The 109457-nt window shown below is 67.4% G+C and carries 114 protein-coding genes, 3 pseudogenes and 1 riboswitch (2 of these 118 running past the window's edge); of the genes and pseudogenes, 58 read left to right on the forward strand and 59 right to left on the reverse strand.

What is annotated here, in order from left to right; genetic code table 11:
- Positions 1–37 carry the beginning of a rhomboid family intramembrane serine protease gene (locus ACFCQI_RS00590; protein WP_395119378.1) on the reverse strand. The gene continues 566 nt to the left of window position 1, outside the view, so 37 of the gene's 603 nt are visible here — the first part of the coding sequence; its start codon is at positions 35–37; its stop codon lies beyond the left edge, outside the window.
- Positions 38–221: 184 nt separating this feature from the next.
- On the opposite strand from ACFCQI_RS00590, the gene ACFCQI_RS00595 reads away from it, so the two are divergent.
- Together ACFCQI_RS00595 and ACFCQI_RS00600 are read left to right on the forward strand one after the other, a co-directional pair.
- A complete protein-coding gene (locus ACFCQI_RS00595) occupies positions 222–1100 on the forward strand; it encodes a PhzF family phenazine biosynthesis protein (protein ID WP_395119380.1) in 879 nt (292 codons plus the stop codon).
- A 108-nt stretch (positions 1101–1208) separates the two neighbouring features.
- A complete protein-coding gene (locus ACFCQI_RS00600) occupies positions 1209–2018 on the forward strand; it encodes a YiiX/YebB-like N1pC/P60 family cysteine hydrolase (RefSeq protein ID WP_395119382.1) in 810 nt (269 codons plus the stop codon).
- A gap of 13 nt (positions 2019–2031) precedes the next feature.
- Here the strand turns inward: ACFCQI_RS00600 and ACFCQI_RS00605 are convergent, their stop codons facing one another.
- The 3 genes from ACFCQI_RS00605 to ACFCQI_RS00615 all read right to left on the reverse strand — a co-directional run bounded on the left by ACFCQI_RS00605 (position 2032) and on the right by ACFCQI_RS00615 (position 4338).
- Positions 2032–2415, reverse strand: a complete 384-nt coding sequence (locus tag ACFCQI_RS00605) for a hypothetical protein (protein WP_395119384.1) — start codon at positions 2413–2415, stop codon at positions 2032–2034.
- Positions 2412–3050 carry an N-acetylmuramoyl-L-alanine amidase gene (locus ACFCQI_RS00610; RefSeq protein WP_395119386.1) on the reverse strand — a complete coding sequence of 213 codons (639 nt, stop codon included), beginning with the start codon at positions 3048–3050 and terminating at the stop codon, positions 2412–2414. Before ACFCQI_RS00610 ends, ACFCQI_RS00605 begins: the two co-directional genes overlap by 4 nt.
- Before the next feature lie 109 nt (positions 3051–3159).
- Positions 3160–4338 carry an NAD(P)/FAD-dependent oxidoreductase gene (locus tag ACFCQI_RS00615; protein ID WP_395119388.1) on the reverse strand — a complete coding sequence of 393 codons (1179 nt, stop codon included), beginning with the start codon at positions 4336–4338 and terminating at the stop codon, positions 3160–3162.
- A gap of 216 nt (positions 4339–4554) precedes the next feature.
- Between ACFCQI_RS00615 and ACFCQI_RS00620 the strand changes: the two genes are divergently transcribed.
- Complete coding sequence (locus tag ACFCQI_RS00620) at positions 4555–5037, forward strand: YajQ family cyclic di-GMP-binding protein (protein ID WP_395119390.1); 483 nt, start codon at positions 4555–4557, stop codon at positions 5035–5037.
- 154 nt (positions 5038–5191) lie between these two features.
- Here the strand turns inward: ACFCQI_RS00620 and ACFCQI_RS00625 are convergent, their stop codons facing one another.
- Positions 5192–5863 carry an NrsF family protein gene (locus ACFCQI_RS00625; RefSeq protein ID WP_395119392.1) on the reverse strand — a complete coding sequence of 224 codons (672 nt, stop codon included), beginning with the start codon at positions 5861–5863 and terminating at the stop codon, positions 5192–5194.
- On the reverse strand, positions 5850–6374 hold the full coding sequence (locus ACFCQI_RS00630) for an RNA polymerase sigma factor (RefSeq protein WP_395121411.1): 525 nt from the start codon (positions 6372–6374) through the stop codon (positions 5850–5852). The genes ACFCQI_RS00625 and ACFCQI_RS00630 overlap by 14 nt, the downstream gene beginning before the upstream one ends.
- A 269-nt stretch (positions 6375–6643) precedes the next feature.
- Here ACFCQI_RS00630 and ACFCQI_RS00635 point away from each other — a divergent pair, with 269 nt between their 5' ends.
- The 3 genes from ACFCQI_RS00635 to trxC all read left to right on the forward strand — a co-directional run bounded on the left by ACFCQI_RS00635 (position 6644) and on the right by trxC (position 9546).
- Positions 6644–8365, forward strand: a complete 1722-nt coding sequence (locus ACFCQI_RS00635) for a cytochrome c biogenesis protein DipZ (RefSeq protein WP_395119395.1) — start codon at positions 6644–6646, stop codon at positions 8363–8365.
- A 49-nt stretch (positions 8366–8414) separates the two neighbouring features.
- Positions 8415–9017: a peptide-methionine (R)-S-oxide reductase MsrB gene (gene msrB, locus ACFCQI_RS00640; protein ID WP_395119397.1), complete on the forward strand. Its 603-nt coding sequence runs from the start codon at positions 8415–8417 to the stop codon at positions 9015–9017.
- 85 nt (positions 9018–9102) lie between these two features.
- Positions 9103–9546: a thioredoxin TrxC gene (gene trxC, locus ACFCQI_RS00645; RefSeq protein WP_395119399.1), complete on the forward strand. Its 444-nt coding sequence runs from the start codon at positions 9103–9105 to the stop codon at positions 9544–9546.
- Here the strand turns inward: trxC and ACFCQI_RS00650 are convergent, their stop codons facing one another.
- Positions 9547–10446: a LysR substrate-binding domain-containing protein gene (locus ACFCQI_RS00650; protein WP_395119401.1), complete on the reverse strand. Its 900-nt coding sequence runs from the start codon at positions 10444–10446 to the stop codon at positions 9547–9549.
- Positions 10447–10535: 89 nt separating this feature from the next.
- Between ACFCQI_RS00650 and ACFCQI_RS00655 the strand changes: the two genes are divergently transcribed.
- The 4 genes from ACFCQI_RS00655 to ACFCQI_RS00670 all read left to right on the forward strand — a co-directional run bounded on the left by ACFCQI_RS00655 (position 10536) and on the right by ACFCQI_RS00670 (position 14340).
- Positions 10536–11132: a LysE family translocator gene (locus tag ACFCQI_RS00655; protein ID WP_395119403.1), complete on the forward strand. Its 597-nt coding sequence runs from the start codon at positions 10536–10538 to the stop codon at positions 11130–11132.
- Positions 11133–11152: 20 nt separating this feature from the next.
- Entirely contained in the window at positions 11153–11770 is a 618-nt protein-coding gene (locus ACFCQI_RS00660) for an NADPH-dependent FMN reductase (RefSeq protein ID WP_395119405.1), read from the forward strand.
- An 89-nt stretch (positions 11771–11859) separates the two neighbouring features.
- On the forward strand, positions 11860–13365 hold the full coding sequence (locus tag ACFCQI_RS00665) for a S10 family peptidase (protein ID WP_395119407.1): 1506 nt from the start codon (positions 11860–11862) through the stop codon (positions 13363–13365).
- A 75-nt stretch (positions 13366–13440) separates the two neighbouring features.
- Positions 13441–14340 (forward strand): PhzF family isomerase, encoded by a 900-nt coding sequence (locus ACFCQI_RS00670; protein WP_395119409.1) that lies wholly within the window; start codon positions 13441–13443, stop codon positions 14338–14340.
- Between the two features lie 23 nt (positions 14341–14363).
- Here ACFCQI_RS00670 and egtD read toward each other — a convergent pair whose 3' ends face one another.
- From egtD to ACFCQI_RS00695, 5 genes are all read right to left on the reverse strand, one after another.
- Positions 14364–15353, reverse strand: coding sequence for an L-histidine N(alpha)-methyltransferase (gene egtD, locus ACFCQI_RS00675; protein WP_395119411.1), 990 nt, complete (start codon positions 15351–15353; stop codon positions 14364–14366).
- A complete protein-coding gene (gene egtB / locus ACFCQI_RS00680; protein WP_395119413.1) occupies positions 15350–16600 on the reverse strand; it encodes an ergothioneine biosynthesis protein EgtB in 1251 nt (416 codons plus the stop codon). The genes egtD and egtB overlap by 4 nt, the downstream gene beginning before the upstream one ends.
- Positions 16601–16792: 192 nt before the next feature.
- Complete coding sequence (locus ACFCQI_RS00685; protein ID WP_395119415.1) at positions 16793–17236, reverse strand: hypothetical protein; 444 nt, start codon at positions 17234–17236, stop codon at positions 16793–16795.
- Between the two features lie 61 nt (positions 17237–17297).
- Positions 17298–19484: a bifunctional 23S rRNA (guanine(2069)-N(7))-methyltransferase RlmK/23S rRNA (guanine(2445)-N(2))-methyltransferase RlmL gene (gene rlmKL / locus ACFCQI_RS00690; RefSeq protein WP_395119417.1), complete on the reverse strand. Its 2187-nt coding sequence runs from the start codon at positions 19482–19484 to the stop codon at positions 17298–17300.
- Positions 19481–20008 (reverse strand): alpha/beta fold hydrolase, encoded by a 528-nt coding sequence (locus ACFCQI_RS00695; protein ID WP_395119419.1) that lies wholly within the window; start codon positions 20006–20008, stop codon positions 19481–19483. The genes rlmKL and ACFCQI_RS00695 overlap by 4 nt, the downstream gene beginning before the upstream one ends.
- 86 nt (positions 20009–20094) lie before the next feature.
- Between ACFCQI_RS00695 and ACFCQI_RS00700 the strand changes: the two genes are divergently transcribed.
- The 7 genes from ACFCQI_RS00700 to ACFCQI_RS00730 all read left to right on the forward strand — a co-directional run bounded on the left by ACFCQI_RS00700 (position 20095) and on the right by ACFCQI_RS00730 (position 24963).
- On the forward strand, positions 20095–20649 hold the full coding sequence (locus tag ACFCQI_RS00700; protein WP_395119421.1) for an N-acetylmuramoyl-L-alanine amidase: 555 nt from the start codon (positions 20095–20097) through the stop codon (positions 20647–20649).
- A 30-nt stretch (positions 20650–20679) separates the two neighbouring features.
- Positions 20680–21516, forward strand: coding sequence for a helix-turn-helix transcriptional regulator (locus ACFCQI_RS00705; RefSeq protein ID WP_395119424.1), 837 nt, complete (start codon positions 20680–20682; stop codon positions 21514–21516).
- A gap of 84 nt (positions 21517–21600) precedes the next feature.
- Positions 21601–21738, forward strand: coding sequence for a hypothetical protein (locus ACFCQI_RS00710; RefSeq protein ID WP_395119426.1), 138 nt, complete (start codon positions 21601–21603; stop codon positions 21736–21738).
- 113 nt (positions 21739–21851) lie between these two features.
- A complete protein-coding gene (locus ACFCQI_RS00715) occupies positions 21852–22862 on the forward strand; it encodes a saccharopine dehydrogenase NADP-binding domain-containing protein (RefSeq protein ID WP_395119428.1) in 1011 nt (336 codons plus the stop codon).
- A 53-nt stretch (positions 22863–22915) separates the two neighbouring features.
- The gene (locus ACFCQI_RS00720; RefSeq protein ID WP_395119430.1) at positions 22916–23797 is read left to right on the forward strand and encodes an acyl-CoA thioesterase; all 882 of its coding nucleotides are present in this window, start codon (positions 22916–22918) and stop codon (positions 23795–23797) included.
- Between the two features lie 36 nt (positions 23798–23833).
- Complete coding sequence (locus ACFCQI_RS00725) at positions 23834–24226, forward strand: hypothetical protein (protein WP_395119432.1); 393 nt, start codon at positions 23834–23836, stop codon at positions 24224–24226.
- 29 nt (positions 24227–24255) lie between these two features.
- Positions 24256–24963 carry an arginyltransferase gene (locus tag ACFCQI_RS00730; protein ID WP_395119434.1) on the forward strand — a complete coding sequence of 236 codons (708 nt, stop codon included), beginning with the start codon at positions 24256–24258 and terminating at the stop codon, positions 24961–24963.
- A 104-nt stretch (positions 24964–25067) separates the two neighbouring features.
- On the opposite strand, the gene ACFCQI_RS00735 is transcribed toward ACFCQI_RS00730, so the two are convergent.
- Positions 25068–26588, reverse strand: a complete 1521-nt coding sequence (locus tag ACFCQI_RS00735) for an FMN-binding glutamate synthase family protein (RefSeq protein WP_395119436.1) — start codon at positions 26586–26588, stop codon at positions 25068–25070.
- A gap of 68 nt (positions 26589–26656) precedes the next feature.
- Positions 26657–27838 (reverse strand): formate-dependent phosphoribosylglycinamide formyltransferase, encoded by a 1182-nt coding sequence (gene purT / locus ACFCQI_RS00740; RefSeq protein WP_395121412.1) that lies wholly within the window; start codon positions 27836–27838, stop codon positions 26657–26659.
- A 139-nt stretch (positions 27839–27977) separates the two neighbouring features.
- On the opposite strand from purT, the gene ACFCQI_RS00745 reads away from it, so the two are divergent.
- Genes ACFCQI_RS00745 through ACFCQI_RS00755 form a run of 3 tightly spaced genes read left to right on the forward strand, consistent with a single transcriptional unit; the run spans position 27978 to position 29847 of the window.
- Positions 27978–28853, forward strand: coding sequence for an SPFH domain-containing protein (locus ACFCQI_RS00745; RefSeq protein ID WP_395119438.1), 876 nt, complete (start codon positions 27978–27980; stop codon positions 28851–28853).
- A 3-nt stretch (positions 28854–28856) separates the two neighbouring features.
- On the forward strand, positions 28857–29048 hold the full coding sequence (locus ACFCQI_RS00750; RefSeq protein WP_395119440.1) for an Arc family DNA binding domain-containing protein: 192 nt from the start codon (positions 28857–28859) through the stop codon (positions 29046–29048).
- 25 nt (positions 29049–29073) lie between these two features.
- Positions 29074–29847, forward strand: a complete 774-nt coding sequence (locus tag ACFCQI_RS00755) for a type II CAAX prenyl endopeptidase Rce1 family protein (protein WP_395119442.1) — start codon at positions 29074–29076, stop codon at positions 29845–29847.
- A gap of 3 nt (positions 29848–29850) precedes the next feature.
- On the opposite strand, the gene ACFCQI_RS00760 is transcribed toward ACFCQI_RS00755, so the two are convergent.
- Together ACFCQI_RS00760 and ACFCQI_RS00765 are read right to left on the reverse strand one after the other, a co-directional pair.
- A complete protein-coding gene (locus ACFCQI_RS00760; protein ID WP_395119445.1) occupies positions 29851–30264 on the reverse strand; it encodes a hypothetical protein in 414 nt (137 codons plus the stop codon).
- 55 nt (positions 30265–30319) lie between these two features.
- On the reverse strand, positions 30320–30697 hold the full coding sequence (locus ACFCQI_RS00765) for a DUF423 domain-containing protein (RefSeq protein ID WP_395119447.1): 378 nt from the start codon (positions 30695–30697) through the stop codon (positions 30320–30322).
- Between the two features lie 82 nt (positions 30698–30779).
- Between ACFCQI_RS00765 and ACFCQI_RS00770 the strand changes: the two genes are divergently transcribed.
- Together ACFCQI_RS00770 and ACFCQI_RS00775 are read left to right on the forward strand one after the other, a co-directional pair.
- Positions 30780–31394, forward strand: coding sequence for an SCO family protein (locus ACFCQI_RS00770; RefSeq protein WP_395119449.1), 615 nt, complete (start codon positions 30780–30782; stop codon positions 31392–31394).
- The gene (locus tag ACFCQI_RS00775; RefSeq protein WP_395119451.1) at positions 31391–31867 is read left to right on the forward strand and encodes a copper chaperone PCu(A)C; all 477 of its coding nucleotides are present in this window, start codon (positions 31391–31393) and stop codon (positions 31865–31867) included. Before ACFCQI_RS00770 ends, ACFCQI_RS00775 begins: the two co-directional genes overlap by 4 nt.
- A 10-nt stretch (positions 31868–31877) precedes the next feature.
- On the opposite strand, the gene ACFCQI_RS00780 is transcribed toward ACFCQI_RS00775, so the two are convergent.
- The 7 genes from ACFCQI_RS00780 to ACFCQI_RS00810 all read right to left on the reverse strand — a co-directional run bounded on the left by ACFCQI_RS00780 (position 31878) and on the right by ACFCQI_RS00810 (position 40207).
- The gene (locus ACFCQI_RS00780) at positions 31878–32741 is read right to left on the reverse strand and encodes a cytochrome c oxidase assembly protein (RefSeq protein ID WP_395119453.1); all 864 of its coding nucleotides are present in this window, start codon (positions 32739–32741) and stop codon (positions 31878–31880) included.
- A 120-nt stretch (positions 32742–32861) separates the two neighbouring features.
- Positions 32862–34778: a Gldg family protein gene (locus tag ACFCQI_RS00785; RefSeq protein ID WP_395119455.1), complete on the reverse strand. Its 1917-nt coding sequence runs from the start codon at positions 34776–34778 to the stop codon at positions 32862–32864.
- A 3-nt stretch (positions 34779–34781) separates the two neighbouring features.
- Entirely contained in the window at positions 34782–35516 is a 735-nt protein-coding gene (locus ACFCQI_RS00790; protein ID WP_395119457.1) for an ABC transporter permease subunit, read from the reverse strand.
- Positions 35513–36457, reverse strand: coding sequence for an ABC transporter ATP-binding protein (locus ACFCQI_RS00795; RefSeq protein WP_395119459.1), 945 nt, complete (start codon positions 36455–36457; stop codon positions 35513–35515). The genes ACFCQI_RS00790 and ACFCQI_RS00795 overlap by 4 nt, the downstream gene beginning before the upstream one ends.
- A 192-nt stretch (positions 36458–36649) precedes the next feature.
- Entirely contained in the window at positions 36650–38017 is a 1368-nt protein-coding gene (locus ACFCQI_RS00800) for a polyketide cyclase (RefSeq protein WP_395119461.1), read from the reverse strand.
- Between the two features lie 202 nt (positions 38018–38219).
- Entirely contained in the window at positions 38220–38861 is a 642-nt protein-coding gene (locus ACFCQI_RS00805; protein WP_395119463.1) for a response regulator, read from the reverse strand.
- Positions 38862–38983: 122 nt separating this feature from the next.
- Positions 38984–40207: a sensor histidine kinase gene (locus ACFCQI_RS00810; protein ID WP_395119465.1), complete on the reverse strand. Its 1224-nt coding sequence runs from the start codon at positions 40205–40207 to the stop codon at positions 38984–38986.
- A 195-nt stretch (positions 40208–40402) separates the two neighbouring features.
- Between ACFCQI_RS00810 and ACFCQI_RS00815 the strand changes: the two genes are divergently transcribed.
- From ACFCQI_RS00815 to ACFCQI_RS00835, 5 genes are all read left to right on the forward strand, one after another.
- Complete coding sequence (locus tag ACFCQI_RS00815; RefSeq protein WP_395119467.1) at positions 40403–41020, forward strand: GNAT family N-acetyltransferase; 618 nt, start codon at positions 40403–40405, stop codon at positions 41018–41020.
- Entirely contained in the window at positions 41017–41778 is a 762-nt protein-coding gene (gene minC, locus ACFCQI_RS00820; protein ID WP_395119469.1) for a septum site-determining protein MinC, read from the forward strand. Before ACFCQI_RS00815 ends, minC begins: the two co-directional genes overlap by 4 nt.
- Before the next feature lie 51 nt (positions 41779–41829).
- On the forward strand, positions 41830–42645 hold the full coding sequence (gene minD, locus ACFCQI_RS00825; RefSeq protein WP_395119471.1) for a septum site-determining protein MinD: 816 nt from the start codon (positions 41830–41832) through the stop codon (positions 42643–42645).
- A gap of 5 nt (positions 42646–42650) precedes the next feature.
- Positions 42651–42947 (forward strand): cell division topological specificity factor MinE, encoded by a 297-nt coding sequence (gene minE, locus ACFCQI_RS00830; protein ID WP_395119473.1) that lies wholly within the window; start codon positions 42651–42653, stop codon positions 42945–42947.
- 91 nt (positions 42948–43038) lie between these two features.
- The gene (locus tag ACFCQI_RS00835) at positions 43039–43536 is read left to right on the forward strand and encodes a hypothetical protein (RefSeq protein ID WP_395119475.1); all 498 of its coding nucleotides are present in this window, start codon (positions 43039–43041) and stop codon (positions 43534–43536) included.
- Between the two features lie 33 nt (positions 43537–43569).
- On the opposite strand, the gene chaB is transcribed toward ACFCQI_RS00835, so the two are convergent.
- The 4 genes from chaB to ACFCQI_RS00855 form a co-directional block, all read right to left on the reverse strand.
- Positions 43570–43797, reverse strand: coding sequence for a putative cation transport regulator ChaB (gene chaB, locus ACFCQI_RS00840; protein ID WP_395119477.1), 228 nt, complete (start codon positions 43795–43797; stop codon positions 43570–43572).
- 100 nt (positions 43798–43897) lie between these two features.
- On the reverse strand, positions 43898–44473 hold the full coding sequence (locus ACFCQI_RS00845; protein WP_395121413.1) for a DNA-3-methyladenine glycosylase: 576 nt from the start codon (positions 44471–44473) through the stop codon (positions 43898–43900).
- 7 nt (positions 44474–44480) lie between these two features.
- Positions 44481–44942: a carboxymuconolactone decarboxylase family protein gene (locus ACFCQI_RS00850; RefSeq protein WP_395119479.1), complete on the reverse strand. Its 462-nt coding sequence runs from the start codon at positions 44940–44942 to the stop codon at positions 44481–44483.
- 5 nt (positions 44943–44947) lie between these two features.
- Positions 44948–45778, reverse strand: coding sequence for an isocitrate lyase/phosphoenolpyruvate mutase family protein (locus ACFCQI_RS00855; protein ID WP_395119481.1), 831 nt, complete (start codon positions 45776–45778; stop codon positions 44948–44950).
- A gap of 161 nt (positions 45779–45939) precedes the next feature.
- On the opposite strand from ACFCQI_RS00855, the gene ACFCQI_RS00860 reads away from it, so the two are divergent.
- The 13 genes from ACFCQI_RS00860 to ACFCQI_RS00920 all read left to right on the forward strand — a co-directional run bounded on the left by ACFCQI_RS00860 (position 45940) and on the right by ACFCQI_RS00920 (position 56953).
- Positions 45940–47082, forward strand: coding sequence for a DUF2235 domain-containing protein (locus tag ACFCQI_RS00860; protein WP_395119483.1), 1143 nt, complete (start codon positions 45940–45942; stop codon positions 47080–47082).
- Between the two features lie 38 nt (positions 47083–47120).
- Positions 47121–47223: riboswitch (Fluoride riboswitch) on the forward strand.
- Between the two features lie 69 nt (positions 47224–47292).
- Entirely contained in the window at positions 47293–47679 is a 387-nt protein-coding gene (crcB, locus tag ACFCQI_RS00865) for a fluoride efflux transporter CrcB (protein WP_395119485.1), read from the forward strand.
- A 12-nt stretch (positions 47680–47691) separates the two neighbouring features.
- On the forward strand, positions 47692–48063 hold the full coding sequence (locus ACFCQI_RS00870) for a DUF190 domain-containing protein (protein ID WP_395119487.1): 372 nt from the start codon (positions 47692–47694) through the stop codon (positions 48061–48063).
- 3 nt (positions 48064–48066) lie between these two features.
- Entirely contained in the window at positions 48067–49185 is a 1119-nt protein-coding gene (gene cfa / locus ACFCQI_RS00875) for a cyclopropane fatty acyl phospholipid synthase (protein ID WP_395119489.1), read from the forward strand.
- Between the two features lie 71 nt (positions 49186–49256).
- Positions 49257–49664 carry an MAPEG family protein gene (locus ACFCQI_RS00880; protein ID WP_395119491.1) on the forward strand — a complete coding sequence of 136 codons (408 nt, stop codon included), beginning with the start codon at positions 49257–49259 and terminating at the stop codon, positions 49662–49664.
- Positions 49665–50043: 379 nt separating this feature from the next.
- Positions 50044–50910, forward strand: coding sequence for a TraB/GumN family protein (locus tag ACFCQI_RS00885; RefSeq protein ID WP_395119493.1), 867 nt, complete (start codon positions 50044–50046; stop codon positions 50908–50910).
- A gap of 13 nt (positions 50911–50923) precedes the next feature.
- Positions 50924–51568: a hypothetical protein gene (locus ACFCQI_RS00890; protein WP_395121209.1), complete on the forward strand. Its 645-nt coding sequence runs from the start codon at positions 50924–50926 to the stop codon at positions 51566–51568.
- Between the two features lie 82 nt (positions 51569–51650).
- Positions 51651–53888, forward strand: a complete 2238-nt coding sequence (gene parC, locus ACFCQI_RS00895; protein ID WP_395119495.1) for a DNA topoisomerase IV subunit A — start codon at positions 51651–51653, stop codon at positions 53886–53888.
- Between the two features lie 194 nt (positions 53889–54082).
- Positions 54083–54565, forward strand: a complete 483-nt coding sequence (locus ACFCQI_RS00900; RefSeq protein WP_395119497.1) for a hypothetical protein — start codon at positions 54083–54085, stop codon at positions 54563–54565.
- A 191-nt stretch (positions 54566–54756) separates the two neighbouring features.
- Positions 54757–55101, forward strand: coding sequence for a transposase (locus tag ACFCQI_RS00905; protein ID WP_395119499.1), 345 nt, complete (start codon positions 54757–54759; stop codon positions 55099–55101).
- Entirely contained in the window at positions 55002–55412 is a 411-nt protein-coding gene (locus tag ACFCQI_RS00910) for a transposase (protein WP_395121414.1), read from the forward strand. Before ACFCQI_RS00905 ends, ACFCQI_RS00910 begins: the two co-directional genes overlap by 100 nt.
- A 392-nt stretch (positions 55413–55804) precedes the next feature.
- Complete coding sequence (locus ACFCQI_RS00915; RefSeq protein WP_395119501.1) at positions 55805–56395, forward strand: AHH domain-containing protein; 591 nt, start codon at positions 55805–55807, stop codon at positions 56393–56395.
- Between the two features lie 12 nt (positions 56396–56407).
- Positions 56408–56953 carry a hypothetical protein gene (locus ACFCQI_RS00920; protein WP_395119503.1) on the forward strand — a complete coding sequence of 182 codons (546 nt, stop codon included), beginning with the start codon at positions 56408–56410 and terminating at the stop codon, positions 56951–56953.
- Between the two features lie 49 nt (positions 56954–57002).
- Here the strand turns inward: ACFCQI_RS00920 and ACFCQI_RS00925 are convergent, their stop codons facing one another.
- On the reverse strand, positions 57003–57203 hold the full coding sequence (locus ACFCQI_RS00925; RefSeq protein ID WP_395119505.1) for a hypothetical protein: 201 nt from the start codon (positions 57201–57203) through the stop codon (positions 57003–57005).
- Between the two features lie 102 nt (positions 57204–57305).
- Between ACFCQI_RS00925 and ACFCQI_RS00930 the strand changes: the two genes are divergently transcribed.
- Positions 57306–57755, forward strand: a complete 450-nt coding sequence (locus tag ACFCQI_RS00930) for a hypothetical protein (RefSeq protein ID WP_395119507.1) — start codon at positions 57306–57308, stop codon at positions 57753–57755.
- Positions 57756–57788: 33 nt separating this feature from the next.
- Here ACFCQI_RS00930 and ACFCQI_RS00935 read toward each other — a convergent pair whose 3' ends face one another.
- Complete coding sequence (locus ACFCQI_RS00935; RefSeq protein ID WP_395119509.1) at positions 57789–59447, reverse strand: PAS domain-containing protein; 1659 nt, start codon at positions 59445–59447, stop codon at positions 57789–57791.
- A 130-nt stretch (positions 59448–59577) separates the two neighbouring features.
- On the opposite strand from ACFCQI_RS00935, the pseudogene ACFCQI_RS00940 reads away from it, so the two are divergent.
- A pseudogene (locus ACFCQI_RS00940) lies at positions 59578–59721 on the forward strand (transposase); the annotation flags it as partial.
- Positions 59722–59731: 10 nt separating this feature from the next.
- Here ACFCQI_RS00940 and ACFCQI_RS00945 read toward each other — a convergent pair.
- Complete coding sequence (locus ACFCQI_RS00945; protein ID WP_395119511.1) at positions 59732–60844, reverse strand: GGDEF domain-containing protein; 1113 nt, start codon at positions 60842–60844, stop codon at positions 59732–59734.
- Between the two features lie 258 nt (positions 60845–61102).
- Here ACFCQI_RS00945 and ACFCQI_RS00950 point away from each other — a divergent pair, with 258 nt between their 5' ends.
- The gene (locus ACFCQI_RS00950) at positions 61103–61810 is read left to right on the forward strand and encodes a transposase (RefSeq protein ID WP_395119513.1); all 708 of its coding nucleotides are present in this window, start codon (positions 61103–61105) and stop codon (positions 61808–61810) included.
- A 17-nt stretch (positions 61811–61827) separates the two neighbouring features.
- On the opposite strand, the gene ACFCQI_RS00955 is transcribed toward ACFCQI_RS00950, so the two are convergent.
- The 8 genes and pseudogenes from ACFCQI_RS00955 to ACFCQI_RS00990 form a co-directional block, all read right to left on the reverse strand.
- Entirely contained in the window at positions 61828–63552 is a 1725-nt protein-coding gene (locus ACFCQI_RS00955; protein ID WP_395119515.1) for a DGQHR domain-containing protein, read from the reverse strand.
- A gap of 12 nt (positions 63553–63564) precedes the next feature.
- Positions 63565–64476, reverse strand: a complete 912-nt coding sequence (locus ACFCQI_RS00960) for a DNA-methyltransferase (protein WP_395119517.1) — start codon at positions 64474–64476, stop codon at positions 63565–63567.
- Positions 64473–64772, reverse strand: a pseudogene (locus tag ACFCQI_RS00965) (hypothetical protein); the annotation flags it as partial. The pseudogene ACFCQI_RS00965 and the gene ACFCQI_RS00960, both read right to left, overlap by 4 nt.
- Positions 64773–64871: 99 nt before the next feature.
- Complete coding sequence (locus ACFCQI_RS00970; protein WP_395119519.1) at positions 64872–65366, reverse strand: hypothetical protein; 495 nt, start codon at positions 65364–65366, stop codon at positions 64872–64874.
- 4 nt (positions 65367–65370) lie between these two features.
- Positions 65371–66462 (reverse strand): DUF262 domain-containing protein, encoded by a 1092-nt coding sequence (locus tag ACFCQI_RS00975; protein ID WP_395119521.1) that lies wholly within the window; start codon positions 66460–66462, stop codon positions 65371–65373.
- A gap of 40 nt (positions 66463–66502) precedes the next feature.
- Positions 66503–69967, reverse strand: coding sequence for a methylmalonyl-CoA mutase family protein (locus ACFCQI_RS00980; RefSeq protein WP_395119523.1), 3465 nt, complete (start codon positions 69965–69967; stop codon positions 66503–66505).
- Between the two features lie 86 nt (positions 69968–70053).
- Positions 70054–70956 carry an alpha/beta hydrolase gene (locus ACFCQI_RS00985; RefSeq protein ID WP_395119525.1) on the reverse strand — a complete coding sequence of 301 codons (903 nt, stop codon included), beginning with the start codon at positions 70954–70956 and terminating at the stop codon, positions 70054–70056.
- Between the two features lie 10 nt (positions 70957–70966).
- Entirely contained in the window at positions 70967–71569 is a 603-nt protein-coding gene (locus tag ACFCQI_RS00990; RefSeq protein ID WP_395119526.1) for a TetR/AcrR family transcriptional regulator, read from the reverse strand.
- A gap of 105 nt (positions 71570–71674) precedes the next feature.
- On the opposite strand from ACFCQI_RS00990, the gene ACFCQI_RS00995 reads away from it, so the two are divergent.
- From ACFCQI_RS00995 to ACFCQI_RS01005, 3 genes are all read left to right on the forward strand, one after another.
- Positions 71675–72472 carry a M48 family metallopeptidase gene (locus ACFCQI_RS00995; RefSeq protein WP_395119527.1) on the forward strand — a complete coding sequence of 266 codons (798 nt, stop codon included), beginning with the start codon at positions 71675–71677 and terminating at the stop codon, positions 72470–72472.
- Between the two features lie 110 nt (positions 72473–72582).
- The gene (locus ACFCQI_RS01000; RefSeq protein WP_395119528.1) at positions 72583–72918 is read left to right on the forward strand and encodes a hypothetical protein; all 336 of its coding nucleotides are present in this window, start codon (positions 72583–72585) and stop codon (positions 72916–72918) included.
- Between the two features lie 213 nt (positions 72919–73131).
- Positions 73132–74235, forward strand: a complete 1104-nt coding sequence (locus ACFCQI_RS01005) for a Glu/Leu/Phe/Val dehydrogenase dimerization domain-containing protein (RefSeq protein WP_395119529.1) — start codon at positions 73132–73134, stop codon at positions 74233–74235.
- Positions 74236–74293: 58 nt separating this feature from the next.
- On the opposite strand, the gene ACFCQI_RS01010 is transcribed toward ACFCQI_RS01005, so the two are convergent.
- Positions 74294–75739: a diguanylate cyclase domain-containing protein gene (locus ACFCQI_RS01010; RefSeq protein ID WP_395119530.1), complete on the reverse strand. Its 1446-nt coding sequence runs from the start codon at positions 75737–75739 to the stop codon at positions 74294–74296.
- Between ACFCQI_RS01010 and ACFCQI_RS01015 the strand changes: the two genes are divergently transcribed.
- Together ACFCQI_RS01015 and ACFCQI_RS01020 are read left to right on the forward strand one after the other, a co-directional pair.
- Positions 75714–77261 (forward strand): phospholipase D family protein, encoded by a 1548-nt coding sequence (locus ACFCQI_RS01015; RefSeq protein WP_395119531.1) that lies wholly within the window; start codon positions 75714–75716, stop codon positions 77259–77261. The two genes, ACFCQI_RS01010 and ACFCQI_RS01015, sit on opposite strands and share 26 nt — an antisense overlap.
- A gap of 63 nt (positions 77262–77324) precedes the next feature.
- On the forward strand, positions 77325–78482 hold the full coding sequence (locus ACFCQI_RS01020) for an isovaleryl-CoA dehydrogenase (RefSeq protein ID WP_395119532.1): 1158 nt from the start codon (positions 77325–77327) through the stop codon (positions 78480–78482).
- Positions 78483–78844: 362 nt separating this feature from the next.
- Here the strand turns inward: ACFCQI_RS01020 and ACFCQI_RS01025 are convergent, their stop codons facing one another.
- Positions 78845–81691, reverse strand: a complete 2847-nt coding sequence (locus tag ACFCQI_RS01025) for a S8 family serine peptidase (RefSeq protein WP_395119533.1) — start codon at positions 81689–81691, stop codon at positions 78845–78847.
- Between the two features lie 239 nt (positions 81692–81930).
- On the opposite strand from ACFCQI_RS01025, the gene ACFCQI_RS01030 reads away from it, so the two are divergent.
- The 3 genes from ACFCQI_RS01030 (at position 81931) to ACFCQI_RS01040 (ending at position 85485) form a co-directional block, all read left to right on the forward strand.
- Complete coding sequence (locus ACFCQI_RS01030; protein ID WP_395119534.1) at positions 81931–83115, forward strand: thiolase family protein; 1185 nt, start codon at positions 81931–81933, stop codon at positions 83113–83115.
- Between the two features lie 157 nt (positions 83116–83272).
- On the forward strand, positions 83273–83698 hold the full coding sequence (locus tag ACFCQI_RS01035; RefSeq protein ID WP_395119535.1) for a hypothetical protein: 426 nt from the start codon (positions 83273–83275) through the stop codon (positions 83696–83698).
- A 179-nt stretch (positions 83699–83877) separates the two neighbouring features.
- Positions 83878–85485: a carboxyl transferase domain-containing protein gene (locus tag ACFCQI_RS01040; RefSeq protein WP_395119536.1), complete on the forward strand. Its 1608-nt coding sequence runs from the start codon at positions 83878–83880 to the stop codon at positions 85483–85485.
- 15 nt (positions 85486–85500) lie between these two features.
- Here ACFCQI_RS01040 and cgtA read toward each other — a convergent pair whose 3' ends face one another.
- The 4 genes from cgtA to ACFCQI_RS01060 all read right to left on the reverse strand — a co-directional run bounded on the left by cgtA (position 85501) and on the right by ACFCQI_RS01060 (position 87963).
- A complete protein-coding gene (gene cgtA, locus ACFCQI_RS01045) occupies positions 85501–86580 on the reverse strand; it encodes an Obg family GTPase CgtA (protein WP_395119537.1) in 1080 nt (359 codons plus the stop codon).
- Between the two features lie 165 nt (positions 86581–86745).
- Positions 86746–87003, reverse strand: coding sequence for a 50S ribosomal protein L27 (gene rpmA, locus ACFCQI_RS01050; RefSeq protein WP_395119538.1), 258 nt, complete (start codon positions 87001–87003; stop codon positions 86746–86748).
- Between the two features lie 19 nt (positions 87004–87022).
- Positions 87023–87337 carry a 50S ribosomal protein L21 gene (gene rplU, locus ACFCQI_RS01055; RefSeq protein ID WP_395119539.1) on the reverse strand — a complete coding sequence of 105 codons (315 nt, stop codon included), beginning with the start codon at positions 87335–87337 and terminating at the stop codon, positions 87023–87025.
- 131 nt (positions 87338–87468) lie between these two features.
- Complete coding sequence (locus ACFCQI_RS01060; RefSeq protein WP_395119540.1) at positions 87469–87963, reverse strand: DUF2059 domain-containing protein; 495 nt, start codon at positions 87961–87963, stop codon at positions 87469–87471.
- A 151-nt stretch (positions 87964–88114) separates the two neighbouring features.
- Here ACFCQI_RS01060 and uvrA point away from each other — a divergent pair, with 151 nt between their 5' ends.
- From uvrA to ACFCQI_RS01075, 3 genes and pseudogenes are all read left to right on the forward strand, one after another.
- Positions 88115–91048, forward strand: a complete 2934-nt coding sequence (gene uvrA / locus ACFCQI_RS01065; protein ID WP_395119541.1) for an excinuclease ABC subunit UvrA — start codon at positions 88115–88117, stop codon at positions 91046–91048.
- Entirely contained in the window at positions 91045–91491 is a 447-nt protein-coding gene (locus tag ACFCQI_RS01070) for an acyl-CoA thioesterase (protein WP_395119542.1), read from the forward strand. Before uvrA ends, ACFCQI_RS01070 begins: the two co-directional genes overlap by 4 nt.
- Before the next feature lie 7 nt (positions 91492–91498).
- Positions 91499–92056, forward strand: a pseudogene (locus ACFCQI_RS01075) (helix-turn-helix domain-containing protein); the annotation flags it as partial.
- On the opposite strand, the gene ACFCQI_RS01080 reads toward ACFCQI_RS01075, so the two are convergent.
- On the reverse strand, positions 92047–92607 hold the full coding sequence (locus tag ACFCQI_RS01080) for a GNAT family N-acetyltransferase (protein ID WP_395119543.1): 561 nt from the start codon (positions 92605–92607) through the stop codon (positions 92047–92049). The pseudogene ACFCQI_RS01075 and the gene ACFCQI_RS01080 sit on opposite strands and share 10 nt — an antisense overlap.
- Before the next feature lie 148 nt (positions 92608–92755).
- On the opposite strand from ACFCQI_RS01080, the gene ACFCQI_RS01085 reads away from it, so the two are divergent.
- Both ACFCQI_RS01085 and ACFCQI_RS01090 read left to right on the forward strand, forming a co-directional pair.
- Positions 92756–94210 carry a DUF4139 domain-containing protein gene (locus ACFCQI_RS01085; protein ID WP_395119544.1) on the forward strand — a complete coding sequence of 485 codons (1455 nt, stop codon included), beginning with the start codon at positions 92756–92758 and terminating at the stop codon, positions 94208–94210.
- A 16-nt stretch (positions 94211–94226) separates the two neighbouring features.
- Entirely contained in the window at positions 94227–94991 is a 765-nt protein-coding gene (locus ACFCQI_RS01090) for an enoyl-CoA hydratase/isomerase family protein (protein ID WP_395119545.1), read from the forward strand.
- A gap of 64 nt (positions 94992–95055) precedes the next feature.
- On the opposite strand, the gene ACFCQI_RS01095 is transcribed toward ACFCQI_RS01090, so the two are convergent.
- From ACFCQI_RS01095 to ACFCQI_RS01110, 4 genes are read right to left on the reverse strand one after another with little or no spacing between them, the layout of a single operon-like run.
- Positions 95056–95910 carry a sulfurtransferase gene (locus ACFCQI_RS01095; RefSeq protein WP_395119546.1) on the reverse strand — a complete coding sequence of 285 codons (855 nt, stop codon included), beginning with the start codon at positions 95908–95910 and terminating at the stop codon, positions 95056–95058.
- A complete protein-coding gene (locus ACFCQI_RS01100) occupies positions 95907–96500 on the reverse strand; it encodes an NUDIX hydrolase (protein WP_395119547.1) in 594 nt (197 codons plus the stop codon). Before ACFCQI_RS01100 ends, ACFCQI_RS01095 begins: the two co-directional genes overlap by 4 nt.
- Positions 96497–96685: a DUF1289 domain-containing protein gene (locus ACFCQI_RS01105; protein ID WP_395119548.1), complete on the reverse strand. Its 189-nt coding sequence runs from the start codon at positions 96683–96685 to the stop codon at positions 96497–96499. Before ACFCQI_RS01105 ends, ACFCQI_RS01100 begins: the two co-directional genes overlap by 4 nt.
- A 35-nt stretch (positions 96686–96720) precedes the next feature.
- Complete coding sequence (locus ACFCQI_RS01110) at positions 96721–97464, reverse strand: FKBP-type peptidyl-prolyl cis-trans isomerase (protein WP_395121211.1); 744 nt, start codon at positions 97462–97464, stop codon at positions 96721–96723.
- A gap of 134 nt (positions 97465–97598) precedes the next feature.
- On the opposite strand from ACFCQI_RS01110, the gene ACFCQI_RS01115 reads away from it, so the two are divergent.
- The gene (locus ACFCQI_RS01115; protein ID WP_395119549.1) at positions 97599–98381 is read left to right on the forward strand and encodes an enoyl-CoA hydratase/isomerase family protein; all 783 of its coding nucleotides are present in this window, start codon (positions 97599–97601) and stop codon (positions 98379–98381) included.
- A 21-nt stretch (positions 98382–98402) separates the two neighbouring features.
- Here ACFCQI_RS01115 and ACFCQI_RS01120 read toward each other — a convergent pair whose 3' ends face one another.
- From ACFCQI_RS01120 to ACFCQI_RS01140, 5 genes are all read right to left on the reverse strand, one after another.
- Positions 98403–99332, reverse strand: a complete 930-nt coding sequence (locus ACFCQI_RS01120) for a DUF1684 domain-containing protein (protein ID WP_395119550.1) — start codon at positions 99330–99332, stop codon at positions 98403–98405.
- A gap of 136 nt (positions 99333–99468) precedes the next feature.
- Complete coding sequence (gene mutL, locus ACFCQI_RS01125; protein ID WP_395119551.1) at positions 99469–101262, reverse strand: DNA mismatch repair endonuclease MutL; 1794 nt, start codon at positions 101260–101262, stop codon at positions 99469–99471.
- A 35-nt stretch (positions 101263–101297) separates the two neighbouring features.
- Entirely contained in the window at positions 101298–102758 is a 1461-nt protein-coding gene (locus tag ACFCQI_RS01130; protein WP_395119552.1) for an N-acetylmuramoyl-L-alanine amidase, read from the reverse strand.
- A gap of 180 nt (positions 102759–102938) precedes the next feature.
- Positions 102939–103400: a tRNA (adenosine(37)-N6)-threonylcarbamoyltransferase complex ATPase subunit type 1 TsaE gene (gene tsaE, locus ACFCQI_RS01135; protein ID WP_395119553.1), complete on the reverse strand. Its 462-nt coding sequence runs from the start codon at positions 103398–103400 to the stop codon at positions 102939–102941.
- 8 nt (positions 103401–103408) lie between these two features.
- Positions 103409–104899 (reverse strand): NAD(P)H-hydrate dehydratase, encoded by a 1491-nt coding sequence (locus ACFCQI_RS01140; RefSeq protein WP_395119554.1) that lies wholly within the window; start codon positions 104897–104899, stop codon positions 103409–103411.
- Between the two features lie 41 nt (positions 104900–104940).
- On the opposite strand from ACFCQI_RS01140, the gene queG reads away from it, so the two are divergent.
- Complete coding sequence (gene queG / locus ACFCQI_RS01145) at positions 104941–106023, forward strand: tRNA epoxyqueuosine(34) reductase QueG (protein ID WP_395119555.1); 1083 nt, start codon at positions 104941–104943, stop codon at positions 106021–106023.
- A 51-nt stretch (positions 106024–106074) separates the two neighbouring features.
- Here the strand turns inward: queG and panD are convergent, their stop codons facing one another.
- From panD to pcnB, 5 genes are all read right to left on the reverse strand, one after another.
- Positions 106075–106467 (reverse strand): aspartate 1-decarboxylase, encoded by a 393-nt coding sequence (gene panD / locus ACFCQI_RS01150; RefSeq protein WP_136258177.1) that lies wholly within the window; start codon positions 106465–106467, stop codon positions 106075–106077.
- A 97-nt stretch (positions 106468–106564) separates the two neighbouring features.
- Positions 106565–107410 carry a pantoate--beta-alanine ligase gene (gene panC, locus ACFCQI_RS01155; RefSeq protein ID WP_395119556.1) on the reverse strand — a complete coding sequence of 282 codons (846 nt, stop codon included), beginning with the start codon at positions 107408–107410 and terminating at the stop codon, positions 106565–106567.
- 17 nt (positions 107411–107427) lie between these two features.
- The gene (panB, locus tag ACFCQI_RS01160; protein ID WP_395119557.1) at positions 107428–108258 is read right to left on the reverse strand and encodes a 3-methyl-2-oxobutanoate hydroxymethyltransferase; all 831 of its coding nucleotides are present in this window, start codon (positions 108256–108258) and stop codon (positions 107428–107430) included.
- Positions 108259–108291: 33 nt separating this feature from the next.
- Positions 108292–108777 (reverse strand): 2-amino-4-hydroxy-6-hydroxymethyldihydropteridine diphosphokinase, encoded by a 486-nt coding sequence (folK, locus tag ACFCQI_RS01165; protein ID WP_395119558.1) that lies wholly within the window; start codon positions 108775–108777, stop codon positions 108292–108294.
- Positions 108774–109457, reverse strand: partial view of a polynucleotide adenylyltransferase PcnB gene (pcnB, locus tag ACFCQI_RS01170; protein ID WP_395119559.1) — the 3' portion only. 672 nt of this gene lie beyond the right edge of the window; the window shows 684 of its 1356 coding nt (coding positions 673–1356); the start codon falls outside the window, past its right edge — the gene reads right to left on this strand; it ends in the stop codon at positions 108774–108776. The genes folK and pcnB overlap by 4 nt, the downstream gene beginning before the upstream one ends.

Raw genomic sequence — 109457 nt, forward strand, 5'->3', positions numbered from 1 at the left:
TGCAGGTGATGGCAATGATGGCCAAGGTGATCGGCATGGACGGTTCCGCGACGCAAAAGTCGGCATCTTGGCGCCTTGCCCCGGGCTTGTCGACTCGCCCGGCGCCCCGGCGCACTTATGCCCGGCGCGGCGCGGCTTATGCGAAAGCGGCAGTGTCGCCGCCGTGGCCGCCCCTCTATCATCTGCCGTTTTGCACCGCGCCCCGCGGTCGGACGAAATGCATGAGCCTGCTCCGTTACCTGCATCTGGACGTCTTTGCGGCCACCCTCGGCGGTGGCAACCACCTGGGCGTGGTGATCGGCGCGGACGGCTGGGACAGCGCGGCGATGCAGCGTTTCGCGCGCTGGACGGCGCTGGTGGAAACCACCTTCCTGCTGCCGCCGACCGCCCCCCGGGCGAGCTATCGGGTGCGCATCTTCACGCCGCACGAGGAGATCCCGTTTGCCGGCCACCCCAGCATCGGCAGCGCCCATGCGGCGCTGGAAGCAGGTCTGGCCACGCCGCGCGACGGACTGCTGTGGCAGGAGTGCGGCGCCGGCGTGTTGCCGATCCGGGTCGAAGGCAGCGGCGCCATGCGCGAACTGCTGCTGCGCTCGCCGGGCGAACGCGTGCTGGCGACCGGCCGCGACGCAAACCCGCTGCTGGCCGCAGCGCTGCACGGCGTGACCGATGGCGCGCTGCCGCCGGCGCTGGTCGACGGCGGCCGACGCTGGTGGCTGGCCGAGGTCGCCGACGAAGCCAGCCTGCGCGCCTGGCAACCCGACCACGCGGCCATTCTTGCGCTGGCCCGCGCCAGCAGCAGCATGGGGCTGTGCGCCTTCGCACGCGTGGCATCGGATCAGCCGCGACTGGTGGTGCGCGCATTCCCCGCCGGCGTGGGCATCGTCGAAGACCCCGCCTCCGGCGCCGCCAACGGGTTGATCGCCGCCTGGATCGCACACGCCGAACCGCATGGCCCGCTGGCCCGCGGCTACCAGGTCAGCCAGGGCCGCGAGATCGGCCACGACGCGCAGCTGATGGTGCACATCGACAACGACGCGATCTGGGTCGGCGGGCGCAGCCACACCATCGTCGACGGCAGCCTGGCCTGGTCGGCGTGAGCTTCCAGTCTCTCGGTGCCGGTGAAAGCGGCTTTCTGCTCGGGCGCTGACACGCACGCGCCCACGGCTTAAGCTCGTCGCACCTGCGACCGCCGGGAGCGCACGATCGTGTTCCATCCCTTGCACAGGCTGGGCCGTGCCCTGGCCCGTTACCTCTCGAAGCCGCGCGTCGGCGGCATGCATTTCGGCACCTCGCGCCACGACATGCTGGAGGCATCGCTGCGGCCGGCCGACGTGCTGCTGGTCGACGGCAACAGCCGCATCGGCACCGCGATCAAGTACGTCACCCAGTCGAGCTGGTCGCACGCGGCGTTGTACGTGGGCGACGCCCTGCGCGACCGCTACCCCGCGCTCGGTGAGCACGTGCTGATCGAAGCCGACGTGGTGGAAGGCGTGCGTGCGCTGCCGCTGCAGGCGTATCGCGGGGCGCACACGCGCATCTGCCGCCCGGTCGGGTTGCACGCCGGCGAGATCGAGCAGGTGATCGAACACGCCGCGCGTCGCCTCGGCCAGCGCTACGACATGCGCAACGTGATCGACCTGATGCGCTACCTGCTGCCGACGCCGCCGGTGCCCGGACGCTGGCGCCGGCGCCTGCTGGCGCTGGGCAGCGGCGAGCCGACCCGGGCGATCTGCTCGTCGCTGATCGCGGCGGCCTTCCACAGCGTGCGTTATCCGATCCTGCCGATGCTGGACCGCGACTACCGCCAGTTGCGCGGCACCCAGCGCGCGCGCCAGGAGATCCTGCACATCCGCAGCTCCAGCCTGTTCACGCCGCGCGACTTCGACATCTCGCCCTACTTCCGCATCATCAAGCCGATGATCGAGAGCGGTTTCGATCCGCACCACCTCCACTGGGCGACCCTGGCGCCCGGCGACCTGCAACCGTCGGCGGGATCGCTGCAGGCCCCGCGATGAATCGGCGCGCCGCTCAGCGCAGGTTCGGCAGCGCCGCGAGGCACGACTCGCGGCAAAGGTAGCGCTGGTTGGTTTCCCCGCCGTCGTACAGATAGGCTGCCCCGCCGGCGAAAATCTCCCAGTGGTAGAGCTGGCCCGCACGGCGCAGGGTGCCGCGGTAGCTGCACGGCATGATGATCGCCTCGGCGTCGAACGTGGCCGGATCGACCACCTCGGCCAGCGTGAAATACCGCGCCACGTCCGCGCGACTGAGCGTCAACGCGCTGCAGATGTCGGCGTCGGCGCGCGTGGCATCGACCTGCCGCTGCAACGAAACAACCTCGATGCCGCCATTGCCGCGCACCGGCACACACGCAGCCAGCGCTGCGCCCAGCAGCACCAGGCCCAACGCCTTCACGGCTTGCCTCCAGCGGTCAGCGCCTGCAGCAACTGGGCGCCCTCGGTGACCTCCTTGCGGGCGATCGCGCCGTGCGCGTAGACGTCGCCCAACAGGTTCAGGCCGAACAGGCCGACCAGAATATCCACCAGGTACTTGAGCGACTTCAGTTGTTCCGGCGTCGGCGCCTCGAACGCCTTCTGCGCGGGCTGGAACGTGCCCACCACCTCGATCCCCAGCGAGTCCTGGTTGGAGGGATAGCGCGAGGGATACGGCTTGCCCAGTTCATGTCGCGAAAGGTTCTTCGCGCGGGTACCGAAGCCCACGCCTTTCGCGTGCATGAGCGAGGCAATCGTCTTCAGTTCCTGCGGATCGCAGCCGTGTTCGACCTGGCAGCGCGCCTGCAGCACACCGACGTGCCAGCACACCTGATCGACGCGTGCGGTCTGGCAGATCTTGCCGGCCTTGTCGATCAAGAAGTGCGCGCCGGTCTGCTTGCCGCCCGCGTACGCTTCGAGCGTGCTGGTGGCGGTGGAGGAATCGGTACGATGCAGCACGATCGCGTGGACGGCATCCAGGCTGCCATGCTCGATCGACGCATACAGCTTGACCTCGATCGCCGGGTTGACCAGCTTGCCCTTGTCCAGCGTTGCCATCGGCCGCCCTCCCCTGGAGATGCGCCGCCGCCCGATGGCGGGCGCGGCGCGTTGGAAATTCCGTCGCACGATGCTGCAGCCCCCGGCCGGAGGCGTCAAGCAACCGGCATCAGGCCGCCGCGCCCGCCGCCTGCCCCGACGCCCACGCCCACTGGAAGTTGTAGCCGCCGAGCCAGCCGGTGACGTCGACCACCTCGCCGATGAAGTAGAGGCCGGGCACGAGTTTCGATTGCATCGTGCTGGAGGAGAGCCCATCGGTGTCGACGCCGCCGAGAGTGACTTCGGCGGTGCGGTAGCCTTCCGTGCCGCTGGCGGTGATCGGCCACGCGGCGAGCTGCGCGCCGATCTGCGTCAGTTCGGTCTCGCGGTACTGGCGCATCGGGCGGTTGCCGAGCCATTGCTCGCACAACCGCTGCGCGAGGCGCTTGGGCAACACCTCGCCGAGCACGGTCTTCAGTTCGGCCAGCGGCCGCGCCGTGCGTTGGTCGACCAGCCAGGCGCCGACGTCGAGGTCCGGCAGCAAGTCGAGGCGCAAGTCGTCGCCGGGCTGCCAGTACGAGGAGATCTGCAGGATCGCCGGGCCGCTGATGCCGCGATGGGTGAACAGCAATCCGGCGCGAAAACCCTGCCTGCCCACGCGGGCCTCCACCCTCGGCAACGCCACACCGGCCAGATCCGCGTAATGCTCCTGGTGCTTGCCGCTCAGCGTCAGCGGCACCAGGCCGGCGCGCGTGGGCAGCACGGCGTGGCCGAACTGGCGCGCCAGTTCGTAACCGAAACCGCTGGCGCCCATGCTGGGAATCGACAGGCCGCCCGAGGCGACCACCAGCGACTCGGCATGCACCTCGCCGCGCGCGGTGTGCACGCTGAAGCCCTCCGGCGTCCTGCGCACGCGTTGCACGGCGCAGTTCGCCTCCACCGTGACGCCGGCCGCGGCGCACTCGTCCAGCAGCATGCGCACGATCTGCTTCGAGGAGTCGTCGCAGAACAACTGGCCCAGCTCCTTCTCGTGGTAGGCGATGCGATGCTTCTCCACCAGCGCGACGAAATCCCACGGCGTGCAGCGCGCCAGCGCGGACTTGGCGAAATGCGGGTTGGCCGAGAGGTAATTCGCCGGCGTCGTGCCCAGGTTGGTGAAGTTGCAGCGGCCGCCGCCGGACATCAGGATTTTCTTGCCGACCTTGTTGGCGTGATCGACCACCAGCACGCGCCGGCCGCGCTGGCCGGCGGTGATCGCGCACATCAGGCCGGCGGCGCCGGCGCCGATGATCAACACGTCGGTTTTCAAGAACTCACCATGGTCACGCCATCAAGCTCGTTGTTCGTCATCCCGGCGCGGCGCCTTTCAACGACCGAAGGGTCGGTCAAGCCGGGACCCGGTGACTGTGTCCGTTGAAAGGCGCCGGATTCCGGCTTGCGCCGGAATGACGGAAGTGAGGGTTGCGCCATTATCGCCCAGCGCCATCGCTTACACTTTGCCTCCTGTTCCCAGCGAGCCGCCGCCATGCCTTCCTTCGACGTGATCTCCGAAGTCGACAAGCACGAACTGACCAATGCCGTCGACCAGGCCAACCGCGAACTCGGCACGCGCTTCGACTTCAAGGGCGTGGACGCGAAGTACGTGCTGGACGATGGCGTGATCGCCCAGAGCGCCCCCAGCGAATTCCAGCTGCAGCAGATGCTGGACATCCTGCGCGCCCGCCTGATCGCGCGGAAGATCGACGTGCGCGCGCTGGACGTCGGCGACCCGGAAACCAACCTGGGCGGCTCGCGCCAGAAGATCACCGTCAAGCAGGGCATCGAGCAGCCGGTGGCGAAGAAACTGGTGGCCGAGCTGAAGGCGGCCAAGCTCAAGGTCGAGGCGCAGATCAACGGCGACAAGCTGCGCGTCAGCGGCAAGAAGCGCGACGACCTGCAGGCGGCGATGGCGGTGCTGCGCAAGGCCGACGTGGAACTGCCGCTGCAGTTCGACAATTTCCGCGACTGAGCCGGGATTCGGGATTCGGGATCGAGGCCGGCATCCCACGCGCCCCGCCACAGCGGATCAAGGCCTTCCCCCGCAGGAGCCCGCTCGCGGGCGATGCTTTTCTTCGCGGGATCCCGGATTCGCAAGAGCAAAAGCATCGCCCGCGAGCGGGCTCCTACGCTTTGGACAGCAGCCGTCCGCCCATCGCCGCGTTGACGGCCACCACCACGGCCACCGCCAGTGCGTGGGTCAGCAGGTCGGTGGCGGCGGAATCGAACGCGTGGCAGATCTCCAGCAGGCTGGCCGAAGCCGCCGCGCTGGCCAGGCCGATCAGCACCGCGGCAAGCACCGGCCGCAGCGGGCAGGCGCGGCGCAGCAGCACGACCAGCAGCGCGGACAGCGGCACCGAGAAGCCGATGATGAAGAGCAGGCAGTCGGCGCTCTGCTGCACGCCGGCGACTTCGGTGCCCGGCGCGAGCCACGTGCGCAGGCAGCCGAGGCCGCTGGCACCGATCCACAGCAAGGCACCGGGCAGCGGCAGCCACGCCCATGCCGCACGCCGCCCGGGCACGGCCAGCGCGAACGCGGCCCACGCCGCGCTGATCGCGGTGATCACCGCGCCGATGCCGGCCCAGGCCAGGTCCGGCGTGGCGGCCCAGCGCCGCAGCATCGGACCTGCGCCGTAGTGCATCAGCAAGCCGGCCGCCAGCGCCGCCACCAGCAGCAGCCAGCCGGCCGTGCGCAGCCCTGGCGGCAGCAGCCGCCGCACCGGCACCAGGTCGGTGCCAAGGCGGTCGATCAACGCCTGGTGGGATTGCGGATCGGCCGTCACGTCAGGGTTCTCCATGGAAACGTTCGCGCAGTGCCTTCAGCGCGCGATGCAGGTTCACTTTCAGCGCGCCGGTATTACGCCCGGTCAGCTCGGCCGCCTCGCTGAGCGAGCGCTCGCGCAGGCCAAGCTGTTCCACCGCCTCGCGCTGGCCGGGCGACAACTCGGCGATCGCCTCGTGCAGGCGCTGTGCGCGCTGCTCGCTTTCGGTGGCGGCGCTGGCGTCGTCGGCATCCGGGTGACGGTCGAGCGCGAATTCATCGTGCAGTTCGCGGCTGTCGCGGCGACCGCGGCTGCGCAGGGAGTCGATCGCGCGGCGAGCGGCGATCGCGCCGAGCCAGGCGTCGTAGGAACGGCTGGGGTCGTAGGTCTGGCGCACGCGATGCACGGTGATCAGGGTTTCCTGCACCACGTCATCCAGATGATCTGGCGCCACACCCTGGCGGCGTGCCACGGCGCGGATCAGCGCCACCGAATCGGCCAGCAGTTTTTCGTAGGCACGCCGGTCGCCGGCCTGCGCGGCGGCCATCCACGCCGACCGGCGCCGGTCGGGCGATTCGCTGGCGCTGGCGGCGGCGGATTCGGCTGGCACGGTCCGGACGGGACTGATCCCATGGGAAAGTCCACTATCTAGACCCATGAAGGCGGTGGCGGTCAAGGCTTGCGACCCGTTCGCTCCACGACGGAACGCTCACCGGGGTCTTCGCCGCATCGTGCGCCGACGTTACCTCCTGCCCGCAGGTAACCCGGGCGGCGGTGGCGGCGAATCCTCAGGCAACCACCCACGGATGAAACTCCATGCTCGTGTTGATCCTCGCCTATCTCGGCGGTGTCCTGACCATCCTCAGCCCGTGCATCCTGCCGGTGCTGCCGTTCGTGTTCGCCCGCTCCGACCGGCCGTTCATGCGCAACGGCTTGCCGATGCTGCTGGGCATGGCGATCACCTTCGCCGTGGTCGCCACGCTGGCCGCGCTCGGCGGCGGCTGGGCGGTGCACGCGAACCAGTACGGCCGCTGGGTGGCGATGGCGGTGCTGGCCTTCCTCGGCCTGACCCTGCTGTCGACTCACCTGGCCGAATGGATTACCCGCCCGTTCGTGGCGCTGGGCAACCGGCTGTCGCAGCGCTCGGCCGCCGACGGCGACTCGGTCTGGGGCGCTGCCGGCCTGGGCGTCGCCACCGGCCTGCTGTGGGCGCCGTGCGCGGGGCCGATCCTCGGCCTGTTGTTGACCGGTGCCGCGTTGAACGGCGCCAGCGTGCAGACCACCCTGCTGCTGCTCACCTATGCGGCCGGCGCCGCCACGTCGCTGGGCCTGGCGCTGCTGATCGGCGGCAAGGTGTTCGCGCTGATGAAGCGTTCGCTGGGCGCCGGCGAATGGGTGCGTCGTGCGCTCGGCGTGCTGGTGCTGTGCGGCGTGGCCGCGATCGCGCTGGGCCTGGACACCGGCCTGCTTACCCGCGTCTCGCTGGCCAGCACCAGCGGCATCGAGCAGAAGCTGATCAATGCCGTGCGCCCGGCGCCGGCGCCGCAGCCGCCGCTGAAGGCCGGCGATCCGCTGCCGGTGGAAGGCACGTTCCCGTCGCTGGCCGGCGCCACGCAATGGCTCAACAGCCCGCCGCTGAGCACCGAATCGCTGCGCGGCAAGGTGGTGCTGGTCGATTTCTGGACCTACTCCTGCATCAACTGCCTCCGCACGCTGCCGTACGTGCGCGGCTGGGCCGACAAGTACAAGGACCACGGCTTGGTGGTGATCGGCGTGCACGCGCCGGAGTTCGCCTTCGAAAAGAATCCGGCCAACGTGACCAAGGCGGTGAAGGACCTGGGCGTCGACTACCCGGTCGCTCTGGACAACGACTACGCGATCTGGAGAGGGTTCAACAACGAATACTGGCCGGCGCATTACTTCATCGACGCGCAGGGACGGATCCGCCACCACCATTTCGGCGAAGGCGAATACCGGCAGAGCGAAGACGTGATCCGCCAGTTGCTGACCGAGGCCGGCCAGAAGGACCTGCCGGGTGGCTACGTGCGCGACGACCATCGCGGCGTGGAGGCGGCGGCGTCGAACGATCCCACCCGCTCGCCCGAGACCTATGTCGGCTACGCCCGCGCCAGGAACTTCGTCGGCGGCCGCGTGGCGCGCGACGAGGCGCACGACTATCGCGCACCGGCCGCGCTGGCCACCAACCAGTGGTCGCTCGACGGCCGCTGGACCGTGCATGACGAGAACGCGCAACTGGAACAGGCCGGCGGCGCCATCGTCTACCGCTTCCGCGGCCGCGACCTGCACCTGGTGCTCGGCCCGGCGGCTGACGGCAAGCCAATCCGCTACCGCGTCACCATCGACGGCAAGCCGCCCGGCGCCGACCACGGCATGGACACCGACGCCGACGGCAACGGCACCGTCACCAGCCAGCGCCTGTACCAGCTGGTGCGCCAGGCCAACGGCAGCGGCGAGCGCCTGTTCGAGATCACCTTCCTCGATCCCGGCGTGCAGGCCTACGCCTTCACGTTCGGCTGATCCGATCCCGCATCCCGCAAATCCCATTCCGTCCCCCACGGAGGTCGCCATGTCACATGTCAATGAAACCCTCGCGATGGATCGCCGCCGCTTCCTGCGCGCCGCGCTCGGCGGCGGTGCCTTGCTGGCCGTGGGCGGCGGATGGCTGGTGCCGCGTCTGCATGCGGCAGCCAACACGCCGGTGGGTGAACCCGGCAACGTGGTGCTGGAGATCTTCGACGATGCGGGCCGCGACCTCGGCGCGCGCGAGGTGCCGAAGCTGGTGCTGAGCGACACGCAGTGGCGGCAGCGACTGTCGTCGGCGTCGTACCAGATCATGCGTCACGAGGGCACCGAACGCGCCTTCAGCGGCGAACACGAACGCCCGGCCGCGCCCGGTCTGTTCCGCTGCATCGCCTGCGGCACGGCGCTGTACGACGCCGCCACCGAGTTCGACTCCGGCACCGGCTGGCCGAGCTTCTGGCAGCCGATCGCGCGGCGCAACCTGGTCGAGGCGACCGACCACCTGTTAGGCATGACCCGCACGGCGATCAGCTGCAAGGGTTGCGACAGCCACCTCGGCCACGTTTTCAACGACGGCCCGCGACCGACCGGCCTGCGCTACTGCATGAACTCGGTGGCGTTGCGTTTCGTGCCGCGCACAATGGGCTGAATCCCCGGCTACCCCGGCTTGGATTTCCCCGCGCGAGGCGCCATCTGCTCTGCAGGGCGTCGCCCGCCCGTTGCCGGAGTCCGACATGAGCACCGCACTGACCATCCCCTGCCCCCATTGCAGCGCGCTCAACCGCGTGCCCGCCGAGCGCGTCGCGGAGCATCCGAACTGCGGCCGCTGCAAGCAGGGCTTGTTCGAGGGACATCCGACGGAACTGACCACGGCGAACTTCGACGCGATCGCCGGCCGCGGCGACCTGCCGGTGCTGGTGGACTTCTGGGCGCCGTGGTGCGGGCCGTGCGTCGGCTTCGCGCCGGTGTTCGTGCAGGCCGCCGGCAAGTTCGAGCCGCGTCTGCGGCTGGCCAAGCTGGATACCGAGGCGCAACCGCAGATCGCCGCGCGCTTCAACATTCGCAGCATTCCCACCCTGATCATGTTCAGGCAGGGCCGCGAGATCGCGCGGCAATCCGGCGCGCTGAACGCGGCGCAGCTGCAGCAGTTCGTCGAAGGCGCGCTGGCGCGCGGCTGATCAGCGCGCCGCGGTGCCGGCCGCCTGCCAGCGCAGCCAGTCGATCACGGCGACCACCGCCGCGCGCGGCTTCGCCGGCGGTCGCACGATCCAGTACGAAGTTCCCAACGGCACGTCGAGCTCGCCGAACGGACGCAGCAGGCTGCCGTTCGCCACGTCGTCCGCGGCCAGTCGATGACGCGCCAGCGCCGCGCCCTGCCCCTGCATCGCCGCACGCAGCACCAGGTCGGACGAGGTATAGCGGGCGCCGCCCTGCAGCGCGAGCTTCGCCGGTCCGTGCACGCTGCGCCACGCTTCCCATGACGCCTGCGGATCGCGGTCGTGCAGCAGGCGCAGGCCGGCCAGTTGCGCCGGCTTCGATGGGCGTCCGGACGCCTGCCACAGCGCCGGGCTCATCACCGGATACAGCGCATCGTCCATCAACGCTTCGGCATGCAACCCCGGCCACGGTCCCGTGCCCATGCGGATTGCCAGATCGATGCGGCCGTCGTCCAGCGCGTCGAGGCGCTGCTCCACCTGCACCGACAGCTCGATCTTCGGATGCGCTTTTTCCAGCGCAGGCAAACGCGGCAGCAGCCAGCGGATCGCGAACGAGGGCGAGGTGGACAACGTCACCGCATGCGCCGGCCGGGTCTCGCGCAACGCGGCCACCGCCTGCTCGATCCCGCGCAGGCCGGCCAGGGTGGCCCGCCCCAGCGCCTCGCCCTGCGGGGTGAACACCGGCGCGCCGCGACCGGCCGAGGCGCGCAGCAAGGGCACGCCTAGCCAGCGATCCAGTTCGGCCAGGTGCCGGCTCACCGAAGAGTGCGCCAGGCCGAGCTCGCGCGCGGCGGCGCGCACGCCGCCTTGCGCGTAGACCATGGCAAACGCGCGCAGGGCATTCAGCGGCAGCTCGTTCATGGTCGCAATACTAGACCATAACGCGATCAGCACTGACCAGCCGAGTGGCCGAACATGCGGGACATTCGACCATTGCGGAGAACGATCCCGTGGAGCAACTGCTCGCCGCCGCCGGCCTGCTGTGCGTGGCCGCGATCACGCCCGGACCGAACAACTTGGTGATCCTGCGCGCGGCCGGCACTGCCGGCATGCGCCGCACGCTTCCGATGATCGCCGGCATCGTGCTCGGCGGCCTGCTGTTGCTGGCCGTGACGGCGCTGGGCACGGCGACGGCCTTTGCGGCGCTGCCGTGGCTGCGCCACGGGATCGCCCTGGCCGGCGCGCTGTATCTGGCGTGGCTGGGCGCATCGCTTTGCGCGGCCGGCATCCGGCCACGAGCCGACCCGACGGCCTCGCCGCGCCTGCCCGCCGGCACGCTGGGGCTGATCGGGTTCCAGTTTCTCAATCCGAAAAGCTGGCTGCTGGTGTTGACCGTGCTGGCCGCGATGCCGCTCACGGGCACGCGCGATTACCTGCTGCTGACCACGATGTTCGTACTGATCCCGGCGCTGTGCCTGTCGCTGTGGGCCGCGCTGGGCGCCACGCTCGCGCGCTGGCTGGCCCGGCCGGCAGCGCGCCGTGGCGTGGATGTCGCCAGCGGCGCCTTGCTGCTTGCCTGCGCCTCGTTGCTGTTGATCGAACCCTGACCTTCGACCGGAGACCCGTCATGACTGCCTTTCACCCCTTCCCCTTGCCCACCCGCCGCGTGCTCTGCCTGGCCGGCAGCCTGCGCCGGACCTCCTGGAACCGGCGCCTGCTGCACGCCGCGACATGCCAGGCGCCGGCGAGCCTGCACCTGGACGTCTGCGACGCCCTGGGCGCCGTGCCGCTGTTCGACGAAGACCTGGAGTCGCGCGATCCGGCCGGCCCGCTCGGAGTGCAGGCGCTCCGCGCCGCGGTCGCCGCCGCCGACGGCCTGATCATCGCCACGCCCGAATACAACCAGGCGATCCCCGGCGTGCTGAAGAACGCGCTGGACTGGCTCTCGCGCGAAAGCCCGGCCGGCGAGGTGCTGGCCGGCAAGCCCGTTGCCGTGCTCGGTGCCAGCAGCGGCCCGTGGGGGACCCGGCTGGCGCAGGCCTCGTTGCGGCAGGTGCTGCACACCTGCGGCGCGCTGGTGATGCCGGCGCCGAGCCTGTTCGTGGCCCGCGCCGCCGAGCGCTTCGACGCCGAGGGTCGGCTGACCGACATGGCCACGCTGCAGTCGCTGCAATCCTTCCTGCTCGCGTTCGAATCGTGGATGGAGCGCGTGGCGGCGCCGGCTCCCCTGGTCGCACCGGGTTGAAGCAAACCACCGTCGACCCATGCCTTTCAGCACACTCGGTGCATGCGCCGCGCGTTTAGGCTTCGGTCTTTACGCTCGAGGAGAGGCCTGTGCGCAAGTCCCTGCCGTTTGCCCTGATGGCTGCCCTGCTGTTGCCGGGGTTCACCACCGCCGCCGTGGCGGCCGACAACCACAAGCCGGCGGCGAGCGCCGAGGCAACCGGCAAGGACGGCTTCCAGCTGCCGCCGTTCCCTGCCGACGCGCACGTGACGCAGACCACCACGGTCGACGGCAAGACGCTCAAGTACACCGTCACCGTTGGCTCGCTGCCGGTGCGGGACGAGCAGGGCAAGACCACTGCCGAAGTGGTGTTTACCGCCTACACCATCGCCGGCAAGGACCGGCCGGTGACCTTCGCGCTCAACGGCGGCCCCGGCGCCTCGTCGGTCTACCTCAACCTGGGCGCGATCGGCCCGAAGAAGGTGAGCTTCGGCGACGCCGGCGACTCGCCTTCCGACCCGCCGGTGCTGCACGACAACCCCGGCACCTGGCTGGGCTTCACCGACCTGGTCTTCATCGACCCGGTGGGCACCGGCTACAGCCGCGCGCTGGTCGATGACAAGCAGGCGACCAAGGATTTCTACAGCACCGACGTCGACATCAAGTACCTCTCGCGCATCATGTACGACTGGCTGGTGAAGAACGGCCGCATGGATTCGCGCAAGTACTACGTGGGCGAAAGCTACGGCGGCTTCCGCGGCCCGCGCATCACCGAGTACATGCAGACCCAGCTGGGCGTGGCGATGAGCGGCGTGACGCTGATCTCGCCCTACCTCGATCCGTCGGCGTGGAGCGACGACACCGTCTCGCCGCTGCCGTGGATGACCACCCTGCCTTCGATCGCCGCCGCCCACCTGGAGCGCGAGGGCAAGCTCAGTGCCGAGGCGATGGCGCCGATCATCGCCTACACCCGCGGCGAGTACGCGACCACGCTGATGAAGGGCCGCTCCGATCCGGCCGCCACCGAGGCGATGATCCGGAAAGTGACCGAGCTGACCGGGCTGGACCCGGTGTTCGTCAAGCGCTCCGGCGGGCGCATCGAGACCCAGGCCTACCTGCGCGAGGTGTACCGCGCCGAGGGCAAGCTGGGCAGCCGCTACGATTCCAACGTCACCGCCTGGGACCCGTTCCCGCATGCGCCCTCGCAGCGCACCGGCGACCCGCTGCTCAACAGCATCATCGCGCCGACCACCAGCGCGATGGTCAACTTCGTCACGCAGACGGTGGGCTGGAAAGTCGCCGGCCGCTACAACGCGCTCAGCTACGAGGTGAACCGCCTGTGGCATGAGGACGACGACGCCCGCGAGGGCTCGGTCAGCCAGCTGCGCGAGGCGGTGGCCAACGATCCGAAGCTGCGCGTGCTGATCGCGCACGGCTGGGACGACCTCTCCTGCCCGTTCATGGTCTCGGTGCTGGCGGTCGACCAGATGCCGGCCATGGGCGACCCGACCCGCGTGCAGGTGAAGGAGTATCCCGGTGGCCACATGTTCTACTCGCGCGCCGACAGCCAGTCCGCGCTGACCCGCGACGTGAAGGCGTTGTACGGCGCCCGGTAAGCGTGCCGCGCGACGACGGCAGGAGTCGGCAGCGCCCCGCCGACTTCCGCGTCGTCGCCATCCGCCAGGCCACCCATGAACAAGCGCACGCTGTATCACGTCGACGCCTTCACCACCACGCGTTTTCGCGGCAACCCGGCCGGTGTGGTGCTGAACGCCGACGGCATGTCCGACGCGGAGATGCAGGATCTCGCGCGGGAACTGAAGCACTCCGAGACCGCCTTCGTGCTGGCGCCGGACGGCGCGGACCACGACGTGCGGCTGCGCTACTTCTCCCCCACCACCGAAGTGCCGCTGTGCGGCCACGCCACGATCGCCACCCATTACGTGCGCGCCGGCTTGCCCGGCTTCGGCAGCAACGAATTTCGACAGAAGACCGCCGCCGGCATCCAGCGCATCCGCATCGGCCGCAACGAAGCCGGGGGCCGCCGCGTCTTCATGCAGCAGGAGCGGCCGCGCATCGGCCCGCCGCTGGGCGATTCCGTCCGCCGTCGCATCGCCGCCGCACTGGGCGTGGCCGACGACCAGCTGACCCCGACGCTGCCGCTGCAGGTGATTTCCACCGGCCATGGCAAGGTCATGGTGCCGCTGGAACCGACGGTCGACCTCGACGCCCTGGCGCCGAGGATGTCCGCGCTGGCGGCCCTGAGCGCGGAGATCGGCTGCAACGGCTACTTCGTGTTCCAGCGGCGCGAGGGCGAGGCGGCCACCGACGGGCGCATGTTCGCCCCCGCCATCGGCATCGACGAGGACCCCGTGACCGGCAATGCCAACGGCCCGCTGGGAGCCTATCTGGTGCACCACCGACTGCTGCCGCACGACGGCGCCTCGCTGCGGTTCGCCGGCCACCAGGGCCGCGCGCTGCGCCGCGACGGCATCGTCCATGTCGAGGTGCGCATCGTGGACGACGAGCCGGTCGAGGTGACGATCGCGGGCGACGCCTGCATCCTGTTTTCCGCGCCGCTGAGCGGCTGACGCCGGCCCTCCCGCCCGCGGCGTCAATCCATCCGCAGGCCGGCACGCACCAGGTATTGCACGCTGAACATCCGTCGGGAATCGGTCCACACCCGCTGCACCGCCAACCCCGCCTTGTCTGCCAGCGCCGCGAAATCCTCCAGCGAATACTTGCAGCTGTATTCGACCTGGACAGCCTCCTCCGCGCCGAAGCGCACCTTGTCGCGCCCGATCGCCACCTGCTGCTCGCGCCGACTGACCAGTTGCGTCTCGATGCGCCCGGCCATCGGGTTGTAGCGCGCGCGGTGGGCGAAGGCGGCGAGGTCGAAATCGCTGCCGATCTCGCGGTTGAGCCGGAGCAGCATGTTCAGCGTGAACTCGGCAGTGACGCCGGCCGCATCGTTGTAGGCGGCCTCGATCAGCGCCGGGTCCTTTTTCAGATCCACCCCGATCAGCAGGCCGCCGGCGTCGCCCATCTCGCTGCGCATCTTGCGCAGCAAGGCCACCGCGTCATGCGCCTCGAAATTGCCGATGGTGGAACCGGGGAAATAGAGCACCGTGCGGCGCGGCGCGCGCGGCGGAATCGGCAGGCGCAACGGCTTGCTGAAATCGGCACACAGCGGTTGCAGCGGCAGTTGCGGAAACTCCTGCGCCAGGCGTTGCACGCTGTGCTGCAGCGGCTCGGGCGAGATTTCCACCGGCACGTAACTCACCGGCTCGCGCAGGTGGCGCAGCAGCATGCGCGTCTTGCGTCCGCTGCCGCTGCCGTACTCGACCAGGCGCACGTCGCTGCCGAGGCTGTCGGCGATGTCGGCGGCGTGCTCGCTCATCAACGCGATCTCGCAGCGGGTGAGGTAGTACTCCGGCTGCTCGCAGATCTGCTCGAACAAGGCCGAGCCGCGCTGGTCGTAGAACAGCCACGACGGCAGCCGCTTGGGTTTCAGCGCCAGCCCGTGCCGGGCGACTTCGAGCAGTTCGCTGGCGGGCGGGCGGCGTTCGTCGTCGCGAAGGCCGCAGGCTTGCATGCTGTTCATCGGTCCTGTCCCAGTCGCAGCCCGGCAAACTGCCAGCGGGCATGGGGTGGAAAGAAATTGCGGTAGCTGGCGCGGATGTGATCGCGCGGGGTGGCGCAGGAGCCGCCGCGCAGCACCCATTGGCCGCACATGAACTTGCCGTTGTATTCGCCCAGCGATCCGGGCAGCGGGCGGTAACCGGGGTAGCCGACGTACGGCGAGGCGGTCCATTCCCACGCGTCGCCGAACAACTGCAGCGCGCCCTCGCCAGCGTGCGCGGGCAGCGGCTGGAAGCGCCCGCTTTCCTGCAGGTTGCCTTCGATCGCGACGCCCTGCGCGGCGGACTCCCACTCCGCCTCGGTCGGCAGCCGCGCGCCGGCCCAGCGCGCGAACGCATCGGCCTCGTAGTAGCTCAGGTGGCATACCGGTTCGGCGGGGTCGAGCGCACGCACGCCGGCCAGGGTGAACTCGCTGGCCAGGTCATCCTGCCAGTAGAGCGGATGTTGCCAGCCTTCGCGCTGCACCGTGGCCCAGCCGTCGGACAACCACAGGCCGGGCTCGCGATAGCCGCCTTCACGCACGAACGCCAGGTATTCGGCATTGGTCGCCAGCCGGTTTGCCAGCGCATGCGGTTGCAACAGGGTGCGGTGGCGCGGGGTTTCGTTGTCGAAGGCGAAGCCTTCGCCACGATGGCCGATCTCCACGATGCCCTCGCGCCCGGGCAGGAATTGCAGCGGCACCGTGGGCGCACCCGCGGGTGCCGCGATCGACGAATGCAGCGCCGGCTGCAGCGGATTGCACCAGAACGCATGCTTGATGTCGGTCAGCAACAACTCCTGGTGTTGCTGCTCGTGCTGCAGACCCAGCTCGACCAGGCTCGCCAGTTCCGGATCGTCGCGGCGATCCAGCAAAGCAAGCACCGCCTCGTCCACGCGCCGGCGGTAATCGCGCACCTCGTCCAGCGAGGGCCGCGACAGCAGCCCGCGCTGCGCGCGCACGTGCATCGGCCCGACCGACTGGTAGTAGGAGTTGAACAGGTAATGCCAGGCCGGGTCGCGCGGCTTCCAGGCCGGGTCGTGCGCAAGCACGAAGGTCTCGAAGAACCAGGTGGTATGCGCCAGGTGCCATTTCGCCGGGCTGGCGTCGGGCATCGACTGCAGCTGCATGTCCTCGGCCGTCAGGCTCGCGCACAGCGCCGGCGTCTGCCGGCGCACCCGCTCGAAACGCGCGGCGGTGCCGGCGCGGGCCGACAGTGGATCAACGGTCATGCATGCTGCGCCGCGGTCGCGACGGCCGGACGAACCGGCCACGGGACAGCGGCATGATGGTGCGAAAGTGCATGCCCTCAAGGATGCCGCGAGAGTTGTTCAGAACTTGTGATCGGACACGCCGTCTTGCGACGGGTACAAACGCGCGAGCCCGGCCGGGGCCGGGCTCGCACACTCGCATCACGACGTGACTCAGTTGCCGTCGTAGCCGTCGTCGCGGTCGTAGCCGTCGTCGCGGATGTAACGCGTCTGGTACGGGTCGTCGTACACCACGGTACGCGTTTCCACCACGCGGCGGGTCACCACCGGCGCACCGTACTCGTACACCACCGTGCGCGGCGCGCGGTAGACCGGCTGGTCGTAATAAACCGGAGCCGGCCGCAGCGCGTCGGCGACCAGGCCGACCACGGCACCGGTGACGATGGCCCCGGCGATCCAGCGGCCGCCGCTCCAGTGGCCGCCATGACCGTAGTAGCCGCCGTGATAACCGCCATGGTGACCGCCGTAGTAGCCACCATGGGGACCATGCCCGCCCCAGCCGCGCGCGGACGCGCCCAGAGGCATTGCCAACGCGGCGACCAGCGCCAGGCCGACCGCGGCACTCTTGCCGGAAGCACGCAAACCCGCTGTGTTCATGATCGTTCTCCGTTGTACGCGGGGATAGTCGAGCGCGCGGGCTTAATGCGCACTGAAAGGTTCACGGCTTGATGCGCGCCGTATCCCACGGGTTGACTCCCGTCACGGCCCGGCGCCGGCGCAGCAGCCAGCAGCCGTGGATGTCGGCACGGCGGGCGAAGTCGAACGGGATGCTGGGCGCGCTCCAGTCCTCGATCTCGAAGTGCGGCTCCAGCGCCTCGCGATCCAGCTTGAAGCGACGGAAATTGTTGGAGAACACGATCACGCCGTCACGGGTGAGCCGTTCGTTGCAGGCTTCGAGCAGCTTCACGTGGTCGCGCTGCACGTCGAAATCCTCGGCGCGCTTGGAGTTGGAGAAGGTCGGTGGATCGACGAAGATCAGGCCGTAATGGCCGCGATCACGCTGCAGGAACTCCAGCGCGTCGAACTGCATCAGCCGATGGTCGGCGCCGGTGAAACCGTTCAACGCGAGGTTGCGCGATGCCCACTCCAGATAGGTGGCCGACAGATCCACGCTGGTGGTTTCCAGCGCGCCGCCGGCCGCCGCGTGCACGCTGGCGGTGGCGGTGTAGGCGAACAGGTTGAGGAAGCACTTGCCGTCGGCCAGCTCGCGCACTTTCGCGCGCACCAGCCGGTGGTCGAGGAACAGGCCGGTATCGAGATAATCGGTGAGGTTGACCAGGAACTTCAGGCCGCCCTCCTCCACTTCGATGAACTCGCCGCGCTGGTCGAGCTGGCCGTACTTGGAACCGCCCTTGCCGCGCTCGCGGGTCTTGATCGCGATGCGTTCGCGCGGCACGCCCAGCACCTCGCCGGCGACGCGGGCGATCTCGCGCAGGCGCAGGCGCGCCACGTCTGCGGGGATATCCGCCGGCGCGCGGTACTCCTGGATGTGCAAATGGTCGTCGCCACCCGTGTCGCCGTAGACGTCGATCGCCGCCGCGTACTCGGGCAGGTCCTGGTCGTAGGCGCGCCAGCAGTGGATGCCTTCGCGGGTGAGCCGCTTGCGCAAATGCCTGACGTTCTTCTCCAGCCGGTTCTTCAGCATCTGCGCGCCCGGCGAGAGCGGCCTGGGTTCGCGCGGCGTCTCGTCGCGCGGCTTCAGGTCGAACGTCAGCAGCACGGTTTCCAGTGCGCCGTTGTACAGCGCGTAGCGCTTGTCCGCATGCAACTGCATGGCACGCCCCAGCTCCAGGTCGCCGGCCAGCACCGCGGCGCGCCAACCGGTGAAGCGCTGGCGCAACGTGTCGCCCAGCGCGCGGTAAAGCTTCGGCATCTCGGCGCGGTCGCCGAGGCGCTCGCCGTACGGCGGATTGGTGATGACCAGGCCGTAGCCGACGCCGGGCGGCGGCGCGGCGCGGGCCATGTCCTGCTTGTCCAGGGTGAAAAAGCCGGCCACGCCGGCGGCCTGCGCGTTGCGTTTGGCCGTCTGCACCATGCGCGGGTCAGCGTCACTGCCGAAGAAGCACGGGCGCAGCGCGCGCAAGCCGGTCTCGGCACGCTGCTTCGCCTCGTCCAGCAGGCTGCGCCACAGCGCGATGTCGTGCTGCTGCCAGCCGAGGAAGCCGAAGTATTCGCGGCGCAGGCCGGGCGCCACGTCGGCGGCCATCAACGCACCTTCGATCAGCAGGGTGCCCGAGCCGCACATCGGGTCGAGCAGCGCGCCGCCGCCGGCGTAGACCTCGGGCCAGTGCGCGCGCAGCAGCATCGCCGCGGCGAGGTTTTCCTTGAGCGGCGCCTCGCCCTGCTCCTCGCGCCAGCCGCGGCGATGCAGCGGTGAACCCGCGAGATCAAGCGATACGGTGGCGCGGTCGCGCCGCAGGCGCAGGTTGATGCGGATGTCCGGCTCGTCGGTGTCGATGTCCGGGCGCGAGCCGTCGCGCTGGCGGAACTGGTCGACCACCGCGTCCTTGGTGCGCAGGCCGACGAACTGGCTGTGGGTGAGCTTGCTCAGCGCGGTGCCGGCGTCCACGGCGAAGGTGCCGTGCGCGGCCAGGTGCGCGCTCCAGTCGATCGTCTGCACGCCGCGATACAGCGCCTCGTCGTCGGCCGCGTCGAACTCGGCCAGCGGCAGCAGGATGCGGCTGGCCAGGCGCGACCACAGGCAGGCGCGGTAGGCGGTTTCCAGCGTGCCGGAGAAGTGCGCGCCGGCCAGTGCCTCGCGCACGTCGAGCGCGCCGAGCGCGACCAGCTCGTCGCGCAGCAGGTACTCCATGCCCTTCGGGCAGGTGGCGAAGTAGTGGTTCATGCGGCGCTCGCCAGGCGTTCGAGCATGGCCCGGAACTGCGTCGCGATCAGCTCCATGCTGGAGCCCAGCCGGTGGTCGTCGTCCAGCACGAGCAGCGGCAGCCGGCGCTTCGCGGCGAACGCCTGCACGCCGGCCAGCGGGCACACCTCGTCGCGCCAGCCGTGGATCAGCATCGTGGGCACGCCGGGACGCAGATCGAACGCCCGCGCGTATCCCGGGATTTGACTGGGCGTGGCGAGCAGCAACAGCCCGGCCACGGGCACCTCCAGCGAGACCAGGCCGGAGACGAACGCGCCCATGCTCGACCCGACCAGCAGTGGCGGCGCGTCCAGCGATTCGATCGTGGCGCGCAGGCGCGCGATCCGCGGCGCCACCGACCCGGCATGGCCGCGCGCGTCGTCGCTGCGGTAGTCCGGTCGCTGCGTGCGCCAGCCCAGCGCCTCCGCCTGCGCGGCCAGCGCGCTGACCTTGGTCGCCTCCGGCGCGGAATCCGAGCCGTGCGAAAGAATGATCTGGCCGCGCATGGCGGTCTCCGGAAAGGCCAATAGCAAGACGCGCATGGTAGCAGGCGGCGTTTCCGGCTCCGGCCGCGCCATGCGAGACTTGGCCGATGTCCCTGACCCTCCACGACCAGCCGCTGCCCTACGTCGACCGGCTGCCCGAGCGCCCGGCCGAGGCCATCGAACTGGTGGTGATCCACTGCACCGAGCTACCCGACCTGGCCATGGCCCGCGAATACGGCGAACGCGTGCTGCATCCGAGCGGCACCGGCAACAGCGGCCACTACTACATCGACCGCGACGGCACGATCTGCCGCTACGTGCCCGGCACGCGCATCGCCCATCACGTACGTGGGCACAACGCGAATTCGATCGGCATCGAGCTGGTGAACACGGGCCGCTACCCCGACTGGTTCGACTCGCGCCGCCAGACCATGACCGAGCCCTACCCCGCCGCGCAGATCGACGCCCTGCTTGCCCTGCTGACGCAGTTGCGCGCGGCGTTCCCGAACCTGCGCCGGATCGCCGGCCACGAAGACCTGGACACCGACCTGATCCCGGCCAGCGACGATCCCGCGCAGCAGATCCGTCGCAAGCTCGACCCCGGCGTGCGCTTCCCGTGGGACGCCATCGTGCCCGCCTGCGGCCTGCAACGGCTGCGTTAGACTGCGAACCAGCCTCCCCCGGCCCAGGCCATGTCGGAATTCACCGTCCAGCCGCTGCTGCAAACGCCGCTCGTCGCGGCGCACGACGTGCATTGCCGCGGCGAGTGCCGTCATCGCAGCGCGGAGGAATGCGCGGCCGCGACGCACCTGGTGTTTCCGTATCGCGGCCTGTTCCTGCGCCACGTCGGCAGCACGCAGTCGGTGGCCGATGCGAACCACGTGCTGCTGTTCAATGCCGGCCAGAACTACCAGGTCAGCCATCCGGCGACTGGTGGGGATGCCTGCCTGTCGCTGTCGATCGCGCAACCGCTGCTGCGCGAGCTGGCGCCGACCGACCTGCTGCAGCGTCGCGACGAACCGGTATTCCACGGCCAGTCGCTGCGCATCGACGAACGCGCCCAGGTGCTGGTGGCACTGCTGCGCCACAGCCTGCGCCACGGCAACATCGAGCCACTGGAAGCCGAGAGCCTGGCGCTGACCCTGGTCTGCCGTAGCCTCGGCCCTCGCACCACCCATGCTCCCGGCGCCAGCCACGCGCGCCAGCGGCTGGTGGACCGGGCCAAGCTGCTGCTGGCCAGCGACCTCACCCGGCGCTGGACGCTGGCCGAGATCGCCGCGGACATCGGCGGCTCGCCGGTCTACCTCACCCAGGCCTTCCAGCAGGTCGAAGGCATGCCGCTGTACCGCTATCACCTGCGCCTGCGGCTGGCGCATGCGCTGGACCGGATCGCCGATTGCGAGGACGTCGCCGCCCTGGCGCTGGACCTCGGCTTCTCCAGCCACAGCCACTTCAGCGCCGCGTTCCGCCAGGCTTACGGCCGCACGCCCAGCGCGTTCCGCCAGGCCGCGCTGACGCGCGCATCGTGAGTCGCTAAAGATCCTGACAGCCGCGCCTGCCGCGGCATGGTCTCCTGCGCTTGCCCGATCCCGGGCAGCCCACGGAGAATCCCCATGAACGAGAAAACCTGCGCCGCCTGCGACTACCCGCTGGACCACAACGCGATCGAAGTGACCATCGGCGGACGCACCGTCGAAGTGTGCTGCGAGGAATGCGCGCAGAAGCTGCGCGAGGCGGCAGCGCAAGCGTGAGCGGCGAAGTCCCCCTCGCCACAGGATCGGCGCCCCTCGGGGCGCCGATCCGCCGCCGAGAAACGCCCCGGCGGGATCGCCGACATGACCCGGAAACTCCCGAGAACTACCTGATGAGCAATCGTCGCGTCGCCGTGTACGGCGCCTACGGCCATACCGGCCGCTTCGTGCTGGACGAGCTTCGCCGGCGCGGTTTCGTGCCGGTCGCCTGTGGCCGCGACGCGTCCCGGCTGCAGCAACTGGCTGCGACCACCGGCGTGGAAGTGCATGCAGCATCCGTCGACGATCCCGCGGCATTGGACGCCGCCTTCGCCGGCACCGCCGCCGTGCTGCATTGCGCCGGGCCGTTCCTCGACACGGCGGGGCCGGTGCTGGATGCCGCGTTGCGCGCACGCATCCACTATCTGGACGTGGCGGCGGAACAACGCGCCGTGCTCGATACGTTCGCACGCGATGCGGCGGCGAAAGCCGCTGGCGTGACCGTGCTGCCGGCGATGGCCTTCTACGGCGGCCTCGCCGACCTGCTCGCCAGCGCCGCGCTCGGTGGCGCCACCGATGCGGATGCCGTGGACGTCGCCGTGGCGCTCGACGGCTGGCATCCCACCCGCGGCACCCGCATCACCGGCGAGCGCAATCATTACCCGCGCACCTGCATCGAGCACGGCCGCAGCCGCACCGTGCCCGACCCCGCGCCGCTGCGCGAGACGGATTTCCCGGCCCCGTTCGGACGACTGGAAACCGTGCTGCTGCCCTTGTCCGAGGCCGTCGTGCTGCCACGGCACATCACCTGCGGCGACCTGCATTCATGGATGAACCTGGCTCCGCTGCGCGACCTGCGCGATCCGTCCACGCCGGCACCGGTGGCCGCCGACGGCAGCGGGCGTTCCGCGCAGCGGTTCGTGGTCGACGTACGCGTACACCGAGACCAGCGCCGCCTGCGCGCCGTTGCCAGCGGCCGTGACATTTATGCGGTGACCGCGCCGCTGCTGGTGGAGGCGTTGCAGCGCATTCTGGACGGCCGCGTCAGCGGTACCGGCGCACTCGCCCCGGGCCAGGCTTTCGACGCCCGCGACTTCCTGGCCGCGCTCGATCCCCGGCAGATCGCCGTCACCTTCGACCGCTGAACGGGGATCGCGGGGCGCCGCCGCTATACTGGCGCCCCCTGCAAGGATCCCCCATGAGCGAAGACCACGTCGCCGAACTCGTCGAACTGCTGCAGCTCGAACGGCTGGAAGACAACCTGTTCCGCGGCCAGAGCCGCGACATCGGCACGCGTTTCGTGTTCGGCGGCCAGGTGCTGGGGCAGGCCTTGTCGGCGGCGCAGCAGACAGTGGACCCGGCGCGCGAGGCGCACTCGCTGCACGCCTATTTCCTGCGCGCCGGCGACATCCGCGCACCGATCGTCTACAACGTGGAACGCACCCGCGATGGCGGTTCGTTCTCCTCGCGGCGGGTGGTGGCGATCCAGCACGGCCAGCCGATCCTCAACGGCTCGATCTCGTTCCAGCTCGCCGAGCACGGCGTGGAGCACCAGACCTCGATGCCCGAAGTGCCCGCGCCGGAAGACATCGAGCCGATGCATCCGCTGCCGGCCGACGAACTGGCGCGGCTGCCGGTGAAACTGCAGCGCTGGCTCGGCATCGACGGCCCGTTCGAGTTCCGCCAGGTGTGGCCGCGCGACGAGATGCACCCGGTCAAGCGCCCGCCGATCCAGCACATCTGGTTCCGGCTCACCGCGCCGATCGACGATTCGCCGATCCTGCACCGCGCCCTGCTGGCGTACGCGTCGGATTTCCACCTGATCGGCACCGCCACCTTGCCGCACGGCATCTCGTACATGACCCAGAACGTGCAGATGGCCAGCCTCGATCATGCGCTGTGGTTCCATCGCCCGTTCCGCGTCGACGAATGGCTGCTGTACTCGTTCGACAGCCCCACCGCGCAGGGTGGGCGCGGCCTGGCGCGCGGGCAGATCTTCAGCCGCGACGGCGCCCTGGTCGCCTCCAGCGCGCAGGAAGGGCTGATCCGCGTGCGCAACGGCGTGGCCGGGGACGACTGAACGCCCGGTTCAAGGCTGTTCGCGTAAACTTCCCGCATGCGCCAGATCTATACCTCCCCCCGCCCGGAAAACATCGATTCGGTGGTCGCCCTGATGGCCGAGCACGGCATCCAGGCGACGGTGTCCAATCGCTCCAACTACCATCGGCGCGGCTGGCAGCGGCACAGCTATTCGCCGCGCCGGCAGGATCGCAGCCAGTGGCCGCAGGTGTGGATCACCCACGCCGACGACTACAGCCAGGCGCGCAAGCTGCTGATGGGCCTCGGCATCGAGCCGGTGATCCGCCACGGCGAGGAACTGGCTGCCACGCGCAACGCCTCGCCGCTGGAGCGCCGCGCCCGCATCGCCACCCGCGTGCGCCGCGTGCTGCTGCTGGCCGTGCTGGCGGTGTTCGCGGTGCAGATGCTGCGCTACCTGCGCGTGTTCTGAACCGGGCCGCACCGGCATAGAATCGGACCATGCGCCGCTCCGATCCCGTCCGCCTTTTCCAGACCCTGCCGCATGCCTGCGGCTACTACGCCGAGCGCACGGCGCAGAACCTGGTGCTGGACCCGGCCGCGCCGCAACTGGATCAACTTTACGGGCCGGCGCTGGAACGCGGCTTCCGCCGCGCCGGCGGCCACCTCTACTACCCGCATTGCCCGCAGTGCCACGCCTGCACGCCCTGCCGCATCGACGTGGAAAACTTCCGGCCGGATCGCGCGCAGAAGCGCTGCCTGAAGCGCAACGCGGATCTCACGGTGGTCGAATGCATGCCCGGCTACAACCGCGAGCGCCACGCGCTGTACGAGCACTACCTGCGCACGCGTCATCCCGGCGGCGGCATGGATGATGCCGACGCCAGCGATTTCCGCCGCTTTCTCACCGCGCCGTGGAGCCCCACGCTGTTCCTCGAACTGCGCCTGGGCACGCGCCTGCTGGCGCTGGCGGTGACCGACGTGTGCCCGAACGGGATCTCCGCCGTCTACACCTTCTACGACCCCGCCGAAACCGCGCGCAGCCTGGGCACCTGCGCGATCCTGCAACAGATCGAACTGGCCCGCCGCCGCGGCATGCCCTGGCTGTACCTGGGTTTCTGGATCGACGGCCACCCGAAGATGGATTACAAGCGACGCTTCAAGCCGCTGCAGATTCGCGGCACGGATGGCTGGCGCGATCTGGCGTAGGGCGGGCACTGCCCGCCGCTTCGCTGGCGGCAGAGGAGTGAGTGAAGAGGAGCGAGAAGTGAGAGAAAGCGGGATGACGCAGACTGGATGCTTTCTCTCACTCCTCACTTCCAACCTCTCACTTCTCGCTCCATCGGATACGGGTAGAGCTTTTCCAGCGGCATGGAGATGCCGTCGTCGCCGACCACGCGGCAATGGCTGCGGTCGAGCTGGCGCGGGTCCTCGACGCCGCAACTGTGCGCGATGATGCCCACCTCGTGCATCACGTTGCGGGCGTAGTTCGCCACCTTCTCGCACTTGTCGGTGACCACCAGGCCGCGCTGCAGCTTCGGGTTCTGCGTGGTGATGCCGGTGGGACAGGTATTGCGGTTGCATTGCAGCGACTGGATGCAGCCCAGCGCCAGCATGAAGCCGCGCGCCGAGTTGACAAAATCCGCGCCGGTAGACATCGCCCGCGCCACGTCGTAGGCGGTGATGCACTTGCCCGAGCAGATCACCTTGATGCGCTGGCGCAGGCCGCGCCGGATCAGCACGTTCACCAGTTCCGGCAACGCCTCGTGCAATGGCAGGCCGACGCCTTCCATCAGCGTCTGCGGCGCCGCGCCGGTGCCGCCCTCGGAGCCGTCGACGATGATGAAGTCCGGTGCGCTCTCGATGCCGCGCAGCTCGACCTCGTCGCACAGTTGCTCGATCCAGTCCATGCCGCCGAACACCGCCTTGAAGCCGGTCGGCTTGCCGGTGAGCTCGCGGATGTGCGCGATCGCATCCATCAGCTGCGCTACGTTGGCGATGTCCAGGTGGCGGTTCGGGCTCTGCGAATCCTCGCCGACCGGGATGCCGCGGATCGCCGCGATCTCCTCGGTCACCTTGGCGCCCGGCAGCAGGCCGCCCATGCCCGGCTTGGCGCCCTGGCCGAGCTTGATGCTGACCATCTTCACCTGCCTGTGCGCGCAGATCGCGAGCAGCTTGTCGTCGTCGAGCTTGCCGTCGCTGGTACGCACGCCGTACTTGGCGGTGCCGATCTCGAACACGAGGTCGCAGCCGCCCTCCAGGTGGTACGGCGCCAGACCGCCTTCGCCGGTGTCCATCCAGATGCCGGCCTTGGCCGCGCCGATCGACAGCGCACGCACCGCCGGCGCCGACAGCGCCCCGAAACTCATCGCCGAGATGTTGAAGAACGCGGCGTGATCGTACGGCTCGCGCGCGTACGGGCCGATGCGCACCGGCTTGGCATCCACATGGTGATCGCCCAGCGCCGGGAACGGTGCGTTGACGAAGAACGGCACGCCTTCGGCGCGCAGGTCGCGGGTGGAGCCGAACGCGTTGGTGTTCTCGGCGTTTTTCGCGGCGCGATAGACCCACACGCGCTGCGCGCGGTTGAACGGCAGCTCCTCGCGATCGCTCGAATACAGGTACTGGCGAAAGAACTCGCCCAGGTGCAGGAACCAGTAGCGGAAGTGGCCGATCACCGGGAAGTTGCGCAATACCGCGTTGGCGGTCTGGTTGCGGTCGATCACCCATGTGGCCATCAGCACCAGCACCGCAACCGCCAGCAGCATCAGCGCCAGCAGCGCGAAGGTCTCCACCAGTACCACCAGCCAATGCGAAAAACCCGTCGATTGCATGCCGCCTCTCCCCCGTCGTCATCCGGTGCGATGCCGCAAGCGTAACCCAACGGCGCGCACCGCCTGGCTCACAGCTCGATGCGCAACGCCTCTTTCGCGCGCACCGCCTTGGCCACTGCCGCCTCCAGCGTGCCGGCGCGCGCCAGCGTCACCGCCATGCGCCGGCGGCCCTTCACCTCCGGCTTGCCGAAGATGCGCAACTGCGTGTCCGGCTCGGCCAGCGCCGCGGCCACGCCGTGGTAACGCGGCCCCGTGCCATCGCCTTCGACCAGCACTGCGCACGAGGCCGACGGTCCGTATTGGCGGATCACCGGGATCGGCAGGCCGAGGATCGCGCGCGCGTGCAGCGCGAACTCGGAAAGCTCCTGCGAGATCAGCGTGACCAGGCCGGTGTCGTGCGGCCGCGGGCTGACCTCGGAGAAGATCACCCGATCGCCCTTGACGAAAAACTCCACGCCGAACACGCCCCAGCCGCCCAGCGCGGCGGTCACCGCCGCAGCCTGCCGCTGCGCCTCGGCCAACGCGGCTTCGCTCATCGGCTGCGGCTGCCAGGATTCGCGATAGTCGCCGTCCTCCTGGCGATGGCCGATCGGTGCGCAGAAGCTGACGCCATCGACGTGGCGCACGGTGAGCATGGTGATCTCGTAATCGAAATCGACGAAGCCCTCGACGATCACCCGGCCCTTGCCGGCGCGCCCGCCGGACTGCGCGTACTCCCACGCGTGCTGCAACTCGTCGGCACTGCGCACCACGCTCTGGCCCTTGCCGGACGAACTCATCACCGGCTTGATCACGAACGGGTATCCGATCGCGGCCGCGGCCTCGCGGTACCGGGCCTCGTCGTCGCAGAAGCGATACGGCGAGGTCGGCAGCTGCAGCTCCTCGGCCGCCAGCTTGCGGATACCTTCGCGGTCCATGGTGAGCCATGCCGCGCGGGCAGTCGGGATCACCCGCTGCCCTTCCTCTTCCAGCGCGAGCAGGGTCGGCGTGTGGATCGCCTCGATCTCCGGCACCACCAGGTCGGGCCGCTCGGCCTCGATCACCGCACGCAGCGCGGCGCCGTCGAGCATGTCGATCACGTGGCTGCGATGGGCGACCTGCATCGCCGGCGCGTCGGCGTAGCGATCCACCGCGATCACCTCCACCGCGTAGCGCTGCAGCTCGATCGCCACCTCCTTGCCCAGCTCGCCGGCGCCCAGCAGCAGCACGCGCAGCGCGTGGTCGGTATGGGGCGTGCCGAATGGCTTCATCGGGTTCTCCGGTGCGGGCAAACCGGCATTGTATGCGGCCACGCGGGGCGTCCGGCGGCGGCGTTCGCGGCATGCCGGAAGTTCGCTTGCATCAGATATCATTTTGATATCTAATTTTCCCACCTCAGGGAGACTGCTCATGAACGAACATCAAGGTTTTTCGGTCGCCGGCATTCCTTTCGTCGGCTTTTGCCTGGTGCTGGCCGGCATCGGCGTGTGGCTGGTGCTCGGCGCCATCCACGGCCAGCCGGACGCGCCGCCGCTGGCGCGGTTGCTGGGCGGCGCGCTGCTGCTGGCGATCGACGGCTTTCTGCTCAAGGGCTTCTTCCAGGTCGCGCCGAACGAGGGCCAGGTGCTGCAGCTGTTCGGCAAGTACGCCGGCACCGTGCGGGTCGAGGGCCTGCGCTGGACCAACCCGTTCTACTCGCGCCAGCGCATCTCGCTGCGCGTGCGCAACTTCGAGAGCGGCAAGCTCAAGGTCAACGACAACGACGGCAATCCGATCGAGATCGGCGCGGTGGTGGTGTGGCAGGTGCTGGATACCGCCGAGGCGGTGTTCTGCGTCGACGATTACGAGGACTTCGTGCACATCCAGAGCGAATCCGCGCTGCGGCAGATGGCGCAGAGCTACCCCTACGACGCCCACGACGATGGCAAGCCCTCGCTGCGCAGCCACGGCGAGGTGATCAACAACCACCTGCGCGACGAGATCCAGGCGCGGCTGGAGAAGGCCGGCGTGCAGGTGATCGAGTCGCGCATCAGCCACCTCGCCTACGCCCAGGAAATCGCCCAGGCGATGCTGCAGCGCCAGCAGGCCGGCGCGATCATCGCTGCGCGCACCCGCATCGTGGAAGGCGCGGTCAGCATGGTCGGCATGGCGCTGGAGCAATTGCGTGCGCAGGGCGTCGTGGAACTCGACGAGGAGCGCAAGGCGACCATGGTCAGCAACCTGCTGGTGGTGCTGTGCGGCGAACGCGGCACCCAGCCGGTGCTGAACACCGGCACCTTGTACTGACCCGTGGCCGGCGAAAAAAAAGCCTACCCGCTGCGCATCAGCGCAGCCGTACTCGACGCCATGCAGCGCTGGTCGGACGACGAACTGCGCAGCGTCAACGCCCAGATCGAGTACGTGCTGCGCGAGGCATTGCGCAAGGCCGGCCGGCTCAAGGCCGGCCCGATCCGGCCGACGCCGGACGACGACGCAGACTGACCCCACCCATCCCCGAAGCCTGCCCATGCCCACCCATCCGACCAACCTGTCGGCCAGCGGCCCGCACCTGAAGCTCGCCGTATTGTTCGGCGTCGCCGGCGCGTTGGCCACGCTGGCACTGATGCCTTATCTGCTGGCGCTGGTGCCGACGCAGCTCACCGCACTGCACTGGCCGCTGCCGGCCATCGTGCTGACGCAGGTGGGAGCGACCGGCGTGCTGTGCTGGTTGCTCGGCTGGGCGGGCCTGCGCCTGGGCGCACCGTACGGACTCGACGCACCGTGGCTGCGCGCCTGGGTATATGCGCAGCCGCGCGATCCGGCGCGGCGTTCGCGCTGGTTGCTGGCCGCGCTGCTCGGCGTACTCGCGGCGCTGGGGGTGATCGGCGTGTCGCTGCTCGGCCCGCAGCCGGCTCACACCGGGACGGTCATCGCGGCCTGGCGCGGCGCGCTGGCATTGCTCTACGGGGGCGTCGTGGAGGAAGTGTTGTGCCGCCTGTTCCCGATCGGCGCCATGGTGTGGATGCTGGCGCGCGGCAACGGACGCGTGGCGCGGCCGTGGATGTTCATGCTGGCAATCGTGCTGGCCGCGCTGCTGTTCGGCGCCGGCCACCTGCCCGCTGCGCACACCGCCGGCATGCTCGGTACCCCACTGCTGGTGGCGCGCATCGTGCTGCTCAATGCCGTAGTCGGCATCGTCAGCGGCGGCCTGTTCTGGAAATACGGACTGGAGCACGCGATGCTCGCGCACTTCTGCGCCGACGTGGTGCTGCACGTGACCCTGCCGCTGATCGGCACCTGACGATCAACGCGTGTCGGCGCTCACCGCCTGCAATTGCGGCAGCTTCAGCAGGCGCACCTTCGGATGTTGCCCACCCGTCACGAACAGCCACGGCCCCTGCAGCACGATCGATTGCACGGGCGGCACGCCGTCTTCGGCGCCGAGGCGTTGCAGCGGCCGGCCGTCGCGGGCGTCATAGACGACCAGCTCGCGCGTCTGCGGATCGACCACCAGCAGCCAGTCGTGTCCGGCACCCTGCCAGTGCACCAGCTGGTTTGCCGTGGGAAGTTCCGTCGTTTCATCGGACGCCGGCAGCCACGACCACAGCAGGATCGCCCACAGCACGACGAGCAGCACGATGCCGGGCCGGCGCAGACGCTGCAGCAAGCGCCCGGGCCACGCGGCCGTGTCGGATGAATGCCGAAGGGCGATGCGCATGTCCATGCCGCCACCATCGCCGTCGACGATGACCGCCGCATGACACTTGCCGAAACTATTCGTGACGCGGACGCAGCGCCCAACCCAGCGCCAGCCAGCCGATCACGAAGGCCAGCCCGCCGAACGGCGTGATGATTCCCGTCCAGCGCGGCGCACCGAGCGCCAGCGCGTACAGGCTGCCGCTGAACAGCACGATGCCGACGGCAAACGCCACCGTCGCCACGCGCGCGCCGCGGCCGTGACCGAGCGCCACGGCGAGCGCCAGGGCCAGCGCGTGCCAGGCGTGATATTCCACCGCGGTATGCCACAGCTCGACGGCACGGGCGTCCAGCATGCCCCGCAAGGCATGTGCGCCGAACGCGCCCAGCAGCACCGCGCTGGCGCCGGCGAGACCGACCAGCAAGGCAGTGGCGAGGTGGGCAGGTTGTCGCATTGGCGGTGAATCTCCCGCACCGTCGGCGCCGCGGCGCGGCCGGTGTCGTATGCTTGAACGGATGAAGCTGCAGGATTCTCGCATGAAGTCACTTCGCACCCGCCTTGCCGCCCTGCTTGCGCTGCTGGTTGCCGGCACGCTGCTCGCCGGTTGCCACGGCGCGACGCCGCTGCCGTTCCGCCTGACCGACCTCACCGGCCACATGCCGCAGCTCGAGTTCAACCTGACCAGTGACGAGAACAAGCCGGTGTCCGCCACCGACTATCGCGGCAAGGTGGTGCTGCTGTTCTTCGGCTACACGCATTGCCCGGACGTCTGCCCGCTGACCATGGCCCAGCTGCACGTGGTGATGAAGAAGCTCGGCGCGCAGGCCGACGGCGCACGCATCCTGTTCGTCAGTGTCGACCCGACGCGGGACACGCCGGCCGTGCTGCACGGCTACGTCAACGCGTTCGACAAACATGCGATCGGGCTCACCGGCGCACCGCGCGCGGTCGAGGCGCTGGTCAAGCGCTACCGCTCCGCGTTCACCCGCGAGCCGTCCGGCAAGGACGGCAACTACGAAGTGAGCCACAGCTCGGCGATCTACGTGTTCGACCGCGACGGCAACCCGCGCGTGTTGTACACCCCGGCCGACAAGCAGGATGACCTGGTACACGACCTGCAACTGCTGCTCGACCAGGGAGAACCGACATGAAGCACGCCCGCCTGTTTGCCCTGCTCGCCGGACTGTCGCTCGCTGCCGGCGTGCATGCCGCGGCCGCCGACCAGGTGCACGCCAGCCACGCCTGGATTCGCGTGTTGCCCGGCACGTTGCCGGCCGGCGGTTACGTCACGCTGGAAAACCGCGGCGACCAGCCGGTTGCGTTGACCGGCGCGCGCAGCACGGCATACGCGGAAGTGATGCTGCACCACAGCTCGACCCAGGGCGGCATGAGCCGCATGGCCATGGTCGAATCGTTGCCGATCCCCGCGCACGGCAGCGTCGTGCTGGGGCCCGGCGGCTATCACCTGATGCTGATGAAACCGGCCGCGGCGGTGTTACCCGGCAATCGGGTGCAACTGCAACTGCAATTCGACGACGGCAGCAGCCTGCCGGTCGACTTCGTCGCCCGCCCCGCCAATGCGCTGGGCGAGGAGGCCCCCGCGTCTGCCCATTCCGGGCACTGATTCAACCCGCTCAGTCGTGCGCGCTGCCGGCGATCACCGCCGGCGGCAGCGGCTTGCGCGGCAGGCGCCCGTTGCGTGACAACCGCATCCAGTGGCGCAGCGCGATCAGGCCGCCGACCGACTCGATCAGCGCCGCCGGCACCCAGGTGATCAGCCCGCCGACCATCTGCCCGGTCAGCACGTTGAAGGTAAACGCGCGGCCGCAGATCTCGAAGATCGGATAGAGGTCGGTGCGCGAGAACGTGATGATCGCGCCAGCCAGGATCTGCGGCGTCATGGTGATCGCCGGCGACAGCACGCGCATGCCTGCCACCATGCGACCCGGCGGATGCGGGCGGTGGTCGAGCACCAGCGCCCAGTAGGCGAAGCCGCTGAGCAGCATCGTCCAGTTCATGAAGCGGTACACGCGCCAGTCCAGCATCGCCAGCGTCTGCAGGCTAGGGATCAGCCAGATCAGCACGAACACCACGAACAGCACGGTGACGATCGTGGGATTCATCAGCACGCCCATCACCGACCGCCACGGCCACGACCGCTGCAACGGCCGCAGCCACCGCGCCCGCCACGCCAGCGGCAGGCCGGCGCGCAACGCACTGGCCGGATAGGCGATGACGATCAGCAGCGGCGCCAGGTGGTGCAACAGCAACTGCTGCAGGCGATGCATGAAGAACTCATGCTCGGCGTAGTAATCGAGATAGGTGTGCAGCGACAGGTAGATGATCGCCATGCCGATCCAGAACGCCAGCCGCCGGCTGGACGGCACCCTCAGGCGGCGGCTGCCGCGCCAGTACAGCACGCAGGCCAGCACGAACGTGGCCAGGAACAGCCACGAGAACTCCCACGGCACCACCCATTTCAACAGCGTTGCAATCACGATCGGCTTGCTTCCACGTCCGTCAGCACCGGCACGACCGGCGACCACCGCCCAGCATAGTGCGCCGCGCCGGCCCCGTCTGCCCTGCCGCGGACGGTCGCTTGCGGCAGATTGCCGCCATCAGCGTCGACGCCGGCTGTGGCGGGTGCGACGCCAGCCGTACAGCAGGCCGATCAGCACCACCAGCGCCGGCACCAGCACGATGTTGATCACCTTCACGCGCAGGCCCAGCGCGTCGATCTCGGCATTGAGCTGGTGCTGCACGTCGCGCAGCTCCTTGTTGATGGCGAGCTGGCGCTGGCGGAACTGCTCGATCTCGCGGCGCTGCTCGGGGGTGACCGTGCTCGACCGCGCACCCTTGGCCGGCTGCAGCTCGTCCAGCCGGCGGCGGGTGTCGGCCAGCTCCTTCTCCAGCTCCTGCTCCTTCTGCAGGAACTTCTGGTCGGCCACGTTGCGCAGCGCCTGCACCCGGGTGAACGGCCGCTGCGAGGTGGAGCGCGCGCGGATCGACAGCAGCGCCGACGAGCCGCTGAGGTTGTCGACCAGGTTGGTGACGAAATCACCGTTGTTGGCGAAGATGCGCACCATGGTCTGGCCCAGCACGGTCTGCGGCTCCACCCACAGACGATCGCTGAGCACGTCGGTGTCGGCCACCAGCACCACCTGTGCGTTGGCCGCCGAATGCGCACGGTGGCCCGGCTTGCCGGCGTCCTCGGGAAACGCGCTGACGAAGGTGCCACGCAACCGCGCCGCCAGCACGTAGTGCGCGTTGTCCGCCTTGTAGTCTTCGAGCAGGCTGGTCGGGTCGCTGCTGGCATCCATCACCCGCTGGGTCGGCGCCAACTCGGCGTCGGCACTGCTCTGCAGCAGCGGGACCAGCCGCGCGGTCGCGGTCCGGGTGAGGTCGAAATGGCCGATGCTGGAGACGTTGATGCGCTGCAGGCTGGCGGTCACCGGATCATTGCGGTTGAGCTCCTGGTCGCCCAGCCCGAGCATTGCCGGATGGTTGAGGCTGCTGCCGGCCAGCTCGATCTGCAGGCCGCGGCTGCGGTCCAGCACCACCTCGCGCGGCTGGTATTCCACGCCCCACGCGGCGAACAGGCGCGGCAGGTCCGAGGCGTGCGCAGGCAAGCCGCCGATGTCGGGCGTGAACGGTGCGGCGTCGAGCTCGGCATCGGGATCGACGAACACCACCAGGTGGCCGCCGCCCATCACGTACTGGTCGATCGCGTACTGCGCGGCCGGCTGCAGTTGCTTGGGGTGGATCAGCAGCAGCACCTTCAGGCGATCATCCACGTGCTGCAGGGTGGCGGCGTCGAGGGTCTTCAGCTCGAACAACTGGCCCAGCTGCTGCATCACCGCCCAGGGCTGCTCGCCCAGCGCCAGGTCGCCCTGCACCGGCAGCGAGCTGAGCACGCCGATCTCCGGCTTGCGCACCTGGTTCAGCTCGTACAGCAGCTTGGCGATGTCGTATTCGAGGAAGGCCTCGCGCGAGGGATCGAAGAACGCGATCGAGAGCGATTTTTCCGGCGTGCCGGCGTCCTCCGCACCACGCGCCTCGCCCGGCGCCATGGCGCTGCCGGCCAGTCCGAAGAACACCCGCTCGCCGTTGCTGCCGCCATTGGCGGCAATCAGCCCGCTGCCCTCGGCACCCGCCTCGTCGTCCGAATACGGCACCGGGTCGATCACGCGCAGGCGGATGCGCCCGTGCGAGCGCGCCACCATCTCCTGGAGCATCTCGTTGACGCGCCGCTCGTAGCTGCGCAGCTTGGGCAGGTCGCGCGTGGCGTGCTCGGAGAAGTACAGGGTCAGCTGCAGTGGCCGTTGCAGGCTGTCCACGATGTGCCGCGTGCCGGGCGTCAGCGTGTAGAGCTGGTCAGCGGTCAGGTCGATCCGCGTGGCATGCAGCCAGCGGCTGCTGGCCACCACCAGCGGCACCAGCACCAGCACCAGCGCCACCAGGCCGGCGTACAGCCAGCTGCTGCGGGTCAGGCGCAGCGGCGTGGTGAGCAGGCGGGGCAGGCGCAGGCGCGGCATCGTTCAGCGCGTCCGCTTGAGGTCGAGCAGCAACACGCCGGCGACCAGCCAGCCCAGCGTGCTGAGCACGAAGTACAGCAGGTCGCGCAGGTCGAGCACACCGCGCGAGATCGCCTCGAAATGACGCAGCATCGAAAGGTGCGCCACGGCGTTGATGAGGCGCCGCGGCAGCGCGCCCTGGAAGAAATCCAGCACCTGCGGCTGCCCGGCCAGGATCAGCAGCACGCAGACCAGCGCGGTGAGGATGAAGGCCACCACCTGGCTGCGCGTCAGCGCCGACAGGCAGGCGCCGATGGCGATGAAGTTGCCGGCCATCAGCCAGCTGCCCAGGTAGCCGGCCAGGATCACGCCGTTGTCCGGCGCGCCCAGGTAGTTGACGGTGATCCAGATCGGAAAGGTCAGTGCCAGCGCCAGCCCGATGAACAGCCATGCGGCGAGGAACTTGCCGAGCATCGCCTGCCACAGCGTCAGCGGCAGGGTGAGCAGCAGTTCCAGCGTGCCGCCCTTGGTCTCCTCGGCCCACATGCGCATGGTGATCGCCGGCACCAGGATCAGGTACAGCCACGGGTGCATCACGAAGAACGGCTGCAGGTCGGCCTGTCCGCGCTCGTAGAAATCGCCGACGTAGAAGGTCAGGATGCCGGCGAGCACCAGGAAGATCACCAGGAAGACATAGGCCACCGGCGTCGCGAAGTAGCTGCCCAGCTCGCGCCGCACCACCGCGTTGACCGGACTCATGCCGCCACCCCGCGGCCGACTTCCTCACCGCTGGTGATCTGGCGGAACACCTCGTCGAGGCGGCCGCGTTCGAGCTGGATCTCGGAGACTTCAAGCCCCTGCTCTTGCAACAGCCGCTCGACCGGTTCCAGGATGCGCTCGCCCGGCTTGGGGAACACCGTGACGCGACCGTCCAGCGGATCGATCTCCACTCCGGCCACCTGCGGCAGCCGGCCCAGCATTTCCTGCGACATGCCGCTGCCCGGCGCACTGAACGATACCGCGCCGTGATAACGCGAGCGCGCCTCCAGCTCGGCGGGCGTGGCATCCGCCAGCAGCTTGCCGCGGGCGATGATCACCACCCGGTTGCACAGCGCGTGCACTTCTTCCAGCAGGTGGGTGGAGATCAGGATCGTGCGGTCGCGCGCCATCATGTCGATCAGCTGGCGCACCGCGTGCTTCTGGTTCGGGTCGAGGCCGTCGGTGGGTTCGTCCAGCATCAGCACCGGCGGGTCATGCAGGATCGCCTGGGCCAGGCCCACGCGTCTGCGCAAACCCTTGGACAGCGTGTCGATGCCCAAGCCGAGCACCTCGTCCAGCTGCAGTTGCTGCACCACCGCATCCATGCGCCGATAGCCCGCCTCGCCGCGCAGCCCGCGGATGCGCACGATGAATTGCAGGAACTCGCGCACGGTCATCTCGCCGTAGCTGGGTGCGCCCTCGGGCAGATAGCCCAGCGCGCGCTTGGCCTTCAGCGGTTCGCGCATCGCGTCGTAACCGCACACCCGCGCGCTGCCGGAGGTCGGCACCAGGAAGCCGGCGATCATGCGCATGGCCGTGGACTTGCCCGCGCCATTGGGTCCGAGCAGCCCCAGCACCTGGCCCGGCTCGACGCGGATGCTCAATGCATCCACCGCCGTGAGGTTGCCGTAGCATCGGGTGAGTTTGTCGGTTTCGATCATGTCCGCGAGCGGGCTGTGGCCGGGCTGGCGACGCGCTGGCCGCCGGCCAGTCGGGGCGCCGGAGTGTCCCGGCAATGTACCGCAAGAGCGCCGCGACCGCGCGCACGTCCGGCGTGCAGTCGCAGGGGCGCCCAAGAAAAAGGCCCTTTCGTCACGAAAGGGCCTTCATCGAACAGCTGCCGTGCGCCAGGTTTATTCGGCGGCAGTGGCAGCCGCAGCCGGTGCGCTGGAGGCGGCCGGTGCGGGCGCCGAACCTGCGGCCGCCGGTGCACCGTTCTGCTCGGGCGGAAGCAGGCCTGCTTCCTGCTCCGGCGTCTGTGCCGGCGCGTCGAGCAGCGGCAGCGACACCTGGTGGCGTGCGTAGCTGGTGATCGCACCGGTGGAATCCCTCACCTCTGCCGCGACCACGATGTCGTAGGGCGGGTTCACGGTGCTGTCGAACTTGTAACCGTGGGTCTGCGCGTAGGCGGTGAGCATCTTCACGGTCTGCGGCACGCCGTTGAAGGTGCCTTCCCAGATGCCCTGCAGCGTGGAACCGCCGAAGGCCATCATGCCGCGCACATCGCCTTCCACCACCAGATTGCCGAAGCGGTCGCGGGTGCCGGCCGTGGCGGCGGCCGCGGCGGCGGCTGCGGCGGAAGCGGACGGCGCCGGCTCGGCGGCGGCGGTCGCGTCCAGCGTGGGCGCGACGGGAGCGGTCAGCTGCTCGCTCTGGCCGTTGATGGTCAGCGTGCTGGAGTCGATCGGCAGGGCCACGTCGAAATCGAAATCCGGATCGCCGTAGTTGGTGATGAACAGGATCGCCGGGCCGGTCACGTTCACGCCCAGCTTCTTGGCCTGCGCCTTCAGCTCGGTCTGCGACTGCGCCAGGATGTCGTCGAGCACTTCGGAGCCGCCCTTGCTGCGGTCGATGTGACGCGTGACGAACAGCACCGGGGTCGGCTGCGACTGCGCGATCTTCGGCATCAGGCCGCTGTAGTCGACGTTGGCCACGCCGGCCAGCACGTTCTGCAGGTTGTTCAGGCTGAACTGGATGAACGAGTCCGGATCGCCGTGGATGTACAGGTTCGCGAAGCGGTTGATCAGGTTCCAGCCGTACTGCACGTCGTACGACCAGGTGATCTGGGTCAGGCGGCCGTGACCCTGGCGCTCGAGATCCAGCGTGAAATGCTTGTCCAGACCGCGCCAGTTGTTGTCCAGGTTCCAGACGATGGTCGCATCCTGCGTGTTGTTGTCGATCTGGTCGAACTGCGGCGTGGCGCTGGCGATGGTCAGACCGCCGTCACCCAGCTTGGGGTCGGTGCTGGTCCAGCTGATCTCGGAACCCGGGCCATACGCCTTGCCGGAGAACTTGAACTGCACGCCGCTGTCCTGTGAACGGAGCACGGAGTAATCCGGGAAGCGCCGGAAATTGTTCAGCAGGTCGTACACCTGGCGCATGTCCTTGCCGACAACCTGTGAGCGTTCGACGTGCCCGCTGGAGGGCATGACCACCGCCGCCACCACGCCAATCACCGCGACGATGACCAGGGCAACCAGAAATTCAAAGACACGCATCATTCCAGAGTTCTCCGAAGCGTCTTTACGCCATACCTTGAGTGTGCCCCAACAGCTGCGCGGGCCCAGGGGGCAGCAGCGGGGGTCGGCAAACGCCGAAGCCGCCGATGTTACTTGCTCGCGGGCTTGAACGCCATCCGCCCGCAGAGGCTCCCGCCGCGGCCGCGAAGGCAGCTCCACCCAAGGCGCGCAACCCCGCCGGAGCTCATACGATGCCCAGTTCCAGCGCCTTCAGCACGGCCCGGGTGCGATCGCGCACGCCGAGCTTGGAAAGGATGTTGGAGACGTGGTTCTTGACCGTGCCCTCGGCCACCTTCAGCGAGTTGGCGATCTCCTTGTTGCTGTAGCCGCCGGAGAGCAGGCGCAGGATCTCCGTCTCGCGCTCGGTCAGCGGGTCGGGCTGTTCGAGGCTGGTGAACTGGTTCTGCATCCGCGCCACGCCGGCCATCAGGCGCTGGGTGACCATCGGCGCCACCAGCGAGCCGCCGGCGGCGACGGTGCGCACGGCCTCGACCAGCTGCTCCAGCGAGACGTCCTTCAGCAGGTAGCCGCGCGCGCCGGCCTTGAGGCCCTGCAGCACCAGCTGGTCGTCGTCGAAGGTGGTCAGGATGATGGTCGGCGGCAATTCGTTGCGCGCCGACAGCGCCTGCAGGACTTCCAGCCCGCTCATGTTCGGCATGCGCAGGTCCAGCAGCATCACGTCGGGCTTGATCCGCGGCACCTCCAGCACGGCCTGCGCGCCGTCGGCGCACTCGGCCACCACGCGGATGTCCTCGGCCAGGTCCAGCAGCGAACGGACGCCCTGCCGCACCAGGTTCTGATCGTCGACGAGACAGACGGAAATCATCGGGGATCCTCGGTCATGGGTGACTGGCGGCTGGCTGGGTGGTGCCCCTGGGGAAGCGCCGTATTGTTGCACGGCTTCCGCCGCGGGCGACCGCGCCTGCACGAGGGCTGCCGCCGAACCACTTACGAAACATCCAGCGCCGGCGGCTCGAACCGCGAGGGCGTGTGCGCCAGCGCAGCCTGCTCGCCCAGTGGCAGCCGCACGGTCAGCGCAAAGCCTCGGCTCAGGCCGGCATCCAGCGACACGCTGCCGCCGAACTCGGCCAGGCGCTCGCGCATGCCGGACAGGCCGTTGCCTTCGGCCACCTGGTCGGCGCCGCGACCGTCGTCGCGCGCGTGCAGCCCCAGCTGGCCGGCCTCGGCGTAGGCAAAATTGAGCCACAGGTTGCGCGCGCCCGCGTGTCGCGCGGTATTGGTGACGATTTCCTGCGCGCAGCGCAGCAGCACCTGGGCGCGCTGCGGGTCCTCCACGCTGAAGCGCGGCGGCATCGCCACGTGCACGTTCAGGCCGGGCACGCCCTCGGTGAGGCCGCGCAGCGCCTGGGTCAGGTCGATCGAGTCGTCCTGGCGCAACTCGCTGACCACCTCGCGCACGTCGGCCAGCAGCAGCTTGGCCGTGCTCTGCGCCTTGCGCACGTGCGCCGCGGCCGCCTCGTTGGTGAGGTGGCAGGCCACTTCCAGGTTCAGGCTGAGCGCGGTGAGATGGTGGCCGATCAGGTCGTGCAGGTCGCGTGCGATGCGCATGCGCTCGGCGATCCGGCTCGATTCGGCCAGCAACGCCCGCGTGGTGCGCAGCTCGGAGTTCAGGCGGCGCTGCACGTCGCTCTGCTCGGCCTGCTGGCTGGTCGCCAGCGAGGCGATGTAGGTCAGCGCCGAGATGCCCAGGTAGATGCTGGTCTGCAGGAAGGCCAGTCCGACGCTGTGGTCGTACTCGGGGAAGTTGACGAACACCGCGACCAGGCTGAGGTTCTGCAGCACGATGCACAGCACGCCCAGCCACACCGGCAGCAGCCACGGCAACGCCACCGCGCTGATCGCCATCAGCATCGCCGACAGGCCGCTGTGGCTGTACCAGCCCACCGCCATCGCGAAGAAGCTCATCGCCACCAGCCCGATCAGGCGCAGCCCCTGGTAACGGCGCTGGCCGAGGTTGCTGGTGACCACCCAGTACAGAAGGCCGAACAGCAGGTAGCACAGCGTCCACATCAGCAACGCGAGGTTGGGCCGATGCAGCAGGCTCACCCGTTCGGCCGCCCAGCTGGTGATCAGCGGGGTACCCACGCACAGGTAGGTGAACAGGCCGGCGTAGCGCAGCAGCCGCACGTGGTTGAAGTTGGACAATTGCATGCCCGGCATCATAGGGGAGCGCGCCACGCGCGCAATGCGCGGGAAGTCACGCCCGGCCAGGCCTTGCCGGCACCGCTTTACGCCGGTTTTACATGTTCCCGGCTTGATGCCAGCGTGACAGCCGCATGGCATAATGCGCCGTCCGGGAGCCGCACCGTCGACTCCTGTCCCGATTCCACCATTGCGGAGCAACGAATGGCCCTTGCCATCCGCGACGTGCGCGAGCACGACCTGGATGCCGTGCTGGCGCTCAACAACGCCGCCGGTCGCTCCATCCTCACCCTCGATGCCGGCCAGTTGCGCTACTTCTTCGAGCACGCGAACTACTTCCGCGTCGCCGAGATCGACGGCCACATGGCCGGTTTCCTGATCGCCCTGCGCGAAGGGCTCGACTACGACAGCCCGAACTACCGCTGGTTCGCGGCGCATTATCCGCAGTTCGTCTACATCGACCGCATCGTGATCGCCAACGCCTACCGGCGCCACGGGCTGGGCCGCATTTTCTACAGCGACGTGCACAGCTACGCCGAAGTGCGCGTGCCGCTGCTGACCTGCGAGGTGTTCCTGGAGCCGCGCGACGACGTGGTGGTGCTGTTCCACGGCACCTACGGCTTCCAGGAGGTCGACCAGCAAAAAATGGGGCCCGACGGCCCGCAGGTCAGCCTGCTGGCGAAGGACCTGCCCAGCTACGCCTACGTCCGCGACACCTGGCTGGAGCACGGCGGGCTGCCCGACACGGCGTGGCTGGCCGAGCGCGAGCTGCCGCACGACGACAGCGGCCAGCGGCGTATCGCCCGCGAGCGGCACGCATGAACGCCCGCGCCGAAACCAACGACGCCTGCGACCTGCGCTTCGGCCAGGTCGGCATCGCCTGCGTGCGCGTGCGCCGGGTCGACGCCGCCGCGCTGTGCGACGAACTCGAACGCCGCGTGCGCGCCGCGCCGCAGATGTTCGCCCGCGCCGCGGTAGTGCTGGACCTGAGCCACCTGTCGAGCCTGCCCGACGACGGCGCGGTCGACGCCCTGCTGGAGGCCGTGCGCAGCGCCGGCATGCTGCCGGTGGGCCTGGCCTACGGCACCAGCGAGACCGAGGCGCTGGCCAAGCGCATGGGCCTGCCGCTGATCGCCAAGTTCCGCGCGGCGTACGAACCGGCCGCGGCCGCGCCGGCGGCAGCCCAGCCGGCGCGCACCGAACCCGCGCCGCCGCCCGAACCGATCCTGTCCACCCCCGCCGCCGGCAACCGGCAAAGCACCGAGCACCACATCGGCACGGTGCGCTCCGGCCAGCAGGTCTACGCGCGTGACTGCGACCTGATCGTCACCGGCACCGTCGCCAACGGCGCGGAGGTGATCGCCGACGGCAACATCCACATTTACGGTGGCCTGCGCGGGCGTGCCATGGCCGGCGCGCAAGGCGACGAGAAGGCGCGCATCTTCGTCTCCGGCTTCCGCGCCGAGCTGGTCGCGATCGCCGGGCAGTACCGCGTGTTCGAGCAGATTCCGGCCGAACTCGAAGGTCAATCCGTGCAATGCTGGCTGGAAGGCGAAAAGCTGCTGATCGCCAGGCTGTGATCGTTCACCACGCATCCTGTACAACAAGAACAACCACGCGGAGATGGGCCCTTGACTGCTGAGATTATCGTTGTCACCTCCGGCAAAGGCGGCGTCGGCAAGACGACGACCAGCGCCTCGCTCGCCACCGGCCTGGCCATGGCCGGCAAGAAAACCGCGGTGATCGACTTCGACGTCGGCCTGCGCAACCTCGACCTGATCATGGGCTGCGAACGCCGCGTGGTGTACGACTTCGTCAACGTCGTGCACGGCGAGGCCACGCTCAAGCAGTCGCTGATCAAGGACAAGCGCTACGACAACCTGTACGTGCTGGCTGCCAGCCAGACCCGCGACAAGGACGCGCTGACCATGGAAGGCGTCGAGAAGGTGCTCGACGGCCTGTCCGCGGAGGGTTTCGAGTACGTGGTGTGCGACTCCCCCGCCGGCATCGAGAAGGGCGCCCACCTGGCGATGTACTTCGCCGACCACGCCGTGGTGGTGGTCAACCCGGAAGTGTCCTCGGTGCGCGATTCGGACCGCATCCTCGGCCTGCTCGCCAGCAAGACCCGGCGCGCCGAGAAGGGCGAGACCCCGGTCACCCAGCACCTGCTGCTGACCCGCTACAACCCGGCGCGCGTGGCGATCGGCGAGATGCTCAGCGTGAAGGATGTGGAGGAAATCCTCGGCATCGAGGTGGTCGGCGTGATCCCCGAATCGGAGAACGTGCTGACCGCCTCCAACAACGGCATCCCGGTAATCGTCGACGCCAACTCGCAGGCCGGCCAGGCCTACGGCGACACGGTGGCCCGCATTCTCGGCGAAGAGCGCCCGTTGCGCTTCATCGACGTGCCCAGGAAGGGCTTTCTCCAGCGCGTGTTCGGAGGTTGATCACGATGGGTATTCTCGATTTCCTGAAGCGCAAGCCCGAAGCCACCGCCACGGTGGCGCGCGAACGCCTGCGCATCATCGTGGCGCAGGAGCGCTCCACCCGCGGCGCACCGGACTACCTGCCGATGATGCGCAACGAACTGCTCGAAGTGATCAAGAAATACGTCCACGTCGACCTCGATGCGATCAACATCAACTTCGAGCGCGACAGCGGCCACGAGATCCTCGAACTCTCGGTCACCCTGCCGGAAGGCAAGCAGGCGGCCAAGGGCGAGAACAAGGACGAAGCCAGGACCGGCTGAGCCGCGGCCAGCCGGTTTTCATCATTCGACTGCCCGCCGGCACCCTGCCCGGCTCCACTCCGCCGCCAACGCACGCGCCCGGCGCACGACCATGCATCCCGACATCACGCGACCTTCCGGCGATCCGGCTCGCACCGTGCTGCGCATGGCCGACATCGGATTCGACGCGCCTGCGGCGCTGCTCGGCCGCTTCGGCCTGCACCTGCAGCGGGTGGCGGCGGGTGAACCGATTCCCGGCAGCTTCTGGGGCGAGGAGGAGGCCGGCATCATCGGCACCACCGTCTACGCCCGCGACGACACGCCGGCGCACTCGCTGCTGCACGAGGCCGGCCACCTGATCGTGCTGCCGGCGGACAGACGTCCGGACGTCCATACCGACGCCACCGATTCGATCGAGGAAGAAGACGCCACCTGCTACCTGCAGATCGTGCTGGCCGACGAGCTGCCCGGCGTGGGCCGCGAACGCCTGATGCGCGACATGGACGCCTGGGGCTATTCGTTCCGGCTCGGCTCGACCCGCGCGTGGTTCGAACACGACGCCGAAAATGCCCGCGAATTTCTCAAGGCGCGCGGCCTGCCGCACGCCTGACGCAAATCCCCGGCTCCGAACCCCGAATCCCGGCTACCTGGCGTGCCAGTTGCCGTCGCGGCCCTTCTCGTACTTCTGCTTGACCGCCGACCAGGCGACCTTGTGCGCCACTTCCTCGCGTGACTCGTCGCCGCGCCGCTCGTCCTTGTCGGCGTATTCGTCCCAGGCGCTGTTGAATGCTTCCTTGTAGATCTCCTGCGCGTGCCTGGGCAGGTGGTCGCGTACGGAATCGGGCAGGTTGCTGATGGAGGAATAAGGCATGGCCGCAGGCTCCGCAATGGATGGTGAGGCTGGGTACCGTGTACCGCGCGCGATCAACCTGCCGTCAATTCCATGTGGTCTGCGCGGCAAGCACCTCCGCTCAGCGACGCGAGACGTGCGGGTCGTTCGGCACGTACCAGCGCCACGGCTCGTCGACCGCGCGGGTGATGCCGACGCGCGGCGTGACCACCGGCGCGGCGGGCGGCGGCACGCCATCGTCGACGATGCTGAAGCCGCCGGCGCCGTCGACCAGGTCGATGCCGTCCTGCGCGCGGTCGATGCCCATCGCCTGGCACAGCCGCGCCGGTCCGCGGCACAGGTCGCGATCGCTGCGGCAGGCGGGGCGTGCGGCGCGCATCGCGGCCAGCCCGTCCAGCGGCGCCAGCGCGCGCAACAACACCGCCACGCCCTCGCCCTCCTCGCCGCAGACCGGGTTGCAGCACCAATGCATGCCGTAGGTGAAGTACACATAGAGCAGCCCCGGCATACCGAACATCGTCGCATTGCGCGCCGTGCGGCCGCGCCAGGAGTGCGCGGCCGGATCGGTCGGCCCGCAGTAGGCTTCGGTTTCCACGATGCGGCCGCTGCGGCCGTCGGCGTGCCGCAGCACCTTGTTCAGCAGTTCCGGCGCCACCGTGCGCGGGTCGCGCCGGTAGAATGCGCGCTCCAGCACCATGGCGCGATCAACCCGCCGGCTGCGGCTGGTAGTTGCCGACATCCGCGCGGAATCCGATGGCCAGCCGGTTCCAGCCGTTGATCGCGATGATCGCCAGGGTGAGATCGACCATGGCCTTGTCGTCGAACTGGGTGCGTACCTCGTCATACAGGGCGTCAGGCAGATCGTTCGTCGATACCAGGGTGACCGCCTCGGCCCAGGCCAGCGCGGCACGCTCGCGCGCCGAGTAGAACGGCGCCTCGCGCCACGCCGCCAGCACGTGCAGCCGCTGCTCGGTTTCGCCAGCGGCGCGCGCGTCCTTGCTGTGCATGTCCAGGCAGTACGCGCAGCCGTTGATCTGCGACACGCGCATCTTCACCAGCTCGATCAGCGAATGCTCCAGGCCGCTGCCGCGAACCTGGGCTTCCATCGCCAGCATGGCCTTGAAGGCGGCCGGCGAGGCGGTCCTGTAGTCGATGCGTCCACTCATTCCTGTCACCTCTCGTCAGTTCGAACCGGTTCGAACAGTTGCTGCGCGTCGGCGTAGCCGAAGTCGGCAACCAGTCCCTCGAAATTTCCGCTCTCGCGCATGCGCGCCAGCGCGTGATCGACGGCCGCCAGCGCCAGCGTGGTCAGCCGCGTGGCGGTGCTGACCCGGGCCACGCCGAGCCGGAAAAGCTCGGCCAGGCCGGGCATGCCGGCGCCTGCCGCCACGTTGACCGGCGCGTCGAGCGCGCGCACCAGCGCGGCCAGCGTGGCCGGATCGGCCAGTCCGATCGGATAGATGCAGTCGGCGCCCGCGGCGAGGTAGGCGCGGCCACGCTCGATGGCGTCGGCCAGGCGTGCGGCCGGCTCGGCGCCGTCATGCTGCATCCAGTGATCGACCCGTGCATTGATCACGATCGGCACCCCGGCCGCGTCGGCGGCCGTTCGTGCCGCGCGCACCCGCGCCGCCGCCGCGGACGCCTCGCGCAGCGGGCCGTGGCCCGGCATGCCGTCCTCGATGTTGATGCCGACGGCGCCCGCGGCAATCACCGACTGCACCGTCGCGGCCACCTCCGCCGGCGTCTCGCCGTAGCCGGTCTCGATGTCCACCGTCACCGGCACCTCCGCCGCGCGCACGATGCGGGCGACCGCCGCCAGCACCTCGTCCAGCGGCGCCTGCTCGCCATCGGCGTAGCCCAGCGACCACGCCACGCCGGCGCTGGTGGTGGCCACCGCGGCGAAGCCCCGCCGCGCGAACAGCCGCGCGCTGAGCGCATCCCAGGCGTTGGGCAGCAGCAGTACGCGGCTGCGGTCGTGCAGGCGCCGGAACGCCTGCGCCATGTCTGTCCGGGCCCGTGACTGCATCGTCGCGCGTCGCCTCGTCTGGCGGAGTTGACCTTGCAGCATACGCCGCCGGCCACACTGGCGCATGGCGCCTGCTACAGTCGGCGCCGATCGACCCGAAGCTGTCGCGGGCTGCGCCCGTCGCGACGGAGGAATCCATGACCACGCGCCGACTGGTGCTGTTGTTCGACGGCACCTGGAACAAGCCGGAATCGAATACCAACGTGGAGCGCCTGCGTCGGCTGATCGCGCCGCGCGACGCACTGGGCAACGTGCAACAGGTCAACTACATCCCCGGCGTGGGGGTGAAGCGCGGGATCACCCACCTGCTCGGCGGCGCGTTCGGCTATGGCCTCTCGGGCAACGTGCTGGATGGCTACCGCTGGCTGTGCGACACGTGGCAGGCGGGCGACGAGATCTACCTGTTCGGTTTCAGCCGCGGCGCCTATACCGCGCGCAGCCTGGGCGGCCTGATCCGAAAATGCGGCCTGCTCAAGCGCGACGGCCGCGGCAAGCTGTCCCGCGCCGACGCAAGTCACGCCTACGATTTCTACCGCGACGTGGAGACCAGGCCCGACGACCCGGCCGCGCGGGCATTTCGCCAGCAGCACTCGATCGAGGTGGACATCCATTTCATCGGCGTGTGGGACACGGTCGGTTCGCTCGGCATCCCCGACACTGCCTCGTGGTTTCCGTTTGCGCGCTCGCGCTACCGCTTCCACGACACCGAGCTGAGCAAGATCGTCAAGCACGCCTACCAGGCGCTGGCGCTGGACGAACATCGCGGCGATTTCCAGCCCGCGGTGTGGACGCGCAATCCGTACACCGTCAAGCCCGGCGAATCGCTGACCTCGAAGAAGCGCGAACAGATCGACGTCGAGCAACGCTGGTTCATCGGCTCGCACTCCGACGTGGGCGGCGGCAATCGCCGCGACGGCGCCGGCCGCAAGCCCGACCCGCTGCCCGACCTGGCCCTGGCCTGGCTGCAGACCCGCGCGATCAAGGCCGGCCTCACCTGCAGCGAACTGCTGGTGCCGCCGCGTGATGCATGCACGGGCGTGCCGCGCGACTCCTACAAGGAGTTCATGGACGGCCTCTACAAGGAGTTCAAGCCGCCGTTCGACCGCACCGTGGGCAGCGGCGTCAACGAGAAGGTGGACGAATCGGTGTGGCGTCGCTGGCTGGCCGACCCGGGCTACCGTTCGCCCAGCCTGGTTCGCGCCCTGGCCACCGCGACCGTGTTGATGTCGGTGGAAAGCGTGACCGACCCGGTCGCGCCGGTCGGCAGGCGCGGCGGTTGATCCACGCTTGACGGGCGGCCGGCGGTTTCCACTACGATGGCCCGATGGGAGATGGCATGCCTCCCGTTGCGGGCGCGCGACGCGTCCGCAACCAACCACCCCGGGTGCTTCCGCCACGAGGTTGATGATGCCTGCAACGCCGGTTCCCGGCGGCGCAGGCCTGCCTGTCGCTGCGGTCGCCGGAACCTTTCCTGCAACGGAGTAGCGCACGTGGGTCTGACTGGATTTGTCGCGATCGGGCTGGGCGGTGCCCTCGGTTGCTGGTGCCGCTGGGGCCTGGGCCTGCTGTTCAACCCGCTGTTCCCCACCCTGCCGCTGGGCACCCTGGCCGCCAACCTCACCGGCGGCCTGCTGATGGGCGTGGCAATCGGCCTGTTCCGCCATTTCCAGGCCGCGTCGCCGGAGCTGCAATTGTTCGTGATGACCGGCTTCCTCGGCGGCCTGACCACGTTCTCCACCTTCTCCGGCGAAGCGGTCACCCTGCTGCTGCGCCAGCAGTACCTGTGGTTCGGCGGCCACGTGCTCAGCCACCTGGCCGGCTCGCTCGGCATGACCGTGCTCGGCCTCGCCCTGACCCGCAACCTGCTGCGCCACTGAACAGGAGACCCCATGAATCACGAAGCCCTGCAACACGGCGCGCACCTCACCTTCTATTGCCATGCGCGTGCGCGTCACGAAGGCATCCTGCTTTCCGAGTGGCTGCTGGCGCAGGCCAAGGCGCTGCATATCGGCGGCGGCTCGGTGTTCCGCGCGATCGCCGGCTACGGCCGCCACGGCGTGCTGCACGAGGAGCAGTTCTTCGAACTGGCCGACGACCTGCCAGTCAAGATCGAGTTCGTGCTGCTCGACGAGCAGGCCGAGGCGTTGCTGCAACGGCTGCGTGAGGCCCGCGTCGACGCCACGTATGCACGCTGGCCGGCAAGCTTCGCGGTACTCGGCGATTCGCCGCAGCCGCATGGGCATCATCAAGGCACGAGGTAGCGCATGAGCCAGGACGACCTCAAGAACCGCGCCGGGGAACTGCTGGCGCAAGCCGGCATCCACATCAACGGCCACGACGCGACCGACCTGCAGGTACACGACGAACGCCTCTACGCCCGCGTGTTTGCCCACGGTTCGCTGGGCCTGGGCGAGGCCTACATGGACGGCTGGTGGGACGCCGCCGACCTGCCCGGCCTGTGCACCCGCCTGCTCAGTGCGGGCATCGACCAGGGCCTGAAGACCCTCGACACCGTGCTCGCCCACCTCAAGGCGCGCTTCATCAACCTGCAGCGCGGCGAGCGCGCGTTCGAGATCGGCAAGGCCCACTACGACCTCGGCAACGACCTGTTCCAGGCCATGCTTGGCAAGCGCCTGGTGTACTCGTGCGGCTACTGGGCCAAGGCCGACAACCTCGATGACGCGCAAGAGGCCAAGCTCGACCTGGTCTGCCGCAAGCTGCAGTTGAAGACCGGCCAGCGCGTACTCGACATCGGCTGCGGCTGGGGCGAGGCGTTGAAGTATGCCGCCGAGCACTACGGCGTCGAGGGCGTCGGCGTCACCGTCTCGCAACAGCAGGCCGACTACGCGCGCGAACTCTGCGCCGGCCTGCCGATCGATATCCGCCTGCAGGATTACCGCGAGGTCGACGAGCCGTTCGACGCGGTGTATTCGATCGGCATGTTCGAGCACGTCGGCGGCAAGAACTACCGCAGCTATTTCGAAACCGTGCGCCGCTGCCTGAAGGAGGGTGGCCTGTCGCTGCTCCACTGCATCGGCAGCAACGGCGCGCCGGCGCAGACCGATCCGTGGATCGAGAAATACATCTTCCCCAACTCGATGATCCCCGCCGCCAGCCAGGTCGCGGCCGCGCTGGAAGACCTGTTCGTGGTCGAGGACTGGCACAACTTCGGCGCCGACTACGACCGCACCCTCACCGCCTGGCGCGCCAACGTCGAATCCGCCTGGCCCACCCTGCCGGAAACCTACGACGAACGCTTCCGGCGCATGTGGCGCTACTACCTCGCCGTCTCCGCCGCGGTCTTCCGCAGCCGCCGCGACCAGCTGTGGCAGCTCACCCTGAGCCCGCACGGCGTGCCCGGCGGCTACCGCGTTCCGCGCTGACCAGCGAAACCCCGACGTAGCCGGCGCCTCCCATCCATGCCACCCACTCCACGCAAATCGCAGGCGGCACCATGACCACCTCAGCTCTGGTACTCACGCTGTTCCTCGCCTGGACGCTGCTCCTGCTGGTCGTGATGGAGGTGCTGCGCAGCTACCTCGTCCTCACGGGTCGCGTGCGCTCGAATGAGTTCAAGCCCGACAACTCGAATATCTCGCCATTCATGCAGCGGCTCGCACGTGCTCATGCGAACTGCACCGAGAGCCTGCCCGTCTTCGGCGGTCTGCTACTTGTAGCGCTGGTGACGAACCGGACCGAAGTCACGGATGCGCTGGCCCCGTGGCTGCTGGGCGCGCGGGTCATCCAGTCCGGCATCCACCTGGCTTCGACCAGCGTCATCGCCGTCAATGCCCGCTTCACCGCCTTTGCCGTGCAAATGGGCATTGGTGTTTACTGGACGTGGGGGCTGCTCGGCCTGTAGGTCAAACGAGGTCGGCTTCATTCAAATTCAAACGCCACAAACTCTCCCCGGGAGCCGAAAATGGATAGCCGGAACAAGTATTGGTTTCCCGCCAAGCGGTACGGCTGGGGTTGGGGCCTGCCGGCTCGGTGGCAGGGCTGGGTTTGCCTCGCCGTCTATGCGGGCTGTGTTGCACTCGTCTTTCGTTTCCTGCGGCCAGCGGCCGATCCGGTCATGTTCGCGCTCAGCCTGGCATTGCTTACCCTCGGCCTGATCGCCGTGTGCTGGCTGAAGGGCGAGCCGCCGCGCTGGCGTTCGGGCGACTGATCGGCATGGACGATCGCAGACAATCCGGGGTACCGGATTGAACCGCCACGCGCTTGCCGCAACACTCGCAGGCATGAAACACCTGCTCGCCCGCATCTCCCTCTGCCTGCTCCTGCTGCTGCCCGCGGCAGTCATCGCCCACCCCGCTCTGTGGGTAGTGAAGGATGCCGATACCACGATCTACCTGTTCGGCACGGTGCACCTGATGCCGAGCGACGCCAGTTGGCACGACCCGACGCTGGACCGGGCGATGGCGGACAGCCGGACGTTGTACATCGAACTGACCGACGACGACCCGGCGAACATGGCGGCGCTGGTGCTGCGCCACGGCATGGATGCGGCGCACCCGTTGTCCAGCCGGCTCAGCGAGTCGGAGGCGCATCGGCTGGGCCTGCTGGCGAACAAGCTCGGCGTGCCCGGCGGCATGCAGACGCTGAACGTGATGCGCCCGTGGCTGGCCGCGCTGACGCTGGCGGTGACGCCGCTGCTGAAGGCCGGGCTCGACCCGGAGCATGGCGTGGACAAGCAGCTGAAGGCGCAGATGAGCGCTGCCGGCAAGCCGGTGCTGGGACTGGAAACCGCCGAACAGCAGATCCGCTTTCTCGCCGACATGCCGCGCGCGATCGAGCTGGCCCTGCTGCGCTCGACCATGCGCGACGCGGACAAGGGCGCGTTCCAGCTCACCGAGCTGATCGACGCCTGGAAGGCCGGCGACGTGGACAGCATCGCGCGCATCGGCAACGACGACATGCGCCGGCACGAGCCGAAGCTCTACCAACGGCTGCTGGTGCAGCGCAACCAGGTGTGGGCGACCAAGATCACCGCCATGCTGCAGCAGCCCGGTACAGTCTTCATCGCCGTCGGCGCCGCGCACCTGGCTGGGCCGGACAGCGTGCAGGCGCAGTTACGAAAGCTCGGCATCTCCGCTCAACGAAATTGAGGTCATCGCCGTGATGAAGTCCGCATGGATCGTTGCATTCGCACTGGTGTGTCCGCTTGCCTTGCGGGCACAAACGCCGGTGCAGCCATCGCACGGCCGAAATTTCAGCCACCTGCAGGTCATCGACATCGCCAACGGGCCCAACGCGATCGACATCGATGGCGATGGCCGGAAAGATCTGGTCTTCAATGCCCACCGAAGCAACTTCAACGCACATGATTTCGAGCACATCACGTTCTACATGCAAGATCATGTTGAGGCCGGCGAAACGGATGGGACGGTGCAGAGGAAGCCGATGTGGAATGTCGTGCCGTTCTTCAACGAGAAGATTCCCGAATACGTGGCCTTCGACACCATCGAGGGGGCGGATTGCTGGCTGCGCGACATGGTCTTGCTACGCAACTCGGAGGGTTCCGTCACCGTTATCACGGCTGATCGCGCCCTGGGGACGTCCTATGCCGACAAAGCGCGCATGACATTCTCGATCTATCGTGTTGCGCACAATGCGGATGGTGCACCAGGATCACCGCCTGTTTATTTCCAACGTATCGACCAGTTCCAAAGCAGGAACCTCTATTGCGATGCGAATTACGCCATCGCCGCAGAGCTCGGCGTGAAGTTCAGGCACCCGCTCGAAGACAACGGCATCGATCACTGAAAGGTACCCGCAGGCACCGGCTTTCTGGCACCATCGTCCGGCTATCCGCGCAGCCTGCGCGCTACCTGATTGATCCAACTCCATGAACCTGCAAGCCAATTACGAACAGATCCCGCTGAAGGAATACGCCGAGCGGGCCTATCTCGACTACTCGATGTACGTGGTGCTGGACCGCGCGCTGCCGTTCGTGGGCGACGGCCTGAAGCCGGTGCAGCGGCGCATCATCTACGCGATGAGCGAGCTTGGCCTGGCCGCCACCGCGAAGCCGAAGAAGTCCGCGCGCACCATCGGCGACGTGATCGGCAAGTTCCATCCGCACGGCGATTCGTCGTGCTACGAGGCGATGGTGCTGATGGCGCAGCCGTTCTCGTACCGCTATCCGCTGGTCGATGGCCAGGGCAACTTCGGTTCGCCGGACGACCCGAAGAGCTTCGCCGCGATGCGCTACACCGAATCCAAGCTCAGCCCGATCGCCGAGGCATTGCTCGGCGAGCTGGCCCAGGGCACGGTGGACTGGGTGCCGAATTTCGACGGCACCATGGACGAGCCGAGCTGGCTGCCGGCGCGCGTGCCGCACGTGCTGCTCAACGGCTCGATGGGCATCGCGGTCGGCATGGCCACCGACATCCCGCCGCACAACCTGCGCGAACTGGCCACCGCGTGCATCCGCCTGCTGGACGATCCGGACGCCAGCGTCGCCGACCTGTGCGAGCACGTGCGCGGGCCGGACTACCCGACCGAGGCGGAGATCATCACCCCGCGCGCCGACCTGCTGGCGATGTACCAGACCGGCGGCGGTTCGGTGCGCGCCCGCGCGGTGTACACGCGCGAAGAGGGCAACATCGTGATCACCGCGCTGCCGCACCAGGTCAGCCCGTCGAAGATCCTCGAGCAGATCGCCGCGCAGATGCGCGCGAAGAAGCTGCCGATGATCGAGGACCTGCGCGACGAGTCCGACCACGAGAATCCGATCCGGCTGGTGATCGTGCCGCGCTCGAACCGCGTCGACGCGGACGAGACCATGCAGCACCTGTTCGCCACGACGGACATGGAGAAGAGCTTCCGCGTCAACCTCAACATGATCGGCCTGGACGGCCGGCCGCAAGTGAAGGACCTCAAGCGCATCCTCACCGAGTGGCTGAGCTTCCGCACCAGCACCGTCACCCGGCGCCTGGAACATCGCCTGGCCAAGGTCGACCGTCGCCTGCACCTGCTCGAAGGCCTGCACACCGCCTACCTCAACCTCGACGAAGTCATCCGCATCGTGCGCAGCGAGGACGAGCCCAAGCCGGTGCTGATGGCACGCTTCCGGCTCAGCGAGGAGCAGACCGACTACATCCTCGAAACCCGGCTGCGCCAGCTGGCACGGCTGGAGGAGATGAAGATCAACGCCGAGCGCGACCAGCTCGAGGAGGAGCGCGCGCGCATCAACGTGCTGCTGAAATCGCCGGCCAAGCTGAAGGGACTGATCAAGGACGAACTGCGCGCCGATGCCGAGAAGTTCGGCGATGCGCGCCGCTCGCCGCTGGTCGAGCGCGAGGTGGCGCATGCGCTGGACGAGAGCGCGCTGGTGGCCAGCGAACCGGTCACCGTGGTGCTCTCGCAGAAGGGCTGGGCGCGCGCCGCCAAGGGCCACGACATCGACGCCGAGGCACTGAACTACCGCGAGGGCGACGGCCTGCTCGCCGTGGTGAAGGCGCGCACCACGCAGCAGGTCGCGTTCATCGACTCCACCGGCCGCGCCTACTCCACGCCCGCGCACACCCTGCCCTCGGCGCGCGGCAATGGCGAGCCGCTGACCGGCCGCTTCAGCCCGGCCGCGGGCGCGAGCTTCGACGCGGTGGTCGCCGGCGACAACGACACGCGGCTGATCCTCGCCACCGACTTCGGCTACGGCTTCGTCAACCGTTTTGAATCGCTCACCGGCCGCAACAAGGCCGGCAAGCAGATCATCTCGCTCAGCGACGGCGCGAAAGTGCTGGCGCCGCAGGTCAGCGCCGATCCGGCCCGCGACCGCATCGTGGTGGTCACCAGCGAAGGGCATCTCTTGATGTTCTCGGTGGCCGAACTGCCGGAACTGGACAAGGGCAAGGGCAACAAGCTGATCGAGATTCCCAAGAAGCAGCTGGCCGAGGGCGAGCGCGTGGCCGGCGTGGCGGTCGTCGCCGAAGGCAAGGGCGAGGTCACCCTGTACGCCGGCGCGCGCAAGCTCACCCTGAAGTGGGCCGACCTGGTCGAGTACGGCGGCAACCGCGCCACCCGCGGCAACCTGCTCCCCCGCGGCCTGCGTCGCGTCGAACGCATCGAAACCACCGGCTGAACCGAACACCCGTAGGAGCCCGCTCGCGGGCGATGCTCTTGGGCGACCTCGTCAGAAGCATCGCCCGCAAGCGGGCTCCTACGACAGACAGGTCGTGACGCCTCCCGGAACTTGTCGGCGCGCCGCCTTTCCAACAGGGATGTACACGCCGACGCGGCCTCGCGCGTTGGATACGTGATCACCCCGGAGTCCGCATGAACGTCCCCCGCCTTCTCCCCGCCCTGCTGGCCACCTTGCTGGCCGCGCCGGCATGGGCGCAGAGCACAACCCAGCCGCTGAATCTCAAACTCCCGCCCGGCGAACTGCCAGCCGCCAGCAGCACCACGGTCACACCTGCGAACGACGCCACCACGCCCCGCACGCGCACCGCAGACAGCGTCGCCGCCACGCCACCGCGCGACCCGCCAGGCGTCTACTACGGCGACACCAGCGGACGCCTGGGCAACACCGAAGTCGCCCGCGACACGCGGGCGGACTGCGACGACTCCACCTACAACCAGCCACAAGTCCACGGCAGCGTCGGCATGGGCGTGGCCGGCGGCAGCCGCTTCAGCGGCAACTACCAGACCGGCACGGTCAACGTCACCAAGGCCTTCGGCAGCTGCGACGAGCCGAGCGGCGGCATCAGCATCTCCGTCGGTGCCGGCACCAGCCACTTCCACGGTCGCGGTCATTGATGCAGCAGGGGTACTCGCGCCCAAAGGGGTCAGGTTCATTTCCTACGCCAGATTGAGCCGTATGGAAGTGCGCCACGCGCGCGCTCCCGGCAGCACTCGTTTCAACAGCCATGCAACCTGATCCGCTCCAACGCAGGAAGCACGGCATGGCGCGCTAGCCCCGTATCGATCTTCCCGCCATCCCGCAACACGTGGTTCAACGAGGCAATGACCGCCAAGCCTGCTTCGCGGGAGAAGCCGACTACTTGCGCTATCTGCAGGAGTTGCGTGGAGCATCATCCAGACACGACTGTGCGATCCACGCCTACGTGTTGATGACAAACCACGTCCACCTGCTGGTGACACCGGCCACCACCGGAGCCATCTCCCGCATGATGCAAGCGGTAGGCCGCCGCTACGTCGGCAGTTTCAATGCACGCTACCGGCGCACGGCAACTTGTGGGAAAGACGCTTCAAGGCAGCACTGGTCGATACCGACCGGTACCTGCTCACCTGCTATCGCTACATCGAGCTCAATCCCGTCAAGGCCCACATGACCGACGATCCCGCGGACTACCCTTCGAGCTACCACCACAACGCGATGGGACAACCAGCGCCGCTCATCACGCCGCACCAACAATACATGCTGCTGGCCACCACACCTGCCACACGACAAGCCGCCTACCGCGCGCTGGTCGATGAACTCGTGGAAGAAAAGCATCTCGACGACCTTCGCCAACACACTCAGCAGCAGCGCGCCTGGGGCAGCGAACGCTCTCGACAGCAAATCGAAGCACTGACCCAACGCTCAGTCAGCGTCAGGCCTCGCGGCAGACCCCCCAAGCCGCGAAAAATCGGGACTAAATGAACCTGCCCCCTTTTTTCGACCCCTTTTTTCGGGGACTGGGCACCGCGGCGGCCTGCCGGGCGCGCGAACGGGCGAAACGGCCAGCCCTTGCCTCGACCCATGCGCGGAATCGATCCAAGCCCGGTATCTTCCGTTGCTGCGGGTAGTCGCGGATATCCGATGCCAATTCAATGGACAGCGCATCCTCGAACAGGGCCCGTTACGTCACGGCGCGAGCGAAGGGCAGGGACCGCCCCAGCCCTCGTCCAACCCCCCGCGCGCTGCCAAGTGGGGTCTGCCGAACGGGCCAACTCAACCTCACTCCGTTCTTGCCACCGTTTTTGCCCCCACTTTTTCGCTTCCGCTACCATTCGCTGCGAACGTAGAGTTCCCTTTCACAGGAGTGAGCACTTATGGCGTTCGATGAGGGGAAAAGCCGATCGGGTGAACACGATCTCGACTTGCTCGGCTTGCGGCTGGGAGCAAATCGGATCGCCCAAGGAACGGTGGCCTACGAGGTTGGCAACGAACTCGTCGTCAGAAAGAAGAAGCGAGAAACCCTTTACAGGAATGGCTTCACATTGCCGGTGACGGCAGAACGACTGATGGCCGAGGCCGAGCGAACAACACGGCACTCGACGAAACTGACGCGCAACATGAAGGCCGCGGGTCAGATTCGGCCGGTCGATGCCGCACCCAGAACGGTGTCCGCGCACCACGTGGTTGCGGCCACGGATCTACGCGCTGACGAAGCGAGAAAGATGCTGTTCCGATGGTGCATAGGCATCAACGACGTCGACAACGGCGTGTATCTGCCGGCCCACAAGAAGTCCACGGTGGCCAGCATTCCGGGCGCATCGAAGCATGCGGTGATACATACCGACCTTTACCATTTGAATGTCCTGGCGCGGCTCATGCCGGTACCAGCCAACAACCCTCAGAACGGGAGACTGGCGCTTCGTCAGATCAAGCAAGAGCTGGTCGACGGCGTCTTCCCCTACTAACCGGGCCATGCGATGACAATCTGGGAAATTGCGAACGACTCGATCGACAAGGCATCCATGCTCGTGGCGACCGAAAGCGATCGAGCCAACCTGCACTTCTGGGACCAGTTCGGCGGCGACGGATCGCCGATCCACTGGTCGAAGCCACCCAAGCTGCAACCGTTCACCGACAAGAAGCGATCGAAGCCAAAACCACGCGTAGACATAAGCCCGTTCCGGCCCGGCAGCCTTGCGCTCAACGCCAGGGCGCGCGACGCGCTGGGCGAATTCCTCGGCCAGTTCGGCCAACTGCTCGAAATCGACGTGCTTGGCGAGGTCGAGTACTACTACAACATCACCAACGTCATCGACTGCATCGACCACGACAGGTCAAACGTGCTGCCGGGCGGGTTCATCAAAAAACCGGTGTTCAAGGACTCTGCGATCCCGACCCAGGCGGCGATATTCAAGGATGCTACCCACCGCTCGAGCATCTACGTCAACGACGCCGCGAAATCGGAACTTGAAAAGCGCATCGCCGAGTCCGGCATCACGGGCATGAGCTTCAGGAAAGCGTGAACGCAACGGGGTGCCTGGCAAAAAGGGGACGTGGCCAATCAAGCCACCCTCAAAGCTTGTACTTCCCCTTCACCCCCAACCCCTCCCTCTCCGGCCACACCGGACACAACGCCTCCACCACCTCCATCAACTCCACCCAGTCGGAAAGATCCCCCTTCCCCGGCAGCGAGGCCGACACAACGCAGCCACCGGCCAGCGGCTCGGCCACCCGGTCAGGATGCTTCGTCGGCAGCTTGGGCGAGGAGTTCATCGAGCCATTCCGTGCGGTCGAACAGGGCGAAATATTCGCATACCTCGGTCATTTGAGCTTTCGGCCACGGTCGCGCTGCCCGAGCAGTACCGCTGGTCAAGCGTGGACGCAAACCTGGACTTGTCAGAGGACCGGTTGGTGAACCCTCACCCGGTCTTCCTGGCGCAGGATCGTGATCCTCAGATGCGCGCGGCGTGCTACCGGGCCCGGTTGCGTGAGGGTGTCGGCGAAGACGAACTGGCGAGCATCAGCGCGCACCTCGAACAAGACCGTGCGCTGGGCGACGCGAAGTTCCAGGCGATGATCGAAAAGGCCCTGGGCCGCCCGGCCGCCCCTACGGCACCGCGGTCGGCCGCGACGCGAAGACCGCCCGCCGGACGAGGCTTAATTCCCTCTGTCCCCTTTTTGCTCGGGCGCACCCATGGGGCGGCGATGGCGGCACGGAAGCAGTCGCCCGAGCGCTGGCCGACTCTGCAGACGCAGCCGCAGGGCGGTCAGCTCATCATCGGCAACGGCTTCCGTGGCCAGCTCGCGACAGGCCGCTTGCCGTGAGTTCGCCTCACACCCCGAAAAAACGCACGATCATCAATTGAACCCGGCCCCTTTTTTGGGGCCGCCTTCTTCCGAAAAAACGCACACGCCCAATGCATGGCTCTTGGCCTGGTACATGGCGACGTCCGCGGCGCGCAGGTAGCCATCGGTGGTCGCGAAGCCGGCCTGGCTGCTGACCACCCCGATGCTTGCACCGCAGGTCACGGCGTGCGTGCCGATTCGATAGGGCGCCGCGAGGGCGGCGGCAATCTGTCGGGCCCGCTCGATTGCACCGGCGTGATCGACAGACTCAAGCAGTACGTTGAACTCATCTCCACTCATGCGGGCGACCAGATCAACCGCACGCACGCAGGATTCGAGCCGGCGTGCCACCTGCTGCAACAGCTGGTCACCCACATGGTGTCCCAGCGTGTCGTTGACTGCCTTGAACTGATCGAGGTCCAGCAGCAGTACGGCAAACATGGTGGTGTCGCCCTGGGGCAGTGCGTCAGCACCTTTCGAGATACCGTCCTGATGCAGCGCGATGGCGTGCTCGAGGCGATCGCGGAACAACGGCCGGCCAGGCAAGTTGGTCAAGGCGTCGTACGAGCTGCCGCGTTCCGCCAGATCGCTCAGTGACCCGGCCATCCGCACGGCCACGCCGTCCTCGAATTGGGCGACCCCGCGCCAATTGAGCCACACCAATCGCCCCGATCCGTGCCGCACGCGAAAATCCACTGAAAAGTTCGGGCGGTGGCCGGACAGGTGCCGGCGATACGCCATCTGCACGCGCTCATGGTCATCGGGATCAATCAGCTGTTGCAGAAAGTGCCAGCCGTCGTCATGCAGGCTGCCGGTATCGCTCAGCCCGACAATCTCACGGAAGCGCTGGGACACATGCAGGACGCCCGTCTGCAGGTTCCAATCCCAGATGCCGTCATTGGAGCCGCGGGTGGCAAGGGCATAGCGGTTGTCCGATTGCACCAGCTCCAGCTCGGTACTTTTTTGCCGGGTCACGTCGATCATCAGGCCGATCATGCGCGTCGGGCGATCGGGGTCGACATCCACGCGGCACAGGTCGCGTACCCAGATGACCTCGCCGGACTTGGCAATCAGCCGGTAACTCATCTCATACGCATAACTGTGCGTTGCGTTGTACGCGGCATCGTCAATGGCCAGTGCTGCCGGCAAGTCATCAGGATGCACATGCGCCCGCCAGAAACCCGGGTCAGATCGCCACTCTTCCACCGAGTAGCCAAAAAGGCGCTCGACCTGCGGGCTCAGGAACGTGTTGCCCACGCCGAGCTCGGCCTCCCAGACGACACCGTCGATGGTTTCCAGCAATCGCAGGAAGCGCTGGCGGACCTCCATCAACACCTGCTCGGTGAGCTCGGTAATCTCGATCAGAACACCCTGGCGACTGATCACCCGGCTCGCTGCGTCCGTCTTCGGCTGGAGCTGCAGACGCATCCAGCGATAGTCCGAGTCGGCCCGGCGCAGCCGGAACACCGGCATGCCCGATCTCAAGGTTCCGATGTCGTCCGGATGCACGAACTCGAGCAAAGACCGGCCGAGCGCCCCCTCCACCGCATGGCCCGTGAGCTTGTGCCAGGCGGGATTCAAGTACGTGATGTTCCACAGGGCGTCCGTCTGCACCACCGCGTCGGGCAGCAGTTGCAGAAGCTCTTCGGAAGGCGTGGGATGGGCAGGCATGTGCTGTTCATGCTCACCGATGCGCCATCTTCCAGTCCAGCCCCTTGGCGGGATGCCGGGGCCGAAAAAAAGGAAAAAAGGGAACGTGGGCAATCAGGGGCAAGCCTGCCGGCAGCAGGCATGCTGACCCAACCTCAGGCACAGGCGCTTCAGTGCGTTGTGGCAAGGACGCTTCAAGTCCTGTCTGCTGCAAAGTGAACGCTACCTGCTGACCGTCATGCGCTACATCGAGCTCAACCCGGTACGCGCCGCCATGGTCGAGGCGCCGCAAGACTGCGTCCCCTTTAATTCGTTTTTTGCGGCGTCGTACCCGCCGCGATTGGCGCCGGAGCGGCCACCACCCGGTTTCCGCCCTGCTCCTTGGCGCGGTAGAGCGCCTGGTCCGCACGTTGCAGCACGGTTTCCTGGTTGTCCCAGCCCTGGAGCAACGTGGCCCCAAGCGATGCGGTTACCTGCCCGACTGGCGCGACGGACAAGTCGGCGATCGCCAACCGCAGGCGTTCGGCCACCCGCTGCAAGCCGGGCGCATCGACGTTCGGCACGATCACCAGGAATTCTTCGCCACCCCAGCGCGAGATGGTTTTGCCCGCGCGCAGCAGCCCCTGGCAAGCATCGGCCACCGCCTGCAGCACCTTGTCGCCCATCGGATGGCCGTGCGTGTCGTTGATCGCCTTGAACTTGTCCAAGTCCAGCATGATCACGCCGGCAGGGATCCGTTCGCTCAGCGCCTGACGCAACATCTGCTCGCCGAGCAGCCGGCTCTGCACGCCCGTCAGCGGATCCCGGCGAAGCATGACCTCCATCCGGTCCCGTTCCCGGGCCAGTCGCCTGATCTTGCCGACCAGCGCCCGCTGCACCGGCAGCAGGACGACGACCATGATGCTCGCCGGGCCATACGCCATCAGCAGATCCCGGCCCCGCGGCGACCACATTTCCTGCCCATGCAACAGCAGGTAGACGAGCACCGGCAGCGCGATCAGCACCCAGCTCAGGGCGGCCATGAGAAAAGCCAGCCGGCCGGGGAGGAAGATCATCAGCATGATCAGGAACACCACGAACAACGACGACACGGGCGGCAGGATGTCGATCAACTGCACGCCGGGCGTCAGGGTCGCCTGCAGAGTGTAGAGCCACGCCGGCGCAGCGAGCGCGACGCCCGCGGCCAGCAGATCGATTCGCACGATGCCGAGCACCCAATCCGGACGCCGCACCAGGGCCGTGATCAGACCGACACTGAGCACGCAGAACGCGGGAGGAACGACCAGATCCATCATGCGATGGATGGGCGCGAGCCAATGGATCAGGGTGGCGCAGGCGCTGGCGAACAACGTCAACGCCAGCATGATCATGACCGCGATGCGGACGTAGCGTTCGTCGGGGTCTTGCGCTTGCGTCATGGGGCCTCGGAAACCACTGGCATGCTCAACGGAAACCGCCTCCCGGACAGAACTCCCGCTGGCGCGCGGGCATGCCTGCATTATCGGCCGGAAAGCCGGCTACTTGAATCCAGGCGCTAAAACGGGCGCTAAAACGGGACGGAGGAAGTTAAGTGACCGAGAAACCCGACATGCACCTACCTGCGCCGTCTCGCGTGGCCGATGCTGCCCGTTGCCGTGTGGCGGGACACTGGGATGCTCCGGCTATCGACTCTGCTCATGCCACGCCAAGCTCGCCTGGAAATTCCGGGTGTACCGCTCCACATCACCCAGCGCGGGGTCAATCGATGCGCCATCTTTCTGGATGACGACGACCGCCGCCACTATCTGTGTTTGCTGGGCGAAAGCGCCGCGAAACATGGGCTGGAAATCCACGCCTATGTCCTGATGGGCAACCACGTGCACTTGCTCGTCAGCTCCGGGGAATCCAGCCAGGTGTCGTTGGCCATGCGCCAACTTGGACAGGCCTATGTCACCGCATTCAACCGCCGCCATCGACGCACCGGAACCCTGTGGGAAGGACGCTTCAAATCCTGCCTGGTCGACTCGGATCGCTACCTGCTGACCGCATACAGGTATATCGAACTCAACCCGGTGCGCGCCGCGATGGTCGAGAAGCCCGAACATCACCACTGGTCCAGCGTCCACGCCAACCTGGCGCGTTGCGAAGATTCACTGGTCACACCCCACCCCTGCTTCGTTGCGATGGGAAGTACGCCGCTGGAACGCGCCGATGCCTACGGAGCGTGGCTCAAACAAGGCATCAGCGACGACGAACTGATCGCCATCCGCCAGCATCTGCAGCAGGAACGCGCCTTTGGGAGCAAACGTTTCCAGGCCATGGCGGAAAAGACGCTGGGCCGCCCGGTGAGCTTGCGCCGTCCAGGACGGCCGAGACGTCCGGACGTTGGGCTAGAGGGCATTTAACTTCCTCCGTCCCGGTTTCAGAAGCATTTTTTGTAGATCGCCTCACCGAGCGCCTTCCAGCTACTCGACTTATACTTTGTAATGCTGACCTGATCTAGCACGGCAAACCTTTCCCCGTATGTTGTCTCAGACAGCGGCTTTCCGTTCTGAATTACCAAACGCAAACAGACGATCAAACCATTTATGAGAGTTGGGGTTAGGAATCGATCCTTCGCTCTATCCTCGAGCGCCCATCTTTGCGGCCCGAGCTTCTTTCTAGCTGCTAACAAAATGTCATTTAGCGAGGCATAGCAATACGCGATATATTTTTCAAGAATCGGATCAATCGTAGTTTGACTCGCCTTCCCCTTCTGTAGCTCAACTAGCTTTAATTTATCGGGGTCGTCCCAGGACGAAAAAAGCGAGTCTACACCCTCCAGTTTCAGCAACGGCCGCAGTCCATAACTCACTATGGATGACGTCCTGATAAGACGAGGTGGGTCAAAATAGTTTGTCTGCAACATCTGTCGCAGTGCGCCATTTGAGTTCATTCTAGCAACCACCGCCTTCGCAATGGCGATGGTCGAATATGGGCTCAGAATCATCTCAATACTATGTTTCAGGTCCGAACGCGCACGACGCTGTTTATCGTTAATCTCCAGGAATAGCTTGGCTTCAAATCTCCGTTTATCGGCGTCCGCATACGCTGGTGGGTAGATCACGCCCGTCACGAGTAGGTTCTGGCGATCCCTAAGTTTCTCGATTTTATCCTCATACTGATCATCACCCTCGTGATAGCAAAAGACCCGGTGTTGCCCATCAACTATTCCAATCACATCCGCCTTAAAGGGCACGGAAACCGTAACGTCTCGCACAACACTAAGCGCCCTGGTGTCGATATTCTTCCCTTCCTCGCCAGGCTCGTTCAACCTCGTTTCTTTCGGAAGTGTCACAATGATATTATTGACGAATACGCGCTCCTCTGTGGTCAGATATCGTCTCATTTCTTTCATTCGCCCCTTCATCAAAACACGCTGATAGAGGCCATCCTCGTCTCGCCAACTGTCCTTCCGAAGAACATAAGACATGGTGAGTAGGGCTTTGGGGTCCGCATAGAATGAAACAACTTTGAAGCCAGTAGGAAAGCTGCTAAAGCTCTCGGGAAGAACGAACCCACCGAACGAACGACTATTACTTGAGGAAGACTTGATCTCCGAGCCAATCTTTTTGAAATCGAGCTTCAAATATTTAAAGAACTCAAGCCGAGCACTTTTGTGAATGGTTTTAGCAAGAGCATCGAAATATCTAAACTTTGTCCCGTTCAAGAAATAAACATAATCAAGTGCGCCATACACCTCATCGGATAGCGCATTTACGGAGAAGTAGCATATTTTTACCTGATATTCAGACGGTAAATACTTCAGCTCACCGAAGCCGCTGAACCTAGCTACTGCAAACTCCATCCATTCACTTTGATTGTTATTTATGATTCCATACAGCAAAGACTTCTTCGCTATATGCTCAGTGCCCTTCTTTCCGACTGTGTACTCTCCGAGAACCACGACATTTTCATAGATAAAAATGTCGTCCAGCTCGCCGGTCCTCTCCTTGAATTTAAACTCCACCCCGTCTGACTTTATCCGCTGAAGACCAAGCCGCTTAAAAAGACTGCGTACTGCATACTTTTGACGACGTTGGGCTATTGCTTGTGGATCAATGGATGCCTTGTTTTTGGCCTTCTTCTTCGCCTTGGTCTTCTTCACCGTCGCCATCAATCATCCCCTGAAGTGCGCAGGGCGCTGCGCTACTTTTTGCGTCGGATTAGGGTCTAGAACTGGCTGATTCAGTGGCCTCACCACCGCCCGCCCTTCTCTCGCATCACGAATTCTCTTGGATGCTATTTTTGCGTATCCGGGATCAAGCTCGATTCCGATAAAGCAACGAGTCTCCAATCCAGCAGCCACACCCGTAGACCCCACCCCCATGAATGGATCCATAACAATCCCACCCTCCGGGCATAAGGCACGAATAAACGTCTGAGGAATTGACACAGGAAACTGGCACGGATGTTCAGCCTTCTCAACATGCTTCCCCTTAACGTTTGGGATATCCCAGACATCCCCCGGATTTTTGCCAAGTGGGTTCCCGCTTAGAGAGCCTTTGTTAGGACCCTTGTAATGCCGTTTTCCCGGGTAGCGCTGAGGAACCCGAACTGCATCTAGATCAAAAGCAGAAACATCACCTTTTGAGAACCAAAGTACGGTTTCGTGACGGCCGCTGAACCTACGAGTGGCATGTAAACCATGTTTGAAAGCCCAGACAATTCGATTCCGGAGCTTCATGTCCGTATGCTTCGTGACTTCGGAATAAACTAGGAAATCCAGTGGAAGCACAACCCCGTGTCGAACGTGATACCCAACCTGCCAACACAACGACCCACCAGGCTTGAGGATACGGATCAGTTCGGGGATTACAGCAGCGTGTGTCTTAATGAACGAATCCGAGGACCTTGTCGATTCATACTCCTTGCCTATGCAATAAGGTGGGGATGAGACAATAAGGTCGACGGAGTTACTGGGCAATCTGGGAAGTACTTTTAGAGCATCCCCGCGCACTAACGTGTTTAATTCACCCCGCACAACTGAGGTAACCGCGCCTGAAATGCTACTAATCAACCGCGTCGTCACATGTTCCTCCTATATTCTCCACCCACCTCATACAACGCATGACTTATCTGCCCCAAAGAATTGTACTTCACCGCCTCGATCAACTGCTCAAACACATTCCGCCGCTCCCGCGCCGTCCCCTGCAACACCTTGAGACTATCCGACGCCAGCGCATTCCGCGCATCCTCATACCGCTTAACATTGGCAATCTGCGCCCCCTTCTCCTCCTCCGTCGACCGAATCAACTCGATCTCCGTAGCAATCTCCCCCGCATGCTCCCTCGGCAAAAACGTATTGACCCCAATCGGAAACAGGGAAACAGGCGGAAACAGGGGTCAGTCGACTTTCTATAGGCCTCACGCGATTAAAGTGCACTCTGACCCCTGTTTCGCCTTTTTCGGCCTCCTGTTTTGCCGTCAATTATTTTCCCGTAGACCCGGGTCATCGTCATCTATCAATGCAGCCAAGGCGGACTCCAAAACTCGCTTTGCCGCCATAATAATTTCAGCCATGTCCGCCAATGTTACTTGCGCACCGTTTCTATGCGCCACCGAATGTCGATTATCCACAGCGGAGTTGTATTGAAAAATTGTCCGCTCATCGAGCGCCTCAACGAATCGCCCCTTTCTCGCTGACCCGAAGCCCCCAACGAATCCAGACAACTCCCCAGTCTTTACGCTTCGAAGAATTTTCTTAGAGGATGCCAAAGCGAAGGAACAGATCTCATCATCGCCACATTTCTTCGCTCGCAACTCAACCACCCTGTACATCTCCTCTTGCATCTCAGCGCAAAGAACCACTAGGAGATACTGCGACAGAAAGGCTTCAACCTCGGCGCCAGTTGAACCAGTATTATCAATATGTTGCTGACATTCCTCCAGGACTGACCCGGTGCGCAATAGCCATTCCATTGCATTATTCCTGAAACGCTTCTTCTGCCAAGACCCCTCTAATAGTCACCTGCTTCTCATCGCTTGTATTGAAAGAGACTGCTTGAACGAAGTTGTCGTCAGCCAGGAGCTTCTTATAGCCATCGCGGATCCTAGCCAAGCTCGGCCTTCGGCCTTTGAATAGGGTACCTAACACCGAGTCTGTAATTGCGTAATTAAGCCGCTGACGAAGATGGAACGGCTTCTCCCCCAAAGCCTCTACGACAAGATCAACAGTACTCTCAAATCTATCCGTCGCATCTTTTACGCGGGCATCCAATTCGTCCGCGCTCAATCTTCTGGCGCTCCTCATGTGTTGATTAAGGAACTGCTTCATGGGCTTCTCATACGCAGCGCCATCGTAGCCAAACGCCAACACACGAAGAAGCAATTCAGTATCGCGCAATCTCTTATCCGGAGCATCCTTACCTAGGATCTTTCGCCAACCCGGATATTCATTTAACTTTTCTAACAATTGGAAATACTGACCAAAGTACACACACTTACGGACTTCCATAGGATTTAAATTCACTCCACCCGTATTCAATCGCTCGAATACATGGTAGATACTTGAGTCATCCTGCGGATCCAGTTGCTGCACGACAGTTGCCCGGAGCACCGTGTCTTGAAGCTGAAAGCGATCAGCCTCATCTAACTCATCAAATGTTTTTCCGTCCCATTTTGGTTGTACACCTTTCAATCTAAACACTTTTTCATCAAATCTTGATTCAAAGTACCGAATCGCGCTTGTTATTCGCTGCTGACCATCAATGACTTGAAGTTTATTTGTCTTTTTTTCCTTGTACAGAAAGACGCCAGGCACAGGAAGGCCAAGAAGAAACGATTCGATAAGGCGGCTAGCCTTTACCAGATCCCACACATAGTTTCGTTGAAATGGTGGAATTACAAGCTGGCCACTTTTCTTTTTATCAAGGTAGCCAGACAAAGTAAAGTCTGCAGGGAAAAAGGAGATTTGGTAGGGGGCAAGGAGTCCCCGAGACTCGTCATCGTCTTCCGTGTGCTCATACAGCCATTCATCCTTAACTCCAGACGCGTCCTCATTCATGACTGCCGACATAATTCACTCCTTTGTATGAAACAGACAAGTATCAAGCGAATTACATATTCCGCCGATACTCCCCTCCCACCTCATAAAGCGCATGCGATATCTGCCCCAACGAGTTGTACTTAACCGCCTCAATCAACTGCTCAAACACATTCCTACGCTCTCTTGCCGTCGTTTGTAGCACCTTCAAGCTATCCGAAGCCAACGCATTCCGCGCCTTCCCATACCGCCTCACATTAGCAATCTGCGCCCCCTTCTCCTCCTCCGTAGACCGAATCAACTCGATCTCCGTAGCAATCTCCCCCGCATGCTCCTTCGGCAAGAACGTATTGACCCCAATCAACGGCAACGACCCATCATGCTTCTTGTGCTCGTAATACATCGACTCTTCCTGGATCTTCCCACGCTGGTACATCGTATCCATCGCCCCAAGCACCCCACCTCGCTCACTGATCGCCTCAAACTCCTTGTACACCGCTTCCTCCACCAGGTCGGTCAACGTATCGACCACATAGCTCCCCTGCCACGGATTCTCGTTGAAGTTCAGCCCCAGCTCCTTGTTGATGATCATCTGGATCGCCACCGCCCGCCGCACACTTTCCTCGGTCGGCGTGGTGATCGCCTCATCATAGGCGTTGGTGTGCAGCGAGTTGCAGTTGTCGAACAGCGCGTACATCGCCTGCAGCGTGGTGCGGATGTCGTTGAACTGGATCTCCTGCGCGTGCAGCGAGCGGCCGGAGGTCTGGATGTGGTACTTCATCATCTGGCTGCGGCTTGAGGCGCCGTAGCGCTCGCGCATGGCGCGGGCCCAGATGCGGCGGGCGACGCGCCCGATGACGGTGTATTCCGGGTCCATGCCGTTGGAGAAGAAGAAGCTCAAGTTTGGCGCGAAGTCGTCCACCTTCATGCCGCGGGCGAGGTAGTACTCGACGATGGTGAAGCCGTTGCTGAGGGTGAAGGCGAGCTGGCTGATCGGATTCGCGCCGGCTTCGGCGATGTGATACCCGGAGATGCTTACCGAGTAGAAGTTGCGCACCTTGTGGTCGACGAAGTACTGCTGGATGTCGCCCATCATGCGCAGGGCGAATTCGGTGGAGAAGATGCAGGTGTTCTGCGCCTGGTCTTCCTTCAGGATGTCGGCCTGCACGGTGCCGCGCACCTTGGTGAGCGTGTCGGCCTTGATGCGGGCGTAGGTTTCCGCGTCGACCAGTTCGTCGCCGCAGACGCCGAGCAGGCCGAGGCCCAGGCCGTCGTTACCCTTGGGCAATTCGCCGTGGTACTGCGGGCGCGAGGTGTTGGCGTAGAGCTTGTCGATGTAATGCTGCGCGGTGGCCCAGCGCTGCGCGTCTTCCTTCAGGTACTTCTCGACGTTCTGGTCGATGGCGGTGTTCATGAACATCGCCAGGATCATCGGCGCGGGGCCGTTGATGGTCATGGACACCGAGGTGCTGGGCGCGCTCAGGTCGAAGCCGGAGTACAGCTTCTTCATGTCGTCGAGGGTGGCGATGTTGACGCCGGAGTTGCCGATCTTGCCGTAGATGTCCGGGCGTGGCGCGGGATCTTCGCCGTACAGGGTGACCGAGTCGAACGCGGTGGACAGGCGCGTGGCGGCACCGCCCTGGCTCAAGTAATGGAAGCGGCGGTTGGTGCGCTCGGGCGTGCCTTCGCCGGCGAACATGCGGGTGGGATCTTCGCCGCTGCGGCGGTACGGGTAGACGCCGCCGGTGTACGGGTAGTGGCCGGGCAGGTTTTCCTTGCCGAGGAAGGTGAGCAGTTCGCCCCAGTCCTTCGACTTCGGCGGGGAGACTTTCGGGATTTTCTGGTGGCTGAGCGATTCGCGGTAGTTGTCGACGCGGATGACCTTGTCGCGCACCTTGTATTCGTTGACGTCGGCGGTGACCGAGGCGTACAGCGCGGGCCATTCGCGCAGCTGATGGATCGCCTCGTGGCTGAGTTCCCTCAGCGCGGCGTTGTAGCGCTGGCGCAGGGTGAGCAGCGAGCGGTCGGCTTCGGCCTGCAAATCGGCGTTGCGATACAACTCCAGCGGGCGCGGCAGCTTGTCGTCGCCCAGTTCCTTCAACGCCTCGTAGTAGTGCTGCGCCTTGCTGGCGTACTCGGCCTGGGTCTCGATGCTCTTGTTGATGGCGCGGCCCTGCTCGGCGATCTCGGCGAGGTAGCGCACGCGGGGGCCGGGGATCAGCACGGTGGCGCGGGGTTCTTTCAGGGTGGTGTCGAGGTTGGGAGTCCACTTGTCGGCGGGCAGCGACAGCTTTTCGCGCATGAGCCGGCACAGGTTGGCGAACATCCAGGTGATGCCGGGGTCGTTGAACTGGCTGGCGATGGTGGGGTACGCCGGCACGTCCTGGTCTTTCACGGTGAACGCGGTGCGGTTGCGCTTCCACTGCTTGCGCACGTCGCGCAGCGCGTCCTCGGCGCCGCGCTTGTCGAACTTGTTGAGCACGATGAGCTCGGCGAAGTCGATCATGTCGATCTTCTCCAGCTGGCTGGCGGCGCCGTAGTCGCTGGTCATCACGTAGGCGGGGAAATCGACCAGGTCGACGATCTCCGAATCGCTCTGGCCGATGCCGGCGGTCTCGACGATGACCAGGTCGTAGGGCTGGCTCTTGAGGAAGTCGATGCAGTCGTGCAGCACGGTGTTGGTGGCCGCGTGCTGGCGGCGGGTGGCCATCGAGCGCATGTAGACGCGATGGCTGCGCAGCGAGTTCATGCGGATGCGGTCGCCCAGCAGCGCACCGCCGGAGCGGCGGCGGGTGGGATCGACGGCGAGCACGGCGATGCGCATGTCGGGGAAGGCGTGCAGGAAGCGCAGCAGCAGTTCGTCGACCACGCTGGATTTGCCGGCGCCGCCGGTGCCGGTGAGGCCGAGGACGGGCGTGTGCTTGCCGGCCAGCTTCCACTGCTTGCGCAGGCGGTCGAGTTCGGCGTCGGTGTAGCTGCCGCCTTCCAGGCTGGTCAGCACGTGGCCGATGCTGATCTCGTCGTCGACGTCGGGCGTGGCGTGGCTGGCCGCCTCGCGCTGGGTGAGGCGCGACTCGCGGCCCTGCTGCGCGCGGCGGATCACGTCCTCGATCATCTCCACCAGGCCCAGCTTCATGCCGTCGTTGGGGTGGTAGATGCGCTCGACGCCGTAGGCTTCCAGCTCCCTGATCTCTTCCGGGGTGATGGTGCCGCCGCCACCGCCGAACACGCGGATATGGCTGGCGCCCTTCTCCTTGAGCATGTCGACCATGTACTTGAAGTACTCGACGTGGCCGCCCTGGTAGGACGACATGGCGATCGCGTCGGCGTCCTCCTGCAATGCCGCGCGCACCACGTCCTCGACCGAGCGGTTGTGGCCGAGGTGGATCACCTCCGCGCCCTGGGCCTGGATGATCCGCCGCATGATGTTGATCGCCGCATCGTGGCCATCGAACAGGCTGGCCGCGGTGACGAAACGCAGTGGGGTGGTTTCCGTCTGCGGGGCGCTGGCGGGGACGTGCTTGGCGGGGGAACTCATGGCAACTCCGGACATCGTGTGCTTGAACCGTTCGATTCTAGTGGATCGACGGCGGGCACGCGGGGTCCTGGTCCCCGTCGTTCGATTCAGAGGCAAAGCGCCAGGTTCGGGCTGCCGATCACGCGCGTACCCACGTCATCGCCACGCACGAAGGCCAGCACCGCGCCGATCACCTCCGGCGCGTCGAGCACCCGGCTATGGCCCAGGCCTTGCGTGGTGTACAGCCGCGCGCCGGAGCAGTACTGGGCGTAGCGCTCGCCCTCGCCCCACGGCACCTCGGGGTCATCGAGGTCGTGCACGATCAGCACGGGCTGGCCCAGCGCGGGCAGGTGGCGATGCACCTGCAGTTGTTCGACGCTGACGCCGGTGCGGCGCAGCAGCCAGTCGAAGAATGGTTGTTGCAGGTGTTCGCCCAAGCGCACGAAGCGGAAAAAACGGCTGGCCGCGGCCTTCATGTCTGCCGCCGGCGCCACCAGGATCAGCCGCCGCGCATGCCAACTCTCGTCCTGCGCGAAGACGACGGCGGCGCCACCCAGCGAGTGGCCGACCGCCAGCGCGGCGTTGCCGTAATGTTCGCCGATCGCGTGGATGGTCGCGGTGAATTCCGGCAGCGTGCACAGCGTGCCGCTGCTGTGGCCGTGGCCGGGCTGGTCGAACGTGACCACGGCGAATCCCAGCGCGCGCAAGCGCGCCACCCACGGCAGGAAGCGCAGGCCGAAGCTGGACCAGCCGTGCGCCAGCAGCGCATACGGCTGGGTCGAGGGATCGCCCCAGACATAGGTGGCGATGGTTTCGCCGTTGACGCGCAACTCCCCGCGGCGCATGTCCGCGTCGCCCTGCACGGCTTCGGCGCGGCTGCGGCTGCTGGCGAACGGGGTGGCAAACAGGCGCGCGGCGCGGTTCACGGTGCGCCCGGGCGCGATCCGCCCGCCCAGCACGAAGCCGGTGCGCACGGTGCCGAGCCTGATTTTTTCGATGACGGTGGACATGGGTCTCGCCTCAGGTTTGCCAGCTGCGCCACAGGCGCTCGAAGGCCGCGCGGGTGCGCTGGCCGGCTTCGTCGAACCCGAACAGCCCGGCGTCGTGGTGCAGGCCGAGCATCAGGGCGTAGATCTCGAAGGCGAGCTGGGCGACGTCGGTGTCGCTGCGCAGGTGGCCCAGTTCCACCGCCTGCGCGATCGCCTTCTGCAGTTCGTCGCGCCAGCCGGCCTGCTGCCGCACCACGCCATCGTGCAGCGCGCCGTCGCGGCCGTCGTACTCGCTGGCGGCGGACAGCAGCACGCAGCCGCTTTGGTGCTCGCGGCCCCACTCGAACCAGTGCGCCACGATCGCGCGCAGCCGCGGCAGGCCGCGCGGCTGCTTCAGCGCGGGCAGCAGCACCTGGGTCACGAAGCGCTGGCGGCCGGTGTCGAGCACGGCCAGTTGCAGGTCTTCGCGCGAGCCGAAGTGGGCGAACACGCCGCTCTTGGACATGCCCACGTCGCTGGCCAGGCCGCCGATCGACAGGCCTTCCAGCCCGTCGCGACGGGCCAGCGCATAGGCATGATCGAGGATGGTGTCGCGGGTGGCCGTGCGCTTGCCGGGGCGGGTTGCGAGTGTCATGGCGGAAAAATAGCACGACCGTTCGTTCTATATCAAATGGCACTCACACAGTCTCGGCGGACCTTGCGGCTATGCTTCACCACTGCACGCCATGGAGGATTCCGCATGAAAATCCGCAACCTGGGCATTCCGCTCGCCACCGCCCTGCTGGCCGCCTGTGTCACCTCGCCCACCGGCCGCTCGCAGCTGATGGTGGTGTCGGACAGCCAGATGAGCCAGATGGGGCTGGCCGCGTTCAACGACATGCGCAAGCAGGGCAAGTTCGTCGACGCGCCGCGCGAGCGCGCCTATGCCACCTGCGTGTCCCGCGCGCTGGTCGCGGTGCTGCCGCCGCCGTGGAATACCCAGCAGTGGGAAGTGCAGATCGTTGGTGACGACACCGCCAACGCGTTCGCCCTGCCCGGTGGCCGGATCGGCGTGAACAAGGGCATGTTCAAGCTCGCCGACAACCAGGACCAGCTGGCCGTGGTGCTCGGCCACGAGCTGTCGCACGTGGTGGCACGCCACGGCGCGGAGCGCGTGTCCGACAACATGGCGGCGCAGGCGGCGGTGGCCGCCGGCACGATCTACGCCGGTTCGCGCGGCGGCGACGCCGGCAACGCCGCCGCCCTGCTGGGCGCCGGCGCGCAACTGGGCATCCTGCTGCCGTTCTCGCGCACCCAGGAAAGCGAGGCCGATACCTTGGGCCAGCGCTACATGGCGCAGGCCGGTTTCGATCCGCGCGCGGCGGTGGTGCTGTGGCAGAAAATGGGCGCGCAGGGCGGCAGCAAGCCGCCGGCATTTCTTTCCACGCATCCCGCGCCGGGCAACCGCGCCGAGGCGCTGGGTCGGCAGGCGCAGCAGTTGCTGCCGGTCTATCAACACGCACGCGCCAGCGGCCACGCACCGGACTGCCACTTGTGAACGGCGCTTGATCGCCGCCTGAACGAGCCACGCGCGGCGGGTCAACTGCCCGCCGCGCATCCCGTTTTCCATCCTGCCTGCCGCCTGACGCGGCGCCGACGGAGAACGCGATGTTGCGCAGCCCACTCAAGTTTGCCCTGCTGGCCGGTTTCGGCCTGAGCCTTGCCGGCGCGCTGTATGCGCCGCCCGCCACCGCGCACACCAGGGTCGCGGTGGGCGTGAGCATCGGCGTGGCGCCGCCGCCGGCCCGCTTCGAACGCGTCCCGCCGCCACGCCGCGGCTACGTCTGGGCGCCCGGTTACTGGCGCTGGAACGCGCCCGCGCATCGTCATGTCTGGGTCGGCGGCTACTGGGTGCGGATGCGTCCGGGCTACCACTACCGACCGGCGCATTGGGTCCGTCACGGCCACGATTGGCGCTTCCGGCGCGGCTACTGGGGCCGCTGAGGGCGGCGGCCCGCGGCGCTCCATCCGCAGCCGGCTTGACGCGCCGCACCATCGCCGCAGGGGACGACGTACTAAACTTGGCGTTTTGACTGATCGCCCCGGCCCTGGTCGGGGCGATCGATTTCGTCCCTTACCACCATCGAGCGGGCCGCGTGCCCGCACCTTAGTCGGCGAGGCCTGCGGGCAACGTCAATCCATGGAGTCACCGTCGCAATGATTTTTGAAACCATCGCCAAGACCGGCCACGAAGAAGTCGTGTTCTGCCACAACGCCGACGCCGGCCTGAAGGCCATCGTCGCGATCCACAACACGGTGCTGGGCCCCGCGCTCGGCGGCCTGCGCATGTGGCCGTACAAGTCCGAGGCCGAAGCGGTGAACGACGTGCTGCGCCTGTCGCGCGGCATGACCTACAAGAACGCCGTGGCCGGCCTGAACCTGGGCGGCGGCAAGGCGGTGATCATCGGCGATCCGAGCAAGGACAAGTCCGAGGCGCTGTTCCGCTCGTTCGGCCGCTTCATCAACTCGTTGAACGGCCGCTACATCACCGCCGAGGACGTCGGCATCGACGTCAACGACATGGAATACGTGTTCCGCGAAACCGAGTACGTAACCGGCGTGCACCAGGTGCACGGCGGCTCGGGCGATCCCTCGCCGTTCACCGCCTACGGCACGCTGCAGGGCCTGATGGCCACGCTGCAGTTCAAGCACGGCAACGAGGACGTGGGCAAGTACAGCTTCGCGGTGCAGGGCTGCGGCCACGTCGGCGGCGAGTACATCAAGCTGCTGCGCGAACAGGGCGCCAAGGTGTTCGTCACCGACATCAACAAGGAAGCGGTGCAGCGCTGCGTCGACGAGCTGGGCTGCGAGGCGGTGGGCCTGGACGAAATCTACGACGTCGACGCCGACGTCTATTCGCCGTGCGCGCTGGGCGGCACGCTGAACGAGCAGACCATCAACCGCATCAAGGCGAAGATCATCTGCGGCCCGGCCAACAACCAGCTGGCCACCGACGAGATCGGCGACGAGCTGAACCGCCGCGGCGTGCTGTACGCGCCGGACTACGCGGTCAACGCCGGCGGCGTGATGAACGTGTCGCTGGAGATCGACGGCTACAACCGCGAGCGCGCGATGCGCATGATGCGCACGATCTACTACAACCTCGGGCGCATCTTCGAGATCAGCAAGTCGCAGGGCGTGCCGACCTACCTGGCCGCCGACCGCATGGCCGAAGAGCGCATCGCCGCGATCGGCAAGATCAAGCTGCCGCACATGGGCAACGGCGGCACCCGCTTCCAGGGCCGCATGCGCGGTCAGTGATCCCGACGGTTGCGCAAGACAAGGGCCGCGTCGCGAGGCGCGGCCTTTTTCATGGCAATCACGCCAGGCAGACGCCGTTGCGGCCGGCGTGCTTGGCCGCGTACATCTGCTGGTCGGCGCGGGCGACGGCTTCCATGAAACCCTCGCCGCGGCGATATTGGGTCACGCCGGCGGAAAAGCTGAAGGGCTGGCCCTCCGCTGCCCGCAATCCGCGCACGCCCCGGAGCAGACGATCGACCGTGGCGAGCGCGTCGACCCCGGCGCTGTCCGGCATCAGCACGAGAAACTCCTCGCCGCCCCAGCGGGCCACCATGTCCGAGCCGCGCAGCAGGTCGCGCACCGTATCCGCGAATGCGCGCAGAACGCGGTCGCCGCCGGCGTGGCCGAGCGTGTCGTTGATTTCCTTGAAGTGATTCAGATCGATCAGCGCCACCGAAAAGATCGTGCCGCTGCGCTCGGCGCGTGCCTGTTCCTGGGCCAGGCGATCCTGCGCGTGGCGGCGGTTGGCGAGTCCGGTGAGTTCGTCGTAGGCGGCGAGCCGCTGCACTTCCTCCAGTGCGCTGGCCAGCGCCACGCGCTGTTCGCGCAGGTTGGAACGCAGGCGCGAGAGCCGCGACGCCACGTACGAAATCACCGGCAGCACGATCAGCAGCATGCCAAGGGCGGAAATGTCGTCGAGCATTTCCGGCGAGTCCAGCGACCACCCGATGGCGGGCGCGCGCTGCCACTCCATCACCGCGATGCTGACCAGAAAGCTTGCCAGCGCAAAGATGGTGAGCCGGGCGATGCGCTGCCACGGCAGCGAGAACGCGCCGAAGGTGAAGACCAGCAGCAGCGGGCACAATGCCAGGTGGCGCGCGCTGCCGGCGGACATGTAGGCATAGTCCACGGCCACGATCGCCAGCACGGTCTGCCATTCGGTGAGCGCCGGATCGGCAAAGCGCAAGCTGAAGCCGCTGCGCAACGCGGCGTAGATGAGCCCCTGCCCGATCGCCTCGATCACGCCCAGGATCAGCAGGTTTTCCCAGCTCATCCAGCCCAGGAAAACGCCGCCTGCAAAGAACAGCGCGCAGCCCGCGGTGGCCACGCAGGCGATCAGCCACTGGCGCAGCCGGATGCGCTGGTGTCGCTCCGACCCCAGGATGATCTTGTCCAACCGCTGCATCAACGTTGTCACCTGGGCCTTGCCACCTCTTGTCGCCGGGGCAGACATGGGGTGCACCATGGGCAACTGTGCCCATGGACAACCTGCAAGGCGGCCCGAACTCTGACGGTTGCCCGCCGTCGTCTTGCGACACGGCAACGGCCGGGGCGGCGAAAACTTTAGCCGGTCCCCGCGCAGCACTCGGTGAAGGCCGCCTGGCGGCGCTCCCGCGGCCGTTGCGTGGGCACGCCAGACTGTCCATCCCCCTTCCGGCTTTGCGTATGCGCGGCGGTCAACGAATAATCGGGTACGGGAGGTGCCACGGATGCGCAGGATGATGATCTGGCTGGGTTGCGGCATGTTCGCGCTGGTGCTGCTGATGGTCAGCGGGCTGTTGCTCGCCGATCGGCTGACCCCGCGCGCCACCGGTGCCCCGAGCAGCGCGTTGCCGACGCAGCCGGCGCAGACCCCGATCGATCGCGAACTGGCCCCGTACCTGGCCGCGCACCCCGGCGAGACCGCGGCGACCCTGCTGCCCGACGGCCTGGACGCGTTCGCCGCGCGCGCAGCCTCCGCGCGCCTGGCCGGGCGCAGCCTGGACCTGCAGTACTACATGTGGCACGACGACCTGGTCGGCCACCTGCTGGCGCGCGAGGTGTACGCCGCGGCGGAGCGTGGCGTGCGCGTGCGCCTGCTGCTCGACGACATCAACACCAAGGGCCTCGACCCGGCGCTGCTGGCGCTGGACGCGCACCCGAACATCGAGGTGCGCCTGTACAACCCGTTCCGCAACCGCAGCGGCGTGTGGCGATTGCTGGAGATGGTGCAGCGTTTCTTCAGCGTCAACCACCGCATGCACAACAAGGCGTGGATCGCCGACGGCCGCGTCGCGCTGGTCGGGGGGCGCAACATCGGCGACGAGTACTTCGACGCCAACCGCAGCGTGAATTTCCGCGACCTCGACATGCTCCTGCTCGGTCCGGCCGTGGCCGACGCCAGCGCGATCTTCGACGACTTCTGGAACTCCAGCGCCGCGGTGCCGATCGAGGCTCTGAACCCGCAGACACCGGAAAATCTGCACAGGCTGGTGGCCGCGCTCGCCCACGAGTCCGCCGACGCGGCCGCGCAGGTCTACCTTGGCCGCGTCGCCGCCTCGCCTTCGGCGCAGCGCCTGACCAACCACGAGCTGGTGCCGCACTGGAGCGCGAACATCACCGTGGCATCCGATCCGCCGCAGAAGACAAAAGGCGCCGACCGCCGCGGCTGGCTGCAGCCACGGCTGGCCGCGCATCTCGACGGCATGCATCGCGAGGTACTGCTGATCTCGCCCTACTTTGTCCCCGGCAAGCAAGGCACGGCGACCCTGCTCGGTCTGGCACACGGCGGCACCCGCGTCGGCGTGGTCACCAACTCGCTGGCCGCCAACGACGTGCCGGCCGTACACAGCGGCTACGAGCGCTATCGCGATCGGTTGCTGGATGGCGGCGTGAGCCTGTTCGAGATCCGTCGCCACGGCCCGGTCGCCACCCACGGCCTGTTCGGCAGCAGCGGCGCCAGCCTGCACACCAAGGCATTCGTGATCGACGGCGCGCGCGGCTTCGTCGGATCGTTCAACCTCGACCCGCGCTCGGCCAACCTCAACACCGAGATGGGCGTGCTGTTCGACGACCCCGGCCTGGCCCGCGACCTGCGCCAGGAATACCTGCGGCTGGCCGCGCCGGTGCTCAGCTACGCGGTGCGCCGCGGCGCGGATGGCTCGACACAGTGGCTGGACCGCAGCACGCAGCCGCCGCAGGTGCTGGAGCACGAGCCCGACACCAGCTGGTGGCTGCGCACGACCACCCGCGCGATCAGCTGGCTGCCGATCGAATCGCAGCTGTAGGGACGCACGGGCCAGGCGGTGCCGCGTGCGCTAAAATCAGCAGCTCGCACCCAAGGAACCACCATGCGCCCGTTCCCGCTCGGAGAAGACATCGACCTGTTGCGCGAATCCGTGCATGCGTTCGCGGAGAAGGAGATCGCCCCGCGCGCCGACCGCATCGACCGCGACAACCTGTTCCCCGCCGACCTGTGGAAGAAGTTCGGCGAGATGGGGCTGCTCGGCGTGACCATTCCTGCCGAATACGGCGGCAGCGGCATGGGGTTCCTCGCGCACATGGTGGCGATGGAGGAGATCTCGCGCGCTTCCGGTTCGGTGGGCCTGTCCTACGGCGCGCACTCCAATCTCGCCGTGCAGAACATCTTCCACAACGGCAACGAGGCGCAGCGGCGCAAGTACATCCCGAAGCTGTGTTCGGGCGAGTACGTCGGCGCGCTGGCGATGAGCGAGCCGGGCGCCGGTTCGGACGTGGTCGGTTCGATGAGCTGCAAGGCCGAGAAGAAGGGCGACGCCTGGGTCGCCAACGGCAACAAGATGTGGATCACCAACGGCCCGGACGCCGACGTGCTGCTGGTCTACATGCGCACCGCGCCGCGCGTCGCCGGCAGCCGCTGCATGACCGCCTTCATCGTCGAGAAAGGCATGAAGGGCTTCCACACCGCGCAGAAGCTGGACAAGCTGGGCATGCGCGGCTCCAACACCTGCGAGCTGGTGTTCGAGGATTGCGCGATCCCCGAGGAGAACATCGTCGGCGAGGTCAACGAGGGTGTACGCGTGCTGATGAGCGGCCTGGACACCGAGCGGTTGGTGCTCTCCGGCGGCCCGATCGGATTGATGCAGGCATCGCTGGACCTTGCCCTGCCCTACGTGCGCGAGCGCAAGCAGTTCAACGCGCCGATCGGCACGTTCGGCGTGATGCAGGCGAAGATCGCCGACATGTACACGCGGCTGCAGTCCTCGCGCGGCTTTGCCTACATGGTCGCGCAGCAGTTCGACAACGGCGTCAAGTCGCGCATCGACCCGGCCGCGTGCCTGCTCAACGCCTCGGTCAACGCGGTGCAGGTGGCGCTGGAGGCCATCCAGACCCTCGGCGGCAACGGCTACATCAACGAGTTCCCCGCCGGGCGCCTGCTGCGCGACGCCAAGCTGTACGAGATCGGCGCCGGCACCAACGAGATCCGCCGCATGCTGATCGGCCGCGAACTCTTCCACGGCAAGGCATGAACCATATGCGCCGACAAAGGCATCGGCGCCGGCACATCGAACCGAATTCCGCCGCATGCTGATCGGCCGCGAACTGTTCCACGGCGAGGCATGAACCACATGCGCCGACAAAGGCATCGGCGCCGGCACATCGAACCGAATCCCGCCGCATGCTGATCGGCCGCGAACTGTTCCACGGCGAGGCATGAACCACATGCGCCGACAAAGGCATCGGCGCCGGCACATCGAACCGAATCCCGCCGCATGCTGATCGGCCGCGAGCTGTTCCACGGCAAGGCATGAAGCAAGGCGCCGAGGGAAGGCGCCAGACATGAAAAGGCCCGCACGACGCGGGCCTTTTCATCACGCATGACTCGCGCGTTTCAGAACGTCCAGTTGAAGCTGATGGTGCCGGTCTGACCCTGCTGGTGCTGGCCGGCGTAGCGGTCGTAACCCAACTGCAGGCTGGCCGCCGGGCTCATTTGCCAGTCCAGCGTGGTGCCAAGCACGCTGCCGTAGCGCGCCAGCCCGATGCCGCCGACCGGGGCAAACTGGTTGACGCCGCTGAAGCTGGCGTCGACCCACTCGCCACGCAGGCCGAAACTCTGCTGCCACAGCAGGCGCGTGCGCAGGCTGAGGCTGCCGCCATGCGCCAGCGCCCACGTGCGCGTGGCGCGCACGCCCAGGCCGGCCTGCCACAGGGCGGTGGTCTGCGCTCCCGACTTCAGTCCGAAGCCATAGGCGCCGACTTCGTTGAAGCCATCGCGTTGCAGCTGGGCGTACTGCATGTCGACGTACGGCGTCAGCTCGGTGCGACCCAGCGCAAGGCGGTAACCGCTCTCGCCATAAGCCACGCCGTAGCGGCCATTGACGTTGCTGGCCACGCCGGTGACCTGGTTGCCCAGTTGCACCTGGCGACGCATCATCTCGCGATAGCTGCCAAGCCCGAAGCGGCCCATGGTGTACCACGAGCCGTGGATGATGCCGCCGTACAGCATGCCTTCCAGCGCGTGGCTGCGGCCCTGGTCGGCACTGCCGGCCAGCCGGCCCAGCCCCTCGCTCTGGCTGATCGCGTAACCAGCCACCGCATTGCCGCCGCCGAACCGGTAATCCTGGCCGACCAGCCAGCCACTGAGATCGACGCCGACGTTGCTGTAGCCGCTGCGCGACAGGTCGCCGTGATAGCCGAGGTTCTGCGTCCAGCCACCGGGCTGCGGGTTGTCGACCAGCGTATCGAAACGATCCGACAACGCGCGCGTGCCGGCGTTGATCGCCTCCAGCGTCATCGCGGCACTGGCCGCGTGCAGTTGGCCGGACAGGCTCTCCAGCGAATTCTGCAGCGCCGGGATGCCCTGCGTGTGCTGCAGGTTGCCGGCGCCCTCGATGAAGCCCAGCGATGCCGGCGCGATCCCCGACGGCGCCGCCGGACCCAGTTGGGTGTTGATCTGGTCGAATGCCGTCTGCACGCGCTGGGCCGCACCGTAGGACGCGGCGGTATAGCCCATCCCCTGCACGGCCGTGGCTTGCACCTGGGTCACGTTGAGCCAGGCGTTGTTGCCGTCGTAATTGAGCGTGGCGGTGAGCAAGGTGACGTTGGATGCCTTGTTCAGCGCACTGAACGTCCCGGTGAGGCCGCCGGTCGCGGTGAGCACGTCGGTGTGCGTGTTGACCGTGTAGCCGGAGTCGTAGCCGGTGACGTACAGGTCGCCGCCGTTGAGCGTGGCGGTGCCGGTCACGCGCAATGCCGAACCCAGCGAAAGCGCCAGTCGCCCGCTGCTCTGCTGGGTGTAGTTCCCAGCCACGTTGACGTCGCCGCCGGCCACGGCCAGCACGCCGGCATTGCCCACGTTGCCGCCGATATCGTGGGTCTGGCTCAGCGTGCCGGCGGTGCCGATGTTGACGCTGCCGCCCAGCGACTTCGCCGTGAGCGTGCCGCCCAGCACCTGGGTCATGCCGGTGTAGCTGGCCGCCTGGGTCAGGTTTAGCGTGCCGGTGCCTTGCTTGATCAGGCCGCCCGCGCCGGAGATCGGGTTGTTCCAGTTGGAGCTGCCGGTGAAGCTGACGGTGACGTCGCCCCAGTTGAACTTCGCCGGGCCGTCGACCGCCCGCCCGACGTTCAACGCGCCGTAGCCGAAGACCGGGTCCGGGCCGGCAGCGCCGAGATCGTCGGCGGTGCCGAGCAGGGTCTGCCGCACCAGATCATTGGTGAAGTACGGGAACGCCTGCCACACCACGGCTGCGGCGCCGGAGATTTCCGGTGCAGCGAACGAGGTGCCCTTGACGATCCAGTAATCCGGGCTCGTCGTGCTGGCCGTTGCATCCTTGTCCAGCACGATCACGTCGCCCGGCGCGGCCAGGCAGTAGTCCATCGCCTTGCCGCAGGCGTTGGAATAACTGGCCAGCTGAGTCGGGTGCAGGCTGTCCAGCGCCACCGCGACCAGCCAGCCCTGCTCCAGATCGGGCGACAGCGTGGGCAAGGCGGCGATGTCGCTGGGATCAGTCCTGGATTCGTTGCCCGCGGCGAACACCACCAGGCCGCCGTGCTGCACCACGAAGGGTCGATAAGCGGCAGCGAAAGCCTGGTTGATCGAGGCGTCGGTGGTATCCCAGTAGATGCCGCCCCATGAATTGTTCATCACCTGCACGCCGGCATTGATCAGCGCCGGGTTCAGGGTCTGCGCGAAAAAGTCCGCGTCGGCGGCGGTGACCTTGTTGCCCTGGCCCGAACCGTCGTCGGTCGGCTCGGTGTCGCTGATGATGCGCGCCGATACCAGTTTGGCCCCGGGGGCGATGCCGCCCGGGAACTTGTCGAAAGCCGCGCCGGCGGCAATCTCCGATACCCAGGTGCCGTGCCCGACCACGTCGTCGATGGAGGTGTTGTTGAGCGTCGGGTCGACGTAGATCAGCTCCTGCGTGACCCGACCGGCCACGGTCGGATTGCTGCGCATGATGCCGCTGTCGACGATGCCCAAGGTGATGCCGGCGCCGGTGAAGCCCTTGCTGTGTGCGGCATAGGTGTTGGTGAGGCCGAGCTGGGCGTCGATCGGCGGCTGATCGGCCGGCGGCGGTGCCGGTGGTGGTGCCGGCGGCGGAGCGGGTGGCGGCCCGGATGGAGTGACCGGCGGCGCCTTGACCATGCCGCCGCCACCGCCGCAAGCACCCAGTGCAAACGCCAAGGCCGTCACCAAGGCGACGTTGCGTCGACGCATTCCCGCCACAGTCCTGCTCATGTTCCTTCTCCCGTCTCGTTCAGCACGCCGACCGCCAACGCTCGATCGCGGCAGTAGTATCCCCCCGGATCGGCGTATCTTCGCACAACAAATGTCATGAAAAACGCGCCGATATGTGCGCTTCGTCTACTGCCGGGGCCATTTGCCGTTGCCGGGAGCGCACTGCGATAATCCAGAGGTTCATTCCGGGCATTTGGCCCGTCGATTGCCACCTTTCAGTACCCCAGCGGAGTGTCATCATGTCGGACGTAAGCATCGTCATCACCGGTTCCAGGCGCACCGCCATCGGCTCCTTCCTCGGCCAGTTCACCGGCGTGCCCACCCCGAAGCTCGGCGCCACCGCGATCCGCGCGGCGCTGAAGCAGTCCGGCGTGGCGCCGGCCGAGGTCAGCGAGGTGATCATGGGCTGCGTGCTGCCGGCCAACCTGGGCCAGGCCCCCGCGCGCCAGGCGGCGCTGGCCGCCGATCTGCCGGCCGGCACCGGCTGCACCACGATCAACAAGGTGTGCGGCTCGGGCATGAAGGCGATCATGCTCGGCCACGACCTGATCAAGGCCGGCTCGGCCAGCGTGGTGGTGGCCGGCGGCATGGAGTCGATGACCAACGCACCGCACATGGTGCAGGCGCGTACCGGCATCCGCTACGGCGATGGCCAACTGGTCGACCACATGGCCTGGGACGGCCTGACCAACCCCTACGACGGCAAGTCGATGGGGGTGTTCGCCGAATCCTGCGCCGACAAGTACCACTTCACCCGCGAGGAACAGGACGCCTACGCGATCGAATCGGTCAATCGCGCCAAGGCAGCCCAGGCGAGCGGTGCGTTCGCCGACGAAATCGTCCCGGTCACGGTCAGCGGTCGCAAGGGTGACGTGCTGGTCGACACCGACGAGCAGCCCGGCCGCTCCGACATCGCCAAGGTGCCCACGCTCAAGCCCGCGTTCCGCAAGGAGAACGGCACCGTCACCGCCGCCAGCTCGTCCAGCATCTCCGACGGCGCTGCCGCGGTGGTGCTGATGTCCGCCGACGATGCGGCCAGCCGCGGGTTGAAACCGCTGGCCCGCATCGTGGCCCATGCCACCCATTCGCAGGAGCCGGAATGGTTCACCACCGCGCCGGTCGGTGCGATCCGCAAGGTGCTTGAAAAAGCCGGCTGGAAGGTCGAGGACGTCGACCTGTGGGAGATCAACGAGGCATTCGCGGTAGTGGCGATGACGCCGATGAAGGAGCTGGGCATTGCGCACGACAAGCTCAACGTCAACGGCGGCGCCTGCGCGCTCGGCCACCCGATCGGCGCCAGCGGTGCGCGACTGGTGGTGACGTTGATCAACGCCTTGAAAACGCGGGGATTGCGTCGCGGCGTCGCCTCGCTGTGCATCGGCGGCGGCGAGGCGACGGCGATTGCGGTGGAGTGCACCGACTGACACGACAAGGCGCCGTCCATCCCGCCGCCTTCACCTGACGCTTGCGTAAATCGTTTTGCCGGCAAGGCCCGCAGCACCATGAAAGATGTGGCGCAATGCCGGCGAAAGCGCTATTAATACACGGCCAAACGGCATTCCACGGCAAAGGAGATCACCCATGAAGTTTACGCGTACCCTACTCGCCGCCGCGCTCGTCGCGCTGTTGGCGGCATGCAGCAACGGCGCGCAGGATTCCGCGCAGGACGCCCAGAAGTCGGCGGACACGGCGCAGCAGGCGGCAGACCAGGCGCAGCAGGCTGCTTCGGAGGCCCCGAACACGGCCACCGAACAGGCTGCCGGCCAGGCCGCCACCGCCGCTTCCGCTGCGGGCGAGGCGGCCACCCAGGCTGCCGGCGCCGCCAGCGCCGCTTCCGCGATGGCTCCGGCCGCTGCCGGCACCTCGCATGACGCGATGTCGATGGCGAAGGATGCCGCCAGCAACGCGGCCGACGCGGCCAGCAACGCTGCCGACGCCGCCAAGAGCGCTGCCAGCAACGCGAAGGACGCCGCCGAGAAAGCCAAGGACGCCGCGAAGGGTCACTGATCCCCAGCTGGCTCTCGGCAACAGAAAAAACGGTCGCCTCGTGCGGCCGTTTTTTTTGCCCTTGATAACCAAGCCGCCTTGCCTTGCGCCGGCCACCTTCCGTTTTGGGGGGCACGCCGCCGCCGGTTATGATCCAGAGTTTGGCAACCCGCCGTTTCCCGCTTCCCGTGAATCCCTCCATGAATGTTTTCGCGACCCAGATCGACCCCCGCTCACCCGAGTTCCAGGGCAGCACGACCCAGTTGCGCGCCATGGTCGACGACCTGCACCGCGAACTGGCGCGCAACGCCGAGGGCGGCGGCGCGAAGGCACGCGAGAGGCACGTCGCCCGCGGCAAGCTGCTGCCGCGCGAGCGCATCCGCGCCCTGCTTGATCCCGGTTCGCCCTTCCTCGAACTGTCGCCGCTGGCCGCACACGGCATGTACGACGACGCCGCGCCCGGCGCAGGCATCGTCACCGGCATCGGCCGCGTGCACGGCGTCGAGGTGGTGGTGGTCGCCAATGACGCCACCGTCAAGGGCGGCACCTATTTCCCGATGACGGTGAAGAAGCACCTGCGCGCGCAGGAAGTGGCTCTGGAAAACCGCCTGCCCTGCATCTACCTGGTCGACTCCGGCGGTGCGTTCCTGCCACTGCAGGACGAGGTGTTCCCGGACAAGGAGCACTTCGGGCGGATCTTCTACAACCAGGCGCGGATGTCGTCGCTCAACATCCCGCAGATCGCGGTGGTGATGGGCTCATGCACCGCCGGCGGCGCCTACGTGCCGGCAATGAGCGACGAGACGATCATCGTGCGCGAGCAGGGCACCATCTTCCTCGGCGGCCCGCCGCTGGTGAAGGCGGCCACCGGCGAGGTGGTGGACGCCGAGACGCTGGGTGGCGCGGACGTCCATACGTCCATTTCCGGCGTGGCCGACCACTTTGCCGAGAACGACGCGCACGCGCTGTCGATCGCACGCGACATCGTGGCCCACCTCAACCGGAAGAAGGACATGCCGCTGGCGCTGCGCACACCGGTCGAGCCGAAGTATCCGGCCGAGGAACTGTACGGCGTGATCCCGCAGGACACCCGCCGCCCGTTCGACATCCGCGAGGTGATCGCGCGCATCGTCGACGGCTCGGAGTTCCATGAGTTCAAGGCGCGCTACGGCAAGACCCTGGTGTGCGGCTTCGCGCACATCCACGGCTACCCGGTGGGCATCGTCGCCAACAACGGCATCCTGTTCGCCGAGAGCGCGCTCAAGGGCGCGCACTTCATCGAGCTGTGCAACCAGCGCAACGTGCCGCTGGTGTTTTTGCAGAACATCACCGGCTTCATGGTCGGCAAAAAATACGAGCAGGCCGGCATCGCCAAGGACGGCGCGAAGATGGTCACCGCGGTCGCCTGCTCGCACGTGCCGAAATTCACCGTGGTGATCGGCGGCAGCTTCGGTGCCGGCAACTACGCGATGTGCGGCCGGGCCTACGGGGCCCGCTTCCTGTGGATGTGGCCGAACGCGCGCATCTCGGTGATGGGCGGCGAACAGGCCGCGAGCGTGCTCGCCACGGTGAAGCGCGACGGCATCGAGGCCAAGGGCGGCGAGTGGTCGGCCGAGGAGGAGGAAGCGTTCAAGGCGCCGTTGCGCGAGCAGTACGAACGCCAGGGCCACCCGTATTACGCCAGCGCGCGGCTGTGGGACGACGGCATCATCGACCCGGCCGATACCCGGCGGGTGCTGGGACTGGCGATCTCCGCCTCGATGAATGCACCGATCGAGCCGCAGCGCTATGGCGTGTTCCGCATGTAGCCAGGCGGACCGCCCTCAATCGCCGGCTTTTTCGCCGCGCAGGCGCACGTCGTCGGCAAGCATCTCGGTGCGTTCGGCTTCGGCTTCGCGTTGCGACTCGAAGAAGCGCTGCACCTGCTGGCACACTGCCATGGTGTTTTCACGCGCGATCGCCGAGACCAGGAACCACGGCTGGGTCCAGCCCAGCTTGTCGACGATACCTTGCGCCACGGCCTGGCGTTCGCCCTCCGGCAGCACGTCGGCCTTGTTGAGCACCAGCCAGCGCGGGCGCTCGAGCAACTCCGGATTGAACTTCTGCAGCTCCTGCTCGATCGCGCGGACCTGATCGGCCACGTCGGCGCCGTCGATCGGCGCGATGTCGACGATGTGCAGCAGCAGGCTGGTGCGCGCCACGTGGCGCAGGAACTGGATGCCCAGCCCCGCCCCCTCGGAAGCGCCCTCGATCAGGCCGGGGATGTCGGCGATCACGAAACTCTGGTCGGTACCCAGGCTGACCACGCCAAGATTCGGGTGCAAGGTGGTGAACGGATAGTCTGCCACCCGCGGGGTCGCCGCCGACACCGCGCGGATGAAGGTGGATTTGCCCGCATTCGGGAACCCCAGCAGGCCCACGTCGGCCAGCAGGCGCAGTTCGAGTTTCAGCTCGCGCACCTCGCCCGGCGTCCCTGGCGTGGCCTTGCGCGGGGCGCGGTTCACCGAACTCTTGAAATGGATGTTGCCCAGCCCGCCCTTGCCGCCTTGCGCCACCAGCATGCGCTGGCCGTGGGCCGTCAGGTCGCCGATCACCTCGTCGGTGTCGACGTTGGTGACCATGGTGCCTACCGGCACTCGGATCGTGGTGTCCTCGCCGCCCTTGCCGTACATCTGGCTGCCCATGCCGTTCTCGCCGCGCTGCGCCTTGAAGCTGCGCTGGTGGCGAAAGTCGATCAGGGTGTTCAGGCCCTCGTCGGCCACCAGCCACACCGACCCGCCCGAGCCGCCGTCGCCGCCGTCGGGGCCGCCGAACGGAATGAACTTCTCCCGCCGGAAACTGATGCAGCCATTGCCACCGTCACCGGCCAGGACCTTGATTTGCGCTTCGTCGACGAATTTCATGGGATAGGGCCGGGAATGGAGAATCGGGAGTCGGAAATCGGAAGAGCAGGCAACCAGGGCATGGTACGAGGCCGGCGGCAGGCCCGCCTTTGCCATCCCGATTCCCGGCGGTACAAAACAAAAACCCCGCCGAAGCGGGGCCTTCGTTGCCGCGTCGCGGAGAGCTTACGCCTGCACGACGTCGACGAAACGGCGGTTCTTGTCGCCGCGGACAGCGAACTGGACCTTGCCGTCGACCAGCGCGAACAGCGTATGGTCGCGACCCAGGCCGACGCCATTGCCCGGATGGAACTGGGTGCCGCGCTGGCGCACGATGATGTTGCCGGCTTCGATGGCCTGGCCACCGTAGACCTTGACGCCGAGGTATTTCGGGTTCGAATCGCGACCGTTGCGGCTGGAACCTACGCCTTTTTTATGTGCCATGACTCAATGCTCCAGGTGCTCAGGCGTTGATGCCCGTGATCTCGATTTCGGTGAAATGCTGCCGATGGCCCTGCTGACGCTTGTAGTGCTTGCGGCGGCGGAACTTGATGATGCGGATCTTGTCGGCACGGCCGTGCTTGCGCACGGTGGCGCTGACGGTGGCGCCCTCGACGACCGGCGCACCGATGGTGACCGACTCGCCGGTGCCGACCAGCAACACCTGGTCGAAGCTCACGCTGGCGCCTTCATCGGCAGTCAACAGCTCCACGCGCAGCACGTCACCCTGCTGCACACGGTACTGCTTGCCACCGGTCTTGATGACTGCATAACTCATGGGAATGCCCTTCTGTCGTTATTCTCTTGGGTATCGCCAAGGCCCTGCGGGTCTGGCGAACCGCGGATTATAGCGATGGCAACACGGCCTGGTCAAATAGTGAGCAGGCCCACTGAACGCCCGCCCGGCGCTCAGTGGGCCACGGCCGGCGACGGCGCGGTGCCGCTGGCGGCGGGGCTGGCCGGGCAGCGGCCGGTGGCGTCCAGCGTACCCTTCTGCTGCAACTCCCGGATCATCTGTTCGCCGCGCTCGTGCCCCCATTGCTGGCCGACCTTCATGCCCTCGGCCATCGTCTGCGGCATCTGGGTGATCACCTTCTGGCCCAGCGCGGACTTGTAGAACTTCAGCAGGCCGGCCACATCGGCGGCGGTGAAGTGCTGCTGGTAGACCGGAACCATCCTGTCCAGCAGCTGCTCGGTGCCGGCCGCGTCGATGAAGCCCTGCCAGTAGGACGCCGGCACGCAGGGCACGGCCTGGCCCATTACGCCGGCCATCTGCGTGTTCATCTGGCTGAACATCTGGCTCAGGTGCATCACCTCGAACAGCTGGCGTACCTGCCTGGCGCTGGGTTGCGCCGCCATCGCCACGCCGCTCGCGCCCCATGCCAACACGGCCGCAGCCGCCATTCCTGCCCATCGGTGCATGCCGGTTCCCGGTCGAGTGGAACCGCCATTTAGCCACAGCCGCCGCGTCGGGGGAAAGCACGGCGCGGCTCCTGTCGAGTGAACTATCCAAACTACTTGGTATAGTAATGAGTCCCCCCCATATACGGCGTCCATGGACACCATTCGCATCCGCGGCGCACGCACGCACAACCTCAAGAACATCGACCTCGACCTGCCGCGCGACCAGTTGATCGTGATTACCGGCCTGTCCGGCTCGGGCAAATCCTCGCTGGCGTTCGACACCATCTATGCCGAAGGCCAGCGCCGCTACGTGGAGTCGCTCTCCGCGTACGCACGACAGTTCCTGTCGATGATGGAAAAGCCCGACGTCGACCACATCGAAGGCCTGTCGCCGGCGATCTCGATCGAGCAGAAATCCACCTCGCACAACCCGCGCTCCACCGTCGGCACGATCACCGAGGTGTACGACTACCTGCGCCTGCTGTACGCCCGTGTGGGCACGCCGCGCTGCCCCGACCACGGCATCCCGCTGGAGGCGCAGACGGTAAGCCAGATGGTCGACGCCACGCTCGCGCTCGACCCCGGGCAGCGCTACATGCTGCTGGCGCCGGTGGTGCGCGAGCGCAAGGGCGAGCATGTGCAGGTGTTCGAGCAGCTGCGCGCACAGGGTTTCGTGCGCGCCCGCGTCGACGGCGCGGTGTACGACCTCGATGCGGTGCCGCCGCTGGGGCTGCGCATCAAGCACACCATCGAGGTGGTGGTGGATCGCTTCCGCCCGCGCGAGGACATCAAGCAGCGCCTGGCCGAATCGTTCGAGACCGCGCTGCGGCTCGGCGACGGGCTGGTGATCCTGGCCAACATGGATGCAACCGACGCCCCCGAGCAGTTGCTGTCCTCGCGCTATTCCTGCCCGGTCTGCGACTACTCGCTGCCGGAACTGGAGCCGCGGCTGTTCTCGTTCAACTCGCCGATCGGCGCCTGCCCGGCCTGCGACGGCCTGGGCGTGACCCAGGTGTTCGACGCCGCGCGCGTGGTCGGCCACCCGGAGCTGTCGCTGGCCAACGGCGCGGTGCGCGGCTGGGACCGGCGCAACGCACACTATTTCCAGCTGCTCATGTCGCTGGCCGCGCACTACGGCTTCGACGTCGACGCGCCGTGGCAGAAGCTTCCCGCGGACGTCCAGAAGGCCATTCTCTACGGCAGCGGCAAGGAACAGATTGCCTTCCGCTACATCACCGAGCGCGGCGGCAAGGTCACCCGCGAGCACGCGTTCGAGGGCATCGTGCCGAACCTGGAACGACGCTACAAGGAAACCGAATCCGCCGCCGTGCGCGAGGAGCTGGCCAAGTACATCAGCGACCAGCCCTGCCCCGAGTGCGCCGGCCAGCGGCTGAACCGCTCGGCGCGCAACGTGTTCGTCGCCGACCACGCGCTGCCCTCGCTGACCGCGCGCTCGATCGATGATGCGCTGGCGTTCTTCCAGGAGTTGAAGCTCAGCGGCTGGCGCGGCGAGATCGCGGTGAAGATCGTCAAGGAGATCCGCGAGCGGCTGACCTTCCTCAACGACGTGGGCCTGAACTACCTCACGCTCGATCGCCAGGCCGATTCGCTCTCCGGCGGCGAGGCGCAACGCATCCGCCTCGCCTCGCAGATCGGCGCCGGCCTGGTCGGCGTGATGTACGTGCTGGACGAACCGTCGATCGGCCTGCACCAGCGCGACAACGAGCGCCTGCTCGGCACGCTCACGCGCCTGCGCGACCTCGGCAACACGGTGATCGTGGTCGAGCACGACGAGGACGCCATCCGCACGGCCGACCACGTGCTCGACATCGGCCCCGGCGCCGGCGTGCACGGCGGCGAGATCGTGGCGCAGGGCACGGTGCAGGACATGCTCGACTCGCCGCGCTCGGTGACCGGCCAGTTCCTCTCCGGCGTGCGCGCGATCGAGGTACCGAAGGAACGCCGCCAGCCTGTCGACGACGCGTGGCTGCATCTGAACGGCGCCAGCGGCAACAACCTCAAGCAGGTCGACCTGGCGATCCCGGCCGGCCTGTTCACCTGCGTCACCGGCGTGTCGGGTTCGGGCAAGTCGACCCTGGTCAACGACACCCTGTTCCGCCTCGCCGCGATCGAGCTCAACGGCGCCAGCGCGCAGCCGGCGCCGTTCAAGTCGGTCACCGGACTGGAACTGTTCGACAAGGTGGTCGACATCGACCAGTCGCCGATCGGCCGCACGCCACGTTCCAACCCCGCCACCTACACCGGCCTATTCACCCCGCTGCGCGACATGTTTTCGCAGGTACCGGAGGCGCGCTCGCGCGGCTACACGCCAGGCCGCTTCAGCTTCAACGTGCGCGGCGGCCGCTGCGAGGCGTGCGAAGGCGACGGCATGATCAAGGTGGAGATGCACTTCCTGCCCGACGTCTACGTGCCCTGCGACGTCTGCCACGGCAAGCGCTACAACCGCGAGACGCTGGAGATCCTGTACAAGGGCCACACCATCGCCGACGTGCTCGACATGACGGTGGAGGACGCGCTGAAGCTGTTCGAGAACGTGCCAACCATCGCGCGCAAGCTCGACACCCTGCGTGCGGTCGGCCTCGACTACATCAAGCTCGGCCAGAGCGCGACCACGCTGTCCGGCGGCGAGGCGCAGCGTGTGAAGCTGTCCAAGGAGTTGAGCAAGCGCGACACCGGCAACACCCTGTACATCCTCGACGAGCCCACCACCGGATTGCACTTCCACGACATCGAGCAGCTGCTCGACGTGCTGCACCAGCTGGTCGACCAGGGCAACACCGTGGTGGTGATCGAGCACAACCTGGATGTGATCAAGACCGCCGACTGGGTGGTCGACCTCGGCCCCGAAGGCGGCGCCGGCGGCGGTCGCATCCTGGTCGCCGGCACGCCGGAGACCGTGGCGGCCACAACCGGGTCGCACACCGGCCACTTCCTCGCACCGCACCTGAAACCGGTCAAGCCGAAAAAGCCGGGTACCACCACGCGGGTCAAGGCCGCCACCAAACACATTGCCTCGGCCGACAAGTACAAGCCGATGCGCGGACGAAAGAAGAAGCCCACATGAGTACTCGCACCCCCAACCCGCCGCCAGCCGACACGGACACCGGCGCGGGCAAGCCGCTGTTCGTCGCCGCCATCGGCGTGCGCTGGCGCGATCTCGACGCGTTCAATCACGTCAACAATTCCAACTACCTCACCTACCTGGAAGAGGCGCGTCTGCAGTGGCTAAGCCACGTGCCGGGCCCGTGGTTCGACGAGCACGCCATGCCGGTGATGGCCGCCAGCCAGGTCAACTACCGCCGCCCGATCGCGTGGCCCGCGCAGTTGCAGGTGCAGCTGTTCTGCGAGCGCATGGGCAACAGCTCGATGACGATCGCGCACCGGGTGATCGACGCCGAACGGGCCGACACCCTTTACTGCGACGGCAACGTGGTGATGGTCTGGATGGACCCGGCCACCGGCAAGCCGGTGCCGCTGCCAGAGGCGATCCGCCGCGCGGTGGAGTAAACGGCCCGTGCATGCCGCCGCCCGCACCTTCTTCACGGTCAGCGCAACCGGCGCCCATCGGATCGAAACGATCGCCGGCGCGCGCCATGCCTGGCGCTTCCGGCTGCATTTTCATGCCGGCGACGAAGTCGTGCGGATGTTGGCGGGACGGGCGCGACTGCGCTTCCCCGATACCTGCAGAGACGTGGTCGCCGGCGATACCGTCGTGGTGCCGGCGGGTGTGATCCACCGCTTCGAACCGGTGGATGGCGGTGGCTGGTCCTTTGTCTCGCGCTTCGAGCAGCCCGCCGCGAACAGCGACGAGGGCCGCGAAGCGCTCGTCGCGCGAGTCGCGGCCTTGCTGGCCGAACGACCTTCGCTGCACACCGACGTGGAGATGATCGCGCGCACGTGCGCGATTTCCGCCGGCCACCTGTCGCGCACGTTCCGCCGCCAGACCGGCACCAGCCTGCACAACTTCCACGTCCTGCTGGCCTTGCACAAGGCCAAGGCCCTCTTGCGGAACCAGGTGCCGATCATCGACGCGGCGCTCGACGCAGGCTTCTGCGACCAGGCTCATCTCAACCGCGAATTCGCGCGGACATTCGGCATGACTCCCGCCGCATTCCGAGCGGCCTGGGCCACTTGCGGATCGATGTCCAGGGCCATGTACAAGGTTCCGGGCAGCGGGTTGTCGTAATACGGCGCCACCGGATGAAAACCCAGCGCGACATAGAGCTGCCGCGCCGCCGCCATCGACGCCAGCGTATCCAGCAGCATGCACGCATAGCCGGCTCGCGCGGCCCAGGCGATCGCCGCTTCGGCCAGTTGCCGCCCCAGCGCCTGCCCGCGCGCCGCCGGGCGCACGTAGAGGCGCTTGATCTCGCACACGCCAGGCTGCGGCCATGGGCGCAAGGCCACGCAACCCGGCGTGGCTCCCGCACTGTCGCGCGCGAGCAGGATCACGCCGCCTGGTGGCGCGTACTTGCCGGGCAGTTGCGCCAGTTCCGTGGCCACATTCTGAAAGGAAAGATCGACGCCGAGGCTGTCGACATATTCCGTGAACAGTTGGCGCACGCTCCCGATGTCCTCCGGCAGGCGGGCGGGCGCGATGGTGACGGTCGGGGAGGCGGGCATGCTCGGTCACTCGCGGGAAAGCTCCCGACACGATAGTGAATCCGGACCGCCGGTTCTTGAACGGTTCTGATCGCACGCGCACCCCGCCGACGCGCGCTGCACGCGTGATCGTTATGATGGCCGTTCGGTCCCCACCATGGAATGCACCATGACGACAGCCCGCCACCTCCTCGCCTTCGCCTGTCTCACCGCCCTGGCCGGCACTGCCAACGCGCAGACGGCCGACAGCACGGCACTGAGCTTGTACCGCAGCGACAACCCCTCCCTGTATGCCAGCCAGGGCGGCGACGTCGACGCGGGCTACGCGGTAGTGCGCGAACAGCGCGCGCTGACCTTGGCCGCGGGCACCCACGACGTGACCATCGGCAACTTGCCGAATGCGCTGGACGCCGAGGCGCTGGCGCTGGCCTTTCCCGACAACGATGCCACGGTGATCTCGCAGCGGCTGTTGCTGGCGCAAGGCAACGACGGCGCGTTGTCCGGTCTGGTCGGACAGGAGGTCAACGTGCTGGGCAGCAACGGCGAATCGCTGGCCAACGGCACGTTGCTGCGTGCCGGCAACGGCCTGCTGGTCCGCGGCGTCAGCGGCGTCAGCGGCACCACGCTGGTGCGCGATTACGCGGCGGTGCGCAGCAACGGCGGCAGCTTCCCGCTTGGCTCCAGCCTCAGCCTGCGCGTGGACGCCGCCCGCGCCGGCCGGGCGCGCGCCGTGCTCAGCTATCCCACCGCCGGCCTGGGTTGGCGCGCTGCGTATGTGGCGACGCTGCAGCCGGGCAATGCCTGTCGCATGCAGTTCGAATCGCGCGCCAGCATCGCCAACCGCAGCGGGCGCGACTGGCAAGACGCCCAGCTCACCCTGATCGCCGGCGAGCCGAACATGGCCAGGGATTCCGGCCCGCGCCCGATGATGGCGATGGCGCGCGGCTACAGCGCCAAGGCCGAGGCGATGCCGCAGCAGGACAGCCTGGGCGATTACCGCAGCTTCACCCTGCCCGACAAGGTGAGCCTGCCCGACGGCAGCGTCAGCCAGGTGCCGCTGTATGCCACGCGCACGATGGATTGCGAGCGCACCACCTTGCTGGAGAACGGCAATGCCTTCGAGCCGCAGCAGCCTGTCATCCAGCGCGACTTCCAGCAAGGCGTCGGCGCCATCGTCAGCACGCTGCAACTGAAGGCCTTCGACAGCCTGCCCGCCGGTTACCTGCGCGTGCTCCAACACGACCGCCACGGCGTGCCGCAGTTCATCGGTGAAGGCCGCATCAACGACACGCCCAAGGGCAGCGACGCCACGATCACCCTGGGCACGCCGTTCGACCTGCGTGCCGAACGCACGCGCACCAGCTTCCACGTCGACAAGGACGGCCGCACCCTCGACGAGGCCTTCCGCATCGAGCTCAGCAATGCCGGCGACAGCGCGCGTACCGTGACGGTGCGCGAGCATCCCTCGCGCTGGCGCGAGTGGAAGCTGGTCTCCTCCAGCAGCAAGCCCGCGCAGCAGGACGCCGACACGCTCGAGTTCCGGGTAGAAGTGCCCGCCAACGGCAAGGCCACGCTGAGCTATGCCGTGCGCTACAGCTGGACCGCCGACCAACAGCCGCAGTAACCGAACGGAGTCGATCATGCTCAACCTCATCACGCACGACCATGCCATCCGTGAAATCCAGCTCGCCCGCCCGCCGGTCAACGCGCTGAACCTGGAACTGCTGCAGGCGCTGCGCAAGGCGATCGACGACAGCGTGCGCGACGACGTGCGCGGCATCGTGCTGTCCGGCGCGCCCGGCCTGTTCTCCGCCGGCGTCGACGTGCCCGCCCTGCTGCAGCGCGACCGCGCCGGGGTTCGCGAATACTGGCGGGAATTTTTCGCCCTGTGCGGCGCGCTGGCGCGCGCGCCGATCCCGCTGGTCGCGGCGATCACCGGTCACAGCCCGGCCGGCGGCGCGGTGCTGGCGCTGTTCTGCGACTACCGGGTGATGGCCGACGGCCCGTACCGGATCGGCCTCAACGAGGTGCAGGTCGGCCTGATCGTGCCCGAGGCGATCCAGCTGGCGCTGCGTCGCGTGGTCGGCACCTACCGCGCCGAGCGCCTGCTGGTGGTAGGCGCCATGATCGAATCGGCCGACGCGCTGGCTTGCGGCTTCGTCGACGAAACCACCGCCGTCGAACAGGTCACCACCCGCGCGCTGCGCTGGCTGGACGAACTGCTGGCGCTGCCGAAGCACGCCATGCTCACCACCCGCCGCCTGGCCCGCGCCGATCTCGCCAACGCCTACGCCGACCTGGACGCGTTGCCGCTGGACGACTTCGTCGAAGCGTTCTTCCACCCGGAGACGCAGGCCACCTTGCAGGCGCTGGTGGCGCGGCTGAAGAGCAAGAGCGAGAAGTGAGTAAAGAGGAGTGAGGAGTGAGGTCGAGCATTCGCTTCCACTCTCTTTTCTCCCACCTCTCCACTCACTCCTCGCCTGTTGCCACTGGTCGCGACGGGTCGCTGACCCAGCCGCTCCACGATGGCGCGTACAGCCGCGAGCCGTGCAGGCCGGCGTGTTCCATCGCCAGCAGGTTGTGGCAGGCGGTGACCCCGGAGCCGCACATGTGCACCACGTGCGAGGGTTCGGTGGCGCCGAGCACGGCGGTGAACTCGGCACGCAACTGCACCGCCGGCTTGAAGTGGCCATTGGCATCGAGGTTGTCGGCGAACGGGCGGTTCAGCGCGCCGGGGACGTGGCCGGCGGCGCGGTCCAGCGGCTCGGTATCCCCGCGGTAGCGCGGCGCGCCGCGCGCGTCCAGTAGTTGGCCCGAGGCGCCATCGGCGACGGCCCGGTGATCGAGCAGCAGCTGGCTGGCGTCGTAGCGCAGCGAAACATCGCTGGACGGTCGCGGCGCGGGCTCGCCGCGTTCGACGGGCTTCCCCGCCGCCGTCCAGGCGGCCCAGCCGCCATCCAGCACCGCGGCGGGAATGCCCGTCAGGCGCAGCAGCCACCAAAGCCGCGCGGCCGCCAGCGCGCCGCCGGCGGCGTCATAGGCCACCACCTGCATGCCGTCGCGCCAGCCCCAGCGCGACAGCAATGCGCTGAACGCCGCCTCCAGCGGCAGCGGGTGGCGGCCCAGACCTTCGGCCTGGCGCGACAGGTCGGACAGGTCGCGATCGAGACTGGCGTAGATTGCGCCGGGCACATGGCCCTGCGCGTAATCACGCGCGCCGCCGGCGGGGTTGGAAAGCTCGAAGCGGCAATCCACGATCAGTACGTCGCGTGGCGTCAGCGCGGCCAACGCGTCGACGTCGATCAGGGTAGTTTTCAGGCTCATGTGCGGTCCATCCTCTCCAGCAGGTTGCAAAGCATCGCGGCGGTGGCGCCCCAGATGCGGTGTCCGGCGTGGACGAATTCCACCATCGGCCGCTGCTGCCCACGGAACTCCATCGTGTAGCGACGCAGGTTGGCCGGGTCGAACAGGAACGTCAGCGGCACCTCGAACACCTCGGCCACTTCATCGGGCGACGGATACAGGCGGGCCTCGGCCGCGATGCTCGCCACCACCGGCGTGACGCTGTAGCCGCTGATCGTCTCGAAGCGATCGAGGAAACCCAGCGGCTTCACCAGCGCGCGACTCAGGCCGATCTCCTCCTCGCTCTCGCGCAGCGCGGTATCCACGGCATCGGCATCCCGCGGCTCGCTGCGCCCGCCCGGAAACGCCACCTGGCCGGCATGTGCCGGCAGGCGCGCGTCGCGCACGGTAAACACCAGCCGCGGCTGCACGCCTTCGCGGATGCCGAGCAGCACGGCGGCCGGCAGGCGCGCCTGGTCGCCGAGCCATTCGTTCACCTCGGCGTGGTTCCAGGCCGGACCTTCGGGCGGTGCGGACAAGGGCCGCAGCGCCTGCACCAGGGTATCCATCATGGCCGGCGACCGGGCAGCAGCACGTCCATCACGTGGCGGCGTTCGGGATCGCTCATCGCGCGCCAGCGGCCGATTTCCTCGCCGCTGCGGCGGCAGCCGATGCAGTAGCCGTGGCTGTCCAGTCGGCACACGCCGGTACAGGGAGTCAGGGGCGGAACTGGCTGCGGCGCGGGATCGTTCGGCATGTCGGCGCATGTTAGCACCGGCCGGATTCAGCCCCTCAGCCCCGCGGCGGCTTGATCTCGATCAGTTCGATCACGAACTGCAGCGCCTCGTTGGGCCCGATGCGCGGCAGCGCGCCCTCCTCGCCGTATGCGAGCCGCGAGGGGATCACCACCTTCCAGCGATCGCCCACGCGCATGCGCGGGAGCACGTCGCGCCAACCGGGAATGACCTGGTCGACCGCGATCGTCGCTGGCGCGCCATGCGCCCAGGTGCTGTCGAACTCGGTACCGTCCACCAGCATGCCGCGGTAGTTCACCACCACCGTGCTGGTCAGGCTCGGGTGCACCGTGCCGCTACCCTGGTGCACCACCGCGTACTGGATGCCGGAAGGCAGCTGCACCACGCCCGGCTTCTTGCGGTTTTCCGCCATGAACGCCGCGCTCTTGCTCGCATTCGCCGCAGCGATGCGCTTGAACTCGGCCAGGGCGTCGCTGTGCATCTGTTGCTGCAGGCGTTGCAATTGCGCCTGCATCTCGCCAATCGGGACGCGCGGCTGGTGACGCGCGTAGGCGTCCGCGATCGCGCGCTGCAGGGTGGACAGATCCACCTCGGGCGAGCCGCCGGCGAAGCGGCTGCCGATCTGGTAGCCGATCGCATAGGACAACTTGACCTTGTCGGGTTTCGCCGTGCTGGCGGCTTGCGCGGGCGCGCCAGCCTGTGCCGCATGCGCCGGCAGCATGCCACCCGGCAACACGCCGATCAGCAGCCACGCCGCCAGATGTGTCACGCCTTTCGCCATCGAATCCATGCCCGCCGTGGTGAGGTATCGCGGCCCCGCACGCGTGCCGCTGATGCATACGCGAGTTGAGAACCCCGCCATCGGCAAAGGTTCCCGCTGCTACCATCGGCGGCCTGCACTCACAGGAACCGGCCATGGCCTATCGCAATCTGGAACTCGGCAACCGCGGTGCGGTGCGCACGATCGTAGTGAACCGCCCCGACAAGCTCAATGCGCTGGATCGGCAGACGCTCAACGAGCTGACGCTGGCCTTTGCCCAGGCCGCGCAGGACGACGCCGTGCGCGTGGTGGTGCTCGCCGGCGCCGGCGAAAAGGCGTTCGTGGCCGGCGCCGACATCAGCGAGATGAGCGGCTGCAGCAGCGTGCAGGCGCAGGCGTTCTCGCGCGCCGGGCAGCGCCTGATGAGCAGCATCGAACGGCTGGGCAAACCGGTGGTCGCGCGCGTGCAGGGTTTCGCGCTGGGCGGCGGCATGGAGCTGGCGATGGCCTGTCACCTGCGCGTGGCCAGCGAAAAGGCGAAGTTCGGCCAGCCGGAAATCAACCTCGGCCTGATCCCCGGCTTCGGCGGCACCCAGCGCCTGCTGCGCCTGGCCGGGCGCAGCGCCGCGCTGGAACTGTGCCTCACCGGCACCCCGGTCAACGCGCAACGCGCGTACGAACTGGGCATCGTCAACCGCGTGGTGGCACCCGAGGCGCTGGACGAAACCGTGGAAGCGCTGGCCGACCAGCTCGCCGCCGCCGCGCCGCTGGCCGCCGCCGGCATCCTCGATGCCGTGCTGCAAGGTGGCGAGACGTCGCTCGACCAGGGGCTGGAATTCGAGACGCAGGGTTTCGCGCTGATGTTCTCCACCGAGGACATGCGCGAGGGGACGCGCGCGTTCCTGGAGAAGCGCAAGGCCGCGTTCAAGGGGCGATGAGCCCCCCGACAAAGTTACGGGTCAGTGCCCACCGCGGTATTTCTTTTCGCCGGCGGTGATGGCGACGTCCAGCCGGTTCTCCGGTGGCGCCAGCGGACAAGTCGCGAACGAGGTGAACGCGCAGGGCGGGTTGTAGGCCTTGTTGAAATCCAGCACTACCTTGCCCGGATGGTCGAGACCGCCGGCAGGCAGCGCGGCGTAGAGGAAACGCGCGGCGCCGTAGGTTTCCTTGCCGGAGGTGCGATCGGCCAGCACGAAGAACAGCTCGCCGCCCGGTTCCTCCTGGTACGGCAACAGCTCGAAGGTGTGGCCGTCGCGCCGGAACACCGCCTTGCCGGGCACCTTGACCGTGTCGATGGTGCCGATCACCGAGCCCATCGCCAGGTCGTGCGGTGGCGTGAACGGGACCCAGTCGGCCTCGATGCGCCAGGCGTCGTCGATCGGGAAATAGTCGATGCCGAGAAAATGCCGGCGCGACTCGGCGTCCTCGTCCTTCACCCGCAATGCCTTGCGGCCATCGCGCTCGATCACGTAGAAGCTGGCCTTGCCGAAACGCACGGTGGTGGGATCGGCATCGGCGGCGGCGTGCATGTCGTCGACCAGCGCGGCTTCGGTCACGGCCTTGCCGTCGACGGTGGCGCCGCTGGCCGGGTCGAGCGCCAGGTGCAAGCCGCCATCCGGCGCCAGCGTCACCGTACCCAGGTGCGCGGGGCCGGCCTTCAGCACAATGTCGTTGTCGGCGGCGCTGCCCACGCGGTTGGCGCCCTCGTTCAACCATTCCAGCCCGATCAGGCTGAGCCATCCCGTCGGCGCGGTGAGCCGCGCCACGCGGGCGGCGCGCCATTGCTCGATCTGCTGCGTGTAGGTGGCGCTGGGTGACGGGACATCGGCGGCAGACACGGTGGCAACTCCGGAAAGCATGGCAAGGACGAAGGCGGCGGTACGCAACATGGGGACGATCCCGCATCGGTGAAAGCATCGAGTATGCGCAGCAGCGCGCGCCGTCGGCAAGCCGCCGTCCGAAACGGCCCCGAGCCCCGGCGTGACGCGCCGCGCCCTTGCTCCCGCGAATCCCCAACCCCGGCTCTCACCGCCCCCGCATGAACAACTTGTCCAACTCGCCCAACGACAACTGCGCCCACGTTGGCCGCCCGTGATTGCACTGGCCGGAGCGCTCGGTCTCTTCCATCTCGCGCAGCAGCGCGTTCATTTCCGGCAGGGTCAGGCGGCGCCCCGCGCGCACCGAGCCGTGGCAGGCCATGGTGGAAAGCAGTTCGTTCTCCAGCTCCTGCAGGCGGCGCGAGCTGCCGTGCTGGGCCAGTTCGGCCAGCACGTCGCGGGCCAGTTGCGCCACGTCGGCCCCGTCGAGCAGCGCGGGGATGCGCCGCACCACGACGCCCGACGGGCCGCTGCGCGAAAGCTCCAGGCCCCACTCGGCCAGCGCGTCGGCATGTTCCTCGGCGGCGGCGGCCTCCCTTGCGCTCACCGCGATGCCGAGCGGCACCAGCAGCAACTGCGAACGCAGGTTGCTGCACACGCGACCGGCCTTGAGCTTCTCGTAGGTGATCCGCTCGTGCGCCGCATGCATGTCCACCAGCACCAGCCCGGCAGCGTTCTCGGCGAGGATGTAGATGTTCTTCAGCTGGGCAATCGCGAAACCCAGCGGCGGCGCCTCGCCGGGTTCGGGCTCGGGCATCGGCACCGCGTTGGCGGCGGTGCCAAGCAGCGCGGCGTAATCGGCCAGCGGCTCGTCGCGCACGCCCAGCGACAGCCGGCTCTGGCTCGCGCTGGCCGGCCATGCCGCCGGCATCGGCATCGGTGCGGCCGCGGCCATGCGCAGGCCGCCCTCGGCCTCGTGCGCGGGCGACCCCACCTGCCCCGCGCGCGTCTGCGCCAATGCCTCGTGCAGGGTGCGGAACAGGAAATCGTGCACCAGCCGCTGCTCGCGGAAACGCACCTCGTGCTTGGCCGGGTGCACGTTCACGTCGACCCCGGCCGGGTCGAGTTCGAGGTACAGCACGAAGGCGGCGTGGCGACCGTGGAACAGCACGTCGGCATACGCCTGGCGCACGGCGTGGGCGACGATGCGATCACGCACCAGGCGCCCGTTGACGTAGAAATACTGCGCATCGGCCTGCGCCCGCGACGCGGTGGGCAAGCCGACCCAGCCGGACAACTGCAAGCCGGCGGCGGCGTGCTCGACGCGCAGGCTGCGTTGCGGGAATTCCGCGCCGAGCACTTCGGCCACGCGCTGCAGTGCGGCCTGTTCGTCGCGCGCCGCTTTCCACACGCGCACCGGCTTGCCGTTGTGGCTGAGTCGAAACTCCACCGAACTGCGCGCCAGCGACAGCGACTTCAGCAGATCGTCGATGTGCGCGAATTCGGTGCGCTCGGCGCGCATGAATTTCTTGCGCGCCGGCACGTTGTAGAACAGGTCGCGCACCTCCACGCTGGTGCCCGGTGGGTGCTGCGCCGGGCGTGCGGCCTGCAACCGGCCGCCATCGACCTCGATACGGAAGGCGGCCTCCTGGCCGGCGGTGCGCGAGACCAGCGCGAAGCGCGACACCGACGACACCGAGGCCAGCGCCTCGCCGCGAAAACCCATGCTGGCGACGTGTTCGAGATCGTCGAAGCTGCCGATCTTGCTGGTGGCATGCGAGGCCACCGCCAGCGGCAGGTCGTCCAGCGCGATGCCGCCGCCGTCGTCGCGCACACGGATCAACCGCGCGCCGCCAGCCTCGATGTCCACCTCGATGCGCATGGCGCCGGCGTCGAGGCTGTTCTCGACCAGTTCCTTGACCACCGAGGACGGCCGCTCGATGACCTCGCCGGCGGCGATCTGATTGATGAGTTCGGGAGGAAGCGCGCGGATGTTGGCCATCCGCGGACTTTAGCAGCCTGCCGTCGGAAGACGGATCAGCCAGACGGGATCGTCAGCACCGCGCCGGCCTGCACGATGTTGCTGCGGATCTGGTTGGCGGTCTTGAGCGCGCCCACGCTGATTCCGTATTGCTGCGCGATGCCGCTGAGGCTTTCGCCGCGTGCGACCTTGTGCGTATCCGCGGCGCCACCCGTCGCCTTGACGGCGCTGCCGGCGGACGTGTCGACGGTTGCCACGCGCACACCGCGGCGCCTGGCCGCCTGCGCGGCGAACCAGGTGCCCGGCGGCGGCGTCGATTCGAAATAATTCCTCACGCCGGACATCACCGCGTTGGCCAGCAGCTTCTGGTGCGACGGGTCGCGCAGCTTGCGCTCTTCGGCCGGGTTGCTGATGAAGGCCGTCTCCACCAGAATCGAAGGCACGTCGGGCGAACGCAGCACCACGAAGTTGGCGCGCTCGACATGGCCACGATGGGTCGGGCCTAGCTTGGCCAGCGCGCGCAACACATTGCCGGCCACCTCGTCGCTGGCCTGGATCGCCCAGCCCTGCTGCAGGTCCAGCAACACCTTGGCGAGGCCGTCGTCCTTGTCGTCCAGGCTGATGCCGCCGATCAGGTCGGCGCGGTTCTGCCCGTCGGCGAGCCAGCGCGCAGCCATGCTGGTCTTGCCGCGCGGCGACAGCACCCACACCGACGAGCCGCGGGCGTCGTCGCTGGTGAAGGAGTCGGCATGGATCGACACGAACAGGTCGGCGTTGTGCTCGCGGGCGATTTCGTAGCGGCGCTTGAGCGGGATGAAGGTATCACCATCGCGAGTCAGCACCGCCTTCATGCCGGGCTGCCGGTTGATCTCGGCAGCGAGGTCGCGCGCCACCGCCAGGGTGACGTTCTTCTCCAGCGTGCCGGCCGGACCGTGGGCGCCCTGGTCCTTGCCGCCATGGCCGGCGTCGATCGCCACCACCACGGCGCGCTGTCCGTTGAGCATCGCCGCAGCCTGCTCGGCGGCGACCCGGCGGCTGCGCGTGGGGTTGCTGTAGTTGACGGTCGGGACCGGCGCGCTGGCAGCGGGCGCCTCGGCGACCGGCGCCTTGGCGCTCGGCGCGCTGCCCGGGTACAGATCCAGCACCAGCCGGTAATTTTCGTCGGCGGTGGGCTTGAGCACGAAACTCTTGAGCGTGCTGGCGGGATCGACCGTGGCGATCAGTTGCAGGTCGTCGCCGCGACGCGCATGGCTGATGCCACGAAACAAGCCTTGTGCCGCCGGCGCGGAGAAGCCGCCCGCAGCCTGACTGTCGCGCAGGTCCACCACGATCCGGCCGTCCTTTTGCGCGATCGTGTAGTGCAGCGGACCGTCCGCATCGAGCACCACGCGGGTGTACTGCGGACCTGCCCAGACGCGGGCGTCCTTGACCTGGGCGGCTTGCGCCGCGCACGGCAAAAACGCCGCCAGCATCACCGCGACGCCCCAACCGGCCAGCTTGTTCAGATAACCCCGCATGGGCCGCATTGAAACGCAGTCGCCATCTGAATGCAAGCGGGTTTTCCTTTTAATATCCGCCACCTGCAGTGCATTCATCAGGGGATATCAAGTTATCGGCCGCAAGTGCCACATTTCGAACAGCTCCCTGCCCGATTCGGCGACCGGGGAAAACCCAAGCAGAAATAGTCACTTGGAGTGTCAGGACAGGCGCGAGAGCAACTCGTCGCCACGCACGGTATCGGCACGCAGGACGGCCTGGCGACCGGGCCCGGCGTAATCGAGATGAACGTGGAGATCCGCCGCCGGCAAGGCGCCGGCACCGCGTTCGGGCCACTCCACCAGCACCAGCGCAGCCGGGTCGGCCAGCGTGTCCAGGCCCAGCCACTCCAGCTCGGCGGGGTCGGCGATGCGGTACAGGTCGAGATGCCAGGCCGGTCGCTGCGCGGTCGCATAGCCCTCGACCAGGCTGTAGGTCGGGCTCTTGACCCGCTCGCCCACACCCAACGCCAGCAGCAGGGCCCGGGCGAAACTGGTCTTGCCGGCGCCGAGCGGGCCATGCAGGTAGACCACCAGGCCGTGATCCAGCAGGCCGGCCACGCGTTGCGCCAGTGCGGCGGTCGCGGCCTCGTCCGGCAAGCTGCGGGAAAGCTCGTTGGACATGGTCCCGTTCATTCGTCGGTTTCACAGGGAACGGCATTGCCGAGCCGCCGCAGCGGCAGCAGCAGGTCACTGGCCAGCAAGCCGCGCTCGCCCTCGCATGCGGCGAGGTCGCCGGCCCGCGCATGCAGGCCGACGCCGAGGCGTGCCGCCTGCCAGGCGTCGCAGCCTTGCGCGAGCATGGCCGCGACGATGCCGGTGAGCAGATCGCCCATGCCGCCGGACGCCATGCCGGGGTTGCCCCACGGACAGACGTCCAGACGTCCATTCGGATCGGCCACCAGGCTGCCGGCGCCCTTCAGCACCACGACGGCATCGAAGCGCGCGGCCAGCTCGCGCGCGGCCGCGAAACGGTCACGCTCGACCGCCTCCACGGAACGGCCGAGCAATCGCGCCGCCTCGCCCGGATGCGGTGTCAGCACGGTCGGCGCGGTGAATCGCCGAGGCTCCTTCGCCAGCAGATTGAGGCCGTCGGCGTCGAGCACCAGCGGCTTGCGGGCATCCAGCGCGGTCAGCCACAGCGCATGCGACCACGCGGACTGGCCGAGCCCGGGGCCGAGCGCCAGCGTACCGGCACGCTCCAGCAGCGGCTGCAGCGCCTGCGGGCCGTCCACGCCCTGGGCCATCAATTCCGGTCGCGCCGCGTTGAGCGCGCCCACGTGTTCGGCATGCGTGGCGACGCTGACCAGGCCGGCACCGGCGCGCAGTGCCGCCGCGCCGGCCAGGTGCACGGCGCCGGCCATGCCCTGCCCGCCACCGATCACCAGCACATGGCCATAATTGCCCTTGTTGGCATAACGACGGCGCGGCGGCAGGCTCGCGGCAACAAGCAGATGCGCGTCCGGCGCCACCTGCGCAAACGCACTGGCCGGCACGCCCAGCGTCGCCAGCTCCAGCACGCCCGTGCAGTCGGCCGCGCGACCGGTGTGCAGGCCGCGCTTGTCGGCGATGAAGGTGACCGTGAGATCCGCGCGGATCGCGGCACCGGGGCACTGCCCGCTGTCGGCGTCCAGCCCGGACGGCACGTCGAGCGCCAGGACGGGGATGCCGCTGCCGTTGATGCGTTCGATCAGCGCCGCGGCAGCCGGCTCGGGCGCGCGGTTCAAGCCGATGCCGTACAGCGCATCCACCTGCAGGTCGGGCTCCGGCAATTCGTGCAGTGCGTCGACGGCATGCACTGCACCGCCGGCGTCCACCCACGCGGCACGCGCCGATGCGGCATCGCCGCGCGACGTGTCGGCCAGCGCCACCATGTCGACCTGCAGGCCCGCTTCGCGCGCCAGCACGCCAAGCAGGAAGCCATCGCCGCCGTTGTTGCCCGGGCCGCAATGCACGCGAAGCCTGCGCGCCTGCGGCCAGCGCCGGTGCAGGCTGCGCAGGGCGTCGCTGGCGGCACGGCGCATCAACTCGCTGCCGGAGATGCCCAGTGCATCCAGCGCGGCGCGATCGATCCGCCGCATGTCGTCGACGGTGTACAGGTCGCGGGGCGAAGGTTCGGACATGCGGCGAATTATAGGGGTGCGACTAGACTATGCGGATGTCCGTGCCGTCCGCTTCCGCCTCACCCGATTACGCCGCGCTCGCCCGCGACATCAAGCGCTGGGCGCGCGAACTGGGGTTTGCCGAGACCGGCATCAGCGGTGTCGACCTCGCCGAGGATGAGCGGCATCTGCAGCACTGGCTCGATGCCGGCCGGCACGGCGAGATGGAGTACATGGCCAGACACGGCAGCAAGCGCACCCGTCCGGCTGAACTGGAACCGGGCACGCAACGCGTCATCTCGGTGCGCATGGATTACGCCCCACCCGGCACCGCCAACGCCTGGGACGTGCTCGGCGACGGCGAAGCCGGCTACGTCTCGCGTTACGCGCTGGGCCGCGACTATCACAAGCTGATGCGCAACCGCCTGCAGAAACTGGCCGAGCGCATCCGCGCCGCGGTGGGCGAGTTCGGCCATCGCGCCTATGTCGATTCCGCGCCGGTGATGGAAAAAGCGCTGGCGCGCAACTCGGGGCTGGGCTGGATCGGCAAGCATACCGTGCTGATCAACCGTCATGCCGGCTCGTACTTCTTCCTCGGCGAGCTGTACACCGACCTGCCGCTACCGGTGGATGCTCCGGCCAGCGCGCACTGCGGCACCTGCACGCGCTGCATCGAGGTGTGCCCGACCCAGGCAATCACCGGGCCGTACCAGCTCGACGCCAAACGCTGCATTTCGTATCTCACGATCGAGCTCAAGGGCAGCATTCCCGAAGATCTGCGCGCGCCGATGGGCAACCGCATCTTCGGTTGCGACGACTGCCAGCTGGTATGCCCCTGGAACAAGTTCGCGCAGGTCGCCACCGAGGCGGATTTCGCGCCGCGGCACAGCCTGGACGGCGCGAAGCTGGTCGAGCTGTTCGGCTGGAGCGAGGAGGAGTTTCTCAAACGTACCGAAGGCATGGCGATCCGCCGCACCGGCTACGAAGGCTGGCTGCGCAATATCGCCGTGGCGCTGGGCAACGCGCCTCCCGGTGACTCGGTCGACGCCGCCCTCGCCAGCCGCGCCGACGATGCCTCGCCGCTGGTGCGCGAACACGTCGCCTGGGCGCTGGCGCAGCAAGCGGCCAAACGGCGCGCCGGCTGAATCCCGCGGTCAAGCCGGCGACGGCGCCGCCGGCAAGCCCGGGCCCGACCGTCAGGCAGCGGCCATCTGCTTGGGGATCGAGCGGTTGGTGTGGCTGATGTGGTTCCCTTCACCGGCGGCGATGTACACGCAGGTGGGCTGGAATTTCTCCAGCTCCGCCTCGTTCAGCTGGGCGAAGGCGGCAATGATGACGATGTCGCCGGGCTTGGCCCGATGCGCGGCACTGCCGTTCACCGAGATGATCCCCGAGCCTTCCTCGGCGCGCAGCGCGTAGGTGACGAAGCGCTTGCCGTTGTTGACGTTCCACGCGTGGATCTGCTCGTACTCGCGGATGCCCGACGCATCCAGCAGCAAGCCGTCGATCGCGATCGAGCCTTCGTAGTGCAGCTCGGCGTGCGTCACCGTGGCGCGGTGGATCTTGGCCTTGAGCATGTTCAGGTGCATGACGTTGTTCCCGCGGTGCTCCGCAAAGTCGGCGATTATCGAACCGATGGCGCTGCGCTGCAACATCAACGGCCCGCCCACGATATGTGCGGGCGGCTCAGTCCAACAGCAAGTTGTCGATCAGCCGGGTGCCGCCCAGCCGCGCGGCGATCAGCGCCACCAGCCCGTCACGCTGGCCATCGTCCGGCTCGGCGAGATCCCCGGCCCGGCGGATCGCCGCGTAGTCGGGCACGAAGCCGGCGCGGGTCAGCTGGGCTTCGGCCACCTGCTCCACGGCGCGCCAGGCGTGGCCCTGGCCCAGCAATTCGCGCATTTTCAGCAAGGTGTCGTGGATCAGCGGCGCCCGCGCACGCTCCTGCGCCGAGAGGTACTGGTTGCGCGAACTCAGCGCCAACCCGTCGTCGTCGCGCACGATGGGCGCGGCGATCACCTTCACTGGCAGCGACAGGTCGCGCACCATGCGCTCGATCACCTTGAGCTGCTGGAAATCCTTCTGCCCGAACACGGCCAGGTCCGGATTGACCAGGTTGAACAGCTTGCACACCACGGTGGCCACGCCATCGAAGTGCCCGGGCCGGTGGGCACCTTCCAGCGTGGCGGTGACCTGCGGCACGCGCAGGTTCACGCTGAGCGCGGCGCCGTAGGGATAGATCGTGGCGACCTCGGGTGCAAACAGCAGGTCGCAACCTTCGTCGGCCAGCGCCGCCTGGTCGTGCACCAGGGTGCGCGGGTAGCGCTCGAAATCCTCGCCGGGGCCGAACTGGGTCGGATTGACGAACACGCTCGCCACCACCCGATCGGCACGCGCCCGCGCCAGCCGCACCAGCGACTGGTGGCCGGCGTGCAGATTGCCCATGGTCGGCACGAAGCCGACCGTCTGGCCCTTGCTGCGCCAGCCGCGAACCGCGGCGCGCAACGCCGGCGCATCCTGAACCGTTTGCATGGTGGAAACTCGTCAGCTCAGTTGAAACAATGTTCCGGCGCCGGAAAGGCACCGCTGCGCACGTCGTCCGCATAGGCGCGGATCGCCGCTGCCACAGAATCGCGGCCGGCGAGAAAATCCTTGCTGAACTTGGGGCGCTTGCCGGGCGTGACGCCGAGCATGTCGTGGATCACCAGCACCTGGCCATCGCAATGCGGGCCGGCGCCGATGCCGATCACCGGGATCTCCACCGCCGCGGTCACGCGCCGGCCCAGCTCGACCGGCACGCCCTCCATCACCAGCAATTGCGCGCCCGCCGCCTGCACCGCCAACGCGTCGGCCACCAGTTGATCCGCAGCGGCCTGCTCCCGGCCCTGGACGCGGAAACCGCCGAAGCGGTGCACGGATTGCGGGGTCAGTCCCAGATGCGCGCATACCGGCATGGCCCGCGCGGTCAGCGCGGCGATGCCCTCCAGCACGTGCGCGGCGGCGCCTTCGAGCTTCACCATCGCCGCACCCGCTTCACCGACCAGCCGCGCACCGGCCGCGAGCACGTGGGCGACGTCGCGATCGGCCATGAACGGCAGGTCGGCCACCAGCAAGGTGGCGGACAAGCCGCGCGCCACGGCTGCGGTGTGGTAGACCATCTGGTCGAGTGTCACCGGCAAGGTGCTGGCGTGTCCTTGCACCACCATGCCGAGCGAATCGCCGACCAGCGCCACGTCGATGCCCGCCGCTTCCAGTTGCCAGGCGAAGCTGGCGTCGTAGGCCGTCAGCATGGTGATGCGCTGGCCTTGCGCCTTCATCGCGCGCAGGCCCGGCACGGTCACCGGCTTGCGGTCGGGGAGATTGGCGTTCTGCACGTACACGGGGGTTTCCTGGTCGGCGAGGGTGACTGCCGATTATGGCGCAAGCAGCCGCTCGCAACCGGCCGGGTCGACCCGCGCCAGCAGCTCGGCCACGCGCCCCTGGCCGGGCAGGTGCAGATCCGGTACGACATCGTTCAGCGGCAACAGCACGAAGGCACGCTCGGCCAACCGTGGGTGCGGCAGGGTCAATGCCGGGTCGTCGCGACGCACGCCCTCGACATGCAGCAGATCCAGGTCGAGCGTGCGTGGCCCGTTGCGTTCGGCGCGGACGCGGCCGGCGCGCTGCTCGATCGCCAGCAGGTGCTGCAGCAGCGCTTCGGGCGACAGCGTCGTTTCCAGCTCGGCCACGGCATTGATGAAGGATGGTTGATCGAGCACGCCCCAGGGCGGCGTGCGGTAAAGCGGCGAGCGCTGCAGCAAGCAGGTGCCGGGCAGCTCGGCGAGCGCGTTGAACGCGTCGAGTACCTGCTGGCGCGGTTCACCGAGGTTGCTGCCCAGCGCCACGTAGGCCAGGGTCATTCGGAGGCCGGGTTGTCGCTGCGTTTGCGCCGGCGCCGGCGCGGGCGCGGCGGCTTGCGCACCGCCGGTGCGGGAGCAGCCTCTGCCGCAGCCGCGCCGCTGAGCACCGGCAAGGCCGCGGCCAGCACGTCCTGCGGCAGGCGCTGGGCGTGCGCCCACCACTGCCCCAGCTCACGCATCGCCGGCGATTCGTCGGCGCGCAACAACAGGAAATCGAACGCCGCGCGGAACCGCGGATGTGCCATCAGGCGGAACACCCGCTTGCGTTGCACCTGCTCGAAACGCGGCTGCAGCGACCAGATCTCTTCCATGGTGAAGGTGAAGCGCCGCGGGATCGCCACCCGCTGGCACTGTTCGCCGACCACCTTGGCAGCCGCGCGCGACCACGCCTCGGCGCTGTCCAGGCCGCGCTCGATGCCGAGTTGGGCCTCGTCGCGCACCTCGCCCCACAGCAGCACCGCGAACAGGAACGCGGGGGTGACCGACTTGCCTTCGCCAATGCGCGCATCGGTGTTGGCCAGGCCCTGCTCCACCAGCGAGCGCAACGCCGCATCGCCACGCTTGAGCGCGCGCGCGGTGGCCGGGAACAGGAACTTCAGCAGGCCGCACTGCTCCAGCATGCGGAAACTCTTCAGGCCGTTGCCGGACAGGAACATCTTCAGCGATTCGTCGAACAGCCG

It is taken from the genome of Rhodanobacter sp. FW102-FHT14D06, assembly GCF_043950705.1.
Taxonomy (GTDB): Bacteria; Pseudomonadota; Gammaproteobacteria; order Xanthomonadales; family Rhodanobacteraceae; genus Rhodanobacter.

What these genes read in the sequence shown, in the direction of transcription:
- ACFCQI_RS00595 (WP_395119380.1), top strand. Translation starts at nt 222, where the DNA reads ATGAGCCTGCTCCGTTACCTGCATCTGGACGTCTTTGCGGCCACCCTC.
- ACFCQI_RS00610 (WP_395119386.1), bottom strand. Translation starts at nt 3,050, where the DNA reads ATGGCAACGCTGGACAAGGGCAAGCTGGTCAACCCGGCGATCGAGGTC.
- ACFCQI_RS00620 (WP_395119390.1), top strand. Translation starts at nt 4,555, where the DNA reads ATGCCTTCCTTCGACGTGATCTCCGAAGTCGACAAGCACGAACTGACC.
- ACFCQI_RS00625 (WP_395119392.1), bottom strand. Translation starts at nt 5,863, where the DNA reads ATGGAGAACCCTGACGTGACGGCCGATCCGCAATCCCACCAGGCGTTG.
- ACFCQI_RS00630 (WP_395121411.1), bottom strand. Translation starts at nt 6,374, where the DNA reads ATGGCCGCCGCGCAGGCCGGCGACCGGCGTGCCTACGAAAAACTGCTG.
- ACFCQI_RS00635 (WP_395119395.1), top strand. Translation starts at nt 6,644, where the DNA reads ATGCTCGTGTTGATCCTCGCCTATCTCGGCGGTGTCCTGACCATCCTC.
- msrB (WP_395119397.1), top strand. Translation starts at nt 8,415, where the DNA reads ATGTCACATGTCAATGAAACCCTCGCGATGGATCGCCGCCGCTTCCTG.
- trxC (WP_395119399.1), top strand. Translation starts at nt 9,103, where the DNA reads ATGAGCACCGCACTGACCATCCCCTGCCCCCATTGCAGCGCGCTCAAC.
- ACFCQI_RS00650 (WP_395119401.1), bottom strand. Translation starts at nt 10,446, where the DNA reads ATGAACGAGCTGCCGCTGAATGCCCTGCGCGCGTTTGCCATGGTCTAC.
- ACFCQI_RS00660 (WP_395119405.1), top strand. Translation starts at nt 11,153, where the DNA reads ATGACTGCCTTTCACCCCTTCCCCTTGCCCACCCGCCGCGTGCTCTGC.
- ACFCQI_RS00670 (WP_395119409.1), top strand. Translation starts at nt 13,441, where the DNA reads ATGAACAAGCGCACGCTGTATCACGTCGACGCCTTCACCACCACGCGT.
- egtD (WP_395119411.1), bottom strand. Translation starts at nt 15,353, where the DNA reads ATGAACAGCATGCAAGCCTGCGGCCTTCGCGACGACGAACGCCGCCCG.
- egtB (WP_395119413.1), bottom strand. Translation starts at nt 16,600, where the DNA reads ATGACCGTTGATCCACTGTCGGCCCGCGCCGGCACCGCCGCGCGTTTC.
- ACFCQI_RS00685 (WP_395119415.1), bottom strand. Translation starts at nt 17,236, where the DNA reads ATGAACACAGCGGGTTTGCGTGCTTCCGGCAAGAGTGCCGCGGTCGGC.
- rlmKL (WP_395119417.1), bottom strand. Translation starts at nt 19,484, where the DNA reads ATGAACCACTACTTCGCCACCTGCCCGAAGGGCATGGAGTACCTGCTG.
- ACFCQI_RS00695 (WP_395119419.1), bottom strand. Translation starts at nt 20,008, where the DNA reads ATGCGCGGCCAGATCATTCTTTCGCACGGCTCGGATTCCGCGCCGGAG.
- ACFCQI_RS00700 (WP_395119421.1), top strand. Translation starts at nt 20,095, where the DNA reads ATGTCCCTGACCCTCCACGACCAGCCGCTGCCCTACGTCGACCGGCTG.
- ACFCQI_RS00705 (WP_395119424.1), top strand. Translation starts at nt 20,680, where the DNA reads ATGTCGGAATTCACCGTCCAGCCGCTGCTGCAAACGCCGCTCGTCGCG.
- ACFCQI_RS00710 (WP_395119426.1), top strand. Translation starts at nt 21,601, where the DNA reads ATGAACGAGAAAACCTGCGCCGCCTGCGACTACCCGCTGGACCACAAC.
- ACFCQI_RS00715 (WP_395119428.1), top strand. Translation starts at nt 21,852, where the DNA reads ATGAGCAATCGTCGCGTCGCCGTGTACGGCGCCTACGGCCATACCGGC.
- ACFCQI_RS00720 (WP_395119430.1), top strand. Translation starts at nt 22,916, where the DNA reads ATGAGCGAAGACCACGTCGCCGAACTCGTCGAACTGCTGCAGCTCGAA.
- ACFCQI_RS00725 (WP_395119432.1), top strand. Translation starts at nt 23,834, where the DNA reads ATGCGCCAGATCTATACCTCCCCCCGCCCGGAAAACATCGATTCGGTG.
- ACFCQI_RS00730 (WP_395119434.1), top strand. Translation starts at nt 24,256, where the DNA reads ATGCGCCGCTCCGATCCCGTCCGCCTTTTCCAGACCCTGCCGCATGCC.
- ACFCQI_RS00735 (WP_395119436.1), bottom strand. Translation starts at nt 26,588, where the DNA reads ATGCAATCGACGGGTTTTTCGCATTGGCTGGTGGTACTGGTGGAGACC.
- purT (WP_395121412.1), bottom strand. Translation starts at nt 27,838, where the DNA reads ATGAAGCCATTCGGCACGCCCCATACCGACCACGCGCTGCGCGTGCTG.
- ACFCQI_RS00745 (WP_395119438.1), top strand. Translation starts at nt 27,978, where the DNA reads ATGAACGAACATCAAGGTTTTTCGGTCGCCGGCATTCCTTTCGTCGGC.
- ACFCQI_RS00755 (WP_395119442.1), top strand. Translation starts at nt 29,074, where the DNA reads ATGCCCACCCATCCGACCAACCTGTCGGCCAGCGGCCCGCACCTGAAG.
- ACFCQI_RS00760 (WP_395119445.1), bottom strand. Translation starts at nt 30,264, where the DNA reads ATGCGCATCGCCCTTCGGCATTCATCCGACACGGCCGCGTGGCCCGGG.
- ACFCQI_RS00765 (WP_395119447.1), bottom strand. Translation starts at nt 30,697, where the DNA reads ATGCGACAACCTGCCCACCTCGCCACTGCCTTGCTGGTCGGTCTCGCC.
- ACFCQI_RS00770 (WP_395119449.1), top strand. Translation starts at nt 30,780, where the DNA reads ATGAAGTCACTTCGCACCCGCCTTGCCGCCCTGCTTGCGCTGCTGGTT.
- ACFCQI_RS00775 (WP_395119451.1), top strand. Translation starts at nt 31,391, where the DNA reads ATGAAGCACGCCCGCCTGTTTGCCCTGCTCGCCGGACTGTCGCTCGCT.
- ACFCQI_RS00785 (WP_395119455.1), bottom strand. Translation starts at nt 34,778, where the DNA reads ATGCCGCGCCTGCGCCTGCCCCGCCTGCTCACCACGCCGCTGCGCCTG.
- ACFCQI_RS00790 (WP_395119457.1), bottom strand. Translation starts at nt 35,516, where the DNA reads ATGAGTCCGGTCAACGCGGTGGTGCGGCGCGAGCTGGGCAGCTACTTC.
- ACFCQI_RS00795 (WP_395119459.1), bottom strand. Translation starts at nt 36,457, where the DNA reads ATGATCGAAACCGACAAACTCACCCGATGCTACGGCAACCTCACGGCG.
- ACFCQI_RS00800 (WP_395119461.1), bottom strand. Translation starts at nt 38,017, where the DNA reads ATGATGCGTGTCTTTGAATTTCTGGTTGCCCTGGTCATCGTCGCGGTG.
- ACFCQI_RS00805 (WP_395119463.1), bottom strand. Translation starts at nt 38,861, where the DNA reads ATGATTTCCGTCTGTCTCGTCGACGATCAGAACCTGGTGCGGCAGGGC.
- ACFCQI_RS00810 (WP_395119465.1), bottom strand. Translation starts at nt 40,207, where the DNA reads ATGCAATTGTCCAACTTCAACCACGTGCGGCTGCTGCGCTACGCCGGC.
- ACFCQI_RS00815 (WP_395119467.1), top strand. Translation starts at nt 40,403, where the DNA reads ATGGCCCTTGCCATCCGCGACGTGCGCGAGCACGACCTGGATGCCGTG.
- minC (WP_395119469.1), top strand. Translation starts at nt 41,017, where the DNA reads ATGAACGCCCGCGCCGAAACCAACGACGCCTGCGACCTGCGCTTCGGC.
- minE (WP_395119473.1), top strand. Translation starts at nt 42,651, where the DNA reads ATGGGTATTCTCGATTTCCTGAAGCGCAAGCCCGAAGCCACCGCCACG.
- ACFCQI_RS00835 (WP_395119475.1), top strand. Translation starts at nt 43,039, where the DNA reads ATGCATCCCGACATCACGCGACCTTCCGGCGATCCGGCTCGCACCGTG.
- chaB (WP_395119477.1), bottom strand. Translation starts at nt 43,797, where the DNA reads ATGCCTTATTCCTCCATCAGCAACCTGCCCGATTCCGTACGCGACCAC.
- ACFCQI_RS00845 (WP_395121413.1), bottom strand. Translation starts at nt 44,473, where the DNA reads ATGGTGCTGGAGCGCGCATTCTACCGGCGCGACCCGCGCACGGTGGCG.
- ACFCQI_RS00850 (WP_395119479.1), bottom strand. Translation starts at nt 44,942, where the DNA reads ATGAGTGGACGCATCGACTACAGGACCGCCTCGCCGGCCGCCTTCAAG.
- ACFCQI_RS00855 (WP_395119481.1), bottom strand. Translation starts at nt 45,778, where the DNA reads ATGGCGCAGGCGTTCCGGCGCCTGCACGACCGCAGCCGCGTACTGCTG.
- ACFCQI_RS00860 (WP_395119483.1), top strand. Translation starts at nt 45,940, where the DNA reads ATGACCACGCGCCGACTGGTGCTGTTGTTCGACGGCACCTGGAACAAG.
- ACFCQI_RS00870 (WP_395119487.1), top strand. Translation starts at nt 47,692, where the DNA reads ATGAATCACGAAGCCCTGCAACACGGCGCGCACCTCACCTTCTATTGC.
- cfa (WP_395119489.1), top strand. Translation starts at nt 48,067, where the DNA reads ATGAGCCAGGACGACCTCAAGAACCGCGCCGGGGAACTGCTGGCGCAA.
- ACFCQI_RS00880 (WP_395119491.1), top strand. Translation starts at nt 49,257, where the DNA reads ATGACCACCTCAGCTCTGGTACTCACGCTGTTCCTCGCCTGGACGCTG.
- ACFCQI_RS00885 (WP_395119493.1), top strand. Translation starts at nt 50,044, where the DNA reads ATGAAACACCTGCTCGCCCGCATCTCCCTCTGCCTGCTCCTGCTGCTG.
- ACFCQI_RS00890 (WP_395121209.1), top strand. Translation starts at nt 50,924, where the DNA reads ATGAAGTCCGCATGGATCGTTGCATTCGCACTGGTGTGTCCGCTTGCC.
- parC (WP_395119495.1), top strand. Translation starts at nt 51,651, where the DNA reads ATGAACCTGCAAGCCAATTACGAACAGATCCCGCTGAAGGAATACGCC.
- ACFCQI_RS00900 (WP_395119497.1), top strand. Translation starts at nt 54,083, where the DNA reads ATGAACGTCCCCCGCCTTCTCCCCGCCCTGCTGGCCACCTTGCTGGCC.
- ACFCQI_RS00915 (WP_395119501.1), top strand. Translation starts at nt 55,805, where the DNA reads ATGGCGTTCGATGAGGGGAAAAGCCGATCGGGTGAACACGATCTCGAC.
- ACFCQI_RS00920 (WP_395119503.1), top strand. Translation starts at nt 56,408, where the DNA reads ATGACAATCTGGGAAATTGCGAACGACTCGATCGACAAGGCATCCATG.
- ACFCQI_RS00925 (WP_395119505.1), bottom strand. Translation starts at nt 57,203, where the DNA reads ATGAACTCCTCGCCCAAGCTGCCGACGAAGCATCCTGACCGGGTGGCC.
- ACFCQI_RS00935 (WP_395119509.1), bottom strand. Translation starts at nt 59,447, where the DNA reads ATGCCTGCCCATCCCACGCCTTCCGAAGAGCTTCTGCAACTGCTGCCC.
- ACFCQI_RS00945 (WP_395119511.1), bottom strand. Translation starts at nt 60,844, where the DNA reads ATGACGCAAGCGCAAGACCCCGACGAACGCTACGTCCGCATCGCGGTC.
- ACFCQI_RS00950 (WP_395119513.1), top strand. Translation starts at nt 61,103, where the DNA reads ATGCCACGCCAAGCTCGCCTGGAAATTCCGGGTGTACCGCTCCACATC.
- ACFCQI_RS00970 (WP_395119519.1), bottom strand. Translation starts at nt 65,366, where the DNA reads ATGGAATGGCTATTGCGCACCGGGTCAGTCCTGGAGGAATGTCAGCAA.
- ACFCQI_RS00975 (WP_395119521.1), bottom strand. Translation starts at nt 66,462, where the DNA reads ATGTCGGCAGTCATGAATGAGGACGCGTCTGGAGTTAAGGATGAATGG.
- ACFCQI_RS00980 (WP_395119523.1), bottom strand. Translation starts at nt 69,967, where the DNA reads ATGAGTTCCCCCGCCAAGCACGTCCCCGCCAGCGCCCCGCAGACGGAA.
- ACFCQI_RS00985 (WP_395119525.1), bottom strand. Translation starts at nt 70,956, where the DNA reads ATGTCCACCGTCATCGAAAAAATCAGGCTCGGCACCGTGCGCACCGGC.
- ACFCQI_RS00990 (WP_395119526.1), bottom strand. Translation starts at nt 71,569, where the DNA reads ATGACACTCGCAACCCGCCCCGGCAAGCGCACGGCCACCCGCGACACC.
- ACFCQI_RS00995 (WP_395119527.1), top strand. Translation starts at nt 71,675, where the DNA reads ATGAAAATCCGCAACCTGGGCATTCCGCTCGCCACCGCCCTGCTGGCC.
- ACFCQI_RS01000 (WP_395119528.1), top strand. Translation starts at nt 72,583, where the DNA reads ATGTTGCGCAGCCCACTCAAGTTTGCCCTGCTGGCCGGTTTCGGCCTG.
- ACFCQI_RS01005 (WP_395119529.1), top strand. Translation starts at nt 73,132, where the DNA reads ATGATTTTTGAAACCATCGCCAAGACCGGCCACGAAGAAGTCGTGTTC.
- ACFCQI_RS01015 (WP_395119531.1), top strand. Translation starts at nt 75,714, where the DNA reads ATGATGATCTGGCTGGGTTGCGGCATGTTCGCGCTGGTGCTGCTGATG.
- ACFCQI_RS01010 (WP_395119530.1), bottom strand. Translation starts at nt 75,739, where the DNA reads ATGCCGCAACCCAGCCAGATCATCATCCTGCGCATCCGTGGCACCTCC.
- ACFCQI_RS01020 (WP_395119532.1), top strand. Translation starts at nt 77,325, where the DNA reads ATGCGCCCGTTCCCGCTCGGAGAAGACATCGACCTGTTGCGCGAATCC.
- ACFCQI_RS01025 (WP_395119533.1), bottom strand. Translation starts at nt 81,691, where the DNA reads ATGAGCAGGACTGTGGCGGGAATGCGTCGACGCAACGTCGCCTTGGTG.
- ACFCQI_RS01030 (WP_395119534.1), top strand. Translation starts at nt 81,931, where the DNA reads ATGTCGGACGTAAGCATCGTCATCACCGGTTCCAGGCGCACCGCCATC.
- ACFCQI_RS01035 (WP_395119535.1), top strand. Translation starts at nt 83,273, where the DNA reads ATGAAGTTTACGCGTACCCTACTCGCCGCCGCGCTCGTCGCGCTGTTG.
- ACFCQI_RS01040 (WP_395119536.1), top strand. Translation starts at nt 83,878, where the DNA reads ATGAATGTTTTCGCGACCCAGATCGACCCCCGCTCACCCGAGTTCCAG.
- cgtA (WP_395119537.1), bottom strand. Translation starts at nt 86,580, where the DNA reads ATGAAATTCGTCGACGAAGCGCAAATCAAGGTCCTGGCCGGTGACGGT.
- rpmA (WP_395119538.1), bottom strand. Translation starts at nt 87,003, where the DNA reads ATGGCACATAAAAAAGGCGTAGGTTCCAGCCGCAACGGTCGCGATTCG.
- rplU (WP_395119539.1), bottom strand. Translation starts at nt 87,337, where the DNA reads ATGAGTTATGCAGTCATCAAGACCGGTGGCAAGCAGTACCGTGTGCAG.
- ACFCQI_RS01060 (WP_395119540.1), bottom strand. Translation starts at nt 87,963, where the DNA reads ATGGCGGCTGCGGCCGTGTTGGCATGGGGCGCGAGCGGCGTGGCGATG.
- uvrA (WP_395119541.1), top strand. Translation starts at nt 88,115, where the DNA reads ATGGACACCATTCGCATCCGCGGCGCACGCACGCACAACCTCAAGAAC.
- ACFCQI_RS01070 (WP_395119542.1), top strand. Translation starts at nt 91,045, where the DNA reads ATGAGTACTCGCACCCCCAACCCGCCGCCAGCCGACACGGACACCGGC.
- ACFCQI_RS01080 (WP_395119543.1), bottom strand. Translation starts at nt 92,607, where the DNA reads ATGCCCGCCTCCCCGACCGTCACCATCGCGCCCGCCCGCCTGCCGGAG.
- ACFCQI_RS01085 (WP_395119544.1), top strand. Translation starts at nt 92,756, where the DNA reads ATGACGACAGCCCGCCACCTCCTCGCCTTCGCCTGTCTCACCGCCCTG.
- ACFCQI_RS01090 (WP_395119545.1), top strand. Translation starts at nt 94,227, where the DNA reads ATGCTCAACCTCATCACGCACGACCATGCCATCCGTGAAATCCAGCTC.
- ACFCQI_RS01095 (WP_395119546.1), bottom strand. Translation starts at nt 95,910, where the DNA reads ATGAGCCTGAAAACTACCCTGATCGACGTCGACGCGTTGGCCGCGCTG.
- ACFCQI_RS01100 (WP_395119547.1), bottom strand. Translation starts at nt 96,500, where the DNA reads ATGATGGATACCCTGGTGCAGGCGCTGCGGCCCTTGTCCGCACCGCCC.
- ACFCQI_RS01105 (WP_395119548.1), bottom strand. Translation starts at nt 96,685, where the DNA reads ATGCCGAACGATCCCGCGCCGCAGCCAGTTCCGCCCCTGACTCCCTGT.
- ACFCQI_RS01110 (WP_395121211.1), bottom strand. Translation starts at nt 97,464, where the DNA reads ATGGCGAAAGGCGTGACACATCTGGCGGCGTGGCTGCTGATCGGCGTG.
- ACFCQI_RS01115 (WP_395119549.1), top strand. Translation starts at nt 97,599, where the DNA reads ATGGCCTATCGCAATCTGGAACTCGGCAACCGCGGTGCGGTGCGCACG.
- ACFCQI_RS01120 (WP_395119550.1), bottom strand. Translation starts at nt 99,332, where the DNA reads ATGTTGCGTACCGCCGCCTTCGTCCTTGCCATGCTTTCCGGAGTTGCC.
- mutL (WP_395119551.1), bottom strand. Translation starts at nt 101,262, where the DNA reads ATGGCCAACATCCGCGCGCTTCCTCCCGAACTCATCAATCAGATCGCC.
- ACFCQI_RS01130 (WP_395119552.1), bottom strand. Translation starts at nt 102,758, where the DNA reads ATGCGGGGTTATCTGAACAAGCTGGCCGGTTGGGGCGTCGCGGTGATG.
- tsaE (WP_395119553.1), bottom strand. Translation starts at nt 103,400, where the DNA reads ATGTCCAACGAGCTTTCCCGCAGCTTGCCGGACGAGGCCGCGACCGCC.
- ACFCQI_RS01140 (WP_395119554.1), bottom strand. Translation starts at nt 104,899, where the DNA reads ATGTCCGAACCTTCGCCCCGCGACCTGTACACCGTCGACGACATGCGG.
- panD (WP_136258177.1), bottom strand. Translation starts at nt 106,467, where the DNA reads ATGCACCTGAACATGCTCAAGGCCAAGATCCACCGCGCCACGGTGACG.
- panC (WP_395119556.1), bottom strand. Translation starts at nt 107,410, where the DNA reads ATGCAAACGGTTCAGGATGCGCCGGCGTTGCGCGCCGCGGTTCGCGGC.
- folK (WP_395119558.1), bottom strand. Translation starts at nt 108,777, where the DNA reads ATGACCCTGGCCTACGTGGCGCTGGGCAGCAACCTCGGTGAACCGCGC.